The sequence below is a fragment of the Pseudomonas sp. GW101-3H06 genome, from assembly GCF_059424605.1.
Genome location: NZ_JBWKZO010000001.1, coordinates 5462372 through 5574423, shown reverse-complemented (window position 1 = coordinate 5574423; position 112052 = coordinate 5462372). Strand labels below are relative to the sequence as shown.

Here is a 112052-nt window from a genome sequence, read left to right as displayed (position 1 = left end):
ACAGGCTGTGCACGCACGGCAATTTCCCGGGCCGTTCGCACAGCGGAGCAGTGTCATGTCCGAAGTAAATCTGTCCACCGACGAAACCCGCGTCAGCTACGGTATTGGCCGTCAGCTGGGCGACCAACTGCGCGACAACCCGCCACCGGGCGTCAGCCTGGACGCGATCCTGGCAGGCTTGACCGACGCATTCGCCGGTCAGCCAAGCCGTGTCGGTCAGGAAGAAATGTCCGCCAGCTTCAAGGTGATCCGCGAAATCATGCAGGCCGAAGCTGCAGCCAAAGCTGAAGCGGCCGCTGGCGAAGGCCTGGCCTTCCTGGCTGAAAACGCCAAGCGCGATGGCATCACCACCCTGGCTTCCGGTCTGCAGTTCGAAGTGTTGACTGCGGGTGAGGGCGCCAAGCCATCCCGTGAAGACACCGTACGTACTCACTATCACGGCACGCTGATCGACGGCACTGTGTTCGACAGCTCCTACGAGCGTGGCCAGCCTGCGGAGTTCCCGGTTGGCGGCGTGATCGCCGGCTGGACCGAAGCCCTGCAACTGATGAATGCCGGCAGCAAATGGCGTCTTTACGTGCCGAGCGAGCTGGCTTACGGCGCTCAAGGCGTTGGCAGCATCCCGCCGCACAGCGTGCTGGTGTTCGACGTCGAGCTGCTCGACGTTCTGTAAGACCTGGCCCGAATTGAACTCGGGCTAATGTGGGAGCGGGCTTGCTCGCGAAGGCGTTTCTGCAGTCGACCAACAAGTTGCCTGACACACCGCTTTCGTCGGAACGCCGCCCGGAGCGGGCCCGCTCCCACAGTTTACGGTGTTTCATAATTCGATCTTGTTGTGCAGCTCACTGGTCGGGCGCAATGCCCGGGCATAGCAGAACAGAAACAGATTTCTCACCACCTCCTTGAGCACCACGGGCTCGCTGGAACTCAAGCCATTGAGGTCCAGGTCACCCTGATCGTGCAGTTCGCTCAGGGCTTCTTCTTCAAGTACCGCACAGACTTCTCCGGTTTCCCGGTGCAGGATTCGCAGATAAGGGTGTGGGCGGTCGAGCCAGGCATCGATCAAATAAGTCATGTCTAATCTCCATGGATTGGGATTCAATGAGAATAATTCTTATTCATGGAATAGCAAGGGTCTATTGGCCGATTGTGGTTTTTTTCGGGTAAAGATTGCGCAAAGTCAAAACGACTGGCGTTCAGCTATCGCGAGCCTTGGTTGGTCGAGCAGGGGAGGGCGAAGCACCATCCCACGTCGGGCGCGGGATGGGGATGCAGCGAAATCAGACTTTTCTGACGAATTCGGACTTGAGCTTCATTGGGCCGATGCCGTCGATCTTGCAGTCGATATCGTGATCGCCGTCGCACAGGCGGATGTTCTTGACCTTAGTGCCGACCTTGACCACCAGGGACGTGCCTTTGACCTTGAGATCCTTGATGACGGTGATGGTATCGCCGTCCTGCAGGACATTGCCCACCGAATCCTTTTTCACCGCATCATCGGACACCGCTTCGGCTTCGCCGCCGGCGGACCATTCGTGGGCGCACTCGGGGCAGATCAGTTGGGCGCCGTCTTCATAGGTGTATTCGGAATTGCATTTCGGGCAGGGTGGCAACGTGCTCACTAAGGCTCCTTGGATTCAGGATCGCTAAAAAGCGCACATTATATAGGGTTTTAGGCGAAAGAGGGCAGGACCGAAAAAACCTGTGGGAGCGAGCTTGCTCGCGATAGCGACTTAACATTCAACGCAGATGTCGACTGTAAGTCCGCTTTCGCGAGCAGGCTTGCTGCCACTGGGGATGTTGCTGTCAGTGTGTGCGGGCGACCGCAAACTCGCTCAATTCGACCAGCGCATCGCGATATTCGCTGGCCGGCAGCGCGTCGAGGCACTTGATCGCACGGGCTACATAGTCGCGGGCCAACTTTGCGGTGTACTCCAGCGAACCCGAGGCTTCCACGGCTGCACGAATGCTTTCCAGGTCCTCGATGCCGCCTTTCTGGATCGCCTTGCGTACCAGGGCTGCCTGCTCCGGCGTGCCTTCGCGCATGGTGTAGATCAGCGGGAGGGTCGGCTTGCCTTCGGCCAGATCGTCACCGACGTTCTTGCCCAGGGTTTCAGCGTCGCCTTTGTAGTCCAGCAGGTCGTCGACCAGTTGGAACGCCACACCCAGGTGATCACCGAAGGTGCGCAGCGCTTCGCTCTGTTCAGGCGTTGCGCCGGCCAACGCCGCGGCGCTGTGGGTCGAAGCTTCGAAGAGCATCGCGGTCTTGCCGCGGATGACTTCCATGTAGGTTTCTTCGGTGGTGCTGGCGTCACGAACCTTCGACAGCTGCAACACTTCGCCCTCGGCGATGATGCGCGTGGCTTGCGAAAGAATCTTCATGACCGGCATGGAGCCCAGCTCGACCATCATTTCGAACGAGCGTGAGTACAGGAAGTCGCCCACCAGTACGCTGGGCGCATTTCCCCACATGGCGTTGGCGGTCGAGCGGCCTCGGCGCATGCCGGACATGTCGACCACATCGTCATGCAGCAGGGTCGCGGTGTGCAGGAACTCGATGGTCGCGGCCAGGAGGCGAAGGTCATCGCCCTCACGACCCAGGGCCTTGCCACATAGCAGCACCAATAAAGGTCGAAGGCGTTTGCCGCCGGCCGAGGTGATGTAATCGCCGATTTTCGATACCAGCGGCACTCGGGAAGTCAGCTGCTTCTTGATGATGCCGTCGACGGCGCTAAAATCGTCCGCGACCGCGCGGTAGAAAGCTTGGGGTTGCATCAGCGACAGTCGCTCCAGAAGGGTTGCGCGGCATGCTAGGACCCACGTCCGGGCCTGTCAAGGCGCGATGGACGGCCTATTGCAAGGCGCTCGTGCCTTGCGTACAATCGCGCACCCTGAACTTCCTGGGCAGCACCTGCCTTACGCAATTGCAAGCGGGCCTTCCAGCCCCATGCAGCCATGCCAGCCAATACCTCTTCTTATAAAGAGCTGGGTGAGCAGGATTATCGGAGAAATACCATGTCTTATGCAGTAATCGTTACTGGCGGCAAGCAATACAAGGTCGCCCCGGGTGAATACCTGAAGATCGAAAAACTGGAAATCGCTACCGGCGAATCCGTTACCTTTGATCGCGTTCTGTTGGTTGCCAATGGCGACGACGTGAATATCGGCGCTCCAGTTGTTGCTGGCGCTACCGTTGTGGCTGAAGTGATCTCCCAAGGTCGTCACGATAAAGTCCGCATCATCAAGTTCCGTCGCCGTAAGCACCACATGAAGCGTATGGGCCACCGCCAGTGGTACACCGAGATCAAAATCACCGGTATTCAGGCTTAATTACAGCCTAATTCCTCACTAGGAGAATTGAACTCATGGCACACAAAAAAGCTGGTGGTAGTACCCGTAACGGTCGCGACTCAGAAGCCAAACGCCTTGGCGTGAAGATGTATGGCGGCCAGGCTATCAAAGCAGGCAACATCATCGTGCGTCAGCGCGGCACCCAATTCCACGCTGGCTACGGCGTTGGCATGGGTAAAGATCACACCCTCTTCGCTAAAGTCGAAGGCGTGATCAAGTTCGAAGTAAAAGGCGCCTTCGGTCGTCGTTACGTGAGCGTTGTCGCGGCTTAATTGCGCGATCGCTGGAAAAGCCCTGTCTCGCGACGGGGCTTTTTCGTTTGTGGGGTGAGTCTCTTGCAAAACTGTTTGTATGGGCTGTCGGCGCGCTGGACTGTGCGGTCGTTGATTGAGGTCGCTGCGCTCATTTTTGCAAGAGTCTTATGTCTTAGTGTTTTTCGGCTCGTCCGTATGGCGAGAGGCGTTGTGTTATGAAGTTTGTTGATGAAGTATCGATCCGAGTAAAGGCTGGCGACGGCGGTAACGGTTGCATGAGTTTCCGTCGCGAAAAATTCATCGAAAACGGTGGTCCGAACGGTGGTGATGGCGGTGATGGCGGCTCGGTCTACATGATCGCCGACGAAAACCTCAACACCCTGGTGGACTATCGTTACACCCGGCACTTCGATGCCGAGCGTGGCTCCAACGGCGGCAGCACCGATTGCACCGGCAAAAAAGGTGAGGATCTGGTGCTGCGCGTACCGGTCGGCACCACCGTGATCGATTCCGCGACCCAGGAAGTGATTGGCGACCTGACCAAGGCCGGCCAGAAGCTGCTGGTTGCCCATGGTGGCTGGCACGGTCTGGGCAACACCCGTTTCAAATCCAGCACCAACCGCGCGCCGCGCCAGACTACGCCGGGCAAGCCGGGCGAGCAGCGTGATCTCAAGTTGGAAATGAAAGTGCTGGCGGACGTTGGTCTGCTGGGCTTGCCGAACGCCGGCAAAAGTACCTTTATCCGTTCGGTGTCGGCTGCCAAGCCGAAAGTTGCCGACTATCCGTTTACTACGCTGGTGCCAAACCTGGGTGTGGTCAGCGTCGACCGCTGGAAAAGCTTCGTGGTTGCGGACATCCCGGGTCTGATCGAAGGTGCTTCCGATGGCGCGGGTCTGGGGATTCGCTTCCTCAAGCACTTGTCCCGTACGCGTCTGCTGTTGCACCTTGTCGACATGGCGCCGCTGGATGAAACCGATGCTGCCGAGGCGGCTGAAGTGATCGTCAGCGAGCTGACCAAGTTCAGCCCGTCCCTGGCTGAGCGTGATCGCTGGCTGGTGTTGAACAAGTGCGATCAGATCCTCGATGAAGAGCACGATGCTCGCGTCAAGGAAATCGTTGATCGTCTGGAGTGGACGGGTCCGGTTTACGTGATCTCGGCCATCGCCAAGCAAAACACCGAGCGTCTGTGTCACGACATCATGCGTTATCTGGAGGATCGTGCTGATCGCCTGGCTAACGACCCGGCCTACAAGGAAGAGTTGGCCGAGCTTGATCAGCGCATCGAAGATGAAGCCCGTGCCCAGTTGCAGGCGCTGGATGACCAGCGTGCCCTGCGTCGCAGTGGCGTGAAGTCGGTTCACGACATCGGTGACGATGATTGGGATGAAGAAGATGTGGATGACGAAGACGGTCCGGAAATCATTTACGTGCGTGACTGATTCGTTGCGATAAACTTAAGCGCCGCTCAATCGAGCGGCGTTTTAGTATCTGAAAATCGATCGTTGGTCACGAATAACCACGAATAACGTCACGGGCAGTGCTAGGTCGCGCTGTCCTCAAGCTAAGGTTGAAGATGATGCGGAGCAAGGTGACAGGTGCGCGGCGCTGGGTCGTAAAAATCGGCAGCGCTCTGCTGACGGCGGACGGCAAGGGCCTGGATCGCGCGGCAATGGGTGTCTGGGTTGAACAGATGGTGGCCTTGCATGAGGCGGGTGTCGAGCTGGTGCTGGTGTCCTCCGGGGCGGTGGCGGCGGGCATGAGCCGTCTGGGCTGGACTTCGCGACCCAGTGCGATGCACGAACTCCAGGCCGCTGCTGCAATCGGCCAGATGGGGTTGGTGCAGGCCTGGGAGTCGAGCTTTGCCGAGCATGGTCGGCACACTGCGCAAATTCTCCTGACCCACGACGACCTGTCCGACCGCAAGCGCTACCTGAATGCCCGCAGCACCTTGCGCGCGCTGGTGGAGCTGAAGGTTATTCCGGTGATCAACGAAAACGACACCGTGGTCACGGACGAAATCCGTTTTGGCGACAACGATACCCTTGCGGCGTTGGTGGCCAACCTGGTCGAGGCGGACCTGCTGGTGATCCTTACGGATCGCGATGGCATGTTCGACGCCGATCCGCGCAACAATCCGGACGCACAGCTGATTTACGAGGCGCGTGCCGATGACCCGGCGCTTGATGCGGTGGCTGGTGGTACCGGCGGTGCGCTTGGGCGTGGCGGCATGCAGACCAAGTTGCGTGCGGCGCGTCTGGCGGCGCGTTCCGGGGCGCATACCATCATTGTTGGTGGGCGCCTTGAGCGTGTGCTGGATCGCCTCAGGGCGGGCGAGCGCATCGGTACCTTGCTTTCGCCTGAGCGCGGCATGCTGGCGGCCCGCAAGCAGTGGCTGGCCGGGCACCTGCAAACCCGTGGCACGCTGGTGCTGGATGCGGGGGCGGTGACGGCGCTCTCCCAAGGCAACAAGAGTTTGCTGCCGGTGGGGGTGAAGTTGGTTCAGGGCAGCTTCCGTCGTGGTGAGATGGTGGTATGTGTGGCGCCGGACGGTCGAGAGATTGCGCGTGGCCTGGCCAACTACAGTGCGCTGGAAGCGCAAAAAATCATCGGTCAGTCGTCTGATGCGATTGTCGGTCTGTTGGGTTACATGGCGGAGCCGGAACTGGTTCATCGCGATAACCTGATCCTGGTCTGAAGGAATACCTGAATGCGAGTGGCAAAAGGATTGTTGGGGCTGCTGCTGGCGATGCCGCTGCTGGCTTCGGCCGAGGAAATTGGCCAAGTGTCGACGGTGTTCAAGTTCGTTGGGCCGAACGACCGGATCGTGGTTGAGGCGTTTGATGATCCGAAGGTCGAGGGTGTGACCTGCTACCTGTCGCGTGCCAAGACCGGTGGTGTGAAGGGTGGCTTGGGGTTGGCTGAAGATCGTGCCGAGGCTTCCATCGCTTGTCGCCAGGTTGGGCCAATCAAGTTCAAGGGGGAGCTGAAGGACGGTGACGAGGTCTTCAAGGAGCGCACGTCCCTGGTGTTCAAAACCATGCAGGTGGTGCGTTTCCTTGATAAGAAACGCAATACGCTGGTTTATCTGGTCTACAGCGATCGCTTGATTGAGGGCAGTCCGCAGAATGCGGTGACGGCGATTCCGATTTTACCGTGGGCGAGCACCCAGTAATCCGAAGTTCGCGAAGATGCACTGTGGGAGCGAGCCTGCTCGCGAAGATGGCGGCACATTCAGCATTCATGTGTCTGATGCGCCGCTTTCGCGAGCAGGCTCGCTCCCACATTTTTTTGTCGAATTCACCCAATCACAGGCAATAAAAAACCGACCCTGAGGTCGGTTTTTTAATGAGCGTGTCGCTTAGGCAGCAGCGGCAACGTTCAGGGCCTTTACGTGGCCATTCAGGCGGCTCTTATGGCGAGCAGCCTTGTTCTTGTGGATGATGCCTTTATCGGCCATGCGGTCGATAACTGGCACAGCCAGAACGTAAGCAGCTTGTGCTTTGGCAGCGTCTTTTGCGTCGATGGCCTTAACTACGTTTTTGATGTAGGTACGGACCATGGAACGCAGGCTGGCGTTGTGGCTGCGACGCTTCTCAGCCTGTTTTGCACGTTTTTTGGCGGAAGGTGAGTTGGCCACCGTCGAGCTCCTCGAAAGACTTTTTAGGAAATAGCAAACAAAATAGGCCGCGAATCATGCCGATGAGTTGAAGTCTTGTCAAGGGCGCTTGAAACGTTCCGCTAAGTGGTAGGCGTGGTGCGACGGGATATTTCTTTCCGGCGTGTGACCTGTAAACTCGCGAGCTTTGGCTCTGTGCTGTTGCGGCGCGGAGTATCGCACAAGTAGGCGCGTAGTTCGCCTGCTGTTTATCGACAGGCACAAACTCTTTCAATGAATCTGCTCAAATCGTTGGCCGCCGTCAGCTCTATCACGATGCTTTCCCGGGTTCTCGGATTCGTCCGTGACACCCTCATTGCGCGCGCATTCGGCGCAGGAATGGCAACCGACGCCTTCTTTATCGCATTCAAACTGCCCAACCTGTTGCGGCGCATCTTCGCCGAGGGGGCGTTTTCCCAGGCGTTCGTGCCCATTCTTGCCGAATATAAAAGCCAGAAAGGGGACGAGGCGACGCGTACGTTCATTGCCTATGTCTCGGGCCTGTTGACGCTGGTGCTGGCGCTGGTTACGGCGCTGGGCATGCTTGCCGCGCCGTGGGTCATCTGGGTGACGGCACCGGGTTTCACCGACACGCCGGAAAAGTTCGAGCTCACCACCAGCCTGTTGCGGTTGACCTTCCCCTACATATTGCTGATTTCCCTGTCGTCCCTGGCGGGCGCGATCCTCAACACCTGGAACCGTTTTTCGGTGCCGGCCTTTGTGCCGACCCTGCTGAACGTCAGCATGATCATCTTTTCGCTGTTCCTGACGCCGTATTTTGATCCGCCGGTGATGGCGCTGGGCTGGGCAGTACTGGTGGGTGGCCTGGCGCAGTTGCTCTATCAGCTGCCTCACCTGAAAAAGATCGGCATGCTGGTGCTGCCGCGCCTGAATCTGCGCGACAGCGGCGTCTGGCGAGTGATGAAGCAGATGCTGCCGGCGATTCTCGGTGTGTCGGTGAGTCAGATTTCGCTGATCATCAACACTATATTTGCCTCGTTCCTGGTCGCCGGCTCCGTGTCCTGGATGTACTACGCCGATCGCTTGATGGAGTTGCCGTCCGGCGTATTGGGCGTGGCGTTGGGGACGATTCTGCTGCCGACGCTGGCCAAGACTTACGCCAGTAAAGATCGTCATGAGTATTCTCGAATCCTCGATTGGGGCCTGCGCCTTTGCTTCATGCTGGTGTTGCCTTGCGCTCTGGCGTTGGGGATTCTGGCCGAACCGCTGACGGTTTCACTGTTCCAGTACGGTCAGTTCAATGCTTTCGATGCGGCGATGACCCAGCGGGCGCTGATTGCCTACTCGGTCGGTTTGCTCGCAATTATTGTGATCAAAGTGCTGGCTCCCGGCTTTTATGCGCAACAAAACATCCGGACTCCGGTAAAAATCGCGATTTTTACCCTGATTGTCACGCAGCTGTTCAACCTGGTACTGATCGGTCCCCTGGCCCACGCTGGCCTGGCGCTCGCCATCAGTGCCGGGGCCTGTCTCAATGCCGGGTTGCTTTTCTATCAACTGCGCAAGCAGCAGATGTACCAGCCGCAACCGGGTTGGGCGAAGTTCGGCTTCAAACTGGTAGTTGCGGTGGCGGTGATGTCTGGTGTGTTGCTGGTCGGGATGCATTTCATGCCGGCCTGGAGCGAGGGGCAGATGCTTGAGCGCTTCCTGCGCCTGGGCGCGCTGGTGGTCGCGGGTGTGGTGGCTTATTTCGGCATGTTAGTGTTGATGGGCTTCCGTTTGCGCGACTTCAATCGCAAGGCGCTGGGCTGAGGATAAAACCTCGATAACTATTTAGAAAAAACGTGGGCGGGCCGGCATTTTTGTCGGCTCGATTACTTTGGCATACGGTGTTGCCTGTCGTCGGCCGCCGGGTGTGGTTATAATCGACCACTTTATGAGCAAGAAGCGCGTTATGCAGCTGGTTCGAGGCCTCCACAATCTGCGCCCCCAGCATCGGGGCTGCGTCGCCACTATTGGCAACTTTGACGGTGTACACCGTGGCCACCAGGCTATCCTGGCGCGGCTGCGTGAGCGTGCGCTCGAATTGGGCGTGCCCAGCTGCGTGGTGATTTTCGAGCCGCAGCCACGGGAATTCTTCGCTCCGGACACGGCGCCTGCGCGTTTGGCCCGCCTGCGGGATAAACTGCAGCTGCTGGCGGCCGAAGGCGTCGACCGGGTCTTGTGCCTGGCGTTCAATCAGCGTCTGAGCAAGCTCAGCGCCAAGGCGTTCGTCGATACCATTCTGGTGGACGGCCTCGGCGTGCAACACCTTGAAGTGGGCGACGACTTCCGTTTTGGCTGTGACCGGGTAGGGGATTTCGATTTCCTGCAACAGGCCGGCGTCACGCAGGGTTTTACTGTCGAAGCGGCGCAGACCGTCGAACTCGACGGCATCCGGGTCAGCAGTACTCAGGTGCGTAATGCGCTGGCGGCTGCCGACTTTGTCCTGGCCGAGCGTCTGCTCGGTCGCCCGTACCGTATCGCAGGTCGCGTGCTGCACGGCCAGAAACTCGCGCGGCAGCTGGGTACGCCCACCGCCAATATACAACTCAAGCGCCGTCGCGTGCCGTTCACCGGGGTTTACCTGGTTAACGTAGAGATCGACGGCAAGACCTGGCCCGGCGTCGCCAACATCGGCGTGCGGCCCACGGTCCAAGGTGATGGCAAGGCCCACCTGGAAGTGCATCTTTTAGATTTTGCCGGCGATCTGTATGACCGGCGTTTAACGGTGGTTTTCCACCACAAGCTGCGCGAAGAGCAGCGTTTCGCCTCTCTGGAGGCGCTGAAAACGGCGATCAACGCGGATGTCGCCGCCGCCCGTGCACTAGCCGCACCTAGCGCCCATCGCTAATGAAGAGCCTTAAATGACCGACTATAAAGCCACGCTAAACCTTCCGGACACCGCCTTCCCAATGAAGGCCGGCCTGCCTCAGCGCGAACCGCAGATTCTGCAGCGCTGGGACAGCATTGGCCTGTACGGAAAGTTGCGCGAGATTGGCAAGGATCGTCCGAAGTTCGTACTTCACGACGGTCCTCCGTACGCCAACGGCACGATTCACATCGGTCATGCGCTGAACAAGATTCTCAAGGACATGATCATCCGCTCGAAGACCCTGTCGGGCTTCGACGCGCCTTATGTTCCGGGCTGGGATTGCCACGGTCTGCCGATCGAACACAAAGTCGAAGTGACCCACGGCAAGAACCTGGGCGCGGACAAGACTCGCGAACTGTGCCGGGCGTACGCCACCGAGCAGATCGAAGGCCAGAAATCCGAATTCATTCGTCTGGGCGTGTTGGGCGACTTTGCCAATCCGTACAAGACCATGGACTTCAAGAACGAGGCCGGTGAAATCCGCGCCCTGGCTGAAATCGTCAAGGGTGGTTTCGTGTTCAAGGGCTTGAAGCCCGTGAACTGGTGCTTTGACTGCGGTTCGGCCCTGGCTGAAGCGGAAGTCGAGTACGAGAACAAGAAGTCCTCGACCATCGACGTGGCTTTCCCGATTGCCGATGAAGCCAAGCTGGCTGCCGCCTTCGGTCTGGCATCGCTGGCCAAGCCTGCCTCGATCGTGATCTGGACCACCACCCCGTGGACCATCCCGGCCAACCAGGCGTTGAACGTCCACCCGGAATTCAACTACGCGCTGGTTGATGTCGGCGACAAACTGCTGGTGCTGGCTGAAGAGCTGGTCGAATCGTGCCTGGCCCGTTACAGCCTGCAAGGCTCGGTCATCGCGACCACTACCGGTAAAGCACTGGAGCTGATCAACTTCCGTCACCCGTTCTATGATCGTCTGTCGCCGGTTTACCTGGCCGACTACGTCGAACTGGGCGCCGGCACCGGTGTGGTTCACTCTTCGCCGGCCTACGGCGTGGACGACTTCGTGACCTGCAAGAAGTACGGCATGGTCAACGACGACATCCTCAACCCGGTACAAAGCAATGGCGTGTACGTGCCATCGCTCGAGTTCTTCGGCGGCCAGTTCATCTGGAAGGCCAACCCGGCCATCGTTGAGAAGCTGACCGAAGTCGGTGCGCTGCTGCACACCACCATCATCGAACACAGCTACATGCACTGCTGGCGTCACAAGACGCCGTTGATCTACCGCGCCACCGCACAGTGGTTCATCGGCATGGACAAGCAGCCGACCACGGGCGATACCCTGCGCCAGCGTTCGATCAAAGCCATTGAAGACACCAAGTTCGTCCCGGCCTGGGGCCAGGCGCGTCTGCACTCGATGATCGCCAACCGTCCGGACTGGTGCATTTCCCGTCAGCGCAACTGGGGCGTGCCGATCCCGTTCTTCCTTAACAAGGAAAGCGGCGAGCTGCACCCACGCACTGTCGAACTGATGGAAGAGGTCGCCAAGCGCGTCGAAGTCGAAGGCATCGAAGCCTGGTTCAAGCTGGACGCCGCCGAACTGCTGGGCGATGAAGCGCCGCAGTACGACAAGATCAGTGACACGCTGGACGTCTGGTTCGATTCCGGTACCACGCACTGGCACGTGCTGCGCGGTTCGCACCCGATGGGCCACGAAACCGGTCCACGGGCCGACCTGTACCTGGAAGGTTCGGACCAGCACCGCGGCTGGTTCCACTCTTCCCTGCTGACCGGTTGCGCCATCGACAACCACGCGCCGTACCGCGAGCTGCTGACCCACGGTTTCACCGTCGACGAGTCCGGCCGCAAGATGTCCAAGTCGCTGGGCAACGTCATTGCACCGCAAAAGGTCAACGACACCCTGGGCGCCGACATCATGCGTCTGTGGGTGGCATCGACCGACTATTCGGGTGAAATGGCAGTTTCCGAGCAGATCCTGCAACGCAGTGCGGACGCCTATCGGCGTATCCGTAACACCGCGCGTTTCCTGCTCTCGAACCTGACTGGATTCAATCCGGCCACCGACCTCTTGCCGGCCGAAGAAATGCTGGCACTGGACCGTTGGGCCGTGGACCGTACCCTGCTGCTGCAACGCGAGCTGCAAGAGCATTACGGCGAATACCGCTTCTGGAACGTCTACTCCAAGATCCACAACTTCTGCGTGCAGGAGCTGGGCGGTTTCTACCTCGACATCATCAAGGATCGCCAGTACACCACCGGCGCCGACAGCAAGGCCCGTCGTTCGTGCCAGACCGCGCTGTTCCATATCTCTGAAGCGCTGGTTCGCTGGATCGCACCGATCCTGGCTTTCACCGCCGATGAGTTGTGGCAATACCTGCCGGGCGAGCGTAACGAGTCCGTCATGCTCAACACCTGGTACGAAGGCCTGACAGAACTGCCGGAAGGCTTTGAGCTGGATCGCGCTTATTGGGACCGGATCATGGCGGTCAAGGTCGCGGTCAACAAGGAAATGGAAATCCAGCGTGCGGCCAAGGCCGTCGGTGGCAACCTGCAGGCCGAAGTGACGCTGTTCGCCGAAGACGCCCTGAGCGCCGATCTGGCCAAGTTGAGCAACGAGCTGCGCTTCGTCCTGATTACGTCCACTGCCAGCGTTGCGCCTTTTGTAAAAGCGCCTGAGGACGCGGTAGTGACCGAAGTTGCCGGCCTGAAGCTCAAAGTGGTCAAGTCGAGCCACGCCAAGTGCGCCCGTTGCTGGCACTGCCGTGAAGACGTCGGCGTGAACCCGGAGCATCCGGAGATTTGCGGTCGTTGCGTCGACAACATCAGCGGTGCTGGCGAGGTTCGCCACTATGCCTAACGCCGTTGGCCGTTTCGGACGGCTGAGCTGGCTCTGGTTGAGTTTGCTGGTCCTGGTCATCGACCAGGCCAGCAAGTTCTACTTCGAAGGCAAGCTTACGATGTACCAGCAAATCGTAGTGATCCCCGATTACTTCAGCTGGACCCTGGCCTACAACACCGGCGCGGCGTTCAGCTTCCTGGCTGACAGCTCCGGCTGGCAGCGCTGGCTGTTTGCCTTGATTGCGATCGTGGTCAGTGCGGTGCTGGTGGTCTGGCTCAAACGTCTGGGTCGCAATGAAACCTGGCTGGCAGTCGCCCTGGCACTGGTGCTCGGTGGCGCGCTGGGTAACCTTTATGACCGCATTGCCCTGGGCCATGTGATCGATTTCATCCTGGTGCACTGGCAGAATCGCTGGTACTTCCCGGCGTTCAACTTTGCCGACAGTGCTATCACTGTAGGCGCAGTCATGCTGGCACTGGATATGTTCAAAAGTAAAAAGACCGGAGAAGCCGTTCATGACTGAACAGGTATTGGCTGAGCAACGCATCGGCCAGAACACGGAAGTCACCTTGCATTTCGCATTGCGCCTGGAGAACGGCGACACGGTGGACAGCACCTTCGACAAGGCCCCGGCGACATTCAAGGTCGGTGATCGCAACCTGTTGCCAGGTTTCGAGGCTGCACTGTTCGGTTTCAAGGCAGGCGACAAGCGTACGCTGAGCATCGAGCCGGAAAACGCGTTTGGCCAGCCCAACCCGCAAAACGTGCAGATCATCCCGCGTTCGCAGTTTCAGGACATGGACCTGTCGCCGGGTTTGCTGGTGATCTTCAACGATGCGGCCAATACTGAGTTGCCGGGTGTGGTGAAAGAGTTCGATGACGCGCAAGTGACCATCGACTTCAACCACCCGCTGGCCGGCAAGACGCTGACCTTTGACGTGGAAATCATCTCCGTCAAAGCGTTGTAACTGACCGAACTCGGTCAAAATGTGGGAGCGGGCTTGCTCGCGAAAGCGTCATCAGACTCAACATCAATGTCGACTGACACACCGCTTTCGCGAGCAAGCCCGCTCCCACATTAAGATTTCACTGTTTTCGAGCCCGAAGTTCGAGTAACAGGTGGCATTACTATTTCTTGCGCGCAAGACACGAGGCACAGCATGCAAATCAAACTCGCCAACCCCCGTGGCTTCTGCGCCGGTGTGGACCGGGCGATCGAAATCGTCAACCGCGCCCTGGAAGTCTTCGGGCCGCCGATCTATGTGCGCCATGAAGTGGTCCACAACAAATTCGTCGTCGAAGACCTGCGCAATCGTGGCGCGATCTTCGTCGAAGAGCTGGATCAGGTGCCGGACGACGTGATCGTGATCTTCAGTGCCCACGGTGTGTCCCAGGCTGTACGCACGGAAGCCGCTGGCCGTGGCCTGAAAGTGTTCGATGCCACATGCCCGCTGGTGACCAAGGTGCACATCGAAGTTGCGCGCTACAGCCGCGACGGTCGTGAATGCATCCTCATTGGCCACGCCGGTCACCCGGAAGTCGAAGGCACCATGGGCCAGTACGATGCCAGCAACGGGGGGGCGATCTACCTGGTCGAGGACGAGAAAGACGTCGCCGAACTGCAAGTAAAGAATCCCGAAAAACTGGCGTTCGTGACCCAGACCACCCTGTCCATGGACGATACCAGCCGCGTCATCGACGCCCTGCGTACCCGTTTCCCGGCCATTGGCGGTCCGCGCAAGGACGATATCTGCTACGCCACGCAAAACCGTCAGGACGCAGTCAAGCAACTGGCTGACGAATGCGATGTGGTGCTGGTGGTTGGCAGCCCGAACAGCTCCAACTCCAATCGCCTGCGTGAACTCGCCGAGCGTATGGCCACGCCGGCCTATCTGATCGACGGTGCCGAAGACCTGCAAAAGAGCTGGTTCGACGGTGTCGAGCGTATCGGCATCACCGCTGGCGCCTCAGCGCCGGAAGTCCTGGTGCGTGGCGTGATCCAGCAATTGAAGGCCTGGGGCGCCACCGGCGCCGACGAATTGGCCGGTCGGGAAGAGAACATCACGTTCTCCATGCCTAAAGAACTACGTGTTCGCTCCCTGCTCTGAGTCTTCGCCACCCACGCATAGCGCCTGTTCAGTCTTTTTGCTGCGCAGGCTGATGCGACCGCTCGAGGCCAGCACCACCTGGTGCAGGCTTACCGGCTCGCGTGTCGCGCAAATATGCAATGTCCCCGCTTGAAATCCCCCGTTGACCAGTTCTCCCTGATGACCGAAGCGTACGGAAGTCCTGACATTTCGATTACCGAATACGGGCATTGAACTGCCATTCCTGCGCTCGATCAGCATTGGATTGCTGTCGTCCTCATAGCCCTTGCCGCTTACATCCAGAATAATCCGCCAGCCTTGGCCCCAGTCGCCGTTTATGCCGTGAATAACTACGGTTTGGCCTCGTGATATTGCCTCGTTTCTTGCGCTGCGCATTCCACTGACAAGCGACCTCGCCGCATCCTCGCGAAAATTCGATTCCCTGACGGCTGCAAACGCCGGACTGACCAAATGCAGAACAATCCCGACAATCGTCAGTCCCATAAGCAGTTCGATCAGGCTGAAACCGTGCTGACGCATGGCAAACCCCTCCCTGGAGTGTTGTGCACCGTGCGATCCGTGCACGAGTAATAGCAATCCAACCGCGCCGCGGCGGTCGAACGTTCTAGCGTGTAAAAGCAGGTATAGCCGACGGCAACGGAGGGCATCGATGGAGTATCGTACAAAAGGTTTCACGCTGATCGAGTTGCTGGTTGCCATTGCGATCTTTCTGGCCCTGGTCACCCTGGCTGTCCCGGCGTTTACCCGATCCACGCAAATTTCCAGGGCCGACACCGAGATCGGTGATCTGCAACGTGCCCTGAACTTCGCCCGGCTGGAGGCGATCAATCGGGGCGTGACCACGCGAGTGCGCCCCACCGCAGGCGGCAGCGTCTGGACCGGGGAATTGTCGGTGTATGACGGCACTGGCACGCCGGCCAATGTATTGCGTGTTATTCCAGCAATGAGCAGCGGCGCGACGCTGACGCTAACCTCAGGAGTGACCGCCATCGATTTCAATAATCTGGGCGGCTTGTCGTCATCGTCCGCGGCGATGGCGATCAGCTATGTGCTGGGAACGCAAAGCAGGACGCTGAACGTGTGTTTGAACGGACGAATTCTATTGGGTGGAAGTTGCGGATGAGGCAATGGAGTAAACGAGCACAGGAAGGTATGACGCTGATTGAAGTCCTGGTTGCGTTGCTGATTCTTGGCGTGGGACTGTTGGGGGCCGCGTCGATTCAATTGAACGCGCTGAAGTACACCGACAGTGCGCGCATGACCAGCCAGGCCAGTTTTATCGCCTACGACATGATGGACCGCATTCGTGCCAACGCTGCCGCCGACTACACCGTCACGCCGCCGACCTCGGGCAACCTCAGCGTCGCCCGGGACCAGGACCTTTACGACTTCACCCGCAATATCGTCAGTTTCGGTGGCCCTACGGCTACCGGCAGCATCGCCCTCCATCAGCGCGTGTACACCATCACCATCACGTGGGACGACTCCCGGGCCGCCAACAGCGCCAATTCCCGCCGCAGCTTCGTGCTCACCAGCCGCACGACCGTTGATCCGAGGGTGACGCCATGAAGCGTCTCCAAAGAGGGTTTGGCCTGATTGAGCTACTGATCGCCCTGGCCTTGAGCTTGATCGTGGTGCTGGGCGTGGTGCAGGTTTTCATTGCCGCAAAAAACACTTACGTCAGCCAGAACGCTGCCGCCGCCATGCAGGAAGATGCACGCTTTGTACTGAGCAAAATGATTCAGGAAATCCGCATGGTCGGCATGTTTGGCTGCCTGGGGACAATCACCGACGCCAGCTTGGGGGGGCGTTTCGCTGCCAGTCAGAAAACGCCAATCAGTTGGGATAACGCCAATCAAAAACTGACCTTGGTGACGGCGGATGTCGGCAGTAACGGTGCAACGCCGACCTGGACGGTGGTTTCCGATTGCCAACATACGGCGACGGCGTATTCCGACTTGCACGCGCCGGCTTCGGGGCAACTGGCATTTCCGATCCGGCGGTTGATCTACAGCTTCAAGAACGGTCAGTTGACGATGGGTACCGGCATTGGTACCGGCACCGCTACGCCAACTCAATCCGTGCTGGTCGATAACGTCAGTGCCTTCAACGTGAGTTTCGGCCTCGCCAGCTCCGCCGCCGATACGGCCGCCTCCAGTTACAGCAGCAATCCCTCGGACCCGGCGCGCATCCGCAGCGTGCGGCTGAGCCTGACACTCGCCGATCCGAACAGCCGGGTGAGCAATCAAACCTTCAACGTGGTTGCCGCGCTGCGCAACCGCTTGCCGTGAGGGTCGCAACAATGAGTATTTCTCCGGCAAGGTCCCAGCGTGGCATGGCGCTGCTGGTCAGCCTGGTGTTTTTGTTGCTGCTGACGCTGATTGGCATTTCATCGATGCAGAACGCCACCCTGCAGGAAAAAATGGCCAGCAGCGTGAGTTTGCGAAATCAGTCATTCCAGGCTGCCGAAGCGGCGTTGCGCGTCGGCGAAAGCGCGGTGCAACTCGATAGCTACTCGTTGGCCGTGTGCAATGGCATTCGCCAATGCGAACCCCCGGCCGAGTCATCGACGGTCAACGCCGCAGGGTTCAATTCCAACTCTGGCGTGATCTGGATTGCTTCTGGCAACGCCTTCTATGGCGTGCAAAACATTGGCACCACCGTGACGGCGGTGAATGTACCGAGCGCCACCTCGGCGACGTTGTACCGGATCACCGCCGTCGGCATCGCGGGCAACTCGCGTAGTGTGGTGGAGAGCATTTATGCCAAGTACTGAACGATCAACGACGCTGTCAGTCGGTGCTGTTTTAGCGTTGTGCCTGTCGGCATCGGTTTATGCCTTCACGCCATCGGACTGGCCAGGCCGGAATCCGGACATGACTATCACCTCGTCGAATCAGGGCCGGGACAGTTGTTTGACCCATGGCAACTGGTACGGCTTCTATCGCAGTCATTCGGGTTTGAAGCCCATCTGCCTGAAGCTGCCCGTGGCGTTCAGCGTTAAGATGCTCGACTCCGATGGCGACGGAGTGATCGATAACCCTGACGTTCTGTCCAGTGGAGTGATTTTTACCGGCGACGATCCGGCCCTGAGCGATATCGACAAGGACGCGACGAACACCGAGAGCGATTCCAGTGGCGGTATCAGCGAAGGGGTGGAAAAATCCGGCGGCGGCAGCCGTCGTATCATGTGGCGACAAATACAGTAAGCGAGAGTTGAGGCATGCACAGATCCAACCGCGGTTTTACCCTGATCGAAATCATGATCGTGATTGCGATCATCGGGATTGTCCTGACCATCGCCATGCCAAGCTTTACGGAATATCAGAACAAAGGGCGTCGTACCGAAGTGACCGGTCTGCTTTCCGAGCAGGCGCAGATCCTTGAGCGTTTCTATTCACAGAAAAACGTCTACAGCGGTGTCGCCGGCCTCAGTGCGGGCAATGACTACTACACCATCACGCCAACACTGACCGACCAGACCTTCCTGCTGACGGCGGTGCGCAAGGCAGGTACCAGCATGGCCGCTGACAAGTGCGGTGATTTCACCATCACCAATACGGGCGAGCGCAGCATGGTCAATGCTGCGGCCGGCCTGAGCACCAAGGATTGCTGGGGTCGCTGAGTTTTACTTTTCGGGCGTCTTTTGTGCCCTCTGTCTATTTATCGGTTGGATCAGAATATGACCAGGCAACAGCAAGTGGTGATTGTCGGCGGCGGGGTAATCGGTCTGCTGACGGCATTCAATCTCGCGCCCGAAGTGCAGAGCGTTGTGCTGCTCGACCGCTCGAACGTCGGTCAGGAGTCTTCCTGGGCCGGTGGCGGCATCGTATCGCCGCTCTACCCGTGGCGTTACAGCCCCGCGGTCACCGCGTTGGCCCACTGGTCCCAGGACTTTTATCCACAACTGGGCGAGCGCCTGTTCGCGGCCACCGGGGTCGATCCCGAGGTGCACACCACCGGCTTGTATTGGCTGGATCTGGACGATGAAGCCGAGGCGTTGGCCTGGGCTGCGCGGGAGAATCGCCCACTGCGGGCTGTGGATATTTCGGCGGCGCACGACGCGGTGCCAGTCTTGGGTGGCGGTTTTTCCAGGGCGATCTACATGGCCGACGTGGCCAATGTGCGCAATCCTCGGTTGGTGAAGTCCCTCAAGGCTGCGCTGCTGGCACTTCCGAACGTGACGATTCATGAGCAGTGTGAAGTCGGCGGGTTTGTTCGTGAAGATGAAAAAATTGTCGGTGTGCAGACTTCCACGGGTGTGATCCGCGGTGATCAAGTGGTCCTGACTGCTGGCGCCTGGAGCGGTGATTTGCTCAGGAGCCTGGGCCTTGAGCTGCCGGTCGAACCGGTGAAAGGGCAGATGATTCTTTACAAATGCGCGGCGGATTTTCTGCCGAGCATGGTATTGGCCAAGGGGCGTTATGCGATCCCCCGGCGCGACGGGCACATTCTGATTGGCAGTACGCTGGAGCATGAAGGCTACGACAAGACGCCAACCGAATCGGCGCTGGAAAGCCTCAAGGCTTCGGCGGTGGAGTTGATTCCGGCACTGGCGGATGCCGAAGTGGTGGGGCATTGGGCTGGTCTAAGGCCGGGTTCGCCGCAAGGCATTCCCTACATTGGCCGGGTGCCGGGATTTGAGGGGCTTTGGCTCAACTGCGGGCATTTTCGCAACGGGCTGGTGCTGGCGCCGGCGTCGTGTCAGTTGTTTGCCGATGTGATGCTGGGCAGGGTGCCGATCATTGATCCGGCACCGTATGCGCCGATTGGGCGGATCTAGTATCGAAAGATTTGGCGTCCGTCAGATCGCATTCGCGAGCAGGCTCGCTCCCACAGAGGCTGTGGTCTACCTGTGGGGGCGGGCCTGCTCGCGAGCAGGCCCTCAATCCAAGCCGAGCTTCTTGAGCCGGTACCGCATCGACCTGAACGACAAGTTCAACCGCTGAGCCGCTGCCGTACGATTCCAGCGGGTTTCTTCAAGGGCCTGGAGAATCAACTGACGTTCGACGCTCTCCAGATAAGCCTCCAGATTGTCGATCTGCGTGAGGTCCGGTACACCGCCTTCTGCAGCACAGTTACCTTCGGCCAGGCGCAGGTCTCCGGCTTCGATCTGTTTGTTTTCACACAGCGTGTGAGCCCGTTCGAGCATGTTCTCCAGTTCCCGCACATTGCCGGGAAAGCGGTAGCTTTTCAGCGCATCGAGAGCTTGCGGGTGAAGTGTTGCCACGGGTTGACCGGTGTCGGCGGCCAGACGCTTGAGCACATGGCTGGCCAGCGGCTCGATATCGTCACGGCGTTCGCGCAAGGGTGGAACACGCAGCTCGATCACGTTCAACCGGTAGTACAGATCCTGGCGAAAACGCTCGGCGCCGACTTCGGCCGCGAGGTCTTTATGGGTGGCGCAAAGTATGCGCACATCAACCACCACTTCCTGTTGCTCACCCACACGGCGTACGGCTTTTTCCTGAATGGCCCGCAGCAGTTTGACCTGCATCGGCAGCGGCAGATCAGCCACTTCGTCGAGGAACAGGGTGCCGCCATGAGCCGCCTGGAACAGTCCGGGTTTGTCTTCGATGGCGCCGCTGAAGCTGCCTTTGCGATGACCGAAAAACTCGCTTTCCATCAGCTCCGACGGAATGGCGCCGCAATTGACCGGAACAAAGGGTTGGTTGGCACGTGGCCCGCGATCATGAATGAGGCGTGCGACCAGCTCCTTGCCGCTGCCGGATTCGCCGCTGATGTACACCGGCGCCTGGCTGCGCGCCAGTTTGTCGATCTGTTTGCGCAGGTTGCGCATGGGCAATGAATCGCCCAGCAAACGGCGGTCGATGGCAACGCCCGGGGCGGGCAGCAACAGGGCGCTGGTGACCAGTTCCCGCAGGCGAGTGAGGTCCACCGGTTTGCTCAGGAAGTCGAAGGCACCGGCCTTGAGGGCGTTGATCGCTGTATCGACATTGCCATAGGCAGTGATCATGGCCACTGGAACTTGCGGGTGACGTTGCTGGATGTGCTGTAGCAGTTCAAGACCCGTACCGTCCGGCAGGCGCATGTCGGTCAGACACAGATCAAATGTCTCGCGCTTGAGCAGTGCCTGTGCCTCGCCAGCGTTGCGGGCACTCCAGGTATCGAGTTTCATCCGTCCCAGGGTAATTTCCAGGAGTTCGCGGATGTCCGGTTCGTCGTCGACGATCAGGACTTTTTGCCGTGGGCTCATCTTCAACCTTGTTTCTGTCCGTGAGCAAAGGTGATGCGAAAGCAGCCGCCTTGGCGTGGTTTAAAGTCCAGGCGGGCCTGATTGCTTTCACACAGCTCACGGGACAGGTAAAGCCCCAGGCCAGTGCCTTGTTGGCTGGTGGTGAAGAAAGGCTCGAACAGTTGCGCTTGATGGTCAGGGGCCACGCCGGGGCCGTCGTCGAGGATTTCAAGGATGGGCAGCTGGCTGTCGGGATCGACGAACAACTCAAGCCAGACCTGTGCCAGATCGTGGCGCTGGGCGCTGTGGCGCCAGGCGTTGCGAATGAGATTGTCGAGAATCTGGTTCAACTGGTTCGGGTCCATCAACGTCTTGAAATCGCCGCTAGCGATGTGCAGATGAATCTGCCTGCGCTCGGTCGCGCCCTCGCGAATTTCGCTGACGAACTGTTGCAGCCACGGCTTCAGATCCAACCGTTGCGGTACGGTTTGCTGGCGGCGAGACAGTTGCAGGACGTTTTCGATTACCCGATTCATGCGCTGAGAGTGGTCTTGAATGATCTGCGTCAGACGTTGATCCGCGCTGTTCAGTTCCTCGGATTCGCGCAATAGCTGCGCGGCATGACTGATGGCACCCAAAGGGTTACGGATTTCATGGGCGATACCGGCAGTCAGGCGTCCGAGAGCGGCGAGTTTCAGTTGTTGGGCCTGTTGGGCGATCTGGGCGAGGTCCTCAAGAAAAACCAGGGTCTGGTGTTGTGGGCTTGAGTCCAGAGCAATGAAGCTCGGTTGCAGTTCTACGCCGCTATTGGCGACTTTCAGACTTTGCGGGCGCAACGTCGGATTGCTGAGCCAGACCTGAAGGCGTTCGACGAGGGCGGGGACCTGGTCGTCGATCAGATGGCCGTCGAGCCGGTCGCAGCCGAGCAGTGACAGGGCGCTGTGGTTGGCCAATTGCACACGTCGCTGCTCGTCGAGCACCAGGATGCCGGTGCGCATGCGTTGCAGGATCAGCGCATTGAGTGCTTCCAGGCCGACGACTTCGCTGGCCTTCTGTTCCACCAGGGTTTCACTGACTTCCAAGCGTCGGATCAGGCCTTGCACCAGCAACGCTGCGGCAAAGCAAAGGGCACCGAGGGTCCCGACCTGCAAGTAATCATTGGGTTTGGGAGGATGGCTGAAATTCAGCAGAAAGCTGGAACTGACGATGCCGAGTGCGCCGACGGCGGCAATCAGCAGGCCGATGCGCCTTCGCAAGAGCGTATTGCTGATGACGACGGAGACGATCAGCAGGTTGCCAATGGCGCTGGCCACACCGCCGCCTGCGTAGAACAGGATGCACAGCAGCAAGACGTCGAGAAGCGCCAGGCTGAACAATTGCGTCGGATGGCGAGTGTTCTCGAAGAAGACCACCAAAAGAATGTTCAGCACCAGGTACAACCAGCTGCCACTGCGCAGCAGCTCGTTGTTGGCTGACGTCAGCAACTGGTCGTCCAGATTGCTGGAGATCAGCAGCACCAGGATGATGCCGACGCTTAAACGGTAGAGGTGATAAAGGCGCAGCAGTCGCTGGGCCTGTTTGCCGCCGTGACTGGACGTCTCAGCGATCACTGGAACCGGGGCCTTGCTCCAGATGGGCCTGGCTGCAATACCATTGTTGTTGAAGACTCAGTGCACGATCCCGTGGCAGGTGCACGCCGCAATGGGCGCAGCGGACCATCGGTGCCGCTTCCAGCTCGGCAGACGACTTGGGCACGGCAGCCTGGCCCTTGTACTTGCGCCAAAACCATACGGCGGCGGCAATCACGGCGATCCAGAACAGTAAACGAAGCATGATGAGCGGCTTTTTGGCTGATGAATCGCCAGTTTAGCCGGGGACATGGCAGGCGCACAGCGTAAATGCGTTCTATAAAAACGGCGCAATAAAAAAGGGAGACGCAAAGTCTCCCTTTCTGTACCGCCGGTCGTATCAGTCGAACACGCCGAAGGTCATGTAGCTGAACCACGAACGGTCTTCGTTGTTACCTTCCGCTTCGTGATTCTCTTCTTCGATCACGTCACCGTCCGCATCTTTAGGCTTGAGCTCGTTCGGAATCGCGTCCTTGGCATCCTGGAACTGCTTCTGCACATCCTGGTTGGCGCGGGTTTCTCCCGGTGGCAGCGGCGGACGGGATTCGATCAGGCCCAGGGTGGCCTTGCTCAACCACGAACGGTTGTCGGCTTCGGCGACCGACGGTACGAACTGACCGTCCACCAGGCTTGGGTGGTTCGGGTAGTTGAGCTTCAGGGTTTCAAGGCTGGTGGCAGCCAGGTCGTCCAGGTGCAGGCGCTGGTAGGCCTCGGTCATCACCGCCAGGCCGTCGCCGACCGAAGGGGTTTCCTGGAAGTTTTCCACCACATAACGACCCCGGTTTGCCGCGGCGACATAGGCCTGACGGGTCAGGTAGTAATCGGCAACGTGAATTTCGTAGGCCGCCAGCAGGTTGCGCAGGTAGATCATGCGCTGTTTGGCGTCCGGCGAGTAGCGGCTGTTGGGGAAGCGGCTGGTTAGCTGGGCGAACTCGTTGTAGGAGTCGCGAGCGGCGCCCGGGTCACGTTTGGTCATGTCCAGTGGCAGGAAACGCGACAGCAGGCCGACGTCCTGGTCGAACGAAGTCAGGCCCTTGAGGTAGTAGGCGTAATCGACGTTCGGGTGCTGTGGATGCAGGCGAATGAAGCGCTCAGCTGCGGCTTTCGCCGCTTCTGGCTCGGCATTCTTGTAGTTGGCGTAGATGAGTTCGAGTTGTGCCTGATCGGCATAACGACCGAACGGATAACGCGATTCCAGAGCCTTCAGCTTGGCGGTGGCGCTGGTGTAGCTGTTGTTGTCCAGATCAGCCTGAGCCTGTTGGTACAATTCGACTTCGCTCAGGTTTTCGTCTACGACTTCCTTCGATGAGCAAGCAGCGGTCAATGCGAGGATGGCGATCAGCAGCAGGTGTTTCACTTGCATGGCGGCTTGCGTCCCTATGACGGCCGCTGTCTTGGGCGTGGCCGTCCTGTTATGATGAGCGCCCCGTTGAATAGCCTCGGGGCAAAAGACGCCGTATTTAACCACAAGCGCGCAGCCGAAACCAAAGGCTGTGCCGACGCCTAGTCTGAGCATGTCCGATAAAATTGAACTTCGCGCAGAGGTGCCGTCCGAATTGGGCGGCCAACGCCTCGATCAAGTCGCCGCACAACTATTCGCTGAGCACTCGCGCTCGCGCCTTTCCGCCTGGATCAAAGACGGCCGCCTGACTGTGGATGGGGCGGTTATCCGCCCGCGAGACATCGTTCACGGTGGCGCCATTCTTGAACTCACTGCCGAGCAGGAAGCTCAGGGCGAATGGGTCGCTCAAGACATTGCCCTGGACATCGTCTATGAAGACGACGACATCCTGGTGATCAACAAGCCTGCGGGCCTGGTGGTGCATCCCGCCGCCGGTCACGCTGATGGCACCTTGCTCAATGCCTTGCTGCATCACGTGCCGGGCATCATCAATGTGCCCCGCGCCGGTATCGTGCATCGCCTGGACAAGGACACCACCGGTCTGATGGTGGTGGCCAAGACCATTCAGGCGCAGACGCAGCTGGTGACACAGTTGCAGAGCCGCAGCGTCAGCCGTATCTATGAATGCATCGTGATTGGTGTGGTGACAGCCGGCGGCAAGATCAACGCGCCGATCGGTCGTCACGGCCAGCAGCGCCAGCGCATGGCCGTGATGGAAGGTGGCAAACAAGCCGTCAGTCATTACCGCGTACTCGAGCGTTTCCGCTCCCACACCCACGTGCGGGTGAAGCTGGAAACCGGTCGTACGCACCAGATTCGCGTGCACATGGCGCATATCAACTTCCCGTTGGTCGGGGATCCTGCCTACGGCGGTCGCTTCCGTATCCCGCCGGCAGCCAACCCGACCATGGTCGAGTCGTTGAAAAACTTCCCGCGTCAGGCGCTGCATGCGCGGTTCCTGGAGCTGGATCACCCGACCACTGGTAAACGCATGAGCTGGGAGTCGCCGCTACCGGAAGATTTCGTCTGGTTGCTGACCCTGCTCAAGCAAGACCGCGAGGCGTTTGTCGGATGAGTGACTGGCTGATTCCTGACTGGCCCGCGCCGGCCGGGGTCAAAGCCTGTGTCACCACCCGTGCGGGCGGCGTCAGTCTGGCGCCGTTCGACAGCCTCAACCTCGGCGATCACGTCGACGACAGCCCTGAGGCTGTCGCCGAGAATCGTCGTCGTCTGACCGATCATTTCTCTATTCAACCGGCCTGGCTGCAGCAGGTCCACGGCATCGTCGTGGCTCATGCGGACCCGAGTCAGGTGGTCACCGCTGATGCCAGTTGGACGGCAACACCAGGGATCGCCTGCGTGGCAATGACCGCCGATTGCCTGCCTGCCCTGTTTTGTGATCGTGCGGGCACTCGCGTTGCGGCGGCTCATGCGGGCTGGCGCGGGTTGGCGGCAGGTGTGCTGGAAGCGACACTGGACAGTCTGGCCGTACCACCTGCCGAGGTGCTGGTCTGGCTCGGTCCGGCCATTGGCCCGCAAGCGTTTGAAGTCGGCCCGGAAGTACGTGAAACCTTCGTTCAGCAGCTGCCGCAAGCGGCTGAAGCCTTTGTTCCAAGCCAGAACCCCGGCAAATTCATGGCCGACATCTATAGGCTGGCGCGTTTGCGTCTGGCGGCTCGCGGTGTAACGGCTGTCTATGGTGGCGGCTTCTGCACCGTGACCGATCCGCGCTTCTTCTCCTACCGCCGAAGCCCGCGCACCGGTAGGTTTGCCTCCCTTATCTGGCTTTAGTGCCCTGTCTCACGAAGCCTGTTCCTTTTTGACGGCGTCTGTTGCCGTCATGCTGCGTTGCCGTTCCTGGCCATAGCGAGCGATGACTCGTCGCGGCGCCTTGCCTGGCGACAACAGCCATTTGTCAAAAGAGGAACGCCTTCGTGAGACCGGGCACACGCTAGACTTCTCTGATCTGTATCAACTTCTCGCCGCTTGAAACTCCCAGAATCGACCGCATCTATTGTGGTATCTGGCAGGTTTCTTCATTCAGGATGTTTTATAGGTCCGGCCTGCTCAAAAGGAAGGTGACCCATGCGTATAGACCGTTTAACCAGCAAGTTGCAGTTAGCCTTGTCCGACGCCCAATCCCTGGCCGTCGGTCTTGACCATCCCGCCATCGAGCCGGCGCATTTGATGCAGGCTTTGCTCGAACAGCAGGGTGGTTCGATCAAACCCCTGTTGATGCAGGTGGGGTTCGACGTCAACAGCCTGCGTAAAGAGCTGACCAAAGAGCTCGACCAACTGCCGAAAATCCAGAATCCGACCGGTGACGTCAACATGTCGCAGGATCTGGCGCGCCTGCTCAATCAGGCTGATCGCCTGGCCCAGCAGAAGGGCGACCAGTTCATTTCCAGTGAGCTGGTGTTGCTTGCCGCCATGGACGAGAACAGCAAGCTCGGCAAATTGTTGCTGGGCCAGGGCGTCAGCAAGAAAGCCCTGGAAAACGCGATCAACAACCTGCGAGGCGGCGAGGCGGTCAACGACCCGAACCACGAAGAGGCGCGCCAGGCGCTGGATAAATATACCGTCGACCTGACCAAACGTGCCGAAGACGGCAAACTCGACCCGGTAATCGGCCGAGACGACGAAATTCGCCGGACCATCCAGGTCCTGCAACGCCGCACCAAGAACAACCCGGTACTGATCGGTGAGCCTGGCGTTGGTAAGACTGCCATCGCCGAAGGCCTGGCCCAGCGCATTATCAACGGTGAAGTGCCGGACGGCCTGAAAGGCAAACGCCTGTTGTCCCTGGACATGGGGGCATTGATTGCCGGTGCCAAGTATCGTGGCGAGTTCGAAGAGCGGCTAAAAGCACTGCTCAACGAACTGTCGAAGCAGGAAGGGCAGATCATTCTGTTCATCGACGAACTGCACACCATGGTCGGCGCCGGCAAGGGCGAAGGCTCGATGGATGCGGGCAATATGCTCAAGCCAGCCCTGGCGCGCGGTGAGTTGCATTGCGTCGGCGCGACCACGCTCAATGAGTACCGCCAATATATAGAGAAGGATGCAGCCCTTGAGCGGCGCTTCCAGAAAGTATTGGTGGACGAGCCGAGCGAAGAAGACACCATCGCCATCCTGCGAGGCTTGAAAGAACGCTACGAGGTCCACCACAAGGTGGCGATCACCGACGGTGCGATCATTGCGGCGGCCAAACTCAGCCATCGCTACATCACTGACCGTCAGTTGCCGGACAAGGCCATCGACCTGATCGACGAGGCCGCCAGCCGCATCCGCATGGAGATCGACTCCAAGCCGGAAGTGCTGGACCGCCTGGAGCGCCGTTTGATTCAGCTGAAGGTGGAATCCCAGGCGCTGAAGAAAGAAAGCGACGATGCGGCGAAAAAACGCCTGGAAAAACTCCAGGAAGAAATTGCCCGTCACGAGCGTGAATACTCGGATCTCGAAGAAATCTGGAACTCGGAAAAAGCCGAGGTGCAGGGTTCGGCGCAGATCCAGCAGAAAATCGAACAGTCCCGTCAGGAACTGGAAAGCGCTCGCCGCAAAGGCGACCTGAATCGTATGGCCGAGTTGCAGTACGGGGTGATCCCGGACCTGGAGCGCAGCCTGCAAATGGTCGACCAGCATGGCAAGCCTGAAAACCAGTTACTGCGCAGCAAGGTGACTGAAGAAGAGATCGCCGAAGTCGTATCGAAGTGGACCGGTATTCCAGTGTCGAAAATGCTCGAAGGCGAGCGCGACAAACTGATGAAGATGGAAAGCCTGTTGCACCAGCGTGTGATTGGCCAGGATGAAGCCGTGGTCGCGGTTTCCAACGCCGTGCGGCGTTCTCGCGCCGGGTTGTCCGATCCGAATCGCCCGAGCGGATCGTTCATGTTCCTCGGCCCGACCGGTGTCGGTAAAACCGAGCTGTGCAAGGCGCTGGCCGAATTCCTCTTCGATACCGAAGAAGCGATGGTGCGCATCGATATGTCCGAGTTCATGGAGAAACATTCCGTGGCTCGCTTGATTGGCGCGCCACCGGGCTATGTCGGCTATGAAGAGGGCGGCTATCTGACGGAGGCTGTGCGTCGCAAGCCTTATTCGGTAATCCTGCTGGACGAGGTCGAGAAGGCGCACCCGGATGTGTTCAATATCTTGCTGCAAGTGTTGGAAGATGGCCGGCTGACCGACAGTCATGGCCGCACGGTAGATTTCAAGAATACCGTGATTGTCATGACCTCCAACCTGGGCTCGGTGCAAATCCAGGAACTGATTGGTGATCGTGAGGCCCAGCGTGCGGCGGTGATGGATGCGATTTCCTCGCACTTCCGACCTGAGTTCATCAACCGGGTCGATGAGGTGGTGATCTTCGAGCCATTGGCGCGGGATCAGATCGCCGGCATTACCGAGATCCAGTTGAGCCGTCTGCGCAGTCGCCTCACCGAGCGGGAGCTGAAGCTGGAGTTGAGCCCCGAGGCCATGGATAAGCTGATCGCGGTCGGTTACGACCCGGTATATGGCGCACGACCGCTCAAACGAGCAATCCAGCGCTGGATCGAAAACCCGCTGGCACAGCTGATTCTCTCCGGCCGATTCATGCCGGGAGACACGGCCAAAGGCATGGTGGAAAACGACGAGATCGTATTCAACTGAGCCAGAACGGCAGCACAAAAAAGGAGGCCTCGCATTGCGAGGCCTTTTTTTCGCCAGGCTGTTGAACTTAAAGGAAAAGGCTTGTAAAGTGCGCCCCGCAGTAAGTCACCCGGTAGGGTTTCTGCTCCCGAAGCAGGAATCTGAAATAAGTTGCAAATCATTAACTTGAAAGCAATTTAGGGGGTTGACAGAGGTGCTTAAGATTGTAGAATAGCGCGCCTCAGACACACGAACGCAGCGATGCGAACGGGTCGAAGAGAACGCAGTAAAGCTTCACCGTTGTAAATTGAAATATGTAGTTCCGTGATAGCTCAGTCGGTAGAGCAAATGACTGTTAATCATTGGGTCCCAGGTTCGAGTCCTGGTCACGGAGCCAATTTCAAACCGGGGTATAGCGCAGTCCGGTAGCGCGCCTGCTTTGGGAGCAGGATGTCAGGAGTTCGAATCCCCTTACCCCGACCATTTTTGGGTCGTTAGCTCAGTTGGTAGAGCAGTTGGCTTTTAACCAATTGGTCGTAGGTTCGAATCCCACACGACCCACCATTTTTGAAACCAGTTAACGCTGGGATCGAATCTTAAGATCAGACGCCAAAAGCTCTGTTCGCAGAAGGCGCCTTTCGAAGGTGCCTTTTTTTTACCGGGGTATAGCGCAGTCCGGTAGCGCGCCTGCTTTGGGAGCAGGATGTCAGGAGTTCGAATCCCCTTACCCCGACCATACTAAAAATCCTCGTATCGGAAGATACGGGGATTTTTTTTGCTTGCGAAAAAGCACAACCCTTCAAGTCATCGTACAACTTGCCGATAACGAGCTGTCGGGGCATGGCCCTCCACTCAAGCCAATAAAAACAAAGGCGCTCGTTATGTTTCTTCGTCAGCTGAATATTGCCCCCCGTGCCGCGCTGGGTTTTGCCTTGATCGCGGTGCTCGTGGCGCTGCTCGGGGTCTTTGCCCTGGGGCAAATGTCGAGCATTCGCGAGAGTGAGGTGGCGGTAGAGAAGCAATGGCTGCCAAGCATTCGCGGCGGTGACGAAATTCGCGAAATCATGCTGCGCATTCGCACCATTTCCCTTCGTATGGCCCTGGATCAGGATCCGAAGAATATCGCGCAATACCGCAGCCAGATGGACACCCGGGACAAGGAGCTGAGCGAAAAAATCGCCGCTTACGACAAACTGGTGACCACGGCTGAAGGCAAGGCGTTGTACGACCAATTCAAAAATACCTTCACGGCCTACCGCACCGGCATTGCCCAATCGTTCACTTTGGCTGAGCAGGGGCGTCGCGACGAACTGACCAAGCTGTTGCTGGTGGACATGAAAACCGTGGTCGATGGGTCTGGCAAGCAACTCAGTGACCTGGCGCAACTGTTTACTCAGCAAGTTGCGGCCGAGAGCGAGAAATCCAAAGCGCATTACGAAACGTCGCGCACGATAGTCAGCCTGTTTATCGCCCTCGCGGCCTTGGCGACGGTTGCCCTGGCCATGCTATTGACCCGCAGCATCGTGCGTCCGCTCAGTGAGGCGGTGATTGCCGCAGAGCACGTGGCTCAGGGCGACCTGACGCGTCCGATCGAAACCCATGGCAATGACGAAGTCAGCCGCTTGCTAAAGGCATTGGCAGCCATGCAGCGCAACTTGCGGGAAACCCTGCAGGGCATCAGCGGTTCCGCCACGCAATTGGCTACGGCAGCTGATGAGTTGAATGCCGTCACCCTCGATAGTAACCAGAGCCTGCAACAACAGAACAACGAAATTGAGCAGGCGGCCACCGCGGTCAATGAAATGACCAGCGCCGTGGAAGAGGTCGCGCGCAACGCCGTATCCACCTCCGACGCCACCCGCCAGTCCAGCGAGTCGGCCCACCTGGGGCAGGAGCGGGTCAGCGAAACGGCCAGTGCCATCAGTTCACTGGCCCATGACGTGCAAAGTACCGGGGAGTTGGTGCGATCGCTGGCCAATCAATCCCAGGATATCGGTAAGGTGCTGGATGTGATTCGCGCCATCGCCGAGCAAACCAACCTGCTGGCGCTCAACGCGGCCATCGAAGCGGCACGAGCCGGGGAGAGCGGTCGGGGTTTCGCGGTGGTGGCTGACGAAGTGCGTGCCTTGGCTTACCGTACACAGCAATCGACCCAGGAAATCGAACAAATGGTGCAAGGCATGCGCAACGGTTCGAGCCAGGCCCTCGATGCCATGAACACCAGCGCCTCCCGCGCTGCCAGTACGTTGGTTCTGGCCGAGCGCGCAGGTGAGGCCTTGCAAACCATCACGGCCTCCGTGCATGAAATTCATGAGCGAAATCTGGTGATCGCCAGCGCGGCCGAAGAACAGGCGCAAGTGGCACGGGAGGTCGACCGTAACCTGGTGAACATTCGCGATCTGTCTGTACGGTCCGCTACCGGGGCCGATCAGACCAGTGCATCGAGCCATGAGCTGTCGCAACTGGCCAATGCACTGCAGGGGATGGTGCGGCGGTTTCGGGTTTAAATTCGACAGATGAAAAAATGTGGGAGCGAGCCTGCTCGCGAAGGCGCCAGCCCAGTCGACATCAATGTCGTCTGAAGTACCGCTTTCGCAAGCAGGCTCGCTCCCACAAGGTTTTTTGTATCAGTGCAGTTTGAGTCTTGGCTCGGTGCCGCGCCCGATCTTGCTGCCCAACATCAGCATCGCCGTGCGGAACGGCCCGTACAGCGCCATCTGGTGCATGCGGTACAGCGACACGTAAAACATCCGCGCCAGCCAGCCTTCAAGCATCACGCTGCCCGTGAGGTTGCCCATCAAGTTACCCACAGCGGAAAAACGCGACAGCGAGATCAGCGAACCGTAGTCGGTGTACTTGTACTCCGGCAATGCCTTGCCTTCGATCCGCAGTTTCAACGATTTGGCCAGCAGCGACGCCTGTTGATGCGCCGCCTGGGCGCGTGGCGGTACATTGCGGTCGCTGCCCGGTTGCGGGCAGGCCGCGCAGTCACCGAAGGCGAAGATGTTCTCGTCGCGGGTGGTTTGCAGGGTCGGCAGCACTTGCAGCTGGTTGATGCGGTTGGTTTCCAGGCCATCGATGTCCTTGAGGAAACCCGGTGCGCGAATCCCTGCCGCCCAGACTTTCAGGCTGGCGTTGATTACTTTGCCATCGGCGGTGATCAAGGCATCGGCCGTCACTTCGCTGACCGCCGCGTTGGTCATGACGTTGACCCCGAGCTTCTCCAGGGTTTTATGCACAGGTCCGCCGATTCGTTCCGGCAGTGCCGGCAGCACCCGTGGTCCGGCTTCGATCAGGGTGATGTGCATGTTTTCCGGTTTGATCCGGTCCAGGCCATAGGCTGCCAGTTCATGGGCGGCGTTGTGCAGTTCGGCGGCCAGCTCGACCCCGGTGGCACCAGCGCCGACGATGGCCACGCTGATCTGCTCGACCTTGTCGGTTTGTCCGGCATGGGCGCGCAGGTAATGATTGAGCAACTGTTGATGGAAACGCTCGGCCTGTTTGCGAGTGTCGAGGAACAGGCAATGTTGTGCCGCGCCCTGGGTGCCGAAATCGTTGGTGGTGCTGCCCACGGAAATCACCAGCGAGTCGTAAGGCACTTCCCGCGCCGGCACCAGTTCGAGGCCGGCTTCGTCATAGGTGGCGGCCAGCTGGATTCTCTTCTGGGCCCGATCGAGCCCGCTCATGCGCCCCAACTGGAACTCGAAGTGGTTCCATTTCGCCTGGGCAACATAGTTGAGTTCGTCTTCGGAGGAGTTCAGGGATCCGGCTGCCACTTCGTGCAACAAAGGTTTCCAGATGTGGGTCAGGTTCGCGTCGACCAGCATCACACTGGCCGTGCCGCGCTTGCCCAGAGTCTTACCCAGACGGGTAGCCAACTCCAGACCGCCGGCGCCGCCGCCAACGATGACAATACGATGAGTCATGGGGATATCTCGCAAGGCTAAAAGAAATCTGTGCAGCTACCCTCGCGAGCGCAACGCGGCTCATAGCGTCAGGTAACTGATAAATCGGCTCAACAGGCCCAAACCAATGGTCACTGCCAACACCAGCACCAGGAGCATCCACGGCCGGAAAGGCCGGCGCTCGACACGGTGCTGGGACAGTTGCAGGTACTCTTCGACATGCTTCTGGTCGTCGGGGTTCAGGCGGCTGGTCATAAAGGCCTCGTCAGGTAGACGTTGCTGAATGTTTAGAAGCTACAGACTGATTTAACGAACGATGAACGGAGCATAGCCGGTGTCCGGAATCGGCTCGACGCTCACCGTATCGTCCAGGCGAATGATGCCACTTTGTAACACCCGGGCAGTGATTCCGCCATGCCCACGCATTGCTTGAAACGTCCCGGTGCCGAGGTTGTTTTCCAGGCGTGCGCACGGTTGGCACCAGCCGGTGGTTTCGAAAATCGCCTGGCCAATGCGAAAGCGCCGGCCCTTTAGGCTGAATAAATTGATCCCACTGATAACGAGATTGCGCCGCAAATCTTCAGGCTTGATTGGCTGATTGTCTGGGCGTCCCATCAGCGAACTGATCACCGCCAGATGTTCCCACTGAATCAGCGTGACTTGTCGTGCGTTGCGCACACCGGGCCTGGCGTGATCGCCGGTCAGGCCAGCCTCCAGCCGCGCTTCCACTGCATCGAGTTCGATCATTGACGAGCGTGATTGCGGGCGTACACCTATCCAGCGAACGCGGCCCTGTTGCGGCACTTCGGCAATCAGTCCCTGCAGTGGGCTCACAGGCTGATCCCGACATCGAACACGATGCTGCGCCCCAGGTTGCTGCGCAGGAAGTCCGGTGCATCCGGATGCGCGAACAGCACGCGGGCGAAGGTCGGCCCCACCAGCGACAGCGAACGCCAGCCCTGGCGCAGGTACTCGGTGGGCGGAGGGAAGTGGCTGTTGAGGTCCAGCACTTCGCGCTTGAGGCTGGCGAAGGCGATGATGTCCAGTTCTCCCAGGTCCATGCCGCGTTCTTTGTAGTTGTGCGCTTTTTTGCGCAGGGTCGGCGCCAGTCGCAACAAAAACTCGTTGGCCGGGATACGGCGGGGCTTGGCTTCGCGCCGTACCAATTGGCTGAGGGAAAACGCGCTGCGCCGGCGTTGCAACTCATCGCGCCATTCGTCGTTGAGGCGCCGACCTTCGTCGAGGACGAAGAACACCTCGAAACTGGCATCGCGAAACAATACGTCCGGCGGCTCCCCGGCCGGGGAGAACTCGTCGGCGCGATAAGGAATGTTCAAGCCTTGCAGCAGGCGCTGGCACACCCAACGCTCACGCTCCCATTTGCGGGCATTGGACAGGAAAGCGTTGGCTTGCTCGGCCGCGATGGTCAGCAGGCGTAAGTAATCTGAGTCATCCATAGGCCCAAGCTTAGCGTTCAAATGCGATCGCAAAGAAGACACTTTATCGCGCAGGTGCAAATTCTTGTGCGACGCGCACGCTGCGTCCCTGCTCAAACCACCTGATTTTGCCGTTGCACAAAACGGATAGCGATCTGCGCATTGCGGATATTGGCCTGCTCCTGGCGCCTCTACCATCGGCTGTACGGACGTAAGCCGTATTACAGATGCTCTGAAAACAACAACAACAAGAGATAAATGCCATGCGCAAAATCGACGTACATGAGGTTATCGACAACGCTCGATTCAACCGCTTCCACTGGATGGTGCTGTTCTGGTGTGCCCTGATCATCATCTTCGACGGTTACGATCTGGTGATCTACGGCGTGGTGTTGCCGATGTTGATGAAGGAGTGGGGGCTCAGTCCTCTGCAAGCCGGCGCACTGGGCAGCTATGCGCTGTTCGGGATGATGTTCGGTGCACTGTTCTTCGGCCCGCTGTCGGACAGGATCGGCCGCAAGAAAGCCATCACGATCTGCGTGATCCTTTTCAGCGGTTTCACCGTACTCAACGGTTTCGCCAGAAACCCCACTGAGTTTGGTATCTGCCGCTTCATTGCCGGTCTGGGCATAGGCGGCGTGATGCCCAACGTTGTGGCGCTGATGAACGAATACGCGCCGAAGAAAATCCGCAGCACGCTGGTGGCGATCATGTTCAGCGGCTATTCGGTGGGCGGCATGCTCTCGGCAGGGCTGGGCATCGTGTTGATCCCCAGTTTCGGTTGGCAGTCAGTGTTTTACGTGGCGGTGCTGCCGTTAGTGTTGTTGCCGCTAATCATGTACTTCCTGCCCGAATCCGTGGGTTTCATGCTGCGCCAGGGGCGCAATGACGACGCGCGCACCATTCTTCAGCGCGTTGACCCGTCCTACGTCGCACAGACCAATGATCAACTGCACATGAGCGAAGTGAAGGGCACCGGCACCCCCGTGTTGCAGTTGTTCCGTGAGGGACGTGCATTGCGCACGCTGATGCTGTGGCTGGCGTTTTTCTGCTGCCTGTTGATGGTCTACGCCTTGAGTTCCTGGCTGCCGAAACTGATGGCTAACGCCGGGTATAGCCTGGGCTCGAGCCTGTCGTTCCTGCTGGTGCTGAACTTTGGCGCGATCTTCGGAGCCGTCGGTGGTGGCGTACTGGGTGACAAGCTCAATTTGCCGCGCGTGCTGTCGGTGTTCTTCGCCCTGGCGGCTGTTTCGATCACATTGCTGGGCTTCAACAGCCCGATGCCGGTGTTGTACTTGCTGATCGCCATTGCTGGCGCCACGACCATCGGCTCGCAGATTCTGCTGTACGCCTGCGCTGCGCAGTTCTATTCCATGACCATTCGATCCACCGGTCTGGGCTGGGCCTCGGGTATCGGGCGCAACGGCGCGATCGTCGGTCCGTTGCTGGGCGGTGCCTTGCTCGGGATCAACCTGCCGCTGCAACTGAACTTCATGGCGTTTGCCTTGCCCGGTGCGATTGCGGCTATCGCCATGACGGTGTTTGCGATCAGCAATCGGCGCAGTGCCCGACAGCCGCTATCGGGCGCTCAGGCCGGATCGCCTGACGGGGCTGTCGGCGAGGCGTCATGAACATGTTTTTACGGGACTTTTCCCTGTCTGCCGCCGTGGCCGGATTCATTGCCACGGTGATTTCCTATGCAGGCCCGTTGGTGATCATTTTTCAGGCTGCCGAGGCTGCACACTTGTCTCGGGAGGTGCTGTCGTCGTGGGTCTGGGCGATTTCCATCGGCAGTGCCTTGCTCGGTATCGGTTTGAGCCTGCGCTACCGCGTGCCTGTGATCATCGCGTGGTCGGCTCCGGGCTCGGCGTTGCTGGTGGCGTTGTTGCCGGGGATCTCCATGCCGCAAGCCGTGGGCGCCTATCTGGTCAGCAGCCTGATCATTTTCCTGGTCGGCGTGTCGGGTGCATTTGACCGGATCATCGGCAAATTGCCCCCGGCGATTGCGGCGGCGATGCTGGCGGGGATTCTGTTCAGCTTCGGCACGGGTTTGTTTGTCTCGTTGCAAAGCAAGCCGTTGCTGGTACTGGCGATGTTTGCCACCTACCTGATCGGCAAACGGCTGATGCCGCGTTATGCGGTGGTGATGGTATTGCTGGTGGGCTGTTCGATGGCTTTTCTCGCCGGCGATCTGCGCCGCGAAGCGCTCGTGATCGGTTTGGCCACGCCGGTGTGGATTACCCCGGCGTTCAGCCTGAGCGCGACGCTGAACATCGCTCTGCCGCTGGTGATGGTGGCGCTGACCGGCCAGTTCGTTCCGGGCATGGCGGTGTTGCGCGCCAGCGGCTACGCAACGCCGGCCGGCCCGATCATCGCCGGCAGCGCACTGGGCACAGCGCTGTTGGCGCCCTTCGGTTGTCACGGGCTGAACCTGGCGGCGATTACCGCGGCCATTTGTACGGGGCGCGAGGCCCACGAGGATCCCGGCAAGCGCTATGTGGCCGGGGTCGTGGGCGGCCTGTGTTACCTGGTGCTGGGGATCTTCGGCGCCACCCTGGTTTCACTGTTTTCGGCGTTTCCCAAGGAACTGATCGCGGCCCTGGCCGGGCTGGCGCTGTTCGCCGCGATTGCCGGGGCAATGGCCGGCGCGATGGCCGTGCCGAGCGACCGGGAAGCGGCGTTGGTGACCTTTCTCACTACGGCGTCGGGCATGTCGCTACTGGGTTTGTCCGCGGCTTTCTGGGGACTGATTTTCGGCATGGTCACACACCTGTTTTTAAACGCTCGTCGTCCTGTCCCTCGCAGTGAAAGCGCTGCGGCCAAAACGCCTCTACCTGTCGATCAATAAAAATAAGAGAAAAAACGATGAAACAGATTTTTCCAGCAACCGGTCCAGTGTTGTCCATGGCGCTCGTCTCGAGTTTCTCCACCGGTGCGACGGCCGCCGAGGGCGGCTTCATCGAAGACACCACGGCCACCTTGCAAGCGCGCAATTACTACTTCAGCCGGGACTTTTCCGACATCGTCGGCGCCAACCAGCAGTCGAAGGCCGAAGAGTGGGCGCAGGGTTTCATTCTCAACGTCAAATCGGGTTATACCCAAGGTCCCGTCGGTTTTGGCGTGGACGTGATCGGCCTGCTTGGGCTCAAGCTCGACAGCAGTCCGGATCGGGTCAATACCGGTTTATTGCCGGTGCAGGGCGATGGACGCGCGGCGGATGATTACAGCCGTCTGGAAGGCGCATTGAAGATGCGTTACTCCAAGACCGAGCTGAAAGTGGGGGAGTTGCAACCCAACCTGCCGGTGCTGGCGTTCAGTGATATTCGTCTGCTGCCGCCGAGTTATCAGGGCACCAGTATCACTTCCAATGAGATCAATGGCCTGACGTTGCAGGCCGGTCGTTTGAATACAACCAGTCTGCGCAACGAAGCGGGTGACGAAAAGATGCAAGCCATGCTCGGCCATGTGCCGCAGCGTCAGGTCAGCAGCGACGGCTTCAATTTTGCCGGGGCCGATTACGCCTTCAACGATAAACGCAGTTCGGTCAGCACCTGGTACGGGCAACTGGAAGACATCTATAACCAACGTTTCCTGGGCTTCAAGCACAGTCAGCCGATGGGCGACTGGGTCCTGGGCGCCAACCTCGGTTATTACGATTCACGCGAAGACGGCAAAAAACTGCTGGGCAATATCGACAATCAGGCGTTCTTCTCGCTTCTGTCGGCCAAGCGCGGCGGTCACACATTTTATGTCGGCTATCAGGGCATGTTCGGCGACAGCGCTTTCCCGCGAGTCTTTGCCAACATCTCGCCACTGGGCAACGAAGTGCCGACCTACGAGTTCGCCTACACCGACGAGCGCTCCTGGCAGGTACGTTACGACTACGACTTTGCGGCGCTGGGCGTGCCTGGCTTGACCAGCACCGTGCGCTACATAAAAGGCAACAATGTCGACACCGGGCAAGGCTATGAGGGCAAGGATCGAGAGCGTGACCTGGATATCGGCTACGTGCTGCAGAGCGGCAGTCTCAAAGGCCTCGGTATCCGTGTGCGTAATGCGATGGCGCGTTCCAACTACCGCAGTGATATCGATGAAAACCGGTTGATCCTGAGTTACACCTGGACGTTGTTATGAGCCATTGATCACAGGTTGCTCGTGCAATCGCCCATGACCTCGTAGGTCACGCGATGGGTCTGGCCTTGATGATCGACATACACCATGGTCGCCGGCACGACCCCGCACGCGGTCGCGGTGTCCGACACGGAAACCACCTTGGCAATGTCCAGCGGCTGCGCGGGGTTATACAAGACCGCGATGGGTTCGTTGTCTGCGGCCATGGCCGAGGTGGCGACAAGGGTCAGAAACAGGCTGATCACTGTTTTCATTTTGGCGTGCTCCATGTGGGATTCGATGAATAAAGTCTAGTCTTTGCCACCCGTGGATAAAGGGGGGAACGCCTGATACAGCCTTACATGAAACGTAACAGTCACCGCCCGAGGGAGGCTTATGGATTTGCTTAACAGCTTGCGCGTGTTCGTCCGTGTGGTGGACTGCGCAAGTTTCACCGCTGCCGCCGATGCGCTGGAGTTATCCACAGCGCAAGTGTCCCGTCTGGTCGCGGATCTGGAGCAGCATGTGCAAGCCCGGCTGCTGCAACGCACCACACGGCGTTTGAGCCTGACCGAGGCCGGCGAGCGATTCCTGCTGCGCAGTCGGCTGATACTCGAAGAAATGGAGGAGGCGACCGCCGAGGCTCGCGGCGCCCATCTCAAGCCAAGCGGCCGGTTGCGGGTGCACAGCATGAACGGCCTCGGGGTACTGATCACACCGCTGATTGCCCGTTACAGCGAGCTTTACCCCGATGTGGTGTTCGAATTGACCCTGTCGCAGCGCAATCCCGATCTGTTGGAGGAAGGACACGACGTGGTGATTTCGACTGCCCACGAACTGGCCGATTCGCAATTGGTCGCCCAGGCCGTCGGGCAGTTTTACAGCGTGCCCTGTGCTTCCCCGCAATACCTGCAACGTCGGGGTGTGCCGGACCATCCGCTGGCGCTGAGCGACCATCAGTGCTTGCGCATGCTCGATCCGTTGTACAGCGATCAGTGGGTGTTTCAGGACGAGGAGGGCGAGCATGCCATCAGCCCGGCCAGGACTTTTCAGTGCAATGTCGCCGAGTCGATGGTCAAGGCTTCAGAGGCTGGCATGGGCATCAGCCTGATTCCGTTTTACACGGCCACACGGCCCTTGAGCGACGGCACCTTGTTGCGCTTGCTGCCGGACTATCGGCCTCGTCAGCGCAATGTGTATGCGCTGTATCCGTCGCGACGCTTTCTCGATGCCAAAGTCCGCACGTGGGTGGACTTTCTCAAGGCCGAGTTACCCAGGTTGTTCGCCGAGCATGAAGCGGTGACGAACGATCCGCGGCATTGGGCTTGAGGTCGAAGGGCGGACAAAGGGCGGTGTAGACTGGGGGCCTGTTCTCTTCGGCAAGACAAGGGAGTGTGCTCCGCCATGATCGGCGCCGAGTTGCTGTCATCCGAAACCCTCACGGTGGGGGGGCTGATCTATGTGCCGGTGCTGATCTGGGCCGTTGCGCGGGTTTCCTGGGTTGAGCTGTTCAGCGACAGCCGTCGCCAGCATTTGCTGTTCGGCACGGTGTTCGCGCTGTTCGCGCTTTGGTTGGTGCGGCGGGATTTCGATACCGGCGTGTCCTATCACTTCATCGGCATGACCGCGGTGACGCTATTGCTCGACTGGCCGCTGGCAATCGTCGGTGGACTGGTGGCTCAAACCGGGTTGGTGCTGCTGGGGCGTCAGGACCTCATGGCCATGGGGGCCAATGGCGCGCTGTTCATTTTATTGCCGGTGTTGATCACCGAATGCTGTGCGATTCTGGTGGAGCGCGCGCAGCCACGAAATCCCTTCGTGTACATCTTCGTTTCCGGTTTCTTCGCTGCCGCCCTTACCGCATTGTTGTGCCTGGTGCTATCGCTGACAGTGTTGTGGTACGACGAGCGTTTCGCCATGCCTTACTGGCTCGAAGACTTTATCGGCTACCTGTGGCTGCTCATTTTTCCGGAGGCGTTCATCAACGGCATGGTGGTCAGCGCGCTGGTGGTCTTTTGCCCGGAGTGGCTCGAGACCTTCAACCGCACCCGTTACCTGTCGGCGCCCTGGAAGGACGACGACCCCAAGTCTTGATTCCTTCAAACCCGCCGTTTCAATCAATCAACTGATCAATCAAAACCACGTTGGAGTAGATCAGGCTGCCATCGCTGGCTCGGTGTCCAACCAGATGGAACTGGCCACGCTCGTAATGCAGATAGACGCGCATCTGACAGTCGGACAAGGGGCCATAACCCTCTGGCAAGACCAGGTTCAATGTGTCCATGTCGACATCGACCATGACTTCTTTCAGCTCATTGCTCTTCTGCAGGCGCTCTTCAGCTGCCTCCAGCCGTAGATGGAGAGGGCCGTCGACGTAAAAATGGATCTCGCCTATTGGAACGGATGGTTGGTCGGGGTTGGGTTTGCACCTGCCTTCGAGCGTCAGGTTACTCATGACGAAACCTCCATCGGGGATGCTGGCCTGCAATTGAGTATAGCCGCCAACCGGGTCTCGCTCGCCGACCTATACTTTTCACTGACTTTGCCACTACGGGTGGCTGTCTGCCCTGCTTGGACGCCAGTGGCGATGCTTGCGCATTACCAATGAGCAACAGGAATAGGATGAAGAGAAAATGGCGATGGCAATTATCTTGATTCTAATCGTTATTGCCTCAGTACTCTTTCATGTACTAGCGCCTTGGCATGCAGCACCGCCCGCTTCCAACTGGGGATCAATAGACACCACACTGTTCATTACCCTGATCATTAGCGGCCTGTTTTTCATCGCCATTACGGTATTCATGGCCATCGCCGTGATGCGTTACCGTCACAAGGAAGGCGCCAGGGCACACTACCAGCCAGAAAGTAAAAGATTGGAGTTCTGGCTGATTGTAGTGACCTCGATAGGTATTGCCGCGATGTTGGCGCCGGGCCTGGTTGTTTACAACGACTTCATCCGGGTGCCAAAAGAGGCCTATGAACTTGAAGTGGTCGCCCAGCAGTGGCAGTGGGCTTTTCGTTTTCCCGGCCAGGACGGAAAATTGGGGAAATCGGATATCAGGTTTGTTGATTTCGCCAATCCACTTGGTGTTGATCCCAAGGACCCTGCCGGTCAGGACGATGTACTTATAAAGAATAATGAAGTCAGACTTCCGCTGGATCGACCGGTAAAAGTTTTACTGCGTTCAAAAGATGTGTTGCACAACTTTTATATACCGCAAATTCGCAGCAAGATGGATATGGTGCCAGGGATGGTGTCGTACTTCTGGTTTACGCCAACTAAAACCGGAACGTATGAAGTTCTTTGTGCTGAGTTTTGTGGTGTAGGCCATTACAACATGCGCGGTCACATGATCGTGGAAGAGCAGGGAGCCTTCGATCAATGGCTGAGCAGTCAACCGACCTTTGCGCAGACATTAACCACAGCTGCCAGGCCCAGTCGCGACAGCCTGGTGGAAAAAGGTCGCCAGTTGGCCGAACAATACGGCTGTGGTGCCTGCCATAGCCAGGATGGCAGCACCCGTCTCGGCCCGGGATGGAAGGGCCTGTATGGCCGTCAGGAACAACTCGCCGATGGCACAAGTGTACGGGTCGACGAGGCGTACCTGAAAGAGTCGATCCTCGCTCCGCAGGCCCGTCTGGTGCAGGGTTACCCACCGGTCATGGTGGCCTATACTCTCAATGACGATGAACTGGGTGCCCTCGTCGCCTTGATCAAGTCACTGAGCGATGCACCGCAAAACGACGAAGTGCCTGCCGGCGCGGCGTCGGGTTCAGGTGCGGACCTGGTGGCGCAGGGACAACAGTTGGCCCAGTCGCTGGGCTGCCTGGCTTGCCACAGTGTCGATGGCAGCAAGGGTATCGGCCCCACTTGGCAGGGTCTGTTTGGCTCGACCGTCATCCTTGCCGACGGTACGGGCATAAAGGCCGATGAGGGCTACATAAAAGATTCGGTTCTTAATCCCGCTGCCAAAGTCGTCAAGGGCTTTGCAGCTGTCATGCCGGCCATGACGCCGAGCGATAAGGAGTTGGACGCCCTGATCGCTTTTATCAAATCCAAAGCCAATGCCGACGCTGATGCGAGCAAGGCGGAAACAGGGAAGCAACCGTAAAGCAGCCGGTAACACACCGAAACTTCGACAGGAGATGACGTGATGGCCTATGCGGAGCAAGCCGAAACAGAAGCATTGCACGAACCCAAGAGTTTCCTGACCAAATACATCTGGAGTCAGGATCACAAGGTCATCGCCATCCAGTATTCCTTGACGGCTTTGTTCGTGGGGCTTATCGCCGTGGTGTTGTCTGGCCTGATGCGCATGCAGATTGGCTTTCCCGGCAGTTTGGCGTTCATGGATGCCAGTGCTTACTATCAGGCGATGACCATGCACGGCATGATCATGGTCATCTACTTGCTGACGGCGTTGTTTCTGGGGGGCTTCGGCAATTATCTGATCCCGTTGATGGTGGGCGCCCGGGACATGGTCTTCCCCTACGTCAACATGCTGAGTTATTGGTTCTACCTGCTGGCGGTAGTGGTGTTGCTTGCCAGTTTTTTTGTTCCTGGCGGCCCCACCGGTTCGGGCTGGACGCTCTATCCGCCACAGTCCATTACCCAGGGGACACCGGGGGTCGAGTGGGGCATCGTGCTGATGCTCGTCTCTCTGGCGATTTTCATTGTCGCGGCCACCATGGGCGGGTTGAACTACGTCACCACGGTGTTGCAGGCGCGTACGCACGGCATGACATTGTTTCGCATGCCGCTCTCCGTATGGGGCATTTTCATGGCCTCGATCATGGCCTTGCTGGCTTTCCCGGCGTTGTTTGTCAGCGCGGTCATGATGCTGTTCGACAAACTGTTGGGCACCAGCTTCTTCATGCCGGCGATGATCTCGCTGGGGCAACAGCTCGATCACCAGGGGGGCAGCCCGATACTGTTCCAGCATCTGTTCTGGTTCTTCGGCCACCCGGAGGTCTACATCGTAGCTCTACCCGCGTTCGGCCTGGTCTCCGACCTGATCAGTACGCATGCGCGTAAAAATATCTTCGGCTACCGCATGATGGTGTGGGCCATTATTGCGATTGGCGTACTCAGCTTTGTGGTTTGGGCGCACCACATGTATGTCAGCGGAATGAACCCGTACTTCGGCTTTTTCTTTGCCGTTACCACCTTGATTATCGCTGTGCCGACTGCACTGAAAGTCTACAACTGGGTACTGACCCTGTGGCGGGGCGACATTCATCTGACTGTGCCGATGCTGTTTGCCCTGGCCTTCATCGTCACTTTCCTGGTGGGCGGCCTGACCGGATTGTTTCTCGGCAATGTGATTGTGGATATTCCGCTCTCGGACACCTATTTCGTCGTCGCCCATTTCCATATGGTCATGGGCGTCGCGCCGGTATTGGTGGTGTTTGGCGGCATTTATCATTGGTTCCCGAAAGTCACCGGTCGCATGACGAACGACACCCTGGGCAAGTTGCATTTCTGGATAACCTTTCTGGGCACTTACGCCATTTTCTTCCCCATGCACTATTTGGGTTTCCAGGGTATGCCGCGAAGGTACTACGCCTTTGAAAACTACGCGTTCATTCCGCAATCGGCGCAAGATTTGAATGCCTTCATCACGGTGGTCGCATTGATCGTCGGTGTTTCCCAGTTGCTGTTCGTGTTTAACCTGGCCTGGAGCGTTTTCAAAGGCAAGCCCGCGGGCAGTAATCCCTGGGGCGCGGCCAGTCTGGAGTGGCAAACACCGGACACTCCGCCGATCCACGGTAATTGGGGAGAGAAGCTGCCCGTCGTGCATCGCTGGGCCTATGACTACAGTGTACCGGGGATAGAACAGGATTTCGTTCCGCAAACGGTCTCCGCCGAGGAGTTGGAGCAACTTCGCCAACTCAGTGCCAGCACCAGGAAAGCGGACGTTAAAACATGAACAGACTGCTTTTGAGAAACGCCGACGGCGCTGACCCCGGTGGCACTTGGAATCGAGACCCTGAAGGTCTACAGGCCGACGGCGATGCCAGGAGACGGCAGATCGCGAAAACAGGTCTGCGTTTGTTTCTGGCGGTGGTGAGTTCGTTATTCTTTCTCTTTTTGATTGCCTTTATCGCCCGCTCACAAATGGCCGACTGGCTGCCCCTGACAGAGCCCCTGGCGCCGTTGGCCAATCCATGGCAACTCTGGCTGAACTCGATTTTTCTAGTGTTCAGTTGTGTTGCGCTGCAGTGGTCGCGCATGGCCATACGACAGACTCGATTGGGCGCAACTGCCATCGGTTTTGGATTGGGGGGCGTGTTTGCCATTGCCTTTCTGGCGGGACAATTCTGGGTCTGGCAGCAGTTTACCGCCTGGGGTTACTTCGTCGCGGGCAATCCGGCCAACAGTTTCTTCTACTTGTTGACCGGCCTGCATGGGCTCCATCTGCTGGGTGGGTTGATCGCCTGGGGCAGAACCGTCGTCAAATTCCTGCGCCGCGTACCGTTGCCGCAACTGAGCGCCAGCGTAGAGCTCTGTGCCATTTATTGGCACTACTTGTTGGGTCTCTGGTTCGTGCTATTCGCGTTGCTGACCAGCACGCCAGAAACCTATGAAGTCATCGCCAGACTCTGCGGCCTGAGGTGAAAAACCATGGCATCGCATCCACAAGCCCCGGCTGACGCCGGCTCATCCAATCCACCAGGTTCACTGCCTGCGCCGGGATGGCAGGGCATCGCCAGTGACTGGTCCTCGGATAAAGACGCTTTCAAGCAGGTCTCCTGGGGCAAGGCGATGATGTGGATATTCCTGCTCAGCGATACGTTTATCTTCACCTGCTTTTTAACCGGCTACATGTCGGTGCGCATGACCATCACGGATCTGTGGCCGAACCCCAGCGAAGTCTTTGCACTGACGATCGGCGGTCAATCAATTCCGCTCATTCTGATCGCCATCATGACCTTTGTTTTGATCAGCAGCAGCGGCACTATGGCCATGGCCGTCAATTTCGCCTATCGCCGTGATCGCGCGCGAACCACTGCCCTGATGCTGGCGACCGCTGCCCTGGGTGTGACCTTCGTCGGCATGCAAGCCTTTGAATGGAGCAAACTCATCGCCGAAGGGGTGCGTCCCTGGGGGAACCCCATGGGGGCGGCGCAATTTGGTGCCAGCTTTTTCATGATTACCGGTTTCCACGGATTGCATGTATCAATCGGCGCGCTCTACCTCAGTATCGTGGCGATGAAAGTATGGCGGGGAGATTATGAGCGCTCCGGCAACTATCAGAATGTTGAAATAGCCGGGCTTTACTGGCACTTCGTGGATTTGGTGTGGGTGTTTATTTTTGCTTTCTTCTATTTATGGTAGAGGAGCACGGATGATGGCGCATGCTCAAGGTCAGCAACATCCAATCGGTTTGTACCTCAAAATCTGGGGGCTGTTATTCGTCCTCAGCACGCTGTCGTATCTTGTCGACTACTTCCACTTCCAGGGCTACCTCCGGTGGTCCCTGATTATTATTTTCATGTTGCTGAAGGCAGGTCTGATTGTCTCTATCTTCATGCATATGGCCTGGGAAAGGTTGGCTTTGGTCTACGCCATTTTGGTGCCACCGTTGTGTTTGCTGGTACTTGTCGGGCTGATGGCGACCGAGGCGGACTATGTTTTCCTCAGCCGGGTCATATTCTTCGGCCAATCAGTAACCTCCGGAGGGTCTTGAGCCTTCGGAAGTTACTTCGCAAGAACTGGCGTTATATCGTTCGCTTGAACTGATGCCATCTGTGCAGCCAGGCAACGGTCCAGTGGGGGGATGCTGTTCCCGTGCCGGCGCCTGTCAGCTTCGGATGGCGCTCGATGACCCGTTCCAATATCGATTCCTGGTTTGGCTCGACATCCACGAAGAAAACATGCTTGCCCGTTTCAACCAACTGTTTGAAGTTGCGGAAATGCGCATTTGGCACCTGGATACCAAAGAATCCACCTTCCCAGATGCAAAAGCCCAGCACAACAACGGCCAGGAAGATAAAAGGCACCCAGCCAGCGGCTGATTCGTGCCAGCCCAGCCAATAGGCGCCGCCAAGGACCAGCGCCGCCAGTGGCACACCGATCACCGCACCAATCTCGCCAGAGTGAACGACATCTTGTTTCATCAACGAGTTGACCTCGTGGAGGTGATGTTCTTCAACCTCCGCGACATGTTCACTGAGCACATGAATTTGTTCGGAATTGATGCCGTTGGCTTCCAGTTCATTTTCCACGGCTTCAAGATCGTCGAGATTGTCACTGATGTAATAGTGTCGGTTCATGCCACACCTCCCATCTCGTTTTTCTGCTGTAGACCTCCTCTGTCCAGCAGCCGTTAACTGAGATTTACCGTCGGTATTGGAACACGCAGGGACTGTTGCACTCTTCATGCAACCCGAAAGAAGTATAGCACTCGCTAGCATGCTGATTATTAGGTGTCAAGATCAACAAGCCTGGCGCCTTGCGTTGATTGACGGCGCAGTTACGTCCCTGACGGTCGGGATCAGTGACGCGGGTCGAAATCGCCGCTGAACAATTCATCCTCGGCATCCGGGGCTACGGGAATCTTGTGCTCTTCCGATGCCCAGGCGCCCAGGTCAATCAGTTTGCAACGGTCGGAACAGAACGGCCGGAATTTGCTTTCGGGGCTCCATTCGACCGGGGCGCCGCAGGTCGGGCATTCGACGGTTGGGATCTGGCTCATGACTGGCCTCCACGCAAAGTAAGGTAAAAGTGATGCAGGCGTTCGACCTCGCTGTGTAGCCAGGCGAGGTCGCGGTCGTTGACCACGACCTCGTTGGCATGGCTCACGCGATCCTGGCGACTGGACTGGGCCTTGAGGATCGCCTGGACCTGCTGTTCGCTGGTCTGGTCACGCTGCAGGGTGCGTTCGATCTGTAGTTGTTCGGGGGCATCGATCACCAGCACCCGCTGGGTCATGGCGTACTGGCCGGATTCGATCAGCAGCGGCGAAACCAGAATCGCGTAAGGTGATTTTGCCAGCGCCAGATGATGAGCGATTTCCTCGGCGATCAGTGGATGCAGCAAGGCTTCCAGCCAGCGGCGTTCATCCGGCACTTCAAAGATCAGTTTGCGCAGGGCCGCGCGATCGAGTTGCCCGTCGGCCTGCAACACGCCGGGGCCGAAGTGTTCGGCGATCTTCGCCAATGCCGGCCGGCCCGGCTCCACCACCCAGCGCGCGGCTTGATCGGCGTCGACAACGTGCACACCGAGGTCGATGAAGTGTTGGGCCGCCGCACTTTTGCCGCTGCCGATGCCGCCGGTCAGGCCGAGAATCCAGGGTTTTTCCACAGGGGTATTCATTTCAAACCGACAAACTGCCAATAGAGGTCGGTTATTTGACCACCCCAGAGCAAGGCAATCCAGCCGGCAATCGCCAGATAAGGGCCAAAGGGGATCGGCGTCGAGGTTTTTGCCTGGCGCAGGCGCAGGTAGATCACGCCGATAACGGCCCCCACCAGGGACGACAGCAGGATGGTCAGTGGCAAAATCTGCCAACCGCCCCAAGCGCCAAACATCGCCAGCAGCTTGAAGTCGCCATGGCCCATGCCGTCCTTGCCGGTGAGCAACTTGAACAGCCAGAACACCGACCACAGCGCCAGGTAGCCGGCAATGGCACCCCACAATGCGTCATGCAGCGGTACGAACAAACCGAGACTGTTGACGATCAGCCCCAGCCACATCAACGGCAGCACCAATACATCCGGCAGCAGTTGATGTTCGGCGTCGATCAGGCTCATGGCCAACAGGCCCCAGGTCAAAAGCAGCGCCATGCACGCCTGCCAGCCAAAGCCGAAGTGCCAGGCAACGAATGCCGATAACAGACCGCAGGCCAGTTCGGTCAGCGGATAGCGTTTGCTGATCGGTGTCGCGCAGGCTGAGCAACGCCCTCGCAGAAACAGGTAACTGAGCAGCGGGATGTTTTCCCAGGCACGAATCCGGTGACCACAAGAGGGGCACTGAGAGTGGGGCAGCAGCAGATTGTAGGTGGGCAACGGTGTTTCGCCGGACAGGCCGAGGATCTCGTGGGCTTGTACGCGCCATTCGCGGTCGAGCATTTTTGGCAGACGCCAGATCAGCACGTTGAGAAAGCTGCCAACCAGTAAGCCCGTCAGACCGGCGATGACGACGAAGGCTAGCGGAAAGTGGGTCAGGATTTCGTTCAAGGGCATGTCAGATCGCTGCACCGAGTTGGAAGATGGGCAGGTACATCGCGACCACCAGTCCGCCGACGATAACACCCAACACCACCATGATGAACGGTTCCATCAGGCTGGTGAGGTTATCGACCATATTGTCCACCTCGTCCTCGTAAAAGTCCGCGACCTTGTCGAGCATGTCATCCAGTGCGCCGGACTCTTCACCGATGGCGGTCATCTGAATGGCCATGTTCGGAAAAATACCGGAAGTGCGCATGGAAAAATTCAACTGCATGCCCGTCGCAATGTCTTGCCTGATGCGCAGCACTGCACGCTTGAATACGATATTGCCAGTGGCGCCGGCTACCGACTCAAGGGCTTGCACCAAGGGGACACCGGCGGCGAAGGTGGTCGACAGAGTGCGGGCGAAACGGGCGACGGCGGACTTGTACATCAGGGTCCCGACCAGCGGCAGTTTCAGCAGCCTGGCATCCGTTCGATCGCGAAAGCCTTGCGACGTCCTGAAGGCGTGGCGAAACGCGAAGATGGCCACGATCAGCCCGCCGAGCATCATCCACCACCCATCCTGCATGAATTGCGACAGGCCAATGACCATCACGGTGAACGCGGGTAGTTGGGCGCCAAACCCTTCAAACACCGACTGGAACTGCGGCACTACTTTGACCAGCAGAATCGCGGTCACGATGATTGCCACGAACACGACCACCAGCGGGTAGGTCATGGCTTTCCTGATCTTGGCTTTGAGGCTTTCGCTCTTTTCCTTGTAGGTCGCCACCCGCTCCAGCAAGGTATCCAGGGCGCCGGCCTGCTCCCCGGCATCCACCAGGTTGCAGTACAACTCATCGAAATACCGGGGCTTTTTACGCAGGGCGGCGGCGAAGCTGTTGCCTGCCGCGACTTCCTGTTTCAACTCATCCACCAGGGTGCGCATGGCCGGGTTATCGAAGCCTTCGGCGATGATGTCGAACGACTGTAACAACGGCACGCCGGCTTTCATCATGGTCGCCATCTGGCGCGTGAACAGGGCAATGTCCTGCGCCTTGATGCGCTTGCCCAGGTTGAACAGCGAAGTGGTTTTCTTGCGCACCTTGCCGGGGTTGATGCCTTGCTTGCGCAACTGCGCCTTGATCAGTGCCGGGTTTTGACCGCTCAACTCGCCGGTGACCTTGGTGCCTTTGCGGTCAGTGCCTTCCCAGGCATACACACTGATTTTTGCTGCTTTGACCGCCATGTTCAGTCCTTGGTGACCCGGTTGATTTCTTCAAGGCTGGTGATGCCTTGCATGGTTTTGAGCAAGCCTGCGGTGCGCAGGTCGTTGCAGTGTTCGCAGCCGACCGGCTCATAGATCGTGAATATGCCGATGCGTTCCTTGGGGGAAGCCTTGGTTGAGCAACGCCCCGCGAGGCGATTGCGCGCGCTTGTGTCAGTGAGCAGCCGGGCCAGGACCATTTGCTTGGCCTGGCCGCTGAGGGCAATGTCATTCATTGGACGACCGGACGAAGACAGTTGGAAGACTTATAGCCTACTCAAGCGATGGAACCAAACCAGCGACGCAAAGGTGACAAAAATCGTCAGATAGTGCGGATCCTGGGGGGAGGAAAGGGCGGTGTGGCGATCATGCCACCCGCCAACAGGGGATGTGGCGCTTGGCATGGGCTGTGCTGAGACAGTTTCAGATCATGAGATTTCGACTCATGCACGGAGGCTGTCAATGAACATTCAAAAAGGTTTTACCCTGATCGAGCTGCTGATCGTGGTGGCGATCATCGGGATTCTGGCGACGTTTGCGATCCCGGCTTATTCCAAGTACCAGGCGCGGGCGAAGGTGACGGCGGGGCTGGCGGAAATTTCCGCGTTGAAGGTGCCATTTGAGGATCTGATGAATCAAGGAACCGATCCTGATCTGACGAAAGTGGGCGGTACTGCGACAACCTCCAACTGCACAACGACAGCTTCGGGTAAAGCCGCTGATGGAACGGGCACAATTGGTTGCACAATCCTGAATGCGCCGGGTCCGGTGTTGAACAAAACCATTACCCTGACGCGAGCGGTGACGGGCTGGAAATGCGCCACTACCGTCGACCAGGAGTTTGCGCCTAAAGGCTGCGAAGGCGTTGTCCCTAAGGTCTGATTCCTCATCCGTTTGCCTGATACCCCGCCTCTGGCGGGGTATTTTTTGTTCGCCGCCTTCAAATTCCGAGTGCTGCGGAAAAATCCCGACAATTCATGGCGTTAGGCCTTCCCCAAAACCCGCAACTTGCATGTAGAGAATGGCCGAGTCATGCAAATTGCATGATTCCGAAAAACAAGATGTTTAGTAACTAAATGATTTATAAGGGATTATTGCCAGTCTCAAAGTTGGCACAGCGTTCGCAATATCTCTGGTAACCCTGCTGAAAAGAAATCCAGCAGACTTTCCAGAAAAACAGGAGTTACTCGTATGAAGAAGTTCGCTATCGCTGCCGCCACTGCAACCGCGTTGACCCTGACCATGACTAACGCAGCCTTTGCACAGTCCACTCAGGCGACTCAGGCACCCATGATGCTGGCCGCCGGTGAAGTCACTGAAGCGAAAGAGGATGTTTCCGATACCTGGATCACTACCAAAGTCAAAGCAGACCTGGTTACCGAAAAAGGCATTCCGGGTACCGATATCAAGGTGGAAACCAACAAAGGCGTTGTGTCCCTGTCTTCCACTACCACAGTCACTGATAGTCAGAAAGCCACCGCGGTGAAAATCGCCAAGAACATCAAAGGCGTCAAAGCGGTTTCCGCTGACGGCCTGAAAGCCGAGTAAAGGCAAGGCTTCTCGCCTGGACTGGGAGAAGGCGCGGCAGGCGGGCCGAGATATACGTCTGTCGCATCTTGAGGAGTTCATGCGAACGGCCATAAGGATGTGGCCATTACAGGCCCCGGCATTCGTGTCGGGGCCTGTTCTATTCCAAACAGCACAAATCAATGTGGGAGCGGGCTTGCTCGCGAAGAGGTCGGTACATCATCCACATCTCCTGAGATTGGAATTCCGTCTTCGCGGGCAAGCCCGCTCCCACATTAGATATCTGACTGGCTTCAGTTACCGCGTTTGCTGGTGATCTGCACCAACCGATTCCCCTCGAACCGCAGATACTGATACATCCCGCCGTTCGGCCCGTAAGTCCATTCTTCGACCTGAAACTCTTCCCGTCGATTGGTACTGCGCTTGTAACCCAGCAGATCGCGGCTGACGGGGTCACCACATTTGTGCAGCACTTCGCTCGACCGGTCACCGACACTGATCAATTGGCTGCCGCAGCGCAAAGTATCCGCCGCCCAGGCCTGGTTCGCCGTCAACGCCAACATCAATGCGAGCAACCGCCGCTTGCCCATCATTCGGCGTCCAGATGCATGGGCGTCACCACCTTGCCGTCCTTTTCCGCTTCGCCTAATTGGGCATCAATGAAGTACACGCGGTCATCGGCCAGTTGACCCTTGTCGACCAGATAATCCTTTATGCTGCTGGCGCGTTCCTGGCCCAACTCGCGCAACAGCACTTCGCTGGAACTCCAGAACTGGATCACGCCCTCGCGCATCTTCGCGGTGCGTTCTTCTTTGCCCAGGTCTTTCCATTCGGCAGGCGGCTGGGTTTTCAGACGTGTGCGGTAGATGCCTTCCAGCAGCGGACCTTTCTCGCTGTCAGGCACTTCCAGCAAAGCAGCTCTCGCCGGTACCTTTTCACCGCGCCGCTGGAGCATTTTGTAGTAGTTGTATTGATACTCCCGCTCAAGGCGTTGCTCGGCAATCAGTGGGCCGTCGCTACTCTTGGCCGCGGTGCCTTCGATTTCCAGGCGCAGGGCCGGGCGTTCCTTGAGGGCCTTGGACAGCTTGACCAGGGCCGCTTCCGCGTCCTTGCTCAGCTCGCTTGAGCCCGGCGCGAACGACACGCTGCCCAAATCTTCCGACCCGCCACCGGCCACCAGTCCACCAATGAGTTTGAAGGGCGCGGCGGCCGCCTTGACGATCAGGTTGCGCAGGGTCTGCCAGACAATCGGCATGACGCTGAACTGCGGGTTGTTCAAGTCGCCGGACACCGGCAGTTCGATGGAGATCTTGCCGTCGACATCCTTGAGCAAGGCAATTGCCAGCTTCAGCGGCAGGCTCACGGCGTCGGGGCTGTCGACTTTCTCACCCAGTTGCAGCTGCTCGACCACCACTTTGTTTTCGGCCTGGAGCTGGCCCTTGGTGATCTTGTAGTGCAGGTCCAGATTCAGCCGGCCCTTACGGATGCGGTAGCCGGCGAACTTGCCGGAGTAGGGGGTCAGCGTAGTCAGTTCCACGCGTTTGAAACTGGTGGCGATGTCGAGGCTGGCCATCGGGTCGAACGGGTTGACCGAGCCCTTGATGGTCACGGGCGCATAGCGATCGACCTTGCCCTTGACGTCGACGCTGGCCGGTTTTGCCTGTCGGCTGTCGATGGTACCGATCTGACCGTTGAGTTGTTGAACGGCGGTGGCAAAGTTCGGCGTCAGGCTGAAGTCGGCGAAGTTGGCCGAGCCGTCGTTGATGGCGATCCCACCGATGTGGATGCCCAGCGGTTTTTCCTGGCTGGCGGGTTTGGCGGCAGCGGTCTTGGCGCCGGTATCGGCCGGTTGCGGAATCAACAGATCATCAATGTTGGTGGTGCGGTCATCGTTGATCATGAAACGTGCGTAGGGCTGCATCAGGTTGATCTTGTCGATCGACAGGCTGTCACCGTGTTCATAGTTCAGGCCTTCGACCACCACCTGCTGCCACTTGAGAAAGTCACGGGTTTTCAAGGTGTCCAGGGTATGCAACTGATCGACCTGGGCGCGTCCGGTGACGCTGAGGGCCAGTGGTTCGGTGCTTTTCAGGTTGACCGCCAGATCACTGCCGAGCATGCCGCTACGCAGTTCCAGGCGGATGAACGGGTTGATATAGGACTGGGCTACGCGCAGATCGATGTCCTTGGTCTGCACATTCAGTTTGGCGCTGACCGGGGCCAGGTTGACCTCGCCATCGGCCGTGATCTTGCCTTGCTTGCCCACGCCTGTATCGAGCTTGAGCGTAAAGGGCGAACCATTGAGGCTATCGAATTTTTGCAGGTCCAGATTCAGCGGTGCCAGTTCCAGTTCCACGGCGGGTTGCGCCTTGCGGTCCGCCAGGTGCACTCGGTAGTCACGCAGTTGCACATCGTTGAGCAGCACTTGCCAGGGTTTGGCGGGCGGCGCAGGTTCGGGCTTCGGTGAGTCGGCGGCCGCCGGGGTGCTGGGTGGTTCGGCATTGGCTTTGGCGGCGGGCTTGGACGGTTGGCTGGCGAACAGTTTTTGCCAGTCGAGTTGGCCATCGGCTTCCAGGGCTGCCCAGGTTTCCAGTTTTTGGCTGCGAATCTTGCCGACGACGACTTGCTGTTTGGCCAGGTCGATGGTGGTTTCGCTGACATCCAGTCGTTCGAGTCTGGCCAGTGGCCGACCGTCCGGAGCTTTGATGGCGAAGGGCGCGACACTGACGGCGACGTTGCTCAGCAGCAGTTCGGTTTCCTTGGACAGGTTGAGTTTGTAATCGGTGCTGAGGCTCATAACGCCGTCTTCAAGGACCAATGGCACGGCATCGCGCACATAGGGCCAAAAGGCTTTCATCTTGCCATCGGTGATCTTGAGCTTACCTTCGGAAGCGATCGGGATCAGGCTGAAGTTGCCGGTCCAGTCGATCTGTCCACCATTGGGACCGATGGCCACCAGTGTCATGTCAGCACTGTCCTCGGGCAGGGTGCTGAGATTCTTCAGCTCGAAGTCGAGTTTGTCGTAGAGGAACTCGATGGGCTCGCTTGGACGATCATCCTTGAAGTGAATGGCTCCGCCGGCCAGTTTTATCCGGTCAATGCGCAGTGGGAAAGGCTTGGCATCGGGATCAGCCGGCGTCGGTTCGCTCTGTGGCAACTTGAACAACCCGATCAGATTGAGTTTGCCGTCCTTGCCGAAAAGAATCTCGGTCTTGGATTTTTCCAGCTCGATATCCGACAGATGCAGCGCCTTGGTCCACAGGCTGTCGAGTTGCAGGTTGGCGTACAAGCGTTCGAAGCCGACCTGTTCCTTGCCGGGCTCACCGATGTTCAGGCCCCAAAGGGTCACTTCGAGGCTGAACGGGTTGAGTTCGATTCGCTGGATCGTGGCAGGTGTCGTCGCGTAGTTGGCCAATTGCTGGTTGGCTACTCGCAAGGCGATACCCGGCAAAATCAGAAAGCCCAACAGGCTGTAGAGGGCCAGAACAGTCAACAGGGCGCCAACGGCGCGGATCAATCCTTTGTACATGCGTGGCTTCATCTGTCTGAATCGGAGTGCCTTGGAGTATGGCACGCGATTCCGGTTCCGAAGCAATCACCCGATTCAGGATTTTTCGGATTTTTCTGAAATGAATCAGAGCTGCAGGATCAGGGTTTTCAGTGGCGGTTGCTGATCCAGCGACGGGAAATCAGCCCCCGGTTTCATGACCGTCCACTCACGCACCGGCCGCCCGGCTTTCTCAGCGCAACGCAAAACCTGTTCGCGCCAGTCGTCCATGCTGACTTTCGCCAGATTGTTGCAGCAGATCAGCACACCGTTGTCGGCTGTGGTGAGCAGCGCCGGTTTCAGCAGGCTCTGATAGTCGCGCAGCAGGTCGACGGTGCCGAACGCGCTCTTGGCCCAGGCCGGTGGATCGAGCAGCACCAGATCGTACTGACGCTGTTCCAGGCGCTGATAGCTCGGCAACTTTTGCCCGCGACGCTGGCTGATGGGCAGGCCGGCCAGTTGGCGGATGGCCGGGAAATAGTCGGACTGGACGAACGCCATGGTCGGCAGCTGTGGGTTGAGCAGGCCGTTTTCACGACCGACCGCCAGGTTGCCTTCGGCGAAGTCCAGGTTGCACACCTCGCGGGCGCCACCGGCCGCGGCGCTGAGGCCGACGCCACAGGTGTAGGCGAACAGGTTGAGCACGCTTTTGTTTTTGCTGTGCTCCTTGACCCAGCCGCGGGTGTTGCGCAGGTCGAGGAACAGTAGCGGGTCCTGTCCGGCGTGACGCCCGCGTACCCGGTAATTGAGGCCCCATTCGTGGCCGACCAGGTCTTGCAGGGCAGCTTCTTCGGCGCGGTAGACGTTGTCTTCACGGTCGATGCGTGAATTGCCACGGGAGCGGTCGTTGTAAACCAGCAGGCTTTCAAAGCCCAGGTACTGGTTGATGGTTTCGTGCAGTTGCAGCAGCGCATCGCGCGCCAGCGACTGGTGAAAGCTCTGCACCATCAATTGCGGGCCATAGCGGTCGATGGTCAGCCCCCCGGCGCCTTCCTGGCTGCCATGGAACAAGCGATAGCAATCGGTGCCTTGCCCATGCAGTTCGGCAAGCAGGTCCTGGCGATGTTCGAGGGCGGCGCGCAGCGCCTGGTTCAAGGAAGACATGCTGGGCGCCTTGCAGGAGGAATTTGGCGCGGGAGTTTAACAGCTTGGCACTGAGCCGAGGTGCTGCCTTCGCGAGCAGACTCGCTCCCACACTCATTTGATGAACGACACACATCCACTGTGGGAGCGAGCCTACTCACGAAGCTTTTGAGTGTTGTTCAATTGAGCAAGCCCATCCGCCGCTTGGCCCGCTGAACCGAACCATTGCGCACAGCCCAGCGTAGCATCGGCGCGCTGCGATTGACGCTGGCGCGGATCAGCTTGCGCTGTAGCGGGCTTTGTCTGACACCGAGCATGTCACTGGCCCAGTCCGGCAGCAGATCGATCCCGGCCTGCATCATGAGGCCGCCGAAGGGTTTGGCCAGACGGCTGGGGGACGGGGCATTCAACAACAGTCGCAGCACTTCGCGACTGCGTTCGTCGCACAAAAGCTGCGGCCTGATTCGCTCAAGGTAATTGGCAACTTCCTGTCGGGAACGGGGTACGCTCCGGGCACCCAGGCGTTCGGCCACCAGCGCGATTTCTGCGTAATAGCGATCCTGATCGACCAGGGACAGCTGCGGGTTGCGATAGCGCAAATGAGCAGTGAGAAAGTTACTGACTTCTGCTACGTGCACCCAGGTCAGCAGATCGGGATCGCTGGCGGCGTAAGGCCGGCCATCGGGTGCCGTGCCGTTGATTTGCAGGTGAATGGTGCGCACTTTCTCGATCAGCCAGTCAGCGTCCTGACGTGAACCAAACGTGGTGCCGGAAATGAACTGACCGGTGCGACGCAGCCGGCCGAGCATGTCCTCGCGAAAGTTGGAGTGATCCCACACTCCCGCCAGAGCCAACGGATGCAGGGATTGCAACATCAGGGCGCTGATGCCACCGATGAGCATGCTGCTGAAATCACCGTGCACCTGCCAGCTCACCGAATCAGGCCCGAACAGGCCGGGATCGCCCTTGGGGTTTTCCAGGTCGAGTTTGCCCAAAGACAGACCGGTGAGACTCATGATTTGGGTTTCGATGCGGCGGCGGATGAATTCCATGGTGACCCGGTGATTTTCTCTGGGAGCGAGCCTGCTCGCGATGGACGTTAACGATAACGCGTATTTTCAAGAAGCCCACGTTATCGTTAACGCCCATCGCGAGCGATCGAGCGTCGACCGGCTGCTCCACAGAGAGCGTGCATTATTGGTTCAAGCGTTTGTCGATCAGTCCCTGCACCACGTTCGGGTCGGCCAGAGTCGAGGTGTCGCCCAGGCTGTCGAGCTCGTTGCAGGCAATCTTGCGCAGAATACGTCGCATGATTTTACCGGAGCGGGTTTTCGGCAAGGCCGGTGCCCACTGGATCAGGTCCGGTTTGGCGAAGCTGCCGATTTCCTTGCTGACCATCGCCAGCAGCTCTTTCTTCAGCTCGTCGCCGGTTTCGACGCCGTTCATGGGGGTGACGAAGGCGTAGATGCCTTGCCCTTTGACGTCATGGGGGTAACCGACCACGGCGGCCTCGGCGATGCTGTCGTGCAACACCAGGGCGCTTTCCACTTCCGCAGTGCCGATGCGGTGCCCGGACACGTTGATCACATCGTCAATGCGCCCGGTGATCCAATAGTCGCCATCTTCGTCGCGGCGAGCGCCGTCACCGGTGAAATAGTAGCCGGGATAAGGCTTGAAGTAGGTGTCGACCATCCGTTGCGGGTCACGGTAGACGCTGCGGATCTGCGCCGGCCAGCTGGATTTGATCGCCAGCACGCCACTACCGGCGCCTTTGATTTCCTTGCCGTGCTCGTCGAGCAACACCGGTTGCACGCCGAACATCGGTTGCGTGGCGCAGCCGGGCTTGATGCGTTGGGCGCTCACCAGGGGGCTGAGCATGATGCCGCCGGTTTCGGTCTGCCACCAGGTATCGACAATCGGGCAACGCTCTTCGCCAACTGTGTGGAAGTACCATTCCCAGGCTTCCGGGTTGATCGGCTCACCGACGGTGCCGAGTAGTCTGACGCTGGCGCGGGACGTTTCCTTTAGCGGTTCAGGACCTTCACGCATCAGGGCGCGCAGGGCGGTCGGGGCGGTGTAGAAAATATTGACCTTATGCTTGTCGATCACTTGCCAGAAACGTGAGGTACTCGGGTAATTCGGCACGCCTTCGAAGATCAAGGTGGTGGCGCCATTGGCCAGCGGACCGTAGACGATGTAGCTGTGGCCGGTGACCCAGCCGACATCGGCGGTGCACCAGAAGACCTCACCGTCGCGGTAGTCCAGCACGTATTTGAAGGTCATTGCCGCTTGCAGCAGGTAGCCGCCGGTGGTGTGCAGCACGCCTTTGGGTTTGCCGGTGCTGCCGGAGGTGTAGAGGATGAACATCGGGTCTTCGGCGCCCATCGGCTCGGGTGGGCAGTCGTCGCCGACATCGCGCAGGGCCTGGTGATACCAGAGGTCTCGGCCTTCGACCCAGTTCACCTGATTCTGTGTGCGCTCGACCACGACCACAGTGCTGACATCCGGGCAACTTTGCAGGGCTTTATCGACATTCTGTTTGAGCGGGATGAATTTGCCGCCGCGCACGCCTTCATCGGCGGTGATCACGGTGCGGCAGTCGGCATCGAGAATGCGGTCGCGCAGGGAATCCGGGGAAAAGCCGCCGAACACGACCGAATGAACTGCACCGATGCGTGTACAGGCGAGCATGGCGTAGGCCGCTTCGGGGATCATCGGCATGTAGATGCACACCCGGTCACCCTTCTTCACACCACGGCTTTTGAGCACGTTGGCCAGACGGCACACGTTGTGATGCAGTTTTTTGTAGGTGATTTGCGTCGATTCGGCGGGATCGTCGCCCTCCCAGATGATCGCGATTTGGTCGCCGCGTTTTTCCAGATGCCGGTCGATGCAGTTGTAGCTGACATTCAGCTCTGCCCCGGCAAACCAGCTGGCCTCGCCGGTTTTCAGGTCATAGCGCTGGACGGTGTCCCACGGTTTGCTCCAGTCGAGAAAACGGCTGGCTTGTTCGGCCCAGAACGTACTGGGGTGTTCGATGGATTCGCGGTACAGGCGGTGGTAGTCGTCTTGACTCAGTTGTGCAGCCCGGCGGACGGCATCGGCTTTGGGGAACGTGCTGATATCGAACATGACGGTTCCTTATTCTTGTTATGCGACAAAGATAAAGATGCGCCGAGCAGTGAAAGGGTTCAAGTCAGACGCCGCAGCAAGTGTAGGCGGCGCAAAACAACTGTGGGAGCGGGCTTGCTCGCGAAGGCGGTCAGACATCCAACAATAATGGTGAATGTGAGATCGCTTTCGCGAGCAGGCCCGCTCCCACAGGGGTAGCAGGGTTGGTTTAGATCAACCGCGGTGACGACCACGGAAGTAGTTGATCAGCCCTTGAGTGGACGGATCTTCGGCCGGTGTTTCTTCGCTGCCGACCAGGCGGTTGTAGACGCCTTTGCCCAGTTCCTTGCCCAGCTCCACGCCCCACTGATCGAAGGCGTTGATGCCCCAGATCACGCTTTGCACGAAGACTTTGTGCTCGTACATCGCCACCAGCGCGCCGAGGCGACGCGGGCTGATACGCTCGACCACCAGGGTGTTGCTCGGACGATTGCCCGGAATCACTTTGTGCGCCGCGAGTTTCTTCACGTCGGCTTCACTCATGCCTTTGTCGCGCAGTTCAGCCTCGGCTTCGGCAAGGGTCTTGCCAAGCATCAGCGCCTGGCTCTGAGACAGGCAGTTGGCGTACAGCCACTGGTGGTGGTCGGACACCGGGTTGAAGCTGACGATCGGCACGATGAAGTCCGCCGGAATCAGTTGGGTGCCCTGGTGCAGCAACTGGTGGTAAGCATGCTGGCCGTTGCAACCGACGCCGCCCCAGATCACTGGGCCTGTGTCGGTGGACACTGGCGTGCCGTCCTGACGAACGCTCTTGCCATTGGACTCCATGTCCAGCTGTTGCAAGTGCTTGGTGATGTTACGCAGGTAGTGGTCGTACGGCAGGATCGCATGGCTCTGCGCACCCCAGAAGTTGCCATACCAGACACCCAGCAAAGCCAGCAGCACCGGCATGTTCTGTTCGAACGGCGCACTCTGGAAATGCTGGTCCATGGTGTAGGCACCGGACAACAGCTCCTTGAAGTTCGACATGCCGATGGCCAGGGCGATAGGCAGGCCGATGGCCGACCACAGTGAGTAACGGCCGCCAACCCAGTCCCACATCGGGAAGATGTTCTCTTCACGGATACCGAAAGCCACGGCGGCGGCATTGTTGCTCGATACGGCGATGAAGTGACGATACAACTCAGCTTCCGAGCCGCCCTGGGCCAGGTACCAGGCACGGGCGGCCTGGGCGTTTTTCAGGGTTTCGAGGGTGTTGAAGGATTTCGACGAGACGATGAACAGCGTGGTCTCGGCGCGCAGCTTCATAGTCAGTTCGTGGAATTCACTGCCGTCAATGTTCGCCAGATAGTGGCAGCGCACGCCCTTCTGAGCGTAGGACAGCAGTGCTTCGGAAACCAGCTCGGGGCCGAGGAACGAGCCACCGATGCCGATGTTCACCACGTCGGTGATCGGTTTCTCGGTGTAACCGCGCCACAGACCGTCGTGGATGCGCCCAACGAGGTCGGTGATCTGGTTCAGCACCTTGTGCACTTCAGGCATCACATTGACGCCATTAACCGACAGTTTGTCGCCGACCGGACGACGCAGGGCCGTATGCAACGCCGGGCGACCTTCGGAGGCGTTGACGATTTCGCCGTCGAACAGCGCCTTGATCGCGCCCTTGAGGTCGACTTCATTGGCCAGGCCCACCAGCAGATTGCGGGTCTCGGCGTTGATCAGGTTTTTCGAATAATCGAGGAACAGGCCGCAGCTGCTGAGGGTGAACTGGGTAAAGCGCTGCGGATCGGCATTGAAGGCCTCGCGCATGCTGAAATCCTGCATGGCTTGGCGGTGGTCATTCAACGCTTGCCAGGCGGGCAGAGCGGTCACGTCGTGAGGAGTGCGGTAATACGCCATCGCTGCGGGTTTCCTTTTTACTTGAACGGCCTTTAGAACACTAAAAATCCCGGCGCGCTGTGGATGGGCGTCCGGTCAACTGCGTCGACACGATTTCATGGCGCAGGGCGAATACAGTAAACCCCGCGCGGTGATCTGTCTTGACTTTGTCTGACCTGTTTCCGGTACTTTTTTAACATCGAAGTTAGGAACGTCCGACAAACGGAGGCGCGACAGGCTTCGATCAGGCGACCTGGACCGGAATGGCGTTGCTGGTGTGGCTCAGTTCATTGCCCGGTGCCATGTAGAGCATGCGTGGCTTGAAGTTGAGCAGCTCGGCTTCGCTGTAGTGGGCGTAAGCGCAGATGATCACGCGATCGCCGACCTTGGCCTTGTGCGCCGCGGCACCGTTGACCGAGATCATGCGTGAGCCTTCTTCGCCGCGAATGGCGTAGGTGGTAAAGCGCTCGCCATTATCGACGTTGTAGATCTGGATCTGTTCGTACTCACGAATGCCGGACAAGTCCAGCCATTCGCCGTCGATGGCGCAGGAACCTTCGTAATCGAGTACAGCGTGGGTGACTTCGGCGCGATGCAGCTTGGCTTTGAGCATGATGGCGTGCATGAGTGTTTTCCCAGGTCGGTATCGGATTGTGGACACTGAAACAGTTCAAGTGTGGGAGCGAGCCTGCTCACGAAAGCAGCGGATCAGTCAACACGGTTGTTGAATGGCATACCGCATTCGCGAGCATGCTCGCTCCCACATTGTTTTGTTGGGCTCAGATGGGCGTATCGAGATTCAGGTGCAGGTTGTCGATCAACCGCGTCGTGCCCAGGAACGCCGCCACCAGAATCACCAGGTCCCGGTCCTCGGGAGTCGCCGGACGCAAGGTCAGCGCGTGGCGGATTTCCAGGTAATCCGGACGCAACCCGGCAGCTTCGAGATGTTTGATCTGCGCATTGATCAGCGCCGGGAAATCCCGCTCACCCTGTTTGATCGCATCGGCAATCTGGCTCAAGGTGCGATAGACAACCGGTGCAACGGCGCGTTGCTCTTCGCTTAGGAATCCATTGCGTGACGACAATGCCAGGCCATCGGCGGCGCGAACGGTCGGCTCGCCAATGATCTGGATCGGCATGTTCAGGTCGTGGACCAGGGCGCGGATCACCGCCAGTTGCTGGAAGTCTTTCTGGCCGAAAATCGCCAGATCCGGCTGGACCATGTTGAACAACTTGCTGACCACTGTCGCCACGCCTTCGAAATGCCCCGGACGGCTGGCGCCGCACAGGCCTTCGGACAATTGCGGGACGCTGACGCGGGTCTGGCCGGACATGCCGTCGGGGTACATTTCTTCAACGGTTGGCGCGAACAGCAGGTCGCAACCGGCCTCGAGCAGTTTTTCCTGGTCGGCCGCGAGGGTGCGTGGGTATTTGTCGAGGTCTTCGCCGGCGCCGAATTGCAGCGGATTGACGAAAATACTCGCGACTACGAAATCCACCCGCTGGGTGGCCTTGGTAATCAGCGCGATATGCCCGCTATGCAGGTTGCCCATGGTCGGCACGAAGCCGATACGTTTGCCTTCGCCACGGGCGCGGGCCACAGCGGCCCGCAATTCACGTACGGTTTTTACGGTGTTCATGCAGAAAATCCGTGTTCGATGCCAGGGAAGGTCGCCGCTTTGACTTCAGTGACGTAAGCGCTCAAGGCCGCCTGAATGCTCTCTTGGCCGGCCATGAAGTTCTTTACGAATTTGGGCACGCGACCGGTGATGGAAAGGCCCAGCATGTCGTGCAGGACCAATACCTGGCCGTCGGTGCGGTTGCCGGCGCCGATACCGATTACCGGGATTTTCACCGCTTGAGTGATTTCTTCGGCCAGTTCGCTTGGCACGCACTCAAGCAACAGCATTGCCGCGCCGGCCTGTTCCAGTGAAATCGCGTCGGCACGCATCTGCCGCGCCTGGTTTTCATTGCGGCCCTGGACCTTGTAACCGCCGAGGATGTTCACCGATTGCGGCGTCAGGCCCATGTGTGCGCATACCGGAATGCCCCGCTCGGCGAGCAGGCGAATCGAGTCCGCCAGCCACAATGCGCCCTCGACCTTGACCATGTGCGCGCCAGCCTGCATCAGCAGGGCGCTGTTGGTCATGGCTTGTTCGGTAGTGGCGTAGGCCATGAAGGGCAGGTCGGCGAGGATCAACGCATCAGTGTTACCGCGTTTGACGGCGGCTACGTGGTAAGCCATTTCGGCGGTGGTGACCGGCAGGGTGCTGTCGTGACCTTGCAAAACCATGCCGAGGGAGTCGCCCACCAGCAGCACTTCGACGCCAGCCTGATTGCAGGCGTGGGCGAAGGTCGCGTCATAGCAGGTCAGCATGGTGATTTTCTCACCTTTCTGCTTGAGGCTCTGGAGCGTGGTCAGGGTGATGGCTGGCATGTCAAAAAATCCTCGTTCAGGCGCTATGGAAACTACTGCGAGTAACGCGCGTGATTCGTCATCTACTCAGGCGCACGGTCTTCTGTCGTGCTTATAAGGCCTGGATTGCGCCCTTGTGTGCCGGGTTGGCGGCATCGGGACGCCTATAGTCGTGAGGAGAACTCGGGAAGTCAATTGCGTGTGTTACCGCATTGTTACGAGGAAGGTGTTACCGAAGGGGACTGATGCGTTTCAGCAGATTCTGTAGGAATAATGCAAACCAAATGTGGGAGCAGGCTTGCTCGCGAATGCGGTGTGTCAGTCGGCATCAATTCTGACTGACACACCGCATTCGCGAGCAAGCCCGCTCCCACAGGGTGTAGTGTCAATTTGCAGGGAGGCGCTCCAGCCCGACGAACGGGCAGGCAGCAAGCAACTCCGTGAGGCTGCGACCGTCGGGCAGACGCAGCTCCGCAGGCGCCAACTCCGCCAATGGATACAGCACAAAGGCCCGCTCCTGCATATGGTAGTGCGGGACTTTGAGGCGAGGTTCGTCGATCAGTCGGTCGCCGAACAGCAGGATATCCAGATCCAGCGTGCGTGGGCCCCAGCGTTCAAGACGCTCACGGCCTTGCTCGTTCTCGATGGCTTGTAGCGCATCAAGCAAGTCCAGCGGCGTTAGGGTGCTGTCTAGGGCGGCGACCGCGTTGGTGTAACGCGGTTGGCCGGCAAGCAGCGAGTCGCTTTGATAAAAGGCGGAAACCCCGATCAGTTCCGATTGCGGCAGCTGTGCCAGTGCGGCGACGGCGCTGCGCAGCTGTTCGGCGGGAGCCGCCAGGTTGCTGCCCATGCCGATGTAGATGCGTTCCATGGATTACTCGCCCGTGGTGCTCGAAACGCCCGCGGCACGCTTGCGCTTGGAGCCACCGCTACGGCGACGTTTGCGCGGTGCGCCAGTGCCTTCGTCCTTGCCGCTGAGGTCGCGGATCATGTCGCGACGCTCACTGTCGTTGGCGTCCTGATAGTCCGTCCACCATTCGCCCAGGCCATCGGTCTGCTCGCCCGCACTTTCACGCAGTAACAAGAAATCGTAACCGGCGCGGAACCGCGGGTTATCCAGCAACAGGTCGGCACGTTTGCCGCTGCGCCGTGGCAGACGTTCCTGCATGTCCCAGATCTCGCGGATCGGCATGGTGAAACGTTTTGGAATCGCGATGCGCTGGCACTGTTCGGCAATCAGCTCGTGAGCCGCTTCCTGCATCGCCGGAATCGGCGGCATGCCACGTTCCTGCAGGCGCAGTACTCGAGCCGGAAGGGCTGGCCACAGCAGGGCGGCAAACAGGAACGCCGGGGTCACCGGTTTGTTCTGCTTGATCCGCAAGTCGGTATTGATCAGGGCTTCGCTGATCAGTGTATGGGTATAAGTCGGGTTGTATTCCAGCGCCTCGGCACTGGCCGGGAAAAGTGGATCGAACAGTTGCAGGTCGACCAGCATTTCGAAAGTGTCCGCGGCATGGCCGGAGAGAAACAGTTTGAGGACTTCTTCGAACAGACGGGCCGCCGGGATCTCACGCAGCATCGGTGCCAGATCACGGATCGGCAGGGCGCTGTGTTTTTCGATGCCGAAATTCAGCTTCGCCGCGAATCGCACGGCCCGCAGCATTCGTACCGGATCTTCCTGATAGCGTTGTTTCGGATCACCGATCAGACGGATCAGGTGATTGCGAATGTCGTGCACACCGTTGGCGTAGTCGAGGATGCGCTCGCTGACCGGATCGTAATACAGGGCGTTGATGGTGAAGTCGCGGCGTTGCGCGTCTTCTTCCAGAGTGCCGTAGACGTTATCGCGCAGGATGCGTCCGCTCTCATTGCGGGAAGACTGGTTACTGTCTTCTTCCTCATCGTTTTGCGGGTGATTGGCGCGGAAGGTCGCGACTTCGATGATTTCGCGGCCAAAGTGGATATGCACCAGTTTGAAGCGCCGGCCGATGATCCGCGCGTTGCGGAATTCGGCCCGGACCTGTTCAGGGGTGGCACTGGTGGCAACGTCGAAGTCTTTCGGCGTGATACCGAGCAGCATGTCGCGCACGCAACCGCCGACCAGGTAGGCCTGGTAACCGGCGCCCTGCAGGCGTTCGACGATGTTCACCGCGTAACGGCTGAATTGCGCCTTTTGCAGCGAGTGTTGGCCGCTGTTGAGCACTTCAGGCGTGCTGCGGATATGTTGCGTACGACGCAGGGGAGTACGGAATGACTGGAACAGCTTCTTCAGCATGGGATGCACTGTTTGAAGGAATGTTCGGCCAAAACGAAGAATGACCGCATGATGGGCGGGGATTCTAGCATTTAGTCGGGGGATGGTGTAGGACGCAGCAGATATGAGCTGTAAGCCGCACGTTTCAAGGTGGAAACAGGGGGGGGCGTAAGGTGGTTTTGAATCGCGGAAACTACAAGGGGAGCCGAAGCTCCCCAAGAAGTAGTTGCATGCTCTATTTTTGTTATTGGTTTCGGGCTTCTTGTTTTTGTTGAGTGCCCTAGCCATGAAGCTTCCTTCATGACCCTCCCAATCGGGAGCCAAGAGCAAACGGATTGCTTTGGTCGCTGAATTGCAGTGATCTCTCGATCCAACCAGTACAGGCTCTGTCTTATGACAGTTTTTTGTTGTTCTCGGCCTGGTCGTGGGGCAAGCCCCAAATACAACGCCTCTCCAAAAGAATCAGTTAGCTGCGCCTCTCGCCGTCTTGTTTTTATTGTGCGTGAGTCGATTCGTCTTATTTTTATTGTCTTGTGCATTGCTTGTTATTGTTCTTGTACCAAACATATAGCAGGGTGCATGCCAACTTTTGCAAAGGCCAGTAAAACAAGGGGTTAGGCGGTCTGAAGGGATAAGTGCAGGCGAAAAAAAGCCGGGGTTTCGTTACCGTAAGCCCCGGCTTCTGTTACGTGAAAAAACTGAGGTAACAGTTTTTTCACAAAGTCACGCGTTACCCGCACATCAGGCAGGGACGGTTCAGCTTTCGCTGGCGACCCCAGTCTTGCGCCGTGGAATGCCCAGGCGTTGACGGCGCTCCCACAGGCACTTGCGACTAACCCCGAGTTTGCGGGCCAGTTCGGTTTCGGTCATGTGGTCCTGATGCTCGAGTACGAAATGCTGGAAGTAGTCTTCCAGGGACAGGTCTTCGGTCGGTTCGTGGTTGTTGTTACCGGCGTTGCTGCTGCCCTGTTGCGGGGGTAGGCCGATGAATTCGTCGTCTTCCAGATCACCCAGTTCGATATCGATACCCAGCAGCTCGGCGGAAATCTCCGGGCTCTCGCACAGGATAACGGCGCGCTCGACGGCGTTTTCCAGCTCACGAACGTTACCCGGCCAGGAGTAATGGCGAATGGCTTGTTCCGCGTCCGGAGCGAATTTCAGGTCGGTGCGGTTGATCCGCGCGCTCTGCCGTGCGAGGAACGCATTGGCGATTTCGTTGACGTCGGCACCGCGCTCGCGCAGGGCTGGCAGTTTCAGGGCGATCACATGGAGGCGGTAGTACAAGTCTTCACGGAACTGGCCGATCTTTGCCAGGCTCTTGAGGTCGCGGTGAGTCGCGGCGATCAGGCGCACATCGACCTTTTGCGACTGCACTGAGCCGACCCGGCGAATCTCGCCTTCCTGGAGAACACGCAGCAGTCGGGCCTGGGCTTCCAGTGGCAGTTCACCGATTTCGTCGAGGAACAAGGTGCCGCCGTCCGCTGCTTCCACCAGGCCGGCGCGCCCGGCGCTGGCACCAGTGAACGCGCCTTTTTCGTGGCCGAACAGTTCGGACTCGATCAGGCTTTCCGGAATGGCTGCGCAGTTCACCGAAATCATCGGTGCCTTGGCCCGCTTCGACAAGTTGTGCAGTGCACGCGCCACCAGTTCTTTACCAGTGCCGGATTCGCCCTGGATCAGGACATTGGAGTCAGTCGGCGCGACTTTACGAATCTTGCCGTACAGATCCTGCATCGGTGGGCACGAGCCGATGATGCCGATTTCGCCGTTGCTGTTATCGATGCCCGGTTTTGCCGCGCCATTGGCGACTTTGCCGGCCACGGGTTCACCGCTGGCTTGCACCGATTGACGATCGCGCAGGATTCGCGCGACCGCCTGGAGCATTTCGTCATGATCGAAAGGCTTGGCGATGTAATCCACCGCGCCCATCTTCATGGAGTCGACTGCCGAGCGCAGGCTGGCGTAGCTGGTCATGATCAGCACCGGAGTGCCCTGACCCAGTTTGATCAGTTCGGTGCCCGGTGCGCCTGGAAGACGCAGGTCACTGACGATCAGGTCGAACGTGGGAATGGTGAAGCGTTCTTGTGCTTCCTGCACTGAACCGGCTTCGCTGACCTGATACTGGTTGCGTTCCAGCAGGCGGCGCAAGGCGGAGCGGATAATTGTTTCGTCTTCGACGATCAAAATGTGCGGCATTGATTCGATACTCTCGACGGTCTCAGTTCACAGCGGACGTCGCTTCGACATGACGCGGTAATGTCACCCGGATACGGGTGCCGCGTTGGCTCTGAACATCAGCCGGGCTGTCGATGGTGATTTGTCCATAATGCTCTTCAACGATGGAATAGACCAGTGCAAGGCCCAGACCGGTACCTTCGCCCGGGTCCTTGGTGGTGAAAAAAGGTTCGAACAAACGATCCATGATGCTCGATGGAATCCCGCTGCCTTCGTCTTCCACGATCAGATCGACCGTGTGTTCGCCGGCTTCGCTCTTGACGCGCACTGCACTGCCTGGAGGCGAGGCATCACGGGCGTTCGAGAGCAGGTTGATCAGTACTTGGGCGAGCCGCTGCGGATCGCCTTCGACCCAGTGATCGGGGTCGCATAGATTGTAGAACTGCACTTCGAAATTGCGTCGGTTCAAGGCCAGCAGGCCAATGGCGTCCTGGGCGACTTCCGCCAGACAGACGGGCTCATCATTGTGCTGATGGCTGCCGGCATGGGCGAAGCTCATCAGCGACTGGACGATGCGTGACACGCGTTTGGTCTGTTCGAGGATCTGCCCGCTGATTTCCTTGAGTTCGCCGTCTTCTTCGCGCTCTTCGCGCAGGTTTTGCGCCAGACACGCAATGCCGGTAATCGGGTTGCCGATTTCATGGGCCACGCCGGCGGCGAGGCGGCCAATGCTGGCCAGGCGCTCGGAGTGCACCAGTTTGTCTTCAAGCATCTGGGTTTCGGTCAAGTCTTCCACCAGCAGCACCAGGCCACTGTTACCCGGCGCGAGCGGCTCGTCGATCGCTGCTTTGTGCAGGTTCAGCCAGCGGGTCTGACCGTCGAGGGCGAGGTGCTGCTTGTGCAAGTGCTCGTCCGGGACATTGATGAAACCTTGCAGCAACTCCTTCCACGGGTCGGCAATGGTGCTCAGGCGCGAACCGACCACCCGTTGCGCAGCGATACCGGTCAACTCCTCCATGGCTTTGTTCCACATGAGGATTTCCTGGTCCTTGGCCAGCGAACAGACGCCCATTGGCAACTCCTGCAGGGTCTGGCGGTGATAGCGGCGCAGGGCATCGAGTTCGGCGGCCAGCCCGGTCAGGCGCGAATGGTAATCCTCGAGTCGGCTTTCGATGAAGTGGATGTCCTCGGTGACATAGTTTTCGCCGCCGGCCTTGTACGGCAGGAAGGTTTCGACCATGTCCTGGGCTACGCTCGGTCCCATCAGGCCGGAAAGGTTGGCCTCGATGCGATCACGCAAGCGACGCAAGGCGTAAGGCCGGCGCTCGTCGAATGGCAGATAGAGATCGCGCAGAGCCTGTTCGACTTCTTTTTGCGCAGCCTTGGCACCCAGCGGTTTGGCAAGCTGTGTGGCGAATTCCTGAGGCGAGGCGGCGTGCAGTTCGCGGCGTTGCGGGCGACGCACGTTGTCCACGGCACAGGCTTCCGCGGCGCTGGCCTCTTCGGTGCTGGCGTTGGTGAACAGCGAGATCAGGGTGAACATCAGCACGTTGGCGGCTAGCGAGGCAATCGCCGCCATGTGCCAACTGGTGTCGTCCAGTACATAGATCATGTTCAACAGCGGGATGTAGAAGCCCTGCAGATTGCCGACCAACGGCAGCAGCATGGTTACCAGCCACACCAGGATCCCGGCCAGCAAGCCGGCGATGAAGCCACGGCGGTTGGCAGTTGGCCAATAAAGGACCGAGAGCACGCCCGGCAGAAACTGCAAGGTGGCAACGAACGCGACGATGCCGAGGTTGGCCAGGTCTTGCTCGGCGCCCAGTAACAGGTAGAAACCGTAACCGGCCATGATGATCGCGACGATCAGTGCCCGACGCGTCCATTTCAGCCAGCGGTAGATATTGCCTTCCGCCGGTGGCTGATACAGCGGCAGCACCAAGTGGTTCAGGGCCATACCCGACAGCGCGAGGGTGGTAACGATGATCAGACCGCTGGCGGCGGACAGCCCGCCGATATAGGCCAGCAACGCCAACGCCTGGCTGTTGGCGGCAATGCCGATGCCAAGCGTGAAGTATTCCGGGTTGGTGGTAGCTCCGAGTTTGAGCCCCGCCCAAAGAATCAGCGGTACCGCGAGGCTCATCAACAACAGGAACAGCGGCAAGCCCCAACTCGCGCTGACCAGCGAGCGCGGGTTGAGGTTCTCGGTGAACGTCATGTGGTACATGTGCGGCATCACGATCGCCGAGGCGAAGAACACCAGCAGCAGCGTGCGCCACGGGCCTTCCTGTAACGGCGTGTGCAGGGCGGCGAGGGCCGTCTGGTTTTGCAGTAACCACAGCTCCAGCTGTTGCGGGCCGTCGAACACACCGTACAGCGCATACAGTCCGACACCGCCGAGAGCGATCAGCTTGATCACCGATTCGAAGGCAATCGCGAAGACCAGGCCTTCATGTTTCTCGCGGGTGGCGATGTGCCGGGAACCGAAGAAAATCGTGAATAGCGTAATGAGCGCGCAGAAACTCAGGGCGACGCGATGCTGCACCGGCTCACGGGTAAGGATCCCGATTGAATCGGCCACCGCCTGAATCTGCAACGCCAGCAACGGCAGTACGCCGACCAGCATGAAAATCGTGGTCAGTGCGCCGGCCCAGGTGCTGCGGAAGCGAAACGCGAACAGGTCCGCCAGGGACGACAGCTGATAAGTGCGGGTGATCTTCAGGATCGGATACAGCAATACCGGCGCCAGCAGGAATGCCCCGGACACCCCGAGGTAACTGGACAGGAAACCGTAACCATACTGATAAGCCAGGCCCACGGTGCCATAAAACGCCCAGGCACTGGCATAGACCCCCAGCGACAGGGTGTAGGTGAGCGGGTGGCGAATGATCGCCCGGGGGATCATGCCCCGTTCGCTGATCCAGGCCACGCCGAACAGCACCGCCAGGTACGCGGCACTGATCAGGATCATCTGGGTCAGGCTAAAGCTCATCGGCATCTTTTTGGCTCTGCAGGATGAAGGTCACGACGATCAGGATCAGCCAGAGCAGATAAGGGCGATACCAGGCGCCAGTGGCGTCGATCCACCAATCCATGATGGCTGGGGAAAACAGATAAATCCCCACTACCAGGAGCAGGACCAAGCGATAGATGTACATCCCGGCCTCTCTTTTTTATGCGCGTGCCCGAAAACGTGCGGCGATGGTAACGGATGGGCGCGACACTGCAAGCACGATCACTGTAGCTGCGCCTCGGGCAGGCTCAGTGTGCGCGGGATACGGCTTGCATCCCAGTGAGCGATGCCCCAGTTCAACACTTCCCTTGGTGTGCCATCAGCCAGTTCGGTATCGGGAGTCTGCCCCAGTGCACGCAAGGCGCGCAGCAACAGTGGTGTGGCCTGATCTTCGGTCAATGGCGGCGAGCGATAGGACTTGCCGAGCTTGTTGCCATCGGGTTGGGTAATCAGCGGGATGTGCAAGTAACGCGGTTGCCGCAGGCCGAGCAGTTCTTGCAGGTACAGCTGTCGTGGCGTGGAGTCCAGCAGGTCGGCGCCGCGCACGATATCGGTAATGCCTTGCCAGGCGTCATCCAGCACCACCGCCAATTGATAGGCGTAGAGCCCGTCACGGCGGCGAATCACGAAATCGCCGACATCCCGGCCCAGGTGTTGATGGAATTCACCTTGCACGCGGTCGATGAAGTGGTAATCCAGTTCGGGTACACGTATCCGGATCGCCGCATTTTCGGTGGCATGCCCGGCATTACGGCACAGCCCCGGATAGATGCCATGGTACGGCTCCAGTTGCTTGCGCGAACAGGTGCACGCGTAGGCCAGGCCGTGATTGAACAGGCGATTGAGTGCTTCGGCGTAGGCGTCGTGTCGGTCACTCTGGCGGACCATCTCACCATCCCACTCGAAACCATAGCTCTCCAGCGCCTTGAGGATCGCCGCCTGGGCGCCGGGCTCTTCACGGGGCGGGTCGAGGTCTTCCATGCGCATCAACCAGCGGCCACCCACCGAACGTGCGTCGAGGTACGAAGCCAGTGCGGCGACCAGCGAACCGAAATGCAGGTGACCACTGGGGGTAGGGGCGAAGCGCCCGATGTAGGTGGGGCTGACGATGGTGGTCATGAAGGCAGTGCTACTTTTTCCAGACTTGCGCTAACCAGCCTGTGGGAGCGGACTTGCTCGCGAAAGCGGTATGTCAGTAAAAATGGTCGTCGACTGACACACTGCTTTCGCGAGCAAGCCCGCTCCCACAGGTTTTTTCGCCGAGGCGAATGTCAGAAACAAAAACGGAGCGTTCGCACGCTCCGTTCTTCGTTCAAGCCGTTATTACTTGCCGACTTGCTTTTCCTTGATTTCCGCCAGGGTCTTGCAGTCGACGCACATGTCGGCGGTAGGGCGGGCTTCCAGGCGCTTGACGCCGATTTCGACGCCGCAGGACTCGCACCAGCCGTATTCTTCGTCTTCGATCAGTTGAAGTGTCTTGTCGATCTTCTTGATCAGCTTGCGCTCACGATCGCGCGCTCGCAGTTCGAGGGCGAACTCTTCTTCCTGGCTGGCACGGTCTGCCGGGTCAGGAAAGTTGGCCGCTTCGTCCTTCATGTGATCAACCGTGCGGTCGACTTCCTGCATCAAGTCCTGTTTCCACTTGTTCAGGACCTTGGTGAAGTGCGCGCGCATGGGCTTGCCCATGTATTCCTCACCCTTGGTTTCAACGTAGGGTTCGAAGCCGCTGATCGACTGGTTTTGCTGCTTTGCTTGGGTGGACATGAAATAGACCGCCTCTACTCTTGTAATCCATCTGCGCAGGATTGCTCCATCACCGGCACCCGCCGGCCCTGCGGCTGCAAGCGGGCGAACTTACCAGATCAAGTCAGAGCGCGCTACTCCCGGATGTCGAGGCCACGGCCTGCGATGCTTGCAAGTGATGGCAAAGCGCCGTCTGGTGGCTCTGGAACCCTGATCAATTATTCATTTTAGTCAAACCTTGGGCGCTCGCTCGAGTCGATTTGGGTCTGGGTTATACGGCTCTGACCGCTTTAGGCTCTCGCTCGTTCCTGCGCTTGGGTAGAATCGATTCTTTTCTTCGTTGAAGGAAGGCCAATGGCTCAGTCCTACAGTGCCCGCAGTCGCGCAATCGAACCTTTTCATGTCATGGCATTGCTGGCGCGGGCCAATGAATTACAGGCCGCCGGTCACGATGTGATTCACCTGGAAATCGGCGAACCGGACTTCACCACGGCCGAGCCGATCATCCGTGCCGGCCAGGCTGCGCTCGAATCGGGAAAAACGCGATACACCGCCGCACGCGGTATTCCTGAGCTGCGTGAGGCTATCTCGGGCTTTTATCAGCAGCGTTATGGCCTGAACATTGATCCGCGACGCATCCTCATCACGCCCGGCGGTTCCGGTGCGCTGTTGCTGGCCAGTGCCTTGCTGGTGGATCCGGGCAAGCATTGGCTGCTGGCGGACCCGGGTTACCCATGCAACCGGCATTTCCTGCGACTGGTGGAAGGTGCCGCGCAGCTTGTCCCTGTAGGTCCGGACGTGCGTTATCAACTGACACCGGGTCTCGTCGAGCGGCATTGGGATCACGACAGCGTGGGTGCGTTGGTGGCATCTCCGGCGAATCCAACGGGGACAATCCTCACTCGTGACGAGCTGGCGGGGCTGTCTGGCGCCATCAAACAGCGTCACGGCCATCTGGTGGTGGACGAGATCTACCACGGCTTGACCTACGGCACCGATGCGGCCAGCGTGCTGGAAGTCGATGACGGCGCTTTTGTGCTCAATAGTTTTTCGAAATATTTCGGGATGACCGGTTGGCGTCTCGGTTGGCTGGTCGCGCCCGATGTGGCTGTGGGGGAGCTGGAGAAGCTCGCCCAGAACCTCTATATCAGTGCCCCGAGCATGGCGCAGCATGCTGCGCTGGCCTGTTTCGAACCGGAAACCATAAGGATTCTGGAAGAGCGTCGTGCCGAATTCGGTCGTCGTCGTGATTTCCTTTTGCCAGCGTTGCGGGAGTTGGGCTTCGGGATCGCTGTCGAGCCTGAAGGCGCGTTCTATTTGTACGCTGATATCAGCAAATTCGGCGGCGATGCCTTCTCTTTCTGTCGGCATTTCCTTGAAACAGAGCACGTAGCATTCACGCCTGGACTGGATTTCGGTCGCTATCAGGCCGGGCATCACGTGCGTTTTGCCTATACGCAAAACCTTGAGCGTTTGCAGGAAGCGGTGGAGCGTATCGGCCGGGGTCTGCGGAGCTGGCAAGGCTGATGCGTTTTCATCCTCCCCTCGAAGAAGGTCGGCTGATCCGCCGTTACAAGCGTTTTCTCGCCGATATCGAAACCGTTGGCGGTGAGTTGATGACCATTCACTGCCCGAACACTGGCTCGATGCTCAATTGTCAGGTCGAAGGTGGGCAAGTGTGGTTCAGTCGCTCCAATGATCCCAAGCGCAAGTTGCCCGGCACTTGGGAAATCGGCGAAACCCCGCATGGTCGCCATTTTTGCGTGAATACCGGGCGGGCCAATGCTTTGATCGAAGAAGCACTGCTGGCTGGGGTTATCACCGAGCTGGACGGCTTTACCGGGCTCAAGCGTGAAGTGGCCTACGGTCAGGAAAAGAGCCGGATCGATTTTCGTCTCGATTACCCCGACGGGCCGGCCTATGTGGAAGTCAAAAGTGTCACGCTGGGTTTCGACGGTGTCGCGGTGGCGGCGTTTCCTGATGCGGTGACCCAACGCGGGGCGAAGCATCTGCGTGAGTTGGCCCATCTGGCTCGGGACGGAATTCGTGCGGTGCAGTTGTACTGCGTGAATTTGACCGGTATCGAAGCCGTGCGGCCGGCCGAAGAAATCGATTCCGCCTATGCACAGGCCTTGCGTGAGGCGGTGGCGTGCGGGGTTGAAGTGCTGGCCTATGGCGTGCGCCTGAACCATGAAGAGATGGTCGTGGATCGGCGTCTGGAGGTAGTGCTTGGCGGTTAAAGACTGATCCAGATGCCCTGCGCATCCTCGCGACAGTCGACACGGGTCAGCGATTGCCCCGCGCAAGGGCCGGCGACGCATTCGCCGTCTTCGATCAAAAACAGGGCGCCGTGGGTGGCGCACTGAATCAGGCTGTTGCTGGGGTCCAGAAACTGGTCGGGGCTCCATTCAAGTCCGACGCCGCGGTGCGGGCAGCGATTGACATAGACGTAAACCTTGCCCTCCCGACGCACGGCGAAAAGTTTTTGCCCGTCGAGTTCAAACCCGCGGCTGCTGGCATCGGCCAGCTCAATGCCTGTACACAGAAATTTCATGCCTATCCTCAGGGCGCGTTCGTGACCGGATATGTCCGTGCTTGACGTGCAAATGCAAGCAATTATCAAATGGCTGACTTGCCCCGTAGGTGCAGTTGCCAAGTTGCACAGGATACTTGGCCTCGTCGCCTGATGCCCGGGAAACCCTCATAGGAAACTGTATATGCGCCTGAGTACCCGTGTTTGCGCGCTGTGTTTCGGACTTCTCGCCAGTCATCACGTCGCTGCGAACGAGTTGCCGCAACGTTGGGTCAGTGCCGGTGGTGCGCTCTCGGAGTGGATCAGCGCTTTGGGTGGCGAGTCGAAACTGGTCGGGGTCGATACCACCAGCCAGCACCCTGAATCCCTGAAGGCGTTACCCAGTATCGGATATCAGCGGCAGCTTTCGGCGGAGGGCGTGCTGAGTTTGCGCCCGCAGATTCTGGTAGGCACCGAAGAGATGGGGCCGCCACCCGTGCTTTCGCAAATTCGCAGTGCGGGCGTGCAGGTCGAGCTATTCTCGGCCCAGCCGGATCTGCCGACGCTGCAGAGTAACCTGCAGCATTTGGGCAGGTTGCTCGGCGCCGAAGACCGGGCGGCACAGTTACTGGTGACTTATCAACAGGCGCTTGAGCTGCAGAGGATCCGGATCACCAGGGCGCAATTGACGCAGCCCTCTCCGGGCGTGTTGCTGTTACTCGGGCACGCGGGCGGAAAACCGCTGATCGCCGGCAAGGACACTGCCGCTGATTGGTTACTGCAACGCGCCGGAGGACACAACCTGGCGACCCATACCCGGATACAAGCCTTTTTCGAACGAGTCGCTGGTGAGCCTTGATCCTGATGTGCTGGTGTTTGCCGACCGCGCACTGAGTGGTGATGCGGCGCGTGCAGCGTTGTTCAGGGAAAATCCGATTCTGGCGTCCACTCGCGCAGCGCGGGGCGGGCGGGTCATCGAGCTCGATCCGACGTTGCTGGTGGGCGGATTGGGTCCACGGCTGCCGGAGAGCCTGAAAAAGCTGTCTGATGTTTTTTATCCTGAATCTGGTGGTCAATAACCTTGCGCGACCATTAGCGCTCCTACGCAATGACGACTTTTCCACAGCTGTACGGACCGGACACACAGGCAAAAAAAGACCCGGCAAGAGCCGGGTCAAATAACCGTGATTAGCCTGATGAGGAGATAATCTGAGAGTCCGAACCAAGGGCTGTTCAGAGTATCGACCAGTCTCGCGACCAGTTGTGATAATCATATCGATTCTCATTACCAAGTCAACAGCTGATTCCTCACTAACGCCTTTTGTGTCGCGCATGGTCGACAAGTCCTTGTAAATACTGACTATTGGTTTGTCGTTTTTAGCGTCTTCATTCGTATGAATCGCGGACATCCCATGCGGACTCAGAGCTTGTGACGTGACGAGATCGCTTCCAGTTGTTTATTCAAAGCTTCTTTGCGTTCGGCGGGGATGTCATTCCAGTGCACGTCCATCAGGGCGCCTTCGATTGCATACAACAACACCTTGGAGGCTCGAAAGCCTCGCGTGCGCACGGCCCGATATGCGTCCACCGCTCCCAGGCGACGCAAGTCCGAGGCGCTGTGGATGCCCACCGCATGCAGCCACTGCGCCGACGTCTTGCCAAGATTCTTAAGGTGTTGCAGTTCATCATTCATCAAGCCTCCTTGCGATGGCCGAATGGTGCGTGGGCAAGCTTCTCAGGAGTGTAGCCATCAGTAGGAAAAGCGTGATTGTTTGGTCGTTTTCGACGCAAAAGCTTCTAAGAGGCAGGCGTTAGAGGGGCGTGAAAAATTGCCAAGGGGGCAGGGATAGGGGGGCTGTAGTCGGGACGAGTTGGCCCGAAGTCCAATGCTAAGCGGGGGGCACCGGACTGGTGATTTAACGCTAATGGTCAGCGGGTGCGATAACGCAGTCGTGTACCGAAGTTCATCGACATCAGAATCTCGTCAGCACTCAGCTCTGGTGGAAAGTAGGCACCGGAAATCTGTGCGTGGGCCAGACTTGCACCTTCGAGTGAGGCGTTGCGAAAGTCGATGCCCCGCAAATCGGCGGAACGGAAATAGGCATCGGTGAAGTCGACGCCATCGGCGTTCAACTCGCGCAAATCCAGACCCCGGAAGTCACCACCGACCATGTCGATAGGGCCATCCTTGGGGCGTTCATTGTTGAAACCTGTGATGTCGTCTTTGTGCAGCAAGGCATAAAGCGGGGTGTCGAGAAGTTTCGGCTGGCTCATGTCACATCACCTGTTGGTTTTATGGCGCCAGTATAGTGCCACTATTTGGCGGCCGTGAAGCCGGCGAAGGCCTCACGGCTGAAATAGTTTTTTACAGGCCAGGCAGGCGTTGGCGAATTTGCGCCACGACGGTGTCAAGCGTTCCGCTTTCATTGGTCTGAACGCGTTTACTGCAGAGAATTTCTGCCGGGGTCAGGGGTTCGCGAGTGGCTTGTTGGGCCTCGATCACCGCCAACGTGGCGTCGGACGGATCTGCGTTATCTGCCTGGCGCAGGGCCAGCCAGCTCTCGATCACGGCTTGCGGTGCATTGCAGTCGAGGATCAGGAAAGGCGTGCCTGTGGCCTCGGCAATTTTCGCTGCGCTTTCGCGCTGATCGTGCTTGAGATAAGTGGCATCGATCACCACCGGGAAGCCGGCGTGAAGGATGATCTCGGCAATTTCGTGCAAGCGTTGGTAGGTCGCGGTACTGGCATCGGCGCTGTAAATGCCGGCCTGCAGGTCGTTCGTGCCGGTTTGTTCGCCGAACAGACGTTTGCGCTCAACGTCGGAACGCAGGCGAATCGCGCCCAATGCTTCCACCAGGCGCATCGCTACGTGGCTTTTGCCGACCGCGGAAACGCCGTGGGTAATCGCCATGAAGCGCGAAGGAATGGTGCTATAGCTTTCTGCCAGGTTGGCGTAGGTACGGTACTGGCGCAGGGTGGTGGCGCGCTGCACCGCAGTGGCGTCGGCCGGCATGCTGAACAGGCTGACCTTGGCGCGAACCAGTGCACGGTAGGCTTTATAGAAGTTGAGCAGTTCCAGGCCCTGATAATCGCCTGTCAGTTCCAGGTACTGGCTGATGAAACGGCGTGCCAGGCACTTCAGGCCGCGGTCTTCCAGGTCCATGGCCAGAAAGCCGGCATCGGCATAAACATCGGTGAAACGGAACGGTTCGTTGAACTCGATGCAGTCGAAAATCACGACCTTGCCGTCGATCACCGTGGCGTTGCCCAAATGAATGTCGCCATGGCATTCGCGGATGAATCCGTCTGCCTTGCGTTGGGTGAGGACGGGCTTGAGGCGATCGAAGCTGCTCTCGGCCCAGGCTAGCAGGGCGTCGAGTTGCAGCAGGTCAGTCTTGTCACTGAGGAATGGGCGAATCTGTTCGAAGTTCTGACGCACCGGGGCCATGACACTGTCAGGAGTGCCTGCTTCATGTTCAGCCGGGACTTTTGGTGCGCTGAGATGGAATCGGGCGATTTGTGCTGCCATCGCGTCGATGTGCGAGGTGGTCAGTTCACCGTTGGCCTGAAGGGTGCTGAGCAAACCGGTTTGCGGGAATTGACGCATCTTCAGCACGTATTCGATAGCTGGCCCTTCGCCGCCCAGTTGCGGAGCTTCGACGCTGCCAGTGACCGGCAACACTTCCAGATACAGATCGTCTGTCAGGCGCTGGTTCAGGCGCAGTTCTTCGCCGCAGAAATGCTTTCGAGCCTCAAGCGTAGTGAAATCGAGGAAGCCGAAGTTGACCGGCTTCTTCACTTTATAGGCATAGGAACCGGTGAGCAGTACCCAGGAAATATGGGTTTCGATGAGCTGGAACCCGTCAACAGGATGCGGATACAAGGCCGGGTTTTGCAAAGCGGCAATCAGGGACTGGCTCACAGGGGGGATCCTTCAGAGTCTGGAAAAATTCAGGTCGTCATTATGGCGGCTAGCCAGCCCAACGCAAACTCGGAGGGCTCCTGTTGGGGATGAATAAAGTGCGTATAATCCGCCGCCATGACTCGTACTCGATCCCCCCGTACCCCAAAAAAACCACCCTCCCAAGGCCTGCGGCCCTGGCTGGGCTGGGTCCTTAAACTCAGTCTGGTCGGCCTGGTGCTGCTGGCCGGATTCGCGGTTTACCTCGATGCCATCGTGCAGGAGAAGTTTTCCGGCAAGCGCTGGACGATTCCGGCCAAGGTATACGCGCGTCCGCTCGAGCTGTTCGTCGGACAAAAACTGAGCAGGGATGACTTTCTCACCGAGCTCGATGCCCTGGGCTATCGCCGTGAAAGCGTGAGCAACGGCCCCGGCGCGGCGGCAGTCAACGGCAATACCGTCGACTTGAATACCCGTGGCTTCCAGTTCTATGAGGGGCTGGAGAGCGCTCAGCCGGTGCGAGTTCGTTTCTCCGGCGACTATGTCGCGGAACTCTCGGCGACGAACGGTTCGAAGTTATCGGTAGTGCGCCTGGAACCGCTGCTGATCGGCGGAATTTATCCGAAGAACCTCGAAGATCGCATTCTGATCAAGATCGATCAGGTTCCGCCGTATCTGCTGGAAACCCTGGTTGCCGTGGAGGACCGTGACTTCTACAGCCACTGGGGGGTGTCGCCCAAGTCGATTGTGCGAGCCATCTACGTCAATACCTCTGGCGGCAAGCTGACCCAGGGCGGCAGTACGTTAACGCAACAGCTGGTCAAGAACTTCTACCTGACCAGTGAGCGCAGCCTGACCCGTAAACTCACCGAAGCCATGATGGCGATGTTGCTTGAGTTGCATTACGACAAACGCGAAATACTCGAGGCTTACCTCAATGAAGTGTTCGTCGGCCAGGATGGTCAGCGTGCGGTCCACGGATTCGGCCTGGCCAGCCAGTTCTTCTTCGGGCAGCCATTGTCCGAACTGAAGCTGCATCAAGTCGCGATGCTGGTGGGCATGGTCAAGGGGCCGTCTTATTACAACCCGCGTCGCAATCCTGAGCGGGCGCTTGAGCGGCGCAATCTGGTGCTGGATGTGCTTGAGCAACAAGGCGTCGCCACCGCCGAGCAGGTCGCTGCTGCGAAGAAAATGCCATTGGGGGTGACAACGCGCGGAAAGTTGGCTGATAGCTCGTTCCCAGGCTTCCTCGATCTGGTCAAGCGTCAACTGCGTGAAGACTATCGCGACGAAGACTTGACTGAAGAAGGCCTGCGAATCTTTACCAGCTTCGACCCGATCCTGCAGATGAAAGCCGAAGCATCGGTCAACGACACCTTCAAACGTCTGTCCGGGCGCAAGGGCTCTGATGACGTCGAAGCGGCGATGGTCGTGACCAACCCGGAAACCGGTGAAGTCCAGGCCATGATCGGCAGTCGCCAGGCCAGTTTTGCCGGCTTCAACCGTGCACTGGATGCGGTGCGGCCGATCGGCTCGTTGATCAAGCCAGCGGTTTATCTGACAGCACTCGAGAAACCGAGCCAATACACACTGACCAGCTGGCTGTCAGACGAATCCTTCTCGGTCAAAGGCGCGGACGGTCAGGTCTGGAAGCCGCAGAACTATGATCGCCGTTCTCATGGCACGGTTTTCCTTTATCAAGGCCTGGCGCATTCCTACAACTTGTCGACCGCGCGTCTCGGCCTGGCGGTAGGTGTGCCCAATGTCCTCAAGACCCTCGGGCGTCTGGGAGTGAGTCGGGAATTTCCGGCCTTTCCGTCGATGTTGCTGGGGGCAGGCGGCATGACCCCGATCGAAGTGGCAACCATGTACCAGACCCTCGCCAACGGTGGCTTCAATACCCCGATGCGCGGGATTCGTAGCGTACTGACAGCCGAAGGCGAGCCCCTCAAGCGTTATCCGTTCCAGATTCAGCAGCGTTTCGACCCGGCCTCCATTTACCTGGTCCAGAGTGCCATGCAGCGGGTAATGCGTGAAGGCACTGGCAGCTCGGTTTACAACGTGCTGCCGAAAACCCTGACACTGGCCGGCAAGACCGGTACCAGTAACGATTCGCGCGACAGCTGGTTCGCCGGTTTCAGTCAGGATCTGCTGGCGGTGGTCTGGTTAGGTCGCGACGACAATGGCAAGACACCATTCACGGGTGCTACAGGGGCGTTGCAGGTCTGGACCAGTTTCATGCGCAAGGCCGATCCGTTGCCGTTGGACATGCCTCAGCCGGATAATATTGTTCAGGCCTGGGTCGACTCGCGTACAGGACAAGGCTCTGACGGCAACTGCCCGGGCGCCGTGCAGATGCCGTATATTCGCGGCAGCGAACCGCCTCCCGGCGCTCCTTGCGGTGGCGAAAGCCCTATCAACGGTGAAACGGTGATGGATTGGGTCAAGGGCTGGATGAATTAAGCAAAGAGGGTTTCAAGTGAACAAGTGGTTGATTCCAGCGGTTACCGCCGTGGCTTTGCTCAGCGGTTGCTCCTCCGTACAGCGTGGCTCGATTCCGGTTGTGGACTCCGGCACCAACGTATCCAATAGCGAGAGGGTTTCGGCGAACGGCGGTTTCCGTCAGTCGACGGTCAAGCGTCCTGCGCAAGCGAAGGTGCAGGAAATTCCGCAAGGCGATACCGGCGTGGTCGTGATGGTGCCGGGTGGTGGCGCAACGACTTCGACGCCGATCAGCACTACACCGATCACCCCTGGTCCGATTACACCAGGACCGATTGATACCTCACCGGTGCAATCTGCACCGATCAATCAGGGCAGCTACAGCATGCCGTCGACGCCGAGCGGAATTCCGTCGGCCAGTTCCGGTGGCCTGTCCGCCGATGAGCAACTGGACGGTCCGGTGCTGGCGCTATTGACCACTGCTCAGCAACAACAGGCGGGTGGTGATCTCAATGGTGCCTCTTCAAGTCTTGAACGTGCCCAGCGTGTCGCCCCGCGTGAACCGCAGGTGCTTTATCGCCTGGCGCAAGTGCGCATGGCCCAAGGGGATGCCGCGCAGGCCGAGCAATTCGCGCGTCGTGGTTTGACTTTGGCCAATGGTCGTCCGGCGCTTCAGGCCAGTCTGTGGGAGTTGATTGCCCAGGCACGTGAGAAGCAGGGCGACTCCTCTGGCGCGGCATTGGCCCGTCAGAAGGCAAAGGTTTCGTCGTGATGGATGTCCGCTTTCCCAGGATTGCCGAGCAGTTACTGCTGATCGAGCGTGAATTGCGAGTGCAAGGATGGTGGGATGATGTCCCGCCATCCGCTGAGGCGCTCTCCAGCGTCGAGCCGTTTTCGGTCGATACGCTGGACTTCGAGCAATGGTTGCAATGGATCTTTCTGCCGCGCATGAAAGCGATCCTCGAACAAAATCTGCCTTTGCCGAACGCTTCGGGGATTCAGGAGATGGCCGAAATGGTCTTTGCCTCCCGTAATGTTCAAGGCAAGGATCGGCAGCTGCAAGTGCTGCTCAAAGAGTTCGATCAACTGATCACTGCTTCTCGCTGACCCCGATCCCTGTAGGGGTCGAGCTTGCTCCGGGCGGCTCCTACAGGTCGCTACATGCAGTTATCCGCGATCTGTTTCTGCGTTTCACCTATGCGCTCCTGCCGTTGAGTGTCGTCGAGCCGACGCAGTTCTCCCTCCACTTCCTCTCTGAGCCGCGGATTGTTCCGCAGCTGCGCCAGGTTTGTTCGCACCTGTTCGCAAAATGTTTTCAGCTCTGTTTGCTGCTCGGCGACCTGCTTCTTGACGCTTTTGTCGATGGCCTGTTGATCGCCAATCGTACCGCTGTTCAAGGATGCGGCGGGTCTGGCGGCGGACGGAGAGGGCGTCACGACAACGGTGGCTGGCTGGCCTGAAGGTGGTTTCGCATCGAAATGGGTAATGCCCTGGGCGTCGATCCATTTGTAAATCTGTGCGGCCATGCTTAAAGGGCTCAGGCCGATCAGCAGGCCTGCGGTCAGGAAAGTCGCTCGCATGTCATTTCCTTGTCTCGGGTTGCGCAATTGAAGCTAACACACTTGAGGTTTCGCGATTTTTTCTTGCTTTCTCATGTGCTTAGTTCAATAAAGCACATAGACGACTTGACTTGCAGGGGACGAAACAGAAGAATCCAAAGTCCGCTGTAGAGGGACTGCCAGAAGCAGACCCACTCAGCAGATCATGAGGCGCACATCCGCGCCGACCTGTTACACCCGCAACGCGTTACCTCGCGCTGGGTGGGAAAGGCCCGCAACACTTGGGACGATCCCAATACTTGCTCAGTCAGTGCTGACGTAGTCGGCGACCACCGTCGCTCATGCTCTGCTGAGAAGTAAACCTATTAAGACCCGTCCCATTTTCGTGGGCGGTATTCTGGCGTTTTAGAGGTGAGCAACGTGGAGCTTTTATCTGGCGGTGAGATGCTCGTCCGCTTCTTGCGTGACGAAGGCGTCAAATATATCTACGGGTACCCGGGTGGTGCTCTTCTTCATGTCTACGATGCCCTGTTCAAAGAACCGGAAGTGACTCACATTCTGGTTCGTCACGAACAGGCCGCGACCCATATGGCTGACGGTTACGCCCGTGCCACCGGCAAGGCCGGCGTGGTACTGGTGACTTCCGGCCCGGGCGCAACCAACGCTATCACCGGTATCGCCACGGCCTACATGGACTCCATTCCGATGGTGGTCATTTCAGGCCAGGTGCCGAGCACCATGGTAGGTACCGACGCATTCCAGGAAACCGACATGATCGGTATCTCCCGGCCGATCGTGAAACACAGCTTCATGATCAAACACGCGTCGGAAATCCCGGAAGTCATGAAAAAAGCCTTCTACCTGGCGCAATCCGGTCGTCCTGGTCCGGTCGTTGTCGATATCCCGAAAGACATGACCAACCCGGCCGAGAAGTTCGAATACGTCTTCCCGAAAAAAGCCAAGCTGCGCTCCTACAGCCCGGCCGTTCGCGGTCATTCCGGTCAAATCCGCAAAGCGGCGGAAATGCTTCTGGCGGCCAAGCGTCCCGTTCTGTATTCCGGTGGTGGTGTGATTCTCGGTAACGGCTCCGCGCCGCTCACCGAATTGGCAAAAATGCTCAACCTGCCAGTGACCAATACGCTGATGGGGCTGGGTGGCTACCCGGGGACCGATCGTCAGTTCATTGGCATGCTTGGCATGCATGGCAGCTACACCGCCAACCTGGCGATGCACCATGCAGACGTGATCCTGGCCGTCGGTGCGCGTTTCGATGACCGTGTAATCAACGGTGCATCAAAGTTCTGCCCGAACGCCAAGATCATTCATATCGACATCGACCCTGCTTCGATTTCCAAGACCATCAAGGCTGACGTGCCTATCGTTGGCCCGGTCGAGAGCGTTTTGACCGAAATGGTTGCGATCCTCAAGGAAATCGGCGAGACCCCGAACAAGGAATCTGTTGCCAGTTGGTGGAAGCAGGTTGATGAGTGGCGCGGTGACCGTGGTCTGTTCCCTTATGACAAGGGCGACGGTAGTGTCATCAAGCCGCAGGCCGTGATCGAAACCTTGTGCGAAGTGACCAAGGGCGATGCCTTTGTCGCCTCCGACGTTGGTCAGCACCAAATGTTTGCGGCGCAGTACTACAAGTTCAACAAGCCTAACCGCTGGATCAACTCTGGCGGCCTGGGCACCATGGGCTTCGGTTTTCCGGCGGCCATGGGCATCAAGTTGAGCTTTCCGGATGATGAGGTCGCTTGCGTGACGGGCGAAGGCAGCATCCAGATGAACATTCAGGAACTGTCGACCTGTCTGCAATACGGTTTGCCGGTCAAGATCGTCATCCTGAACAACGGTGTGCTGGGCATGGTTCGTCAGTGGCAAGACATGAGTTACGGCAGTCGTCACTCGCATTCCTACATGGAGTCGTTGCCTGACTTCGTCAAGCTGGCAGAGGCCTACGGTCACGTCGGCGTGCGCATCACCGACTCGAAAGACTTGAAGTCGAAGATGGAAGAAGCGTTCGCCATGAAAGATCGTCTGGTGGTCATCGATATTTCGGTCGACACCAGTGAGCACGTCTACCCGATGCAGATCAAAGACGGCTCCATGCGCGATATGTGGCTGAGCAAGACGGAGCGTACTTAATCATGCGGCACATTATTTCCTTGCTTCTGGAAAACGAACCTGGCGCTCTGTCTCGTGTAGTCGGCCTGTTTTCGCAGCGTAACTACAACATCGAAAGCCTGACCGTGGCGCCAACCGAAGACCCGACTCTGTCGCGTCTGACGCTGACCACGGTGGGCCATGATGAAATCATCGAGCAGATCACCAAGAACCTGAACAAACTGATCGAAGTGGTCAAATTGGTCGACTTGTCGGAAAGTGCTCACATCGAGCGCGAACTGATGCTGGTCAAGGTCAAAGCCACCGGTGCCCAGCGTGCCGAGATCAAACGCACTACCGATATTTACCGTGGGCAGATCGTCGATGTCAGCGCCAGCGTGTATACCGTTCAATTGACCGGTACCAGCGACAAGCTCGACAGCTTCATCCAGTCCATCGGCACCGCTTCGATTCTGGAAACCGTCCGCAGTGGCGTCACCGGGATTGCCCGCGGCGACAAAGTACTCAGCATCTAAACCAAATTAGCGAATGGCCTGAACGGCCTGGATATATAGGGGAAATTCATGAAAGTTTTCTACGATAAAGACTGCGACCTGTCGATCATCCAGGGCAAGAAAGTTGCCATCATCGGTTACGGTTCCCAAGGCCACGCTCAAGCGTGCAACCTGAAAGACTCCGGCGTTGACGTTACCGTTGGTCTGCGTAAAGGCTCGGCCACTGTTGCCAAGGCCGAAGCACATGGCCTGAAAGTGACTGACGTTGCTTCCGCTGTTGCGGCTGCCGACCTGGTCATGATCCTGACCCCGGACGAGTTCCAGTCCTCCCTGTACAAGAACGAAATCGAGCCGAACATCAAGAAGGGCGCCACCCTGGCCTTCTCCCACGGCTTCGCGATCCACTACAACCAGGTTGTACCGCGCGCTGACCTCGATGTGATCATGATCGCGCCGAAGGCTCCAGGCCACACCGTACGTTCCGAATTCGTGAAGGGTGGCGGTATCCCTGACCTGATCGCTATCTATCAGGACGCTTCCGGCAACGCCAAAAACGTTGCGCTGTCCTACGCTGCCGGCGTGGGTGGCGGTCGCACCGGTATCATCGAAACCACCTTCAAGGACGAGACTGAAACCGACCTGTTCGGCGAACAAGCCGTTCTGTGCGGCGGTACCGTCGAACTGGTAAAAGCCGGTTTCGAAACTCTGGTTGAAGCTGGCTACGCGCCGGAAATGGCCTACTTCGAATGCTTGCACGAACTGAAGCTGATCGTTGACCTCATGTACGAAGGCGGTATCGCCAACATGAACTACTCGATCTCCAACAACGCTGAGTACGGCGAGTACGTGACCGGTCCGGAAGTCATCAACGCCGAATCCCGTCAGGCCATGCGCAACGCCCTGAAACGTATTCAGGACGGCGAATACGCCAAGATGTTCATCAGTGAAGGTGCTACCGGCTATCCTTCGATGACCGCCAAGCGTCGTAACAACGCCGCTCACGGTATCGAAATCATCGGCGAGCAACTGCGCTCCATGATGCCGTGGATCGGTGCCAACAAGATCGTCGACAAAGCTAAAAACTAAGTCTGACACTTGTACGAAAAACGCGGCCCAGGCCGCGTTTTTTCGTTTGGAGGGCCGGTTCTGGTATAAAGCTGCATCGTTTGCGGTGCGAACCGGCGTTGCAGACATCTGTCGAAACTTTCCACCCCGTTGCAAGGTATTGTCCATGAGCGAACGTCCCGAAGAGCCAAAACAGGCTTCTGACGCCGAAAGCCTGCTGCCCATCGATGAACATGTCGAAGAAGGGCATGACGCTGAAGGCCGTAAAGTCCGGCATCGTGGTATCTATCTTCTGCCGAATCTGTTCACCACTGCGAACCTGTTCGCAGGGTTCTACTCCATCATCAACTCCATGAGCGCGCAGAGTGCCTTGAGTGCAGGTGATTCGATTGGCGCGAGCAAGTATTTTGCCTTTGCCGCCATCGCAATTTTTGTCGCCATGGTGCTCGATGGCCTCGATGGCCGTGTCGCCCGCATGACCAATACCCAGAGTGCCTTCGGTGCCGAGTATGACTCGCTATCGGATATGGTTGCTTTCGGCGTGGCGCCGGCACTGCTGGCCTTTGGCTGGGCCTTGGGCGACATGGGCAAGGTCGGCTGGATGGTTGCCTTCATCTATGTAGCGGGTGCGGCGTTGCGCCTGGCGCGTTTCAATACTCAGGTCGGCACGGCTGACAAGCGCTACTTCATTGGTCTGGCCAGCCCGGCTGCCGCTGGCGTGGTGGCGGGAATTGTCTGGGCGTTCAGCGATTACGGCATTCAGGGTTCCAAGATGTCTTTCCTGGTGGCGCTGATGGTCGCGGCAGCGGGTATGCTGATGGTCAGCAATATCAAATACAACAGCTTCAAGGAGCTGGATCTGAAAGGGCGCGTGCCATTCGTGGCAATCCTCGCCGTGGTATTGGTGTTCGCGGTAGTGTTCAGTGATCCGCCACGCATTCTGCTGCTGGTTTTCCTCGCCTATGCGGCATCCGGGCCGGTGCAATACTTGTTACATCTTCGTCGGCGCAAAAGCGCCGAGTGATGTAATTTCCCTCATACTCCGCAGTTGGTGCATCTGTTCTCCAATGCTGCGGAGTAGTCATGCTGATCAAAGTCCCCAAAGCATCCGACTGCCATGAGTCGGATGTCACGCCTGAATCCATTTACCTTTCTCGACGCAATGTATTGGGTGCTGCCGTTGCCGGCTTGGCCATGAGTGGTCTGCCGCGTTGGGCGGGCGCTGATGATGCGGCGCGATATGCAGATGTCGACCCTGGCAAGGCGCCTTCGTGGTTCAGCGAAAAGCTTCCCTCGATCAAGTGGGGAGCGGTTAACGTCAAGGATGAGGCGATCACGCCGTTCAAAGACGCAACCCACTACAACAACTTCTATGAGTTCGGTACCGACAAGGGCGATCCGGCTGCCAATGCCGGTGCGCTGAAAACTGAGCCATGGACTGTGGTAGTGGATGGCGAAGTGGGTAAGCCGGGGCGCTATGCACTGGAAGACTTTATGAGGCCTTATCAGCTGGAAGAGCGCATTTACCGCCTCCGTTGCGTGGAGGCCTGGTCGATGGTCATTCCATGGATAGGCTTCCCCATTTCGGCGTTGCTCAATCAGGTAGAGCCCACATCTAAAGCCAGATTCATTCGTTTCGAAACGCTTGAGGATCCCAAGAGCATGCCGGGACAGCGCTCGGGGTTCGCCTTGATCGATTGGCCTTATGTGGAAGGATTGCGGCTGGATGAGGCGATGAACCCATTGGCGATTCTGGCAGTGGGAATGTACGGGCGTGAGTTGCCGAATCAGAATGGGGCGCCGCTGCGTTTGGTCGTGCCGTGGAAATACGGATTCAAGAGCATCAAGTCCATCGTGCGGATCAGCTTGGTGAGTGAGCAGCCAAAAACCACCTGGCAGAGTATCGCTTCGGACGAGTATGGCTTCTATGCGAATGTGAACCCTGAGGTTGATCATCCACGTTGGACTCAGGCTCGCGAACGGCGCTTGCCGAGCGGTCTGTTCAAGCCGAATGTGCGTGACACGCAAATGTTCAATGGTTATGCCGATGAAGTCGCTTCTCTCTACACAGGGCTCGATCTTCGGAAAAACTACTGATGCGATATCGACTCTGGCGTATTGGCGTTTTCGTCGCTGCGGTAATTTGGCCTCTGCTTTGGTTGTATCAAGCCTGGGAGGATGTGCTCGGGCCTGATCCGGGCAAAGTACTGGTTGACCGGTTGGGCTTGGGGACGCTTGTTCTGCTGCTTATTACATTAAGTATGACGCCGCTGCAGAAACTTACGGGTTGGGCTGGGTGGATTGCGGTTCGGCGGCAGCTGGGTTTGTGGTGTTTCGCTTATGTAGTTCTGCACTTGAGTGCTTATCTGGCATTCATTCTTGGGTTCGACTGGTCGCAACTGGGCGTCGAGCTGGGCAAGCGTCCCTACATTATTGTCGGGGCGTTGGGGTTTCTGTGTTTGCTGGTGTTGGCAGTGACTTCCAATCGATACAGTCAGCGGCGATTGGGGGCGCGTTGGAAAAAGCTGCATCGTCTGGCCTATCTGGTTCTCGGCCTTGGGTTGCTGCATATGCTCTGGATTGTGCGCGCCGATTTGAAGGAGTGGTCTATCTATGCCGCTATCGGCGCGTTGCTATTAGTGTTGCGCCTGCCACCCGTAACTCGGCGCATCCCGCGTTTGGTGGCTAAAAAGGCCTCTTCTGCCAAAAAAGCGTAATAAGTGCTTGACGGCAGATCTGAGGTGTCTATAATTCGCCCCACTTCCGGCGCAGTCGAAACGGAAAACTCCTTGGTAAACAATGAGTTACGCAGTTTTCGGCAGCAGGTTGCTTCAGGTCATCGAAGCTGAAAGGAAGTTGAACAAGAGGTGTTGACAGCAGCGAGTAACGCTGTAGAATTCGCCTCCCGCTGACGAGAGATCGAAAGCGCAAGTGGTTGAAGTTGTTAAGGAAAACCTTGAAAACTTCTGAAATAACCGCTTGACAGCAAATGAGGCTGCTGTAGAATGCGCGCCTCGGTTGAGACGAAAGCTCTTAACCAACCGCTCTTTAACAACTGAATCAAGCAATTCGTGTGGGTGCTTGTGGTATCAAACTGCTAGTCAACAGATTATCAGCATCACAAGTTACTCCGCGAGAAATCAAAGATGTAACCAACGATTGCTGAGCCAAGTTTAGGGTTTTCTCAAAACCCAAAGATGTTTGAACTGAAGAGTTTGATCATGGCTCAGATTGAACGCTGGCGGCAGGCCTAACACATGCAAGTCGAGCGGATGAAGGGAGCTTGCTCTCTGATTCAGCGGCGGACGGGTGAGTAATGCCTAGGAATCTGCCTGGTAGTGGGGGACAACGTTTCGAAAGGAACGCTAATACCGCATACGTCCTACGGGAGAAAGCAGGGGACCTTCGGGCCTTGCGCTATCAGATGAGCCTAGGTCGGATTAGCTAGTTGGTGAGGTAATGGCTCACCAAGGCGACGATCCGTAACTGGTCTGAGAGGATGATCAGTCACACTGGAACTGAGACACGGTCCAGACTCCTACGGGAGGCAGCAGTGGGGAATATTGGACAATGGGCGAAAGCCTGATCCAGCCATGCCGCGTGTGTGAAGAAGGTCTTCGGATTGTAAAGCACTTTAAGTTGGGAGGAAGGGTTGTAGATTAATACTCTGCAATTTTGACGTTACCGACAGAATAAGCACCGGCTAACTCTGTGCCAGCAGCCGCGGTAATACAGAGGGTGCAAGCGTTAATCGGAATTACTGGGCGTAAAGCGCGCGTAGGTGGTTTGTTAAGTTGGATGTGAAAGCCCCGGGCTCAACCTGGGAACTGCATTCAAAACTGACAAGCTAGAGTATGGTAGAGGGTGGTGGAATTTCCTGTGTAGCGGTGAAATGCGTAGATATAGGAAGGAACACCAGTGGCGAAGGCGACCACCTGGACTGATACTGACACTGAGGTGCGAAAGCGTGGGGAGCAAACAGGATTAGATACCCTGGTAGTCCACGCCGTAAACGATGTCAACTAGCCGTTGGGAGCCTTGAGCTCTTAGTGGCGCAGCTAACGCATTAAGTTGACCGCCTGGGGAGTACGGCCGCAAGGTTAAAACTCAAATGAATTGACGGGGGCCCGCACAAGCGGTGGAGCATGTGGTTTAATTCGAAGCAACGCGAAGAACCTTACCAGGCCTTGACATCCAATGAACTTTCCAGAGATGGATTGGTGCCTTCGGGAACATTGAGACAGGTGCTGCATGGCTGTCGTCAGCTCGTGTCGTGAGATGTTGGGTTAAGTCCCGTAACGAGCGCAACCCTTGTCCTTAGTTACCAGCACGTAATGGTGGGCACTCTAAGGAGACTGCCGGTGACAAACCGGAGGAAGGTGGGGATGACGTCAAGTCATCATGGCCCTTACGGCCTGGGCTACACACGTGCTACAATGGTCGGTACAGAGGGTTGCCAAGCCGCGAGGTGGAGCTAATCCCATAAAACCGATCGTAGTCCGGATCGCAGTCTGCAACTCGACTGCGTGAAGTCGGAATCGCTAGTAATCGCGAATCAGAATGTCGCGGTGAATACGTTCCCGGGCCTTGTACACACCGCCCGTCACACCATGGGAGTGGGTTGCACCAGAAGTAGCTAGTCTAACCTTCGGGGGGACGGTTACCACGGTGTGATTCATGACTGGGGTGAAGTCGTAACAAGGTAGCCGTAGGGGAACCTGCGGCTGGATCACCTCCTTAATCGACGACTCAGCTGCACCATGAGCTCCCACACGAATTGCTTGATTCATTGAAGAAGACGATAGAAGCAGCTTTAAGCTCCAAGCTGATAGCTCACGCTAACAGTTACAAGCTCGAAATTGGGTCTGTAGCTCAGTTGGTTAGAGCGCACCCCTGATAAGGGTGAGGTCGGCAGTTCGAATCTGCCCAGACCCACCAATTTTGTATGGGGCCATAGCTCAGCTGGGAGAGCGCCTGCCTTGCACGCAGGAGGTCAGCGGTTCGATCCCGCTTGGCTCCACCATAAACTGCTTCGAAAGTTTGAGAGTTTAGAAATGAGTATTCCGGTGTGAATATTGATTTCTAGTCTTTTGATTAGATCGTTCTTTAAAAATTTGGGTATGTGATAGAAAGATAGACTGAACGTTACTTTCACTGGTAACGGATCAGGCTAAGGTAAAATTTGTGAGTTTAATCGCGAATTTTCGGCGAATGTCGTCTTCACAGTATAACCAGATTGCTTGGGGTTATATGGTCAAGTGAAGAAGCGCATACGGTGGATGCCTTGGCAGTCAGAGGCGATGAAAGACGTGGTAGCCTGCGAAAAGCTTCGGGGAGTCGGCAAACAGACTTTGATCCGGAGATGTCTGAATGGGGGAACCCAGCCATCATAAGATGGTTATCTTGTACTGAATACATAGGTGCAAGAGGCGAACCAGGGGAACTGAAACATCTAAGTACCCTGAGGAAAAGAAATCAACCGAGATTCCCTTAGTAGTGGCGAGCGAACGGGGACTAGCCCTTAAGTTGATTTGAGATTAGCGGAACGCTCTGGAAAGTGCGGCCATAGTGGGTGATAGCCCTGTACGCGAAAATCTCTTATCAATGAAATCGAGTAGGACGGAGCACGAGAAACTTTGTCTGAATATGGGGGGACCATCCTCCAAGGCTAAATACTACTGACTGACCGATAGTGAACTAGTACCGTGAGGGAAAGGCGAAAAGAACCCCGGAGAGGGGAGTGAAATAGATCCTGAAACCGTATGCGTACAAGCAGTGGGAGCCTACTTTGTTAGGTGACTGCGTACCTTTTGTATAATGGGTCAGCGACTTATTTTCAGTGGCGAGCTTAACCGAATAGGGGAGGCGTAGCGAAAGCGAGTCTTAATAGGGCGTCTAGTCGCTGGGAATAGACCCGAAACCGGGCGATCTATCCATGGGCAGGTTGAAGGTTAGGTAACACTGACTGGAGGACCGAACCGACTACCGTTGAAAAGTTAGCGGATGACCTGTGGATCGGAGTGAAAGGCTAATCAAGCTCGGAGATAGCTGGTTCTCCTCGAAAGCTATTTAGGTAGCGCCTCATGTATCACTGTAGGGGGTAGAGCACTGTTTCGGCTAGGGGGTCATCCCGACTTACCAAACCGATGCAAACTCCGAATACCTACAAGTGCCGAGCATGGGAGACACACGGCGGGTGCTAACGTCCGTCGTGAAAAGGGAAACAACCCAGACCGTCAGCTAAGGTCCCAAAGTTATGGTTAAGTGGGAAACGATGTGGGAAGGCTTAGACAGCTAGGAGGTTGGCTTAGAAGCAGCCACCCTTTAAAGAAAGCGTAATAGCTCACTAGTCGAGTCGGCCTGCGCGGAAGATGTAACGGGGCTCAAACCATACACCGAAGCTACGGGTATCATCTTCGGATGATGCGGTAGAGGAGCGTTCTGTAAGCCTGTGAAGGTGAGTTGAGAAGCTTGCTGGAGGTATCAGAAGTGCGAATGCTGACATGAGTAACGACAATGGGTGTGAAAAACACCCACGCCGAAAGACCAAGGTTTCCTGCGCAACGTTAATCGACGCAGGGTTAGTCGGTCCCTAAGGCGAGGCTGAAAAGCGTAGTCGATGGAAAACAGGTTAATATTCCTGTACTTCTGGTTATTGCGATGGAGGGACGGAGAAGGCTAGGCCAGCTTGGCGTTGGTTGTCCAAGTTTAAGGTGGTAGGCTGAAATCTTAGGTAAATCCGGGGTTTCAAGGCCGAGAGCTGATGACGAGTTACCTTTCAGGTGACGAAGTGGTTGATGCCATGCTTCCAAGAAAAGCTTCTAAGCTTCAGATAACCAGGAACCGTACCCCAAACCGACACAGGTGGTTGGGTAGAGAATACCAAGGCGCTTGAGAGAACTCGGGTGAAGGAACTAGGCAAAATGGCACCGTAACTTCGGGAGAAGGTGCGCCGGTGAGGGTGAAGCACTTGCTGCGTAAGCCCACGCCGGTCGAAGATACCAGGCCGCTGCGACTGTTTATTAAAAACACAGCACTCTGCAAACACGAAAGTGGACGTATAGGGTGTGACGCCTGCCCGGTGCCGGAAGGTTAATTGATGGGGTTAGCTAACGCGAAGCTCTTGATCGAAGCCCCGGTAAACGGCGGCCGTAACTATAACGGTCCTAAGGTAGCGAAATTCCTTGTCGGGTAAGTTCCGACCTGCACGAATGGCGTAACGATGGCGGCGCTGTCTCCACCCGAGACTCAGTGAAATTGAAATCGCTGTGAAGATGCAGTGTATCCGCGGCTAGACGGAAAGACCCCGTGAACCTTTACTATAGCTTTGCACTGGACTTTGAATTTGCTTGTGTAGGATAGGTGGGAGGCTTTGAAGCGTGGACGCCAGTTCGCGTGGAGCCATCCTTGAAATACCACCCTGGCAACTTTGAGGTTCTAACTCAGGTCCGTTATCCGGATCGAGGACAGTGTATGGTGGGTAGTTTGACTGGGGCGGTCTCCTCCTAAAGAGTAACGGAGGAGTACGAAGGTGCGCTCAGACCGGTCGGAAATCGGTCGTAGAGTATAAAGGCAAAAGCGCGCTTGACTGCGAGACAGACACGTCGAGCAGGTACGAAAGTAGGTCTTAGTGATCCGGTGGTTCTGTATGGAAGGGCCATCGCTCAACGGATAAAAGGTACTCCGGGGATAACAGGCTGATACCGCCCAAGAGTTCATATCGACGGCGGTGTTTGGCACCTCGATGTCGGCTCATCACATCCTGGGGCTGAAGCCGGTCCCAAGGGTATGGCTGTTCGCCATTTAAAGTGGTACGCGAGCTGGGTTTAGAACGTCGTGAGACAGTTCGGTCCCTATCTGCCGTGGACGTTTGAGATTTGAGAGGGGCTGCTCCTAGTACGAGAGGACCGGAGTGGACGAACCTCTGGTGTTCCGGTTGTCACGCCAGTGGCATTGCCGGGTAGCTATGTTCGGAATAGATAACCGCTGAAAGCATCTAAGCGGGAAACTAGCCTCAAGATGAGATCTCACTGGAGCCTTGAGCTCCCTGAAGGGCCGTCGAAGACTACGACGTTGATAGGTCGGGTGTGTAAGCGCTGTGAGGCGTTGAGCTAACCGATACTAATTGCCCGTGAGGCTTGACCATATAACACCCAAGCAATTTGATGCTCCGAGTTGAAAAGACGAAAGAGACCAGATTGCGGTGTGTGAAGACGCAATGAACCGAAAGTTCGCCAACACACAAACTGTCGCATACCCAATTCGCTGGAACGTCGCAAGACGCGTCAGCTCAAGAATTTCTTGACGACCATAGAGCATTGGAACCACCTGATCCCATCCCGAACTCAGAAGTGAAACGATGCATCGCCGATGGTAGTGTGGGGTTTCCCCATGTGAGAGTAGGTCATCGTCAAGATTAAATTCCGAAACCCCTATCTGCGTATGCAGGTAGGGGTTTTGTTTTGCGTGTCAGAAAAGCACAGTTGCCCGCGCACAAATTTGCACAGTTATTTTCAATTCGGGACACTAGAATAGGTCCAACTATTTCGGAGCCAGAGCCCTTATGCCAGATCCGGTTGACGCCTCCGGGCTGTCAGAATTACCGCTGGACGATTTGGTGGCATGTCATGAGTGCGACTTGCTGATGCGCAAGCCCGAGCTCGCCCATGGCGAGAAAGCGCTGTGCCCGCGTTGCGGTTACGAGCTTTACGCCCATCGATACAACGTCGTGCAGCGCAGTCTCGCCTTGGTGATTGCGGCACTTTTGTTATACGTCCCGGCGAACTTTCTACCCATCATGCAGCTCAATCTACTCGGGCAGTCATCGCAAGATACTGTCTGGAGCGGTGTTGTCGGCCTTTTCAACACGGACATGCAAGGCGTTTCCGTGATTGTGTTCCTGTGCAGCATGGGCATTCCGCTGCTCAAGTTGCTTTGCCAACTGGTCGTCCTGCTGACTATCCGTTTCGATATTGGACGCAGCTACGGCTTGCTGCTCTACCGCATTTATCACCATTTACGAGACTGGGGGATGCTCGAGGTTTACCTCATGGGCGTACTGGTGGCGATCGTCAAATTGGCAGATATGGCGGCCATGACCGTAGGTCTCGGGCTGGCTTGTTTCATCGGTTTGTTATTGGTTCAGGTCTGGTTGGAGGTCGTGATGTCGCCTCACCAGATCTGGCAGGCACTGTCAGGAGAGGATGCCCATGCGGGCGATTGATGCAGGTATTCTGATTTGCGCGGAATGCCATGAATTGAACAGGCAGGAAGCTGATATGGACGAGCAGACCTGTACTCGTTGCGGTGCGCTGGTTCATGCCCGGCGCCCGAACAGTCTGGTGCGCACCTGGGCATTACTGATTACCGCGGCAATTCTCTACATACCGGCCAATGTGTTGCCGATCATGACCGTCAGTTCTCTGGGCAAAGGCGATCCCAGCACCATCATGTCCGGTGTAATACAACTGGTTCAACACGGCATGATTCCTATTGCCGCCGTGGTGTTTATCGCCAGCATCCTGGTGCCTACCTTCAAACTGGTGGGTATCGCTCTGCTGCTGTATTCCGTCCAGCGCCACCAGCCACTTTCGGCCCGGCAGCGCATCTGGATGTATCGCTTTATCGAGTTCATCGGTCGTTGGTCGATGCTCGATATCTTTGTGATCGCCATCCTGGTGGCGGTCGTGAATTTTGGACGGCTTGCCAGTGTCGAGGCGGATCTCGGCGCCATCGCGTTCGCCAGTGTGGTGATTTTGACAATGCTTGCCGCAGTTACTTTCGATCCCCGACTGATTTGGGATAACACGGAGTCGGACGACGACCATGACTGATTTGCCTGTAGCGAAAACCCGACCGGCCTCCAACTGGTCTGCGATCTGGGTGTTGCCCCTGATCGCCCTGATCATCGGGGGCTGGCTTGGCTGGCGTGCCTATACCGAAACCGGCATCGAGATTCAGGTGCGCTTCGAAAGCGGCGAAGGCATCCAGGCCAACAAGACTGAAGTGGTCTACAAAGGCATGTCGGTCGGCAAGGTGAAGACACTCAAGCTCGATGATGAAGGCAGCTCAAAAGGTGTGATCGCCACCGTTGAGATGAACAAGGACGTGGAGCAATACCTGCGTACGAGCACGCGCTTCTGGCTGGTCAAGCCGAGCGTGACCCTGGCCGGTATTACGGGTTTGGAGACGCTGGTTTCGGGCAACTATGTCGCGATCAGCCCGGGTGAGGGTGAGCCCACCCGCAAGTTCAAGGCGCTGGCTGAAGAGCCGCCGCTATCCGATGCGCAGCCGGGTCTGCACCTGACAATCAAGGCCGATCGATTGGGTTCGCTGAATCGAGGCAGTCCGGTGTTCTACAAGCAAATCAAGGTCGGTCAGATCAAAAGCTTCGTGCTATCCGAGGACCAGAGCACCGTTGAGCTCAAGGTTTTCATCGAGCCGACTTATGCCAAGCTGGTGCGTAAACACACGCGTTTCTGGAACGCCAGCGGCATCAGCATCGACGCCAATCTGTCCGGTGTGAAAGTACGTAGCGAGTCCCTGGCGAGCATCGTTGCCGGCGGTATTGCCTTCGCCACGCCGGAAAACCGCAAAGACAGTCCACCCACCGACCCGAGCCTGCCATTCCGTCTTTACGAAGACTTCGATGCGGCTGCGGCCGGGATCAAGGTGAAGGTCAAGCTCAGTGACTTCGAAGGCCTGCAAGCCGGTCGGACACCCGTAATGTACAAAGGTATCCAGGTCGGTACGCTCAAGGCGCTCAAGGTCGATCCGGATCTATCCACCGCCAGTGCCGAATTGACGCTGGACCCGTTGGCCGAGGACTACCTGGTCGACGGCACTCAGTTCTGGGTGGTCAAGCCTTCGATCTCCCTCGCCGGCATCACTGGTCTAGAGGCCTTGGTCAAGGGTAACTACATCGCCGTGCGTCCCGGAGACAAAGGTGCTGCGCCACAACGTGAGTTCGTGGCACGGCCAAAAGCCCCGCCGCTGGATCTGCGTTCGCCGGGCCTGCACCTGGTGCTGTTCACCGAGAACCTCGGCTCGCTGGAGGTCGGCAGTCCGGTTCTCTACAAGCAGGTCAAGGTGGGGTCGGTTCAGAGCTATCAGTTTTCGCGCAAGAAAAACCAATTGGTCATCGGTGTCCACATCGAGAAGGAATACGAAAACCTGGTCAACGCGTCGACCCGGTTCTGGAACGCCAGCGGCATAACGCTGACGGGGGGGCTGACCGGCGGGATTCAAGTCAAGAGTGAGTCGTTGCAAAGCCTGATGGCCGGCGGCATTGCCTTCGAAACACCGGAGGCCAAGGCTCCGTTGCAGAGGCGCATACCGCGGTTCCGGTTGTTCGCCAGCCATGAAGATGCCACGCAAAAAGGCGCGGTGATCACGCTGAAGGTTGACCGTGCCGATGGCCTGCGTGTCGGGACCCCAATCCGTTTCAAAGGGCTGGATGTCGGCAAGGTTGAAGATGTCGACCTCAGCGATGATCTGCAATCTGTGCTGCTGACGGCACGCATCACTGAAGTGCCTGAACGTATTGCGCGGGTCGGAAGCGAATTCTGGGTGGTCAAACCGGAGCTGGGACTCATCAAAACGTCGAACCTGGAGACGTTGGTGACGGGGCAGTACATCGAGGTACAGCCGGCACAGAAGAACCTTGGCCCGCAGAAAAGCTTTGTCGCACTGGCAACTCCCCCCGAGACCGCCAAGGCCGAAGCCGGGCTGAGTCTTGTCTTGAGTGCTGCCCGTCGTGGCTCTTTGAAGGCCGGGGTGCCGGTAACGTATCGTGAAATCACGGTGGGCAAGGTGACCGGGTATGAATTGGGGCAGACCGCGGATCGGGTGTTGATCCATATTCTGATCGAACCGAAATATGCGCCGTTGGTGCGTAGCGGTACCCGCTTCTGGAATACCAGTGGTTTTGATTTTGATGTCGGTCTGTTCAAAGGCGCGACGATGCGTACCGAGTCGCTGGAAACCATGATTCAGGGTGGCGTCGCGTTTGCCACACCGGACGGCGATCGCATGGGCGGTGCAGCGCAGCCAGAGCAGACATTCCCGCTGTTCGATAAGTTTGAAGAGGAATGGCTGACCTGGGCACCGAAGATTTCCCTCGGCAAATAGCAGGGAATTGATAGGGCGTCAGTGATGACGCCCTCCGTCGGAACGCCGCCCGGAGCCGGCTTGCGAAGAGGTCCTGAAGTTCACCGAACATCTCAATGAACAACCACAAAAAAGGCCGCGATCCATATTGGATCGCGGCCTTTTTGTTGTCATCAGTTAAAGCAAATCAAACCGCATTCAGCTCTGGCTCATCCGCTTCGACATTGACCGTCGCCTTCACCTGATCGTGACGGCGAATGTACTTCCAGTCCGCTTCGTCGATGTAGATGCCCGCCGGGCCGCTGCCGCCTTCCAGGTCGATGGCGACACTGGCGCAGACTTGCGGCTTCACACTGGCCAGGATCGGCACGAAGCCCAGTTGCAGACTGGTTTCCAGCAGGGCTGCCTGGTTCTTCTCGTCGATGTCCGCCGCCTCGTCGAGGTAGTATGGCAAGCGCACGCGCCCGGCCAGGTCACGATCCATCAAGTGCAGCAACAGATACATGTTGGTCAGCGCCTTGATGGTCATGGTGGTCCCGTTGGACGCCGCGCCGTCGATATCGGTATGGATCACCGGCTGACCGTTGACCTTGGTGATCTCGAACGCCAGTTCGAACAAGTCCTTGAGGCCGAGTTGGTTGTGGTTGGCGGCTACCAGTCGTGCCAGGTATTCCTTGGCTTCTTCGTTCTTGTTGTCCTGTTCCGCGCTCTGGCTCAGGTCGAACACCGACAGCGTCTCGCCTTCTTCGTACTGGCCGGCGCTGTGGATGATCTGGTCGATGTGCTTGAGCGCTTCCTTGTTCGGCGCGAGCACGATGCGGAAGCTTTGCAGGTTGGAGACCTGGCGCTTGTTGATCTCGCGGTTGAACAGCGCCAGTTGATGCTCGAGGCTGTCGTAGTCGCTGCGAATGTTACGCAGGGTCCGGGCGATGTCGGTCACGGCTGCACGGCGGGCCTTGCCCAGGGTCAGGGCTTCATCGGTGCGGTGCGCGTAAGCGTTGATCAGCAGTTGCAGGCGACGCTCCATATCGTCTTCGCTGTCGAATTTGGCCACGCCCTTGAGGCGAACCTGTGCATAAAGCGCTTCGATCTGGCCGTCGGCACGCAGCAGGCCTTGCCAGCTGTCCTGATAGTCGTTGAGCAGCGGCAGCAGGTTGTCCATGGAATCGTCGACCGGGTCCATGAATGGCGTGCCGAATGGCAGGTCCGCCGGGAGCAATTGACGACGGCGCAGGGCATCGTCGAGGGTGCGTTGCTTGGCTTCCATGTCGGCGATCTGCCGACCGACCAGTTGCAGCTTGGCCGACAGTTGCTGGACGCGTTCGGTGAAGGCATCGCTGGAGCGCTTCAGTTCGTCCTGGGCGGCTTCCATCTGCGCCAGCTGTTCAAGTTTGTCGCCTTCCTCGGCGCTCAAGGTCTGAGCGCGACGGAAGTCTTCCAGCGCCTTCTGCGCATCCAGCACTTGCTGGTACAGCACTTCAGTCTGAGTCTTGCTCGCGGCGCGGTCGGCGGCTACGGCTTGCTGGGTTTTCAGTTGCTTGAGTTCTTTGTCCAGACGCTCTTTCTGATCGCGCAGTGCCGCACGGTCAGCCAAGGCTTGCAGGGCTGGCGGCTCGATGTGCGAGAGGTCGATCGACAGGCCCGGCACTTCGAAGCGCTCGCCTTTGAAACCGTCGAGAATCAGCTCCACGGATTTGACCCAGTCTCCGTTGTCGTCCAGCGCAATGCCGTGTTCACCCAGGGGCAGGCTGAACAGCGCGCTGTTGAACAGACGCATCAGGCGCTCGACATCCTGCTGCGAAAACTCTTCGCGCAAACGGGCATAGCTGTTGTTGTCGGCGTGATCGAGTTGCTGCTTGACCGACTTCAGGCGTTTTTCCAGATCCCGCAGACGCTCATCAAGGTCTTCGGCGCTGAACTGACGGGATTGCGCCAATGCGCCGGCCAGTTCGTCGTGAGCATCCTTGGCCGCGAGCAATTGTTGCTCCAGCACCTTGACGTCATCGACCAGGGCAAAGCGATGCTTGAGTACCGACAATTCCCCGAGCCAGCGCTGGATGCCGCTGATTTCCCGCTCCAGACGCATCAGTTCCTGGGTGCCACCACGCTGGTCGTTTTGCAGGTCGTCCTGCTCGCGACGGTAGTGCTCGGCCTGGATAGTCAGCTCTTCCTTGCGCGCACTGGCGTAGTCCGACCAGGTGCCGAGCAAGGAATCGAGCAGCGGAGACAGGCGATGCAATTTGCCGCGCAGCACATCGCGTTGCTTCACGCCGTTGGCCAGTGCTTCGACCAAGGGGCCAGCGGCGACCAGCGAGTTGTAGTCCTGCTCCATGCGTCGTACATCGCGGAAGGCTTCTTCGCACGCAGCAATGTAATCCACGCTGCCTGAACGCAGGCTGTGCTCAAAGGCATCGAGGAACAGCTGCTTGAGCTTGGCCGCGGTGATTTCGCGCATGTGCAGCAGGTTGATGAACAGTGCGCGGAAGGTTTTCAGGCTCTGTTCGCTGGTGGAACGCAGCGGGATCAGCGTCAGGTCCAGCGGGATCGAAGTGTGACCGCCGACCAGCAAACGGCGCAGTTCGTCCGGCTTGAGCTCGTAGGCTTTCAGGCCTTCGCGCTCGAGGTTGGTGAACAGTTCTTTCTGGCGCAGGCAGGTGTCGTTCTTCTGGTAATGGGCCAGGTCCAGCTTGCCGGCGTAGGCAAAGAACTGGTGGCCGAAACCGCCGCCAGGGCCGCGGCCGACCACGCCAATTACATGAGGGCCGTGGGGTAGCGAGACTTCCACCAAGATGTAGCTGGTGTCCGATGCGAAATAGAAGCGCCGGGATTGTTCCAGGCTGTACTTGCCGAAACTCATGTCGGACATACGCGCCAGGATTGGGAACTGCAACGCGTTGATCGATGCGGATTTACCGAGGTTGTTCGCGCCGTAAACCGATAGCGGCTCTTCCAGCGGAAACAGGCCGAGGCTGTAGCCGGCGGTGTTCAATAGGGCAAAGCGGCGGATGCCGTAGCGTTCCTTGCTCATGCGTCGAGCTCCTGTTCTTCGGCAATGGCGCGGGCCAAGGCGTCTTCTTCGCTTTCACCCTCGAATTCACTAAGGTCCAGCGGGTCATCGGTCTCAAGCAGTTTTTCGTCGCTGTCTTCGTCGATCAATACCGGCGCCGGCAGCGGCAGCACGCTGTGCAGGCTGGCGGCCAGGTCGCGGTCCTGCTGAACCGACAGGCAGACATCGAGGAACCGGTGCATCGGCGGCAGGAAGCGATAAACACCGTTTTCTTCGCTGGCAAAACCGAGTTGGGTCATGCGGCGCATGATCTTTTCTTCCAGCTCGTCCTGGGTCTGTACTTCGGCCTGGATAAACAGATCACGGTACTTTTCCAGCAGCGACGGCAATTCATCGCGACCGAGGCTGCCTCCGTCAAGTACGGCGATGGGATCGCGGCCCTGGTCGGCCAGGTGCTCGACGAGAATGAACGTGAACAGAGCCAGGCGCTGGGCGGTCTTGTTCACCGCCGCGGCGGCGAGGTCCGGCACGAAGTAGTAGAAACCACGGGTGTCGCACACCAGTTCAAAGCCCAAGGCCTTGAACAGCGTGCGGTACTGGTCCTGAAAATTCGACAACTGTGCGTACAGCTCCGGGTCGCGACGGCTGACGTGGTAACCCTTGAACAGCTCGCGAAAGATCGGCGCCAGCTGGGACAGTTCGGATAGATCAAGATGCATATGGAGTGCTCGCAGAATTCTCGGTGGCGTCGTCAGCCGCCGAGAGCAGGGCGAAGGAGCGCAGGCTGACCTGGTGCTCGTGTGTGTAGTAATCGCGGCGTTCCAGGCGTTCGCGCTTGAAGCGTTTTTCCCGGGACAGTCGCGAGAACCAGTACAGCAATTCGTCGGTGGCGCCGTCCGGCTCCTGCTCCAGCAGCCAGGTCATCAGGTCTGGCATCGGCAGGGCGTCCTCGCAACGGTCGAGCATCTCCCGGACCGTGCGTGGCGCGCGGGGTGCGTCGCCGCCCTTGTGCGTCTTATGGGCCTTGGGGAACCGCGCCGGTTTCGGTTCGAAACGGGCCAGGGCGTAAACGTAGGCTTCGACCTGACTGGCGCTGCCAAGAAAGGTGCTTTGAGGCCGTGTGAACATCGGCATGGCCGCTTGAGGCACGGCGTCGATGCCTTTGCGACGAATCATCGACAGGGCCAGCGCGGCGCCACGGGTTACGGCATTGTGTCGGCGCGCTTCTTCACGCAGCGGCAGCAGCAGCTCACGGGCGTGACGTAGGGTCAGCTGGGCGCTGGTCTGCATTTCGAGAATGCGCGCGTGGGTGCGCAGCAGCATGTCGTCGTCGACCAGATGGCCGAGACGCTGCTGTTCGGTGAGCATCTTCAACAGGACGTTTTCGACCTTGCGCACACCTTGTTCGAAAGCGCCGTCGGCATTCACCAGTTGGATCATCGGCTCGACGTATTCGTCCCAGGTTGCCAGCACTTCTGCATAACGCTGGCGTAACGGGATCTGTCGGTCGCTGGTCTTGGCCCGCTCGGCGACGGCCACCAGGGCCTGTTCATCATTGGCGAGTTTTTTCAGTACGTCGCGCACGCGCATGTCGAGCAGCCGCAATTGGCGAGCCAGGTCGTTGCCGTCGCGGATGTCGAAGGCGTCCTGGATGTAACCGGCCAGGCGTTCGAGATGGCGCAGGTAGGCTTCGATTTCCAGGCACAGGCCAAGTCGGTGTTCACGGCGCAGGTAAGCGAGAAAGTCATGAATCTGCGCGTTGAGCTCGAAACGGTTCGGGCTTTTTGCCACAGGAACCAGAATGTCGAGGCGAATCCACACGTCCAGCAGGCTGGTGATGTCCTGCGGCGTACTGTCCAGTTGCTGGGCGGCCAACTGTGAACGCAATTCGTTGAGGCTCAGGGTGCCCTGGTCGAAGTGCTCGCACAGTGGCTCCAGAAGTGCCCAGTGTTCAGCGAGGGCGCGCAAGACGCGCTTGGGTTCGATCATCGGAATGGCCGGCTGGTTGGCGATTAAAAGCCGCGATTGTACTGCATCGCGGGCGGGTCGATTCACTCTCGGGACGGACTGTCGCCATTTTTCATAGGTGGAAAGACTATCGGTGAAGACTATCGATCAACAGCAGGCGATCTTGAGCGAACAGCGGTAGAATCTCCGCACTTTAGTTATCCACAAGTGGCTGACCTTTGCTTATCGAGTCCCGTCGCCGCGCCTATCTGAGCGCCATGCAGGTGGTCAACTGGCTGCCGCGCACCGAATTACCCTTTGCTGCGCCGTCGCGGCCCGAATTGCTGGAGCCGCTCGAGCCATTGATCGTCGCCCCGCAAACGCCAGCCCCTGTGGTCGATACCCCCGCGGAGCCTGTGGTCAAGTCGGCCGAACGGGTGAAAATCGAAGTGCCACGGCCGTCGCTGGCGAGTACGCGTACCGGGGCCAAACCGGTGGAAGAGGCCGAAGAAGCGCCAGTCGTCGCCAAGGTCGCGCCTGTGCCGCCACCGCGTTTCGCCCTGCAATTGCTGCGAGCCGGGCGCTGCTTGTTACTGGTGGAGTTACCCACAGGCGAAGCCTTTCAGAGTCGCGATCCTGCGTATTTGCTGCTAAAGGACATGCTGCGCGCCGCCGGTCTGCCGGACAGCCCGCAGATTGTCGGCGAACCGGTGCGCTGGCCGCTGCTGGTGCGGGGCACCATGGATCAAGGTCCGCAAGCCGCTCGCGACTTCGTGCAGGGATTTCTCTCGGCCCGCCTGGAAGAGGCACCGTGTGTCTGCCTGTGGCTGATCGGCCTGCCGGCGGTGCGCTTTGCCGGTGAAGCGAGCGCCGAATCCTACAACCGCGAACTTCAGGTCGAAGGCCTGGGTTCGGTCTGGGCCCTGCCGGGCCTGGAATCATTAATGGAAGAGCCACAGCGTAAGGCTGATGTCTGGCAAGCCATGCGTCGGCTGATGGCGCGCTGGAAAGAATCGAATGAGTGACGCTGTATCGTTCCGCCCGATGACCGAGGCGGACCTGGAAAACGTACTGAAAATCGAATACGCCGCTTATAGCCACCCCTGGACGCGCGGAATTTTTCTCGATGGCCTGGGCAAGTACCAGATCTGGCTGATGTTTGAAGGTCAACAGCAGGTCGGTCACGGCGTGGTGCAGATCATTCTCGACGAAGCGCATTTGCTGAATATCACCGTCAAACCGGAAAATCAGGGTCGTGGCCTGGGTTTGACGCTGCTGGAGCATTTGATGTCGATTGCCTACAAGGCCGATGCCCGGGAGTGTTTCCTGGAAGTACGCGACAGCAATACGGCAGCGTTCAAGTTGTATGAGCGCTATGGCTTCAACGAAATCGGTCGGCGTCGGGATTACTATCCGGCGGTGGGTGGGCGCGAAGATGCCGTCGTTATGGCCTGCACTTTGGTGGATTGAGCCTGAAAGTTTCGCGAGCCGGCTCGCTCCCACAAGGTTTTGTGCCGTAGTCTAAAAGTTGTAAACGGCATGGATCCTGTGGTAGCGGGGCTGCCCGCGAAGGCAATCGGTCAGACGCATAAGATCAACGCTTTCTGTCGAGCGGATCGCGCCGGGCCAGTTCCGCCTCATCCAGCCCCGTGCCACCTCCGATGTCCTCTTCATCGACAATGCTCAAGTCCCAATCAGCCTGATTGTCTGCACCGGTTTCATGAGCATCCCGGGCACCGTCTTCCCGAATCAGGGTTTCCGGGCTCATATCGTCATCGGTCGGTTCATGGTCTGCCGTCGAGGCCCCGGTCATGCCGCCTTCGCGCACGTGCCGGCGCGGTATCCGTTGCTCGTGCTCCTTGCCCGTCAGTTCGTCACCGATTTTGGTGCTGGACTCTTCCTCATCGAAATCCAGCTCGCGCACTGAACCCATGCGGTCTTCGTTATCATCGATGGGCTCCGGTTGCACCGCATCGTACGGACGTCGTGAATCAGTCATGGCCAATCCTCATACTGTCAGCCTCATACTTTGGGCCTTACTATGGTGGACTCACCGGACACACGAGAATTCCAAGGAAAACACCTGCGATCTTTTCCGTGACCCCGACAGGCGGTTGTCTGTCAAAGCAGCAAATCATTCTTGAGGCTTCCAGCATGCACGACTTACAAGACCTGATTGATAACAACGAGCGTTGGGCTGACGCGATCACCAAGGAAGATCCGGACTTTTTCGCCAAGCTGGCCCGTCAACAGACGCCGGAGTACCTGTGGATCGGCTGTTCCGATGCGCGAGTGCCAGCCAACGAAATCGTCGGCATGCTGCCGGGTGATCTGTTTGTACACCGCAATGTGGCCAACGTGGTGCTGCACACTGACCTCAATTGCTTGTCAGTAATCCAGTACGCGGTCGATGTGCTCAAGGTCAAACACATCCTCGTCACCGGCCACTATGGCTGCGGTGGTGTGCGCGCCTCGATGCAGGATCGCCAGTTCGGGCTGATCGACGGCTGGTTGCGTTCGATTCGCGACCTTTACTACGAAAAGCGCGAAGAGCTCGCTCAGTTGGCCACCGAAGAGGAGCAGGTCGATCGCCTCTGTGAGCTCAACGTGATCCAGCAAGTGGCCAACGTGGGGCACACCAGCATCGTGCAAAACGCCTGGCATCGCGGGCAGAGTTTGTCGATCCACGGCTGCATTTACGGAATCAAGGATGGCCGCTGGAAAAGCTTGAACACGACCATCAGCGGCTTCGAACAATTGCCGCCACAGTACCGCCTGCGCCCGTTCGAGCCGCTGTAAGACCCACAGCAGAGCTCCTAAAGCCGACGCCAGTGTTGCAAAAAACGCTGGCCGTCGGCATTCGGCATTTCACCATAGCCTGTTATCCAGCCCCGGCAGTTGTGCGAGCCACAGCGACAGGCGAACTGACGAAGCAGATTTTCTTCGCTGACGGTGTAGTCCATTGTCAGCCGGTCGCCTTTCTGGATGTCCTGCAACGCCCATACCCACAGATCGGTCAGTTCAAGATAAACATTGGGATTGCAGGAGTGTCGCAGCAGTCCGCAGAAACGTGGGTCGTAGACGTGCACGCCGGGTGACAGTTGTCGGGTGTGTTGGCAGGCATAGGGCAGTAAGTGTCCCGACACCCGACAGATTCGGCTCATTCGGGGAAACTCGCGTAACGCCACAATGGCCACTGACTTGCCTGTGTTGTTTTTGAGAATCTCGAAGTCGGCGAGTGAGGGGAATCCGAGCTCGGGGGGAATCTCGGGAAATGGATAGACACCCGCAGGTGGTGGTGCAAGAGGCTTGCGCCATGCATTGGCTTTCATAACGATCCTTGTCGGTTGAGTGCTGTGACGTCCATCCGCTGACGATCCTGTCAGCGCTGCAACATGGACACAGCGCAAGCCTCTCGCAGATAACTCGGGCGGTCTACTGTCATTACTGACAGGTCGACCACCGCTCATCGGTTTACAGCGGCGGAGCGGGCTTCGCAGTGGCGGGCGCTGGTGCCTTGAGTTGTTTGAGTTGGGGCGCGATTGTCGCCGATGCACACTTGGCCACGGCCTGTGCGGTCGTCAGACTGCGGATCGAGGTGTAGAACAGTTCGCAGGTTTTTTCTTTCTGGGCCACTTGCCAGGTCTGCGTGCAACTTCTGAGCTCAATGTCGGGATTGCTGTCCGGTTGGCTACCCATCGCGGCCTGCCAGCACGCGGCACTCAAATCCTGGCCCATGACTTTCAGGCCCGCCACATCCGCCTTGGCCTTGGCGTCGGTGCCGGTGTAGTTGGCGGGGTCGGCGGCATACCAGATATAACTCGGGTGATTGGCACCCAGCACCGGCACCTTCACCCCATCGACGGGGCTGATGGTGGCCAGGCTCAGCACATTCACGGTCGGCCCGTATTGCTGCTTGAACCAGTTACGCACTGGTGTCCCGAATGCGACCATCGGCAATGCCTCGCCACTGGCGGTCTTGCTGACATTCTTGACCATGGTGGTCTGGTAATCCTTGAAGTAGTCGTAGACCCCTTCCAAGTCCTTGCCGGCGTTGGACGGCGCGGCAATCGGAGCGATGTCGATGATGGTCTGGAAGCCCGGCGTCTGCTCGGCGGGGATGCCGTTCAGGGTCAGCAGGGAGGCCCAACGATCGGTCGTGGCAGACCTCAGGTAGTCCTGGGCCTGGGTCAACGAATAGTCTGGCGGGAAGTGCAGCAGTTCGACGCTTCTACGGTTTTCCAGCGCCATGCCCAAAGGCAGGAACAAATACCAGCTATAGGCCCATTTCCCGTCGGCATTCAGTTTGCTGGCGCCGTTAAAGGCCAGATCGCCAGCATCGAGCAGTGCGGTCAACGGCTTTTCATAGCTTCTGGGCACTCCGATGATTTCGGCAAAAAGCTGGCCGTTATCGGTTTTGACCTGGACCTTCGCCTCGCTGTAGCCATCGCGCTGCACACTTTGAGTCAGGTAATGCTCGACGGTTTGCTCCAGCGTCCAGTTACGAAAGCAAATCACGTTGCAGTTGTTGGGGTAGGCAAACAGGCGGGTGACGCGTTCGGTGCTGCCCAGTTTCAGGCCGATGTCGGCATGGGCGGCGGCACTCAGGGTGAGAGCCGCAAGGGTAAGTCCGGCGAATTTCAGCATGCTCAGATCCTTTTCAGCGCGGTTCCAAAATGGGGGCACTTCATACTGGATTAGCACAATCGCGTAGAAAAGCAGTGATCGAGGATTTTTCGAGCGAAAGAAATCCAGCTCGCGAAAAGTATTCGCGAACTGAGATTCGGTCAGTTGATCACAAAAGGCGCAGCGCCAATTGGCTGCCGGCGCGCAAATATTCCACTTGAGCCGCCACCGCATCCTTTACGATGGCCTCACCCGTATCGGTCAGTTTGGCTTTTTTTGCATCGATAATCGCGGTCTGCATTAATTGCATGGCGACATCCATTGCTTTTTGGAAGGCGGTTACATTGTTGTGCAGGCCGAACTCCTGGATAACGGCGTCCATGCGGCGATCGGCATCGTCTCGCAACGTTCTGTATTCAACCACTGAGACGTTGCCGTCCAGATAAATTTCATTGATCAGCTCTTCCAGTGTTTTGGATAGTGGTGTCATCGGATGTTCCTCGTGTTTATGTGATCGGTCATCCGGGACAGGTTAATTCGGGACACGGGAAGGAAAAGTCGGGGCTTGTCGATCAATCGAGTGGGACAACGCCACAGGTTGCGTAAGACTGGTGAATACAGTCTGTCGACCCTACTAGTGCTCAAGGTCAGGTACGAGGGTACCGGATCCCCGATGGGCTTGATCGAGGATCCGGAAAAGTCCACGTAGCCTGGTTTCTACGGCATCACCGGCGGTGTATACGCCAGCGTCGTCCCCAGTGCCCACAGCATCACCAGCACCAGCGGTGTGTGCACCAGCAACTGCACGAACGAGAATCCGATCAAGTCCCGCGCCTTCAACCCCAGCACGCCCAGCAGCGGCAGCATGTAAAACGGGTTGATCAGATTGGGCAGGGCTTCGGCGGCGTTGTAAATCTGCACGGCCCAGCCGAGGTGGTAGTTCAGGTCATTGGCCACCTGCATCACGTACGGCGCTTCGATAATCCACTTGCCACCGCCGGATGGAATGAAGAAGCCAAGAATTGCCGAATACACACCCATCAGCACCGCATAGGTGTCGTGGGAGGCGATGCTGACGAAAAAGGTCGAGATGTGGTGGGCCAGGGTCTGCGCGTCGGTACCTTTGACCGTGGTCATCAACGCAGCGATCGAGCCGTACAACGGGAACTGGATCAGCACACCCGTGGTGGTCGGCACCGCGCGGGCCACGGCGTCGAGGAAGCTGCGCGGGCGCCAGTGCAGCAGCGCACCGAGCATGATGAACAGGAAGTTGTAGGTGTTCAGGCCGGAAATCGCGCTGATCGCCGGTTTGGTCGAGAACTCATGGAACAGCCATCCGGCGGCCAGCAGCACCAGCAGGATCGTCAGCAATGGGCTGTGTTCCAGCCATTCGCCGGGACGGGTGCGCGGTTGCAGGGGGGGCAGGTTGAAACTCGGGTCGACACCGCATGCCTTGGCGTCACGTGCCGAGTTCGGACCAGGGGCGGTGGCGTAGGCAATGATCAGCGAGATGACTATCAGTGCCAGCAACATCACCCCGGACTGCCAGAGAAAGATCGTCTGGGTGAATGGAATCACCCCGGTGATCGACAGAATCGACGGTGGCAGGCTTGCCGGGTTGGCCTGCAATTGTGCCGCGGACGAGGACAGGCCCAGAGCCCATACCGCGCCAAGCCCGAGGTAAGCTGCGGCACCGGCGGCACGGTAGTCCATTTTCAGATCGGTACGGCGGGCGAGGGCGCGCACTAGCAGGCCGCCGAAAACCAGTGACAGTCCCCAGTTCAGCAGCGATGCGACCATGGAAATCAAGGCGACCCAGGCCACGGCGGAGCGGCCGTTTTTCGGCAATTTCGCCAGCCGGTCAATCAGCTTCACCGCCGGTGGCGAACTGGCGACCACGTACCCGCCGATCACCACGAAAGCCATCTGCATGGTGAAGGGGATCAGGCTCCAGAAACCGTCGCCAAACGCCATGGCAGCGTCGGTGGGTTTGGCGCCCATGACCATAGTGGCCACGGCGACGATAATCACCGCCAGGGCGGCAAACACCCAGGAGTCGGGAAACCAGCGTTCGGCAAAGCTTGAACAGCGCAGGGCAAAGCGGGCGGAGCGGCTATCTTCGATATCAGCGGCCACGGGAGTACCTCGGATTTTTATGTTTGTTGTGGTCTTCGGGGCGGTAGCGGCCCGTCTGGACAGGCGCTAACAGTAAATCAAGCAGAGGTTTTTTGCGGGTCTGTTTTGCGGCTATGGGACTTTGGTCTAACGGGTTGTCCACAGGCGCATTTGCGTAGACCATGGGCGCCTTGGTTTTTGCCTGTGCCAGAGTTCTTTGCATGACTGCCATTATCGATTCGCGCCCGGTGCCGTTCAGCCGCTCGGACTACAAGACCCTGGGCCTTGCGGCGCTCGGCGGGGCGCTGGAAATCTACGATTTCATCATTTTCGTATTTTTCGCGCTGACTTTGAGCCAGCTGTTCTTTCCGCCGGAAATGCCTGAGTGGCTGAGGTTGCTGCAAAGCTTCGGGATCTTTGTCACCGGTTACCTGGCGCGGCCTCTGGGCGGAATCCTGATGGCGCATTTCGCTGACCGGCTGGGGCGCAAGAAGGTGTTCAGCCTGAGCATTCTGATGATGGCGCTGCCGTGTCTGCTGATCGGGATCATGCCGACCTACGCGCAGATCGGCTATTTCGCACCGTTGTTGCTATTGCTGTTGCGGGTTCTGCAAGGGGCGGCAGTGGGCGGTGAAGTGCCGAGCGCCTGGGTATTCGTTGCCGAGCACGCGCCGGTTGGCCATCGCGGTTACGCCTTGGGCTTCTTGCAGGCGGGACTGACCTTTGGCTACCTGCTCGGCGCCTTGACGGCGACGTTCCTGGCCCAGACCTTCACCCCGGCGGAAATCCTCGATTACGCCTGGCGTTTCCCGTTCCTGCTGGGGGGCGTGTTCGGCGTGATCGGCGTCTGGCTGCGCCGCTGGCTCAGTGAAACCCCAGTGTTCATGGCCATGCAGGCCCGGCGCGAAGAGAGGGTAGAGCTGCCGCTGCGTGCGGTTCTGCGTGAGCATCGGCTGGCCATGTTGCCGGCGATGATACTGACCTGTGTACTGACCTCGGCGGTGGTGGTGTTCGTGGTCATCACCCCGACCATGATGCAGAAAACCTTCGGCATGACCGCTAGCCACACGTTCGCCCTGAGCGCGTTGGGCATCGTTTTTCTGAATATGGGTTGCGTGCTTGCCGGGTTTCTGGTCGACCGCATCGGCGCCTGGCGCACCGTCATGCTCTATAGCCTTCTGCTACCGCTGGGCATCGGCGTGCTCTACACCTGCCTGATCAGCGGCGGTAACTGGGTCGGTCTGGCCTACGCGGTCGCCGGCCTCTGTTGCGGAGTGGTCGGTGCGGTGCCGTCAGTGATGGTCAGTCTGTTTCCGGCGCGGATTCGTGTTTCAGGCATTTCCTTTACCTACAACATTGCTTACGCCGCTTGGGCGAGCATCACGCCGTTGCTGTTGATCGGTCTGATGCCGTGGAGCCCGTGGATCTGTGTGATTTTCTGCGCGGTCATGGGCACGGTCGGCGTGAGTAGCGCGGTGTATTTCGGCGCGCGGATGCCTGGAATGGCCAGTTGTTCGACTGCTGAAGCCATGTGAGCAACAGTGGTAGCTGGTGCGCCGTAACTATTTTTGTAGGACAAAGCTGAGGCGCTCTTCAGAAAAGACTGACAGTGCCGATGGCTAGGC

The 112052-nt window shown here is 58.2% G+C and carries 102 protein-coding genes, 6 tRNA genes, 3 rRNA genes and 3 pseudogenes; 64 read left to right on the top strand and 50 right to left on the bottom strand.

The features are described from left to right. The first annotated feature begins 55 nt into the window (after positions 1–55). Positions 56–673: a BamJ family beta-barrel-assembly machinery protein gene (gene bamJ, locus AC07ZE_RS25630; RefSeq protein WP_137804297.1), complete on the top strand. Its 618-nt coding sequence runs from the start codon at positions 56–58 to the stop codon at positions 671–673. A 144-nt stretch (positions 674–817) separates the two neighbouring features. Here bamJ and AC07ZE_RS25625 read toward each other — a convergent pair whose 3' ends face one another. From AC07ZE_RS25625 to AC07ZE_RS25615, 3 genes are all read right to left on the bottom strand, one after another. After that, on the bottom strand, positions 818–1075 hold the full coding sequence (locus AC07ZE_RS25625) for a PA4570 family protein (RefSeq protein WP_207267127.1): 258 nt from the start codon (positions 1073–1075) through the stop codon (positions 818–820). A gap of 205 nt (positions 1076–1280) precedes the next feature. Beyond that, the gene (locus AC07ZE_RS25620) at positions 1281–1622 is read right to left on the bottom strand and encodes a zinc ribbon domain-containing protein YjdM (RefSeq protein WP_137804295.1); all 342 of its coding nucleotides are present in this window, start codon (positions 1620–1622) and stop codon (positions 1281–1283) included. Between the two features lie 184 nt (positions 1623–1806). Next, positions 1807–2775, bottom strand: a complete 969-nt coding sequence (locus AC07ZE_RS25615; RefSeq protein WP_095196622.1) for a polyprenyl synthetase family protein — start codon at positions 2773–2775, stop codon at positions 1807–1809. 240 nt (positions 2776–3015) lie between these two features. On the opposite strand from AC07ZE_RS25615, the gene rplU reads away from it, so the two are divergent. The 5 genes from rplU (at position 3016) to AC07ZE_RS25590 (ending at position 6777) form a co-directional block, all read left to right on the top strand. Further along, positions 3016–3330: a 50S ribosomal protein L21 gene (rplU, locus tag AC07ZE_RS25610; RefSeq protein ID WP_003176051.1), complete on the top strand. Its 315-nt coding sequence runs from the start codon at positions 3016–3018 to the stop codon at positions 3328–3330. A 35-nt stretch (positions 3331–3365) separates the two neighbouring features. After that, positions 3366–3623: a 50S ribosomal protein L27 gene (rpmA, locus tag AC07ZE_RS25605; RefSeq protein ID WP_003281574.1), complete on the top strand. Its 258-nt coding sequence runs from the start codon at positions 3366–3368 to the stop codon at positions 3621–3623. Between the two features lie 197 nt (positions 3624–3820). Next, the gene (cgtA, locus tag AC07ZE_RS25600) at positions 3821–5044 is read left to right on the top strand and encodes an Obg family GTPase CgtA (RefSeq protein WP_207267126.1); all 1224 of its coding nucleotides are present in this window, start codon (positions 3821–3823) and stop codon (positions 5042–5044) included. Between the two features lie 137 nt (positions 5045–5181). Continuing rightward, positions 5182–6300, top strand: coding sequence for a glutamate 5-kinase (gene proB / locus AC07ZE_RS25595; RefSeq protein ID WP_207267894.1), 1119 nt, complete (start codon positions 5182–5184; stop codon positions 6298–6300). Positions 6301–6312: 12 nt separating this feature from the next. After that, a complete protein-coding gene (locus tag AC07ZE_RS25590; protein ID WP_207267125.1) occupies positions 6313–6777 on the top strand; it encodes a CreA family protein in 465 nt (154 codons plus the stop codon). A gap of 186 nt (positions 6778–6963) precedes the next feature. On the opposite strand, the gene rpsT is transcribed toward AC07ZE_RS25590, so the two are convergent. Beyond that, positions 6964–7242 carry a 30S ribosomal protein S20 gene (gene rpsT / locus AC07ZE_RS25585; RefSeq protein ID WP_007970922.1) on the bottom strand — a complete coding sequence of 93 codons (279 nt, stop codon included), beginning with the start codon at positions 7240–7242 and terminating at the stop codon, positions 6964–6966. Between the two features lie 252 nt (positions 7243–7494). On the opposite strand from rpsT, the gene murJ reads away from it, so the two are divergent. The 6 genes from murJ to ispH all read left to right on the top strand — a co-directional run bounded on the left by murJ (position 7495) and on the right by ispH (position 15049). Beyond that, the gene (murJ, locus tag AC07ZE_RS25580) at positions 7495–9033 is read left to right on the top strand and encodes a murein biosynthesis integral membrane protein MurJ (protein ID WP_207267124.1); all 1539 of its coding nucleotides are present in this window, start codon (positions 7495–7497) and stop codon (positions 9031–9033) included. A 142-nt stretch (positions 9034–9175) separates the two neighbouring features. Then, positions 9176–10114: a bifunctional riboflavin kinase/FAD synthetase gene (ribF, locus tag AC07ZE_RS25575; RefSeq protein ID WP_170948725.1), complete on the top strand. Its 939-nt coding sequence runs from the start codon at positions 9176–9178 to the stop codon at positions 10112–10114. A 13-nt stretch (positions 10115–10127) separates the two neighbouring features. After that, a complete protein-coding gene (ileS, locus tag AC07ZE_RS25570; protein WP_207267123.1) occupies positions 10128–12959 on the top strand; it encodes an isoleucine--tRNA ligase in 2832 nt (943 codons plus the stop codon). Continuing rightward, positions 12952–13464: a signal peptidase II gene (lspA, locus tag AC07ZE_RS25565; RefSeq protein WP_095196616.1), complete on the top strand. Its 513-nt coding sequence runs from the start codon at positions 12952–12954 to the stop codon at positions 13462–13464. The genes ileS and lspA overlap by 8 nt, the downstream gene beginning before the upstream one ends. A 7-nt stretch (positions 13465–13471) precedes the next feature. After that, positions 13472–13909 carry an FKBP-type peptidyl-prolyl cis-trans isomerase gene (gene fkpB, locus AC07ZE_RS25560; RefSeq protein WP_207267893.1) on the top strand — a complete coding sequence of 146 codons (438 nt, stop codon included), beginning with the start codon at positions 13472–13474 and terminating at the stop codon, positions 13907–13909. A 192-nt stretch (positions 13910–14101) separates the two neighbouring features. Next, positions 14102–15049, top strand: a complete 948-nt coding sequence (gene ispH, locus AC07ZE_RS25555; protein ID WP_207267122.1) for a 4-hydroxy-3-methylbut-2-enyl diphosphate reductase — start codon at positions 14102–14104, stop codon at positions 15047–15049. On the opposite strand, the gene AC07ZE_RS25550 is transcribed toward ispH, so the two are convergent. Continuing rightward, complete coding sequence (locus tag AC07ZE_RS25550) at positions 15026–15568, bottom strand: GspH/FimT family pseudopilin (RefSeq protein WP_207267121.1); 543 nt, start codon at positions 15566–15568, stop codon at positions 15026–15028. The two genes, ispH and AC07ZE_RS25550, sit on opposite strands and share 24 nt — an antisense overlap. Positions 15569–15698: 130 nt before the next feature. Here AC07ZE_RS25550 and AC07ZE_RS25545 point away from each other — a divergent pair, with 130 nt between their 5' ends. From AC07ZE_RS25545 to thiO, 7 genes are all read left to right on the top strand, one after another. Then, positions 15699–16172 carry a GspH/FimT family pseudopilin gene (locus AC07ZE_RS25545; protein ID WP_207267120.1) on the top strand — a complete coding sequence of 158 codons (474 nt, stop codon included), beginning with the start codon at positions 15699–15701 and terminating at the stop codon, positions 16170–16172. Beyond that, positions 16169–16618, top strand: coding sequence for a type IV pilus modification protein PilV (gene pilV, locus AC07ZE_RS25540; RefSeq protein WP_207267119.1), 450 nt, complete (start codon positions 16169–16171; stop codon positions 16616–16618). Before AC07ZE_RS25545 ends, pilV begins: the two co-directional genes overlap by 4 nt. Next, positions 16615–17340 (top strand): PilW family protein, encoded by a 726-nt coding sequence (locus tag AC07ZE_RS25535; RefSeq protein WP_207267118.1) that lies wholly within the window; start codon positions 16615–16617, stop codon positions 17338–17340. Before pilV ends, AC07ZE_RS25535 begins: the two co-directional genes overlap by 4 nt. Positions 17341–17351: 11 nt before the next feature. Next, positions 17352–17825 (top strand): pilus assembly PilX family protein, encoded by a 474-nt coding sequence (locus AC07ZE_RS25530; RefSeq protein WP_207267117.1) that lies wholly within the window; start codon positions 17352–17354, stop codon positions 17823–17825. A 100-nt stretch (positions 17826–17925) separates the two neighbouring features. Beyond that, on the top strand, positions 17926–18258 hold the full coding sequence (locus AC07ZE_RS25525) for a hypothetical protein (protein WP_310650385.1): 333 nt from the start codon (positions 17926–17928) through the stop codon (positions 18256–18258). 14 nt (positions 18259–18272) lie between these two features. Next, positions 18273–18674 (top strand): type IV pilin protein, encoded by a 402-nt coding sequence (locus AC07ZE_RS25520; RefSeq protein WP_207267115.1) that lies wholly within the window; start codon positions 18273–18275, stop codon positions 18672–18674. Positions 18675–18731: 57 nt separating this feature from the next. Beyond that, positions 18732–19832, top strand: a complete 1101-nt coding sequence (gene thiO, locus AC07ZE_RS25515; RefSeq protein ID WP_207267114.1) for a glycine oxidase ThiO — start codon at positions 18732–18734, stop codon at positions 19830–19832. Between the two features lie 102 nt (positions 19833–19934). Here thiO and AC07ZE_RS25510 read toward each other — a convergent pair whose 3' ends face one another. From AC07ZE_RS25510 to AC07ZE_RS25495, 4 genes are all read right to left on the bottom strand, one after another. After that, the gene (locus AC07ZE_RS25510; protein WP_207267113.1) at positions 19935–21266 is read right to left on the bottom strand and encodes a sigma-54-dependent transcriptional regulator; all 1332 of its coding nucleotides are present in this window, start codon (positions 21264–21266) and stop codon (positions 19935–19937) included. A 2-nt stretch (positions 21267–21268) separates the two neighbouring features. Continuing rightward, positions 21269–22855 carry a sensor histidine kinase gene (locus AC07ZE_RS25505; RefSeq protein ID WP_207267112.1) on the bottom strand — a complete coding sequence of 529 codons (1587 nt, stop codon included), beginning with the start codon at positions 22853–22855 and terminating at the stop codon, positions 21269–21271. Next, positions 22845–23078 (bottom strand): PP0621 family protein, encoded by a 234-nt coding sequence (locus AC07ZE_RS25500; protein WP_137804279.1) that lies wholly within the window; start codon positions 23076–23078, stop codon positions 22845–22847. Before AC07ZE_RS25500 ends, AC07ZE_RS25505 begins: the two co-directional genes overlap by 11 nt. Before the next feature lie 135 nt (positions 23079–23213). Beyond that, positions 23214–24236 carry an outer membrane protein assembly factor BamD gene (locus AC07ZE_RS25495; RefSeq protein ID WP_095196602.1) on the bottom strand — a complete coding sequence of 341 codons (1023 nt, stop codon included), beginning with the start codon at positions 24234–24236 and terminating at the stop codon, positions 23214–23216. 151 nt (positions 24237–24387) lie between these two features. On the opposite strand from AC07ZE_RS25495, the gene rluD reads away from it, so the two are divergent. The 9 genes and pseudogenes from rluD to AC07ZE_RS25450 all read left to right on the top strand — a co-directional run bounded on the left by rluD (position 24388) and on the right by AC07ZE_RS25450 (position 31411). Next, positions 24388–25350, top strand: a complete 963-nt coding sequence (gene rluD / locus AC07ZE_RS25490) for a 23S rRNA pseudouridine(1911/1915/1917) synthase RluD (protein ID WP_137804277.1) — start codon at positions 24388–24390, stop codon at positions 25348–25350. Then, on the top strand, positions 25347–26066 hold the full coding sequence (gene pgeF, locus AC07ZE_RS25485; RefSeq protein WP_207267111.1) for a peptidoglycan editing factor PgeF: 720 nt from the start codon (positions 25347–25349) through the stop codon (positions 26064–26066). Before rluD ends, pgeF begins: the two co-directional genes overlap by 4 nt. A 294-nt stretch (positions 26067–26360) precedes the next feature. Then, complete coding sequence (clpB, locus tag AC07ZE_RS25480; protein ID WP_207267110.1) at positions 26361–28925, top strand: ATP-dependent chaperone ClpB; 2565 nt, start codon at positions 26361–26363, stop codon at positions 28923–28925. A 300-nt stretch (positions 28926–29225) separates the two neighbouring features. Then, positions 29226–29301: transfer RNA gene (locus tag AC07ZE_RS25475), tRNA-Asn, on the top strand. Positions 29302–29310: 9 nt separating this feature from the next. Continuing rightward, positions 29311–29387, top strand: a tRNA-Pro gene (locus AC07ZE_RS25470). 5 nt (positions 29388–29392) lie between these two features. Then, a tRNA-Lys gene (locus tag AC07ZE_RS25465) sits at positions 29393–29468 on the top strand. A 95-nt stretch (positions 29469–29563) separates the two neighbouring features. Further along, positions 29564–29640 (top strand) — tRNA-Pro (locus AC07ZE_RS25460). A gap of 145 nt (positions 29641–29785) precedes the next feature. Next, positions 29786–30556: pseudogene (locus AC07ZE_RS25455) on the top strand (MCP four helix bundle domain-containing protein); the annotation flags it as partial. Beyond that, the gene (locus AC07ZE_RS25450; protein ID WP_404940904.1) at positions 30548–31411 is read left to right on the top strand and encodes a methyl-accepting chemotaxis protein; all 864 of its coding nucleotides are present in this window, start codon (positions 30548–30550) and stop codon (positions 31409–31411) included. The pseudogene AC07ZE_RS25455 and the gene AC07ZE_RS25450, both read left to right, overlap by 9 nt. A 120-nt stretch (positions 31412–31531) precedes the next feature. Here AC07ZE_RS25450 and AC07ZE_RS25445 read toward each other — a convergent pair whose 3' ends face one another. From AC07ZE_RS25445 to AC07ZE_RS25430, 4 genes are read right to left on the bottom strand one after another with little or no spacing between them, the layout of a single operon-like run. Then, positions 31532–32830: an NAD(P)/FAD-dependent oxidoreductase gene (locus AC07ZE_RS25445; RefSeq protein ID WP_095196597.1), complete on the bottom strand. Its 1299-nt coding sequence runs from the start codon at positions 32828–32830 to the stop codon at positions 31532–31534. A gap of 60 nt (positions 32831–32890) precedes the next feature. Beyond that, positions 32891–33064 carry a DUF3094 domain-containing protein gene (locus AC07ZE_RS25440; protein ID WP_128605912.1) on the bottom strand — a complete coding sequence of 58 codons (174 nt, stop codon included), beginning with the start codon at positions 33062–33064 and terminating at the stop codon, positions 32891–32893. 51 nt (positions 33065–33115) lie between these two features. Continuing rightward, positions 33116–33643 carry an MOSC domain-containing protein gene (locus AC07ZE_RS25435; protein WP_207267108.1) on the bottom strand — a complete coding sequence of 176 codons (528 nt, stop codon included), beginning with the start codon at positions 33641–33643 and terminating at the stop codon, positions 33116–33118. Continuing rightward, positions 33640–34266 (bottom strand): DUF1780 domain-containing protein, encoded by a 627-nt coding sequence (locus AC07ZE_RS25430; RefSeq protein WP_207267107.1) that lies wholly within the window; start codon positions 34264–34266, stop codon positions 33640–33642. The genes AC07ZE_RS25435 and AC07ZE_RS25430 overlap by 4 nt, the downstream gene beginning before the upstream one ends. A gap of 242 nt (positions 34267–34508) precedes the next feature. On the opposite strand from AC07ZE_RS25430, the gene AC07ZE_RS25425 reads away from it, so the two are divergent. From AC07ZE_RS25425 to AC07ZE_RS25415, 3 genes are read left to right on the top strand one after another with little or no spacing between them, the layout of a single operon-like run. Beyond that, positions 34509–35876, top strand: coding sequence for an aromatic acid/H+ symport family MFS transporter (locus tag AC07ZE_RS25425; protein ID WP_207267106.1), 1368 nt, complete (start codon positions 34509–34511; stop codon positions 35874–35876). Next, complete coding sequence (locus tag AC07ZE_RS25420; protein WP_207267105.1) at positions 35873–37093, top strand: benzoate/H(+) symporter BenE family transporter; 1221 nt, start codon at positions 35873–35875, stop codon at positions 37091–37093. Before AC07ZE_RS25425 ends, AC07ZE_RS25420 begins: the two co-directional genes overlap by 4 nt. A 17-nt stretch (positions 37094–37110) precedes the next feature. After that, entirely contained in the window at positions 37111–38379 is a 1269-nt protein-coding gene (locus tag AC07ZE_RS25415; RefSeq protein ID WP_207267104.1) for an OprD family porin, read from the top strand. 8 nt (positions 38380–38387) lie between these two features. Here the strand turns inward: AC07ZE_RS25415 and AC07ZE_RS25410 are convergent, their stop codons facing one another. Continuing rightward, the gene (locus tag AC07ZE_RS25410; protein ID WP_207267103.1) at positions 38388–38630 is read right to left on the bottom strand and encodes a DUF2790 domain-containing protein; all 243 of its coding nucleotides are present in this window, start codon (positions 38628–38630) and stop codon (positions 38388–38390) included. A 121-nt stretch (positions 38631–38751) separates the two neighbouring features. Between AC07ZE_RS25410 and AC07ZE_RS25405 the strand changes: the two genes are divergently transcribed. Both AC07ZE_RS25405 and AC07ZE_RS25400 read left to right on the top strand, forming a co-directional pair. Continuing rightward, a complete protein-coding gene (locus AC07ZE_RS25405) occupies positions 38752–39684 on the top strand; it encodes a LysR family transcriptional regulator (RefSeq protein WP_207267102.1) in 933 nt (310 codons plus the stop codon). A gap of 75 nt (positions 39685–39759) precedes the next feature. Beyond that, a complete protein-coding gene (locus AC07ZE_RS25400; protein WP_207267101.1) occupies positions 39760–40449 on the top strand; it encodes an energy-coupling factor ABC transporter permease in 690 nt (229 codons plus the stop codon). A 19-nt stretch (positions 40450–40468) separates the two neighbouring features. Here AC07ZE_RS25400 and AC07ZE_RS25395 read toward each other — a convergent pair whose 3' ends face one another. Continuing rightward, positions 40469–40810, bottom strand: coding sequence for a hypothetical protein (locus AC07ZE_RS25395; RefSeq protein ID WP_207267100.1), 342 nt, complete (start codon positions 40808–40810; stop codon positions 40469–40471). A gap of 178 nt (positions 40811–40988) precedes the next feature. Between AC07ZE_RS25395 and AC07ZE_RS25390 the strand changes: the two genes are divergently transcribed. Genes AC07ZE_RS25390 through AC07ZE_RS25370 form a run of 5 tightly spaced genes read left to right on the top strand, consistent with a single transcriptional unit; the run spans position 40989 to position 46046 of the window. After that, positions 40989–42467, top strand: coding sequence for a cytochrome c oxidase subunit II (locus AC07ZE_RS25390; RefSeq protein WP_207267099.1), 1479 nt, complete (start codon positions 40989–40991; stop codon positions 42465–42467). 42 nt (positions 42468–42509) lie between these two features. After that, complete coding sequence (gene ctaD, locus AC07ZE_RS25385; RefSeq protein ID WP_207267098.1) at positions 42510–44285, top strand: cytochrome c oxidase subunit I; 1776 nt, start codon at positions 42510–42512, stop codon at positions 44283–44285. After that, a complete protein-coding gene (locus AC07ZE_RS25380; RefSeq protein WP_207267097.1) occupies positions 44282–44974 on the top strand; it encodes a cytochrome c oxidase subunit 3 in 693 nt (230 codons plus the stop codon). Before ctaD ends, AC07ZE_RS25380 begins: the two co-directional genes overlap by 4 nt. Positions 44975–44980: 6 nt before the next feature. Continuing rightward, a complete protein-coding gene (locus tag AC07ZE_RS25375) occupies positions 44981–45694 on the top strand; it encodes a heme-copper oxidase subunit III family protein (RefSeq protein ID WP_207267096.1) in 714 nt (237 codons plus the stop codon). 13 nt (positions 45695–45707) lie between these two features. Next, on the top strand, positions 45708–46046 hold the full coding sequence (locus AC07ZE_RS25370) for a cytochrome C oxidase subunit IV family protein (protein ID WP_137804449.1): 339 nt from the start codon (positions 45708–45710) through the stop codon (positions 46044–46046). Positions 46047–46077: 31 nt separating this feature from the next. Here the strand turns inward: AC07ZE_RS25370 and AC07ZE_RS25365 are convergent, their stop codons facing one another. From AC07ZE_RS25365 to AC07ZE_RS25340, 6 genes and pseudogenes are all read right to left on the bottom strand, one after another. Beyond that, positions 46078–46632 carry a magnesium transporter gene (locus AC07ZE_RS25365; protein WP_207267095.1) on the bottom strand — a complete coding sequence of 185 codons (555 nt, stop codon included), beginning with the start codon at positions 46630–46632 and terminating at the stop codon, positions 46078–46080. A 221-nt stretch (positions 46633–46853) separates the two neighbouring features. Then, positions 46854–47054, bottom strand: coding sequence for a DNA gyrase inhibitor YacG (gene yacG / locus AC07ZE_RS25360; protein WP_060543361.1), 201 nt, complete (start codon positions 47052–47054; stop codon positions 46854–46856). Next, the gene (coaE, locus tag AC07ZE_RS25355) at positions 47051–47674 is read right to left on the bottom strand and encodes a dephospho-CoA kinase (protein ID WP_207267094.1); all 624 of its coding nucleotides are present in this window, start codon (positions 47672–47674) and stop codon (positions 47051–47053) included. Before coaE ends, yacG begins: the two co-directional genes overlap by 4 nt. After that, the gene (locus AC07ZE_RS25350) at positions 47671–48543 is read right to left on the bottom strand and encodes a prepilin peptidase (protein WP_207267093.1); all 873 of its coding nucleotides are present in this window, start codon (positions 48541–48543) and stop codon (positions 47671–47673) included. The genes coaE and AC07ZE_RS25350 overlap by 4 nt, the downstream gene beginning before the upstream one ends. Position 48544: 1 nt before the next feature. Next, complete coding sequence (locus AC07ZE_RS25345; RefSeq protein WP_207267092.1) at positions 48545–49762, bottom strand: type II secretion system F family protein; 1218 nt, start codon at positions 49760–49762, stop codon at positions 48545–48547. A 2-nt stretch (positions 49763–49764) separates the two neighbouring features. Further along, positions 49765–49951 (bottom strand): annotated as a pseudogene (locus AC07ZE_RS25340) (type IV-A pilus assembly ATPase PilB); the annotation flags it as partial. 291 nt (positions 49952–50242) lie between these two features. On the opposite strand from AC07ZE_RS25340, the gene AC07ZE_RS25335 reads away from it, so the two are divergent. After that, positions 50243–50662 carry a pilin gene (locus AC07ZE_RS25335; protein WP_207267091.1) on the top strand — a complete coding sequence of 140 codons (420 nt, stop codon included), beginning with the start codon at positions 50243–50245 and terminating at the stop codon, positions 50660–50662. Between the two features lie 309 nt (positions 50663–50971). Beyond that, positions 50972–51328: a BON domain-containing protein gene (locus AC07ZE_RS25330; protein WP_207267090.1), complete on the top strand. Its 357-nt coding sequence runs from the start codon at positions 50972–50974 to the stop codon at positions 51326–51328. Positions 51329–51600: 272 nt separating this feature from the next. On the opposite strand, the gene AC07ZE_RS25325 is transcribed toward AC07ZE_RS25330, so the two are convergent. The 16 genes from AC07ZE_RS25325 to dksA form a co-directional block, all read right to left on the bottom strand. Further along, entirely contained in the window at positions 51601–51897 is a 297-nt protein-coding gene (locus AC07ZE_RS25325) for a DUF2845 domain-containing protein (protein ID WP_207267892.1), read from the bottom strand. Further along, entirely contained in the window at positions 51897–54848 is a 2952-nt protein-coding gene (locus AC07ZE_RS25320; protein ID WP_207267089.1) for a DUF748 domain-containing protein, read from the bottom strand. Before AC07ZE_RS25320 ends, AC07ZE_RS25325 begins: the two co-directional genes overlap by 1 nt. A 93-nt stretch (positions 54849–54941) precedes the next feature. Further along, positions 54942–55958 (bottom strand): class I SAM-dependent rRNA methyltransferase, encoded by a 1017-nt coding sequence (locus AC07ZE_RS25315; RefSeq protein WP_207267088.1) that lies wholly within the window; start codon positions 55956–55958, stop codon positions 54942–54944. A gap of 158 nt (positions 55959–56116) precedes the next feature. Further along, positions 56117–56989 carry an oxygenase MpaB family protein gene (locus AC07ZE_RS25310; protein ID WP_207267087.1) on the bottom strand — a complete coding sequence of 291 codons (873 nt, stop codon included), beginning with the start codon at positions 56987–56989 and terminating at the stop codon, positions 56117–56119. Between the two features lie 142 nt (positions 56990–57131). Beyond that, positions 57132–59069: an acetate--CoA ligase gene (acs, locus tag AC07ZE_RS25305; protein ID WP_207267086.1), complete on the bottom strand. Its 1938-nt coding sequence runs from the start codon at positions 59067–59069 to the stop codon at positions 57132–57134. 213 nt (positions 59070–59282) lie between these two features. Beyond that, complete coding sequence (gene pgi, locus AC07ZE_RS25300; RefSeq protein WP_207267085.1) at positions 59283–60947, bottom strand: glucose-6-phosphate isomerase; 1665 nt, start codon at positions 60945–60947, stop codon at positions 59283–59285. Between the two features lie 223 nt (positions 60948–61170). Next, positions 61171–61551, bottom strand: a complete 381-nt coding sequence (gene panD, locus AC07ZE_RS25295; RefSeq protein WP_003228271.1) for an aspartate 1-decarboxylase — start codon at positions 61549–61551, stop codon at positions 61171–61173. A 154-nt stretch (positions 61552–61705) separates the two neighbouring features. Beyond that, complete coding sequence (panC, locus tag AC07ZE_RS25290) at positions 61706–62566, bottom strand: pantoate--beta-alanine ligase (RefSeq protein WP_207267084.1); 861 nt, start codon at positions 62564–62566, stop codon at positions 61706–61708. After that, positions 62563–63363 (bottom strand): 3-methyl-2-oxobutanoate hydroxymethyltransferase, encoded by an 801-nt coding sequence (panB, locus tag AC07ZE_RS25285; RefSeq protein WP_207267083.1) that lies wholly within the window; start codon positions 63361–63363, stop codon positions 62563–62565. The genes panC and panB overlap by 4 nt, the downstream gene beginning before the upstream one ends. A gap of 364 nt (positions 63364–63727) precedes the next feature. Next, positions 63728–64213: a 2-amino-4-hydroxy-6-hydroxymethyldihydropteridine diphosphokinase gene (gene folK / locus AC07ZE_RS25280; protein ID WP_207267082.1), complete on the bottom strand. Its 486-nt coding sequence runs from the start codon at positions 64211–64213 to the stop codon at positions 63728–63730. Positions 64214–64216: 3 nt separating this feature from the next. After that, positions 64217–65617, bottom strand: coding sequence for a polynucleotide adenylyltransferase PcnB (locus AC07ZE_RS25275; RefSeq protein WP_095196567.1), 1401 nt, complete (start codon positions 65615–65617; stop codon positions 64217–64219). A gap of 735 nt (positions 65618–66352) precedes the next feature. Beyond that, positions 66353–67792 (bottom strand): sigma-54-dependent transcriptional regulator, encoded by a 1440-nt coding sequence (locus AC07ZE_RS25270; RefSeq protein ID WP_207267081.1) that lies wholly within the window; start codon positions 67790–67792, stop codon positions 66353–66355. A 22-nt stretch (positions 67793–67814) separates the two neighbouring features. After that, complete coding sequence (locus AC07ZE_RS25265; RefSeq protein WP_171017157.1) at positions 67815–70769, bottom strand: sensor histidine kinase; 2955 nt, start codon at positions 70767–70769, stop codon at positions 67815–67817. Next, on the bottom strand, positions 70753–70929 hold the full coding sequence (locus tag AC07ZE_RS25260) for a hypothetical protein (RefSeq protein ID WP_003176118.1): 177 nt from the start codon (positions 70927–70929) through the stop codon (positions 70753–70755). Before AC07ZE_RS25260 ends, AC07ZE_RS25265 begins: the two co-directional genes overlap by 17 nt. 77 nt (positions 70930–71006) lie before the next feature. Then, positions 71007–71903, bottom strand: a complete 897-nt coding sequence (gene gluQRS / locus AC07ZE_RS25255) for a tRNA glutamyl-Q(34) synthetase GluQRS (protein WP_207267080.1) — start codon at positions 71901–71903, stop codon at positions 71007–71009. A gap of 204 nt (positions 71904–72107) precedes the next feature. Continuing rightward, positions 72108–72548 (bottom strand): RNA polymerase-binding protein DksA, encoded by a 441-nt coding sequence (gene dksA, locus AC07ZE_RS25250; protein WP_207267079.1) that lies wholly within the window; start codon positions 72546–72548, stop codon positions 72108–72110. A gap of 333 nt (positions 72549–72881) precedes the next feature. Here dksA and AC07ZE_RS25245 point away from each other — a divergent pair, with 333 nt between their 5' ends. Continuing rightward, entirely contained in the window at positions 72882–74054 is a 1173-nt protein-coding gene (locus tag AC07ZE_RS25245) for a pyridoxal phosphate-dependent aminotransferase (protein ID WP_207267078.1), read from the top strand. Further along, a complete protein-coding gene (gene sfsA / locus AC07ZE_RS25240; RefSeq protein WP_207267077.1) occupies positions 74054–74767 on the top strand; it encodes a DNA/RNA nuclease SfsA in 714 nt (237 codons plus the stop codon). The genes AC07ZE_RS25245 and sfsA overlap by 1 nt, the downstream gene beginning before the upstream one ends. Here the strand turns inward: sfsA and AC07ZE_RS25235 are convergent. Then, positions 74764–75081: a Rieske (2Fe-2S) protein gene (locus AC07ZE_RS25235; protein WP_207267076.1), complete on the bottom strand. Its 318-nt coding sequence runs from the start codon at positions 75079–75081 to the stop codon at positions 74764–74766. The two genes, sfsA and AC07ZE_RS25235, sit on opposite strands and share 4 nt — an antisense overlap. A gap of 163 nt (positions 75082–75244) precedes the next feature. On the opposite strand from AC07ZE_RS25235, the pseudogene AC07ZE_RS25230 reads away from it, so the two are divergent. Next, positions 75245–76118 (top strand): annotated as a pseudogene (locus AC07ZE_RS25230) (heme/hemin ABC transporter substrate-binding protein). Positions 76119–76459: 341 nt separating this feature from the next. On the opposite strand, the gene AC07ZE_RS25225 reads toward AC07ZE_RS25230, so the two are convergent. The 3 genes from AC07ZE_RS25225 to AC07ZE_RS25215 all read right to left on the bottom strand — a co-directional run bounded on the left by AC07ZE_RS25225 (position 76460) and on the right by AC07ZE_RS25215 (position 78961). Continuing rightward, positions 76460–76732 carry a TfoX/Sxy family protein gene (locus tag AC07ZE_RS25225; protein ID WP_207267075.1) on the bottom strand — a complete coding sequence of 91 codons (273 nt, stop codon included), beginning with the start codon at positions 76730–76732 and terminating at the stop codon, positions 76460–76462. Positions 76733–76968: 236 nt separating this feature from the next. Next, a complete protein-coding gene (locus AC07ZE_RS25220) occupies positions 76969–77313 on the bottom strand; it encodes a pentapeptide repeat-containing protein (RefSeq protein WP_008015079.1) in 345 nt (114 codons plus the stop codon). A 91-nt stretch (positions 77314–77404) separates the two neighbouring features. Further along, entirely contained in the window at positions 77405–78961 is a 1557-nt protein-coding gene (locus AC07ZE_RS25215; RefSeq protein WP_207267074.1) for a bifunctional aminoglycoside phosphotransferase/ATP-binding protein, read from the bottom strand. Between the two features lie 117 nt (positions 78962–79078). Between AC07ZE_RS25215 and mrcB the strand changes: the two genes are divergently transcribed. The 3 genes from mrcB to AC07ZE_RS25200 are packed head-to-tail and all read left to right on the top strand — an operon-like array spanning position 79079 to position 82489. Beyond that, positions 79079–81403: a penicillin-binding protein 1B gene (gene mrcB / locus AC07ZE_RS25210; RefSeq protein WP_207267073.1), complete on the top strand. Its 2325-nt coding sequence runs from the start codon at positions 79079–79081 to the stop codon at positions 81401–81403. Positions 81404–81419: 16 nt separating this feature from the next. Then, positions 81420–82154 carry a hypothetical protein gene (locus AC07ZE_RS25205; RefSeq protein WP_207267072.1) on the top strand — a complete coding sequence of 245 codons (735 nt, stop codon included), beginning with the start codon at positions 81420–81422 and terminating at the stop codon, positions 82152–82154. Then, the gene (locus AC07ZE_RS25200) at positions 82154–82489 is read left to right on the top strand and encodes a YqcC family protein (RefSeq protein ID WP_095196552.1); all 336 of its coding nucleotides are present in this window, start codon (positions 82154–82156) and stop codon (positions 82487–82489) included. The genes AC07ZE_RS25205 and AC07ZE_RS25200 overlap by 1 nt, the downstream gene beginning before the upstream one ends. 50 nt (positions 82490–82539) lie before the next feature. On the opposite strand, the gene AC07ZE_RS25195 is transcribed toward AC07ZE_RS25200, so the two are convergent. Continuing rightward, the gene (locus AC07ZE_RS25195; RefSeq protein ID WP_207267891.1) at positions 82540–82962 is read right to left on the bottom strand and encodes a DUF4124 domain-containing protein; all 423 of its coding nucleotides are present in this window, start codon (positions 82960–82962) and stop codon (positions 82540–82542) included. A 399-nt stretch (positions 82963–83361) separates the two neighbouring features. Here AC07ZE_RS25195 and AC07ZE_RS25190 point away from each other — a divergent pair, with 399 nt between their 5' ends. The 14 genes from AC07ZE_RS25190 (at position 83362) to AC07ZE_RS25125 (ending at position 98753) form a co-directional block, all read left to right on the top strand. Further along, positions 83362–85086, top strand: coding sequence for an acetolactate synthase 3 large subunit (locus tag AC07ZE_RS25190; protein ID WP_207267071.1), 1725 nt, complete (start codon positions 83362–83364; stop codon positions 85084–85086). Positions 85087–85088: 2 nt separating this feature from the next. Continuing rightward, a complete protein-coding gene (ilvN, locus tag AC07ZE_RS25185) occupies positions 85089–85580 on the top strand; it encodes an acetolactate synthase small subunit (RefSeq protein WP_003205610.1) in 492 nt (163 codons plus the stop codon). A 48-nt stretch (positions 85581–85628) separates the two neighbouring features. Further along, complete coding sequence (ilvC, locus tag AC07ZE_RS25180) at positions 85629–86645, top strand: ketol-acid reductoisomerase (RefSeq protein ID WP_003228216.1); 1017 nt, start codon at positions 85629–85631, stop codon at positions 86643–86645. Positions 86646–86790: 145 nt separating this feature from the next. Continuing rightward, on the top strand, positions 86791–87648 hold the full coding sequence (gene pssA, locus AC07ZE_RS25175) for a CDP-diacylglycerol--serine O-phosphatidyltransferase (RefSeq protein ID WP_095196549.1): 858 nt from the start codon (positions 86791–86793) through the stop codon (positions 87646–87648). A 59-nt stretch (positions 87649–87707) separates the two neighbouring features. Continuing rightward, positions 87708–88721, top strand: coding sequence for a protein-methionine-sulfoxide reductase catalytic subunit MsrP (gene msrP / locus AC07ZE_RS25170; RefSeq protein WP_207267070.1), 1014 nt, complete (start codon positions 87708–87710; stop codon positions 88719–88721). Further along, positions 88721–89341: a protein-methionine-sulfoxide reductase heme-binding subunit MsrQ gene (gene msrQ, locus AC07ZE_RS25165; protein WP_207267069.1), complete on the top strand. Its 621-nt coding sequence runs from the start codon at positions 88721–88723 to the stop codon at positions 89339–89341. Before msrP ends, msrQ begins: the two co-directional genes overlap by 1 nt. A 486-nt stretch (positions 89342–89827) precedes the next feature. Then, a 16S ribosomal RNA gene (locus AC07ZE_RS25160) occupies positions 89828–91364 on the top strand. Between the two features lie 121 nt (positions 91365–91485). Next, a tRNA-Ile gene (locus tag AC07ZE_RS25155) sits at positions 91486–91562 on the top strand. Between the two features lie 9 nt (positions 91563–91571). Next, positions 91572–91647, top strand: a tRNA-Ala gene (locus tag AC07ZE_RS25150). Positions 91648–91876: 229 nt separating this feature from the next. Further along, positions 91877–94770, top strand: a 23S ribosomal RNA gene (locus AC07ZE_RS25145). A 154-nt stretch (positions 94771–94924) separates the two neighbouring features. Next, positions 94925–95040: ribosomal RNA gene (rrf, locus tag AC07ZE_RS25140) — 5S ribosomal RNA — on the top strand. The 16S, 23S and 5S rRNA genes sit together here with 2 tRNA genes alongside, the layout of an rRNA operon. Before the next feature lie 147 nt (positions 95041–95187). Further along, on the top strand, positions 95188–95847 hold the full coding sequence (locus AC07ZE_RS25135) for a paraquat-inducible protein A (protein ID WP_207267068.1): 660 nt from the start codon (positions 95188–95190) through the stop codon (positions 95845–95847). Further along, complete coding sequence (locus AC07ZE_RS25130) at positions 95834–96457, top strand: paraquat-inducible protein A (protein ID WP_207267067.1); 624 nt, start codon at positions 95834–95836, stop codon at positions 96455–96457. The genes AC07ZE_RS25135 and AC07ZE_RS25130 overlap by 14 nt, the downstream gene beginning before the upstream one ends. Next, on the top strand, positions 96450–98753 hold the full coding sequence (locus AC07ZE_RS25125) for a PqiB family protein (RefSeq protein WP_207267066.1): 2304 nt from the start codon (positions 96450–96452) through the stop codon (positions 98751–98753). Before AC07ZE_RS25130 ends, AC07ZE_RS25125 begins: the two co-directional genes overlap by 8 nt. A gap of 166 nt (positions 98754–98919) precedes the next feature. On the opposite strand, the gene mksF is transcribed toward AC07ZE_RS25125, so the two are convergent. From mksF to mksB, 3 genes are read right to left on the bottom strand one after another with little or no spacing between them, the layout of a single operon-like run. Next, positions 98920–101760 carry an Mks condensin complex protein MksF gene (mksF, locus tag AC07ZE_RS25120; protein WP_207267065.1) on the bottom strand — a complete coding sequence of 947 codons (2841 nt, stop codon included), beginning with the start codon at positions 101758–101760 and terminating at the stop codon, positions 98920–98922. Then, a complete protein-coding gene (gene mksE, locus AC07ZE_RS25115) occupies positions 101757–102458 on the bottom strand; it encodes an Mks condensin complex protein MksE (RefSeq protein ID WP_207267064.1) in 702 nt (233 codons plus the stop codon). Before mksE ends, mksF begins: the two co-directional genes overlap by 4 nt. Next, positions 102448–103728, bottom strand: coding sequence for an Mks condensin complex protein MksB (gene mksB / locus AC07ZE_RS25110; RefSeq protein WP_207267063.1), 1281 nt, complete (start codon positions 103726–103728; stop codon positions 102448–102450). The genes mksE and mksB overlap by 11 nt, the downstream gene beginning before the upstream one ends. Before the next feature lie 236 nt (positions 103729–103964). Between mksB and AC07ZE_RS25105 the strand changes: the two genes are divergently transcribed. Both AC07ZE_RS25105 and rimI read left to right on the top strand, forming a co-directional pair. Next, entirely contained in the window at positions 103965–104711 is a 747-nt protein-coding gene (locus tag AC07ZE_RS25105; RefSeq protein WP_207267890.1) for an energy transducer TonB, read from the top strand. Next, complete coding sequence (gene rimI, locus AC07ZE_RS25100) at positions 104704–105156, top strand: ribosomal protein S18-alanine N-acetyltransferase (protein ID WP_093230271.1); 453 nt, start codon at positions 104704–104706, stop codon at positions 105154–105156. The genes AC07ZE_RS25105 and rimI overlap by 8 nt, the downstream gene beginning before the upstream one ends. Positions 105157–105280: 124 nt before the next feature. Here rimI and AC07ZE_RS25095 read toward each other — a convergent pair whose 3' ends face one another. After that, positions 105281–105685 (bottom strand): serine kinase/phosphatase, encoded by a 405-nt coding sequence (locus AC07ZE_RS25095; protein WP_207267062.1) that lies wholly within the window; start codon positions 105683–105685, stop codon positions 105281–105283. Positions 105686–105840: 155 nt separating this feature from the next. Between AC07ZE_RS25095 and can the strand changes: the two genes are divergently transcribed. Continuing rightward, the gene (can, locus tag AC07ZE_RS25090) at positions 105841–106485 is read left to right on the top strand and encodes a carbonate dehydratase (protein WP_095192903.1); all 645 of its coding nucleotides are present in this window, start codon (positions 105841–105843) and stop codon (positions 106483–106485) included. A 17-nt stretch (positions 106486–106502) separates the two neighbouring features. On the opposite strand, the gene AC07ZE_RS25085 is transcribed toward can, so the two are convergent. From AC07ZE_RS25085 to AC07ZE_RS25070, 4 genes are all read right to left on the bottom strand, one after another. Continuing rightward, positions 106503–107018 (bottom strand): SET domain-containing protein-lysine N-methyltransferase, encoded by a 516-nt coding sequence (locus tag AC07ZE_RS25085; RefSeq protein ID WP_207267061.1) that lies wholly within the window; start codon positions 107016–107018, stop codon positions 106503–106505. A 142-nt stretch (positions 107019–107160) separates the two neighbouring features. After that, on the bottom strand, positions 107161–108333 hold the full coding sequence (locus tag AC07ZE_RS25080) for a hypothetical protein (RefSeq protein WP_207267060.1): 1173 nt from the start codon (positions 108331–108333) through the stop codon (positions 107161–107163). Between the two features lie 148 nt (positions 108334–108481). Next, positions 108482–108802 carry a hypothetical protein gene (locus AC07ZE_RS25075; protein ID WP_207267059.1) on the bottom strand — a complete coding sequence of 107 codons (321 nt, stop codon included), beginning with the start codon at positions 108800–108802 and terminating at the stop codon, positions 108482–108484. Between the two features lie 227 nt (positions 108803–109029). Next, positions 109030–110448, bottom strand: a complete 1419-nt coding sequence (locus AC07ZE_RS25070; protein ID WP_207267058.1) for a short-chain fatty acid transporter — start codon at positions 110446–110448, stop codon at positions 109030–109032. Between the two features lie 200 nt (positions 110449–110648). On the opposite strand from AC07ZE_RS25070, the gene AC07ZE_RS25065 reads away from it, so the two are divergent. Then, on the top strand, positions 110649–111962 hold the full coding sequence (locus AC07ZE_RS25065; RefSeq protein ID WP_207267057.1) for an MFS transporter: 1314 nt from the start codon (positions 110649–110651) through the stop codon (positions 111960–111962). Positions 111963–112052: the final 90 nt, after the last annotated feature.

Coding starts and splice junctions, on each gene's coding strand:
- ileS (WP_207267123.1), top strand. CDS start 10,128: ATGACCGACTATAAAGCCACGCTAAACCTTCCGGACACCGCCTTCCCA.
- msrP (WP_207267070.1), top strand. CDS start 87,708: ATGCTGATCAAAGTCCCCAAAGCATCCGACTGCCATGAGTCGGATGTC.
- AC07ZE_RS25440 (WP_128605912.1), bottom strand. CDS start 33,064: ATGACCAGCCGCCTGAACCCCGACGACCAGAAGCATGTCGAAGAGTAC.
- AC07ZE_RS25080 (WP_207267060.1), bottom strand. CDS start 108,333: ATGCTGAAATTCGCCGGACTTACCCTTGCGGCTCTCACCCTGAGTGCC.
- AC07ZE_RS25065 (WP_207267057.1), top strand. CDS start 110,649: ATGACTGCCATTATCGATTCGCGCCCGGTGCCGTTCAGCCGCTCGGAC.
- AC07ZE_RS25245 (WP_207267078.1), top strand. CDS start 72,882: ATGGCTCAGTCCTACAGTGCCCGCAGTCGCGCAATCGAACCTTTTCAT.
- AC07ZE_RS25225 (WP_207267075.1), bottom strand. CDS start 76,732: ATGAATGATGAACTGCAACACCTTAAGAATCTTGGCAAGACGTCGGCG.
- AC07ZE_RS25275 (WP_095196567.1), bottom strand. CDS start 65,617: ATGCTGAAGAAGCTGTTCCAGTCATTCCGTACTCCCCTGCGTCGTACG.
- coaE (WP_207267094.1), bottom strand. CDS start 47,674: ATGAATACCCCTGTGGAAAAACCCTGGATTCTCGGCCTGACCGGCGGC.
- AC07ZE_RS25430 (WP_207267107.1), bottom strand. CDS start 34,266: ATGGATGACTCAGATTACTTACGCCTGCTGACCATCGCGGCCGAGCAA.
- folK (WP_207267082.1), bottom strand. CDS start 64,213: ATGGAACGCATCTACATCGGCATGGGCAGCAACCTGGCGGCTCCCGCC.
- AC07ZE_RS25590 (WP_207267125.1), top strand. CDS start 6,313: ATGCGAGTGGCAAAAGGATTGTTGGGGCTGCTGCTGGCGATGCCGCTG.
- AC07ZE_RS25365 (WP_207267095.1), bottom strand. CDS start 46,632: ATGAACCGACACTATTACATCAGTGACAATCTCGACGATCTTGAAGCC.
- gluQRS (WP_207267080.1), bottom strand. CDS start 71,903: ATGACCACCATCGTCAGCCCCACCTACATCGGGCGCTTCGCCCCTACC.
- AC07ZE_RS25550 (WP_207267121.1), bottom strand. CDS start 15,568: ATGCGTCAGCACGGTTTCAGCCTGATCGAACTGCTTATGGGACTGACG.
- AC07ZE_RS25405 (WP_207267102.1), top strand. CDS start 38,752: ATGGATTTGCTTAACAGCTTGCGCGTGTTCGTCCGTGTGGTGGACTGC.
- AC07ZE_RS25270 (WP_207267081.1), bottom strand. CDS start 67,792: ATGCCGCACATTTTGATCGTCGAAGACGAAACAATTATCCGCTCCGCC.
- AC07ZE_RS25410 (WP_207267103.1), bottom strand. CDS start 38,630: ATGAAAACAGTGATCAGCCTGTTTCTGACCCTTGTCGCCACCTCGGCC.
- can (WP_095192903.1), top strand. CDS start 105,841: ATGCACGACTTACAAGACCTGATTGATAACAACGAGCGTTGGGCTGAC.
- pilV (WP_207267119.1), top strand. CDS start 16,169: ATGAGGCAATGGAGTAAACGAGCACAGGAAGGTATGACGCTGATTGAA.
- rimI (WP_093230271.1), top strand. CDS start 104,704: ATGAGTGACGCTGTATCGTTCCGCCCGATGACCGAGGCGGACCTGGAA.
- panB (WP_207267083.1), bottom strand. CDS start 63,363: ATGCCAGCCATCACCCTGACCACGCTCCAGAGCCTCAAGCAGAAAGGT.
- AC07ZE_RS25125 (WP_207267066.1), top strand. CDS start 96,450: ATGACTGATTTGCCTGTAGCGAAAACCCGACCGGCCTCCAACTGGTCT.
- AC07ZE_RS25135 (WP_207267068.1), top strand. CDS start 95,188: ATGCCAGATCCGGTTGACGCCTCCGGGCTGTCAGAATTACCGCTGGAC.
- AC07ZE_RS25195 (WP_207267891.1), bottom strand. CDS start 82,962: ATGCGAGCGACTTTCCTGACCGCAGGCCTGCTGATCGGCCTGAGCCCT.
- AC07ZE_RS25495 (WP_095196602.1), bottom strand. CDS start 24,236: ATGCAAGTGAAACACCTGCTGCTGATCGCCATCCTCGCATTGACCGCT.
- AC07ZE_RS25330 (WP_207267090.1), top strand. CDS start 50,972: ATGAAGAAGTTCGCTATCGCTGCCGCCACTGCAACCGCGTTGACCCTG.
- AC07ZE_RS25375 (WP_207267096.1), top strand. CDS start 44,981: ATGGCATCGCATCCACAAGCCCCGGCTGACGCCGGCTCATCCAATCCA.
- ilvC (WP_003228216.1), top strand. CDS start 85,629: ATGAAAGTTTTCTACGATAAAGACTGCGACCTGTCGATCATCCAGGGC.
- proB (WP_207267894.1), top strand. CDS start 5,182: ATGCGGAGCAAGGTGACAGGTGCGCGGCGCTGGGTCGTAAAAATCGGC.
- AC07ZE_RS25085 (WP_207267061.1), bottom strand. CDS start 107,018: ATGAAAGCCAATGCATGGCGCAAGCCTCTTGCACCACCACCTGCGGGT.
- AC07ZE_RS25415 (WP_207267104.1), top strand. CDS start 37,111: ATGAAACAGATTTTTCCAGCAACCGGTCCAGTGTTGTCCATGGCGCTC.
- AC07ZE_RS25265 (WP_171017157.1), bottom strand. CDS start 70,769: ATGCCGATGAGCTTTAGCCTGACCCAGATGATCCTGATCAGTGCCGCG.
- AC07ZE_RS25390 (WP_207267099.1), top strand. CDS start 40,989: ATGGCGATGGCAATTATCTTGATTCTAATCGTTATTGCCTCAGTACTC.
- AC07ZE_RS25235 (WP_207267076.1), bottom strand. CDS start 75,081: ATGAAATTTCTGTGTACAGGCATTGAGCTGGCCGATGCCAGCAGCCGC.
- AC07ZE_RS25445 (WP_095196597.1), bottom strand. CDS start 32,830: ATGACTCATCGTATTGTCATCGTTGGCGGCGGCGCCGGCGGTCTGGAG.
- ispH (WP_207267122.1), top strand. CDS start 14,102: ATGCAAATCAAACTCGCCAACCCCCGTGGCTTCTGCGCCGGTGTGGAC.
- AC07ZE_RS25345 (WP_207267092.1), bottom strand. CDS start 49,762: ATGGCGGTCAAAGCAGCAAAAATCAGTGTGTATGCCTGGGAAGGCACT.
- thiO (WP_207267114.1), top strand. CDS start 18,732: ATGACCAGGCAACAGCAAGTGGTGATTGTCGGCGGCGGGGTAATCGGT.
- AC07ZE_RS25545 (WP_207267120.1), top strand. CDS start 15,699: ATGGAGTATCGTACAAAAGGTTTCACGCTGATCGAGTTGCTGGTTGCC.
- AC07ZE_RS25625 (WP_207267127.1), bottom strand. CDS start 1,075: ATGACTTATTTGATCGATGCCTGGCTCGACCGCCCACACCCTTATCTG.
- AC07ZE_RS25200 (WP_095196552.1), top strand. CDS start 82,154: ATGGATGTCCGCTTTCCCAGGATTGCCGAGCAGTTACTGCTGATCGAG.
- ctaD (WP_207267098.1), top strand. CDS start 42,510: ATGGCCTATGCGGAGCAAGCCGAAACAGAAGCATTGCACGAACCCAAG.
- AC07ZE_RS25615 (WP_095196622.1), bottom strand. CDS start 2,775: ATGCAACCCCAAGCTTTCTACCGCGCGGTCGCGGACGATTTTAGCGCC.
- rluD (WP_137804277.1), top strand. CDS start 24,388: ATGTCCGATAAAATTGAACTTCGCGCAGAGGTGCCGTCCGAATTGGGC.
- murJ (WP_207267124.1), top strand. CDS start 7,495: ATGAATCTGCTCAAATCGTTGGCCGCCGTCAGCTCTATCACGATGCTT.
- AC07ZE_RS25310 (WP_207267087.1), bottom strand. CDS start 56,989: ATGGAATTCATCCGCCGCCGCATCGAAACCCAAATCATGAGTCTCACC.
- cgtA (WP_207267126.1), top strand. CDS start 3,821: ATGAAGTTTGTTGATGAAGTATCGATCCGAGTAAAGGCTGGCGACGGC.
- rplU (WP_003176051.1), top strand. CDS start 3,016: ATGTCTTATGCAGTAATCGTTACTGGCGGCAAGCAATACAAGGTCGCC.
- AC07ZE_RS25395 (WP_207267100.1), bottom strand. CDS start 40,810: ATGAGTAACCTGACGCTCGAAGGCAGGTGCAAACCCAACCCCGACCAA.
- msrQ (WP_207267069.1), top strand. CDS start 88,721: ATGCGATATCGACTCTGGCGTATTGGCGTTTTCGTCGCTGCGGTAATT.
- bamJ (WP_137804297.1), top strand. CDS start 56: ATGTCCGAAGTAAATCTGTCCACCGACGAAACCCGCGTCAGCTACGGT.
- AC07ZE_RS25510 (WP_207267113.1), bottom strand. CDS start 21,266: ATGAGCCCACGGCAAAAAGTCCTGATCGTCGACGACGAACCGGACATC.
- mksB (WP_207267063.1), bottom strand. CDS start 103,728: ATGATCGAACCCAAGCGCGTCTTGCGCGCCCTCGCTGAACACTGGGCA.
- pgi (WP_207267085.1), bottom strand. CDS start 60,947: ATGGCGTATTACCGCACTCCTCACGACGTGACCGCTCTGCCCGCCTGG.
- AC07ZE_RS25335 (WP_207267091.1), top strand. CDS start 50,243: ATGAACATTCAAAAAGGTTTTACCCTGATCGAGCTGCTGATCGTGGTG.
- AC07ZE_RS25075 (WP_207267059.1), bottom strand. CDS start 108,802: ATGACACCACTATCCAAAACACTGGAAGAGCTGATCAATGAAATTTAT.
- AC07ZE_RS25220 (WP_008015079.1), bottom strand. CDS start 77,313: ATGAGCCAGCCGAAACTTCTCGACACCCCGCTTTATGCCTTGCTGCAC.
- yacG (WP_060543361.1), bottom strand. CDS start 47,054: ATGAGCCAGATCCCAACCGTCGAATGCCCGACCTGCGGCGCCCCGGTC.
- mrcB (WP_207267073.1), top strand. CDS start 79,079: ATGACTCGTACTCGATCCCCCCGTACCCCAAAAAAACCACCCTCCCAA.
- AC07ZE_RS25400 (WP_207267101.1), top strand. CDS start 39,760: ATGATCGGCGCCGAGTTGCTGTCATCCGAAACCCTCACGGTGGGGGGG.
- AC07ZE_RS25105 (WP_207267890.1), top strand. CDS start 103,965: ATGCAGGTGGTCAACTGGCTGCCGCGCACCGAATTACCCTTTGCTGCG.
- AC07ZE_RS25095 (WP_207267062.1), bottom strand. CDS start 105,685: ATGACTGATTCACGACGTCCGTACGATGCGGTGCAACCGGAGCCCATC.
- sfsA (WP_207267077.1), top strand. CDS start 74,054: ATGCGTTTTCATCCTCCCCTCGAAGAAGGTCGGCTGATCCGCCGTTAC.
- mksF (WP_207267065.1), bottom strand. CDS start 101,760: ATGAGCAAGGAACGCTACGGCATCCGCCGCTTTGCCCTATTGAACACC.
- AC07ZE_RS25420 (WP_207267105.1), top strand. CDS start 35,873: ATGAACATGTTTTTACGGGACTTTTCCCTGTCTGCCGCCGTGGCCGGA.
- ilvN (WP_003205610.1), top strand. CDS start 85,089: ATGCGGCACATTATTTCCTTGCTTCTGGAAAACGAACCTGGCGCTCTG.
- AC07ZE_RS25450 (WP_404940904.1), top strand. CDS start 30,548: ATGCAGCGCAACTTGCGGGAAACCCTGCAGGGCATCAGCGGTTCCGCC.
- AC07ZE_RS25315 (WP_207267088.1), bottom strand. CDS start 55,958: ATGTCTTCCTTGAACCAGGCGCTGCGCGCCGCCCTCGAACATCGCCAG.
- pgeF (WP_207267111.1), top strand. CDS start 25,347: ATGAGTGACTGGCTGATTCCTGACTGGCCCGCGCCGGCCGGGGTCAAA.
- AC07ZE_RS25535 (WP_207267118.1), top strand. CDS start 16,615: ATGAAGCGTCTCCAAAGAGGGTTTGGCCTGATTGAGCTACTGATCGCC.
- mksE (WP_207267064.1), bottom strand. CDS start 102,458: ATGCATCTTGATCTATCCGAACTGTCCCAGCTGGCGCCGATCTTTCGC.
- AC07ZE_RS25350 (WP_207267093.1), bottom strand. CDS start 48,543: ATGCCCTTGAACGAAATCCTGACCCACTTTCCGCTAGCCTTCGTCGTC.
- AC07ZE_RS25325 (WP_207267892.1), bottom strand. CDS start 51,897: ATGGGCAAGCGGCGGTTGCTCGCATTGATGTTGGCGTTGACGGCGAAC.
- AC07ZE_RS25370 (WP_137804449.1), top strand. CDS start 45,708: ATGGCGCATGCTCAAGGTCAGCAACATCCAATCGGTTTGTACCTCAAA.
- pssA (WP_095196549.1), top strand. CDS start 86,791: ATGAGCGAACGTCCCGAAGAGCCAAAACAGGCTTCTGACGCCGAAAGC.
- AC07ZE_RS25320 (WP_207267089.1), bottom strand. CDS start 54,848: ATGAAGCCACGCATGTACAAAGGATTGATCCGCGCCGTTGGCGCCCTG.
- AC07ZE_RS25525 (WP_310650385.1), top strand. CDS start 17,926: ATGACTATCACCTCGTCGAATCAGGGCCGGGACAGTTGTTTGACCCAT.
- rpmA (WP_003281574.1), top strand. CDS start 3,366: ATGGCACACAAAAAAGCTGGTGGTAGTACCCGTAACGGTCGCGACTCA.
- ribF (WP_170948725.1), top strand. CDS start 9,176: ATGCAGCTGGTTCGAGGCCTCCACAATCTGCGCCCCCAGCATCGGGGC.
- clpB (WP_207267110.1), top strand. CDS start 26,361: ATGCGTATAGACCGTTTAACCAGCAAGTTGCAGTTAGCCTTGTCCGAC.
- lspA (WP_095196616.1), top strand. CDS start 12,952: ATGCCTAACGCCGTTGGCCGTTTCGGACGGCTGAGCTGGCTCTGGTTG.
- AC07ZE_RS25130 (WP_207267067.1), top strand. CDS start 95,834: ATGCGGGCGATTGATGCAGGTATTCTGATTTGCGCGGAATGCCATGAA.
- AC07ZE_RS25260 (WP_003176118.1), bottom strand. CDS start 70,929: ATGTACATCTATCGCTTGGTCCTGCTCCTGGTAGTGGGGATTTATCTG.
- panD (WP_003228271.1), bottom strand. CDS start 61,551: ATGCACGCCATCATGCTCAAAGCCAAGCTGCATCGCGCCGAAGTCACC.
- AC07ZE_RS25425 (WP_207267106.1), top strand. CDS start 34,509: ATGCGCAAAATCGACGTACATGAGGTTATCGACAACGCTCGATTCAAC.
- dksA (WP_207267079.1), bottom strand. CDS start 72,548: ATGTCCACCCAAGCAAAGCAGCAAAACCAGTCGATCAGCGGCTTCGAA.
- AC07ZE_RS25380 (WP_207267097.1), top strand. CDS start 44,282: ATGAACAGACTGCTTTTGAGAAACGCCGACGGCGCTGACCCCGGTGGC.
- AC07ZE_RS25500 (WP_137804279.1), bottom strand. CDS start 23,078: ATGCTTCGTTTACTGTTCTGGATCGCCGTGATTGCCGCCGCCGTATGG.
- acs (WP_207267086.1), bottom strand. CDS start 59,069: ATGTTCGATATCAGCACGTTCCCCAAAGCCGATGCCGTCCGCCGGGCT.
- AC07ZE_RS25530 (WP_207267117.1), top strand. CDS start 17,352: ATGAGTATTTCTCCGGCAAGGTCCCAGCGTGGCATGGCGCTGCTGGTC.
- AC07ZE_RS25520 (WP_207267115.1), top strand. CDS start 18,273: ATGCACAGATCCAACCGCGGTTTTACCCTGATCGAAATCATGATCGTG.
- panC (WP_207267084.1), bottom strand. CDS start 62,566: ATGAACACCGTAAAAACCGTACGTGAATTGCGGGCCGCTGTGGCCCGC.